Below are 115,343 nucleotides of genomic sequence, written 5' to 3' on the forward strand. Positions count from 1 at the left end.
GCGACTGCACAACTACTTCGTCAACGACCAGAGCGCGCAACGCGTCACCATGTGGGCCTGGCTGCACGATGCCGAAACGCTCGGATCATTCTCTGAAGGGCGCGTCGAGGGCTACAAACACAAGCTCGAAGTGATTGCCGACGCCCAGCAACGAGGGATCGTCGATTCCTCGTGGAAGCCCGAAGAGCTGCTCGCTCTGCTGCTGGCCGTTGCCAGCAACTGGGAGCGCGCTCCGGCCGAACTGCGCTCCATCGGATGCCCCGAGTTCGCAGGCAGCGAGAAAGCGCGCTGCGACTCCGTGCGCGAAGCCGCCCGCCGGCTTGTAGAGCCCCACTCTTAGTAGCCCGGCGACGGCATCCGTGGGGTGTCCGGGTTCGTTCGGGATCGTCGAAATCGCACGGGTGCAGTGCTCGCAGGGGATGTACTGGACGCTGACGACTAGACCCGTGAGTACCGAAAGGGGCGGCATGACCATACACACCAGCGACGATAAACGAGCTATTTCCGCCATACTCAGCGAGGCGATGATTCAGGCGGATAGCCAGCTCATTACCGCTTCATGCGTTGCTCCCGACCTAGTCGCTATCATCCAACGCACCGATGTCACTCGCCTCAAGGGAATCGGCAAACTAGAGTTCGCTGCCGTCACCTCTGAGCTGCGCCGAGCGCTCACCGCCTATAACGAGGACCACCATAAGATCGCGCTCGAGGTAGCTGAGAAAGCGCGACACCTGAAGAACCACGATCGTGGTCGGATGCTCGCCCAGAGCCTGCTTGTGGCCCTTGCGGTGGGCGGATTCTTCGTCGTTCCGTTCGCGATGGTCTTCTCGCTCGTCATTCTGGTCGGAACGTTCGCCATGCGATCGGTGTGGATCGCTCGCCTCGGGGAACGCGCCGAAATGCTATCCCACGCCTTCGAAGGTCCCGAGGCAGAGCTGCGGGAGAAGCTAGGCACGACCCCCGCGCAGGCGCGACAGACGATGTGGGCGAGTGCGACAGGCCTCTGCGCGCGCGCCGACGCTCTCTATCTCGAGTCGCTCGAACCAGCGCAGCGAGCGTCAGAACTCGCGACGCGCCATCAGGACGCGCAGCGCTGGGCCGATCGTCGGTTTGCGCGGCAGTTCGGGAGCGAGCAATCGCATGACGAACGGTCGGCGACCTCTCCGGGGCTCAGCGTCGCGTGTTGAGCGGCGGGCCGTTGCCGCGGCTGATTTCGGACAGGCCAAGCCTGCCGAGCAGGTGAATGATGGCGAGAGCCGTGTAACCGGTGATGAGCTTGTCGGCGAGTGAGATCGAGATGTTGACGGTAAAGACCGATGCCCACAGGCCGTCACCAATCGCCCGCAGTGTCGCAATAAAGTCGTCACCCGCGTGGCCTGCGACTCCGCCAAAGACGAGCACAGTGATTGGCACCGCAGTGATGGTGCAAGCGAGGGCGACCAGCACATTCAGCAGCAAGAACCGCAAGCGCGACTTGTCCATGCGCCACAACCGAACACCATACCCCCACACGAGTGCTCCGACGACGTTAACGATGGCGTAGGCCAGAGTTTGCGGCACTGTTGCGAAGACGCCGATGACGTTGGTTGAGAGTCCTACGAGGGCACCCTGCCAAGGGCCAAGAGCGATCGCGACGACTGCGGTGCCGATCATGTCGAGAAAGATTGGTAGTTCAAACTTTGCGACAACGCTTCCGCCGAAGAGGTTCAAGCCGACAGCCGCCACCATGAGGACGACGACGAAGGCGAGGCGTGAATCGGGATTCTGGGCGGGGGGAAGGGGAGCATGAGGGGCTGCCGCTTTCGCCGTCGAACGAACCTCCAGACATCGTGATCGCCAGGCTTCGGCTTCTGCCTCATCGTGGCCTAGCGCTACGACGATTTCGGCGACAAGGCCCGCATTGATGCGGCTTCGTCCGGTGCGGAAGATGTCGAAGACCGTCGAACGGGCAACCCGCGCAGCGGCAGGGCTAACGCCGTTTTCCTCACGGCGATGAGCGATGCGCGATGCGAGCTCGGAGTACGACACTTCCCCGGCAGCGATCCGCAGTCGTTGCAGATCATCCGCTATCTGATCGAGAGAGTCGGCAGGCAAAGACGAGTGATCTCTCCCAGTGCTCACGTCTGCCCCCAGACTCTCGACGCCTGCAATAGGCCCATTCGATTCTGATTGTGCCACAGCGAAACGAGAGAACAGCCCGAGGTAACCCGAACTGGGTGGGGCTACTCGGGCGGACGACTCGTGCTCGACCGCACGATGAGCTCGTAGTCGATCGGTGAGTTTTCGGGGATCTCGGGATGCTTGCCGGGCACGAGTAGGTTCATCAGGATCTCGACGGCATGCTCGCCCTGAGCCTGCGGGGACTGCGACACCGTGGTGAGCCCGAAGAACTCGGAGAGTTCGTGGCCGTCGATTCCCATGATGGAAATATCGCGCGGCACCACGAGGCCGAGGTCTCGGGCGGCCAAGATGCAGCCGATGGCCATCTCATCTGACGAAGCGAAGATCGCTGTCGGGCGTAGTAGCGGGTTGCCGAGCAGCTGCTTGGCTGCGTGATAGCCGCCCTGAACGGTGAAGTCGGCGGTGGCAAAGAACTCGGGTCGTGGCTCGATTCCCGCTTCGCGCAGAGCAGCTTCGTAGCCGTGGCGCCGATTCGTAGGGATATGAAATTCGAGATCGTAGTCTTCAGAGCCACCGATGTGAGCAATCTTGGTGTGGCCGAGCGCCAACAGGTGGCCGGTGGCGAGGCTCGACACGGCGTCGTCATCCAAGGTCAGAGTGCGCACTCCGTCGATCGGCCCACCGACTCCGACCGCTGGGCGATCGAGGGCGTGAAGCCGCTCCACCTCAGTGGGGGAAAGCTTGAGGGAAACAGTGATGATGCCGTCGATGCGCTTGCGTTGCAAGAAGACGTCGAAGACCTTCTCGCGTTCAGCGACGCTGCCCGAAAGGTTGTAGAGAGTGACGTCATAGCCGTGGCGCATCAACGCTTGCTGGGCGCCTTCCACCACAGAAGTGAAGAACCAGCGGGTCAAATACGGCACCATGAGGCCGACATTTTTGGTGCGGCCCGATGCCAAACTCGACGCGCTCGACGAGACGACATAGTCGAGAGCGGCCGCAGCCTCCGTCACTTTGAGACGCGCAGCCGCCGATACGGGGCCGTTGCCGCTGAGCGCCCGAGACACGGTCGCGGTGGACACACCAGCGCGCTGAGCAACATCTTCGATGCTAGCCATCAGCTGCCCTCCGTTGGATTCTGACGAGAATGGATGCCGCCCTACAGCGGTCGCGCCGCTGCTGATTCTATCGACCGGCATCCATTCGCGAGAATTCGGAGCCGCGTTGGTCTATGCCCTCAGCCACACCGTGGTGTCTGCCGGCAGCTGATCGTTGCTGAGAGGGCCGCTCGCGAGCAGCACTTCGCCGGCCGGGAGAGCCACGGCGGCGTCCCCGGTGTTGGCAAAGACACGTACGTCGCCGGTGCGGAAACCGAGCACCGTTTCGGCGCCGGTGTCGAGCCATTCGAGTTCGTTGGTGGCCAACTCGTGAGCGCGGCGCAGGGCGAGAGCGTTGCGGTACAGCGAGAGTGTCGAGGTGCTGTCGTCGCGTTGGGCGTCGCGGGCGAGAGTTGCCCATTCTGCGGGTTGCGGCAACCACGAGGCATCCGTGGGGCCGAAGCCGTAGGAGGGCGAGTTTGCTTCCCAGGGGATCGGAACGCGGCAGCCGTCGCGACCGTAGCGCTCGCCATTGGTGCGGAACCAGGTCGGGTCTTGGCGGGCCTCATCGGGGAGGTCGATTACTTCGGGCAGGCCGAGTTCTTCGCCCTGATAGAGGTAGGCGCTGCCCGGCAGGGCGAGCATGAGGGCGGTCGCGGCGCGGGCACGACGAAGCCCAAGCTCCGGAATCGGGAGGCCGGCTGACTTCGGGCCGATGCCGTGACCCTGTGGGTTGTCGGCAGTCAGCGCGAGACGTGACGCGTGACGAACAACATCGTGGTTAGAGAGCACCCACGTGCTGGGTGCTCCGACAGCAGAAAACGCGCTGATCGAGGCATCGATCACGGAGCGCAGCGGGCCAGCAGCCCACGGTGTCTCGAGGTAAGGAAAATTGAAGGCCTGGTGCATCTCATCCGGACGCACCCACTTGGCCATGTCGGTGAGCGGATCGACCCACGCTTCGGCCGCCAGAATGCGCTCGCCGTCGTAGCTGTTCAGAATCTCGCGCCACTCGCGGTAAATCTCGTGCACGCCGTCTTGGGCCCAGAACGGTGCGCGGGATGCGGCAAGCTCGGCGTCGGTCGTGCCGGCTCCGCCCATGCTGCCGCCGGCGACCGGGGGAGTCCAGTCGGGCAGGCCGTCGGCTTTGATCATGCCGTGGGCGACATCCACACGGAAGCCGTCAACGTCGCGGTCGAGCCAGAAGCGAAGGATGTCGGCGAACTGGTCGCGCACCCAGCGGTTCTCCCAGTTGAAATCGGGTTGGGTGGTGTCGAAGAGGTGCAGGTACCACTGACCGAGCGTGCCATCGGGGTTCGTTGTGCGGGTCCAGGCGTCGCCGCCGAACACCGACTGCCAGTTGTTGGGTGGCAGCTCACCGTTCTCGCCGAGACCGTCGCGGAACATGTAGCGATCGCGCTCGGGGCTGCCGGGCTCCGCGGCAAGTGCGGCCTGGAACCACCGGTGGTCGCTTGAGGAGTGATTGGGCACGAGGTCGACGATGACCCGCAGTCCCAGCTCGTGGGCGCGACTCGTCATCGAGTCGAAGTCATCGAGCGTGCCGAAGAGGGGATCCACGTCGCAGTAGTCAGCAACGTCGTAGCCGGCATCGCGCTGCGGTGACGTGTAAAACGGCGAAAGCCACACGGCGTCGACGCCGAGCTCAGCTAACGCAGGAAGTCGGTCGCGGATGCCGAGCAGATCGCCCATTCCATCGCCGTTTGCGTCGGCAAATGACCGCGGATAGATCTGGTAAATAACGGCGGAGCGCCACCATTCGGTGTCCTGAAGCACGGAAGTCATAGCCGCCACACTATCGCCATTGGCCCCAAAAGCTAAGCGCTTCCACATTGTTCGTCTCATTTCTCTCGCTATAAATGCTGAAAATTTTGGAACAGGCTGTTGCCGAACCCGACCCATAGGAGGTATACATGGAAGCGCTTGCAGTTTGCAATGCTTTCACTGACGAAAGGCAGCACCAATGAGGGTGAACAACAAAGGACTGTGGGCCGTAGGCGCACTCACAGTTACTGCATCGCTAGTACTGACCGGATGCACAGCAGCATCCGACACAGCAGATAACAGCGCCGGAACCGGCGAAGCACTCACCGTGTGGGTCGACGCCGATCGCGCAGCCGTGCTCAAAGACGCCGCAGCAGACTTCACTGCCGAGACCGGTGTCGAGGTCAAGCTTGTACAAAAAGAATTCGGTGACATTCGCGACCAGTTCATCGCCCAAGTGCCCACCGGGAAGGGTCCCGACGTTGTCATCGGCGCCCACGACTGGCTCGGAACCTTCGTGACCAACGGTGTCGTTGCTCCCGTCGAACTCGGAGACAAGGCGGATGCCTTCCAAGACGTCGGAATCACCGCCATGAGCTACGAAGGCCAGGTCTACGGCGTTCCTTACTCGATCGAAAACATCGCTCTCGTGCGCAACACGGCCCTCGCGCCCAGCACCCCCGCGACTTTCGACGAGATGGTCACCATGGGCGAAGCTGCCGGAACCGAATACCCGTTCTTGGTGGGGCTCGACCCTGAAGCGGCCGACCCGTACCACCTGTACCCCTTCCAGACCTCGTTCGGTGCGCCCGTCTTCGGCACCGCCGCTGACGGAAGCTACGACGCCGACGCCCTCGAAATCGGCAACGCGGGTGGCGACAAGTTCGCGGCCTGGCTCGGTGAACAGGGCGCTGCAGGCGTACTCAACACCAACATCACTGGCGACCTCGCCAAGGAAAAGTTCATCGCCGGAGAATCGCCCTTCTACCTGACCGGACCGTGGAACGTGCCCGCCGCCGTCGAAGCAGGCATCGACGTGGCGATCGACCCGATCCCCTCTGCCGGTGGCGAAACCGCACAACCATTCGTGGGAGTGCAGGGCTTCTTCGTCAGTTCTAAGAGCGAGAATGCGCTCGCCGCCAACGAATTCATCGTGAACTACATGGGCAGCGAAGAAGTGCAAACCGCACTGTTCGAAGTGGGCGGACGCGCACCAGCGCTCACGGCATCCTTCGAAGCAGCAAGCGCCGACCCGATCGTTGCCGGATTCGGTGCCGTCGGTGAGAACGCAGTGCCCATGCCCTCGATCCCCGCAATGGGAGCTGTCTGGGAGTTCTGGGGTGTCACCGAAGCCGCCATCATCAACGGTGGCGACGCAACGTCGCTCTGGCAGAAGATGTCAGGCGACATCGAAACCGCTATCGCCGGATAGCTCACGGTGGCCGCCCGTCTGCACGCGGGCGGCCACTTCCTTGCAGCACCACCGAGCCGGGACTGCCTTCTCAGAACGCAGTCCCGGTTCGCACCGCTCGACTGACCTGCACGCCTTCAATGGAGAATCCCCGTGACGACACCCCCCGAGACTGATCCCGGCCCGATCCGGCAGTCTGCCCGCGCGAAACGTGCGACCAGAATTGCGGATGCCGCCTCCGGTGGCTGGAAACTTGTCGCGGTCAAGATCCTGGGTCTCGGTGTCGTCGACGCGATCGCGATCTACGCGCTGTTTGTGCTCGTGCGCAGCGAATCGTGGCTCGTGGCTGGACTCGTCGTTGCGGTCACGCTGCTCGTCAACTGGATCTACTTCTCCCGCGGCAAGCTGCCCGCCAAGTACCTCGCGCCGGGCCTGATCTTTCTCGCGATCTTCCAAATTTTTGTGCTGCTGTACTCGGGCTACATCGCGTTCACGAACTATGGCACCGGCCACAATTCCACGAAAGCGGATGCGGTCAATTCGCTACTGCTGTCATCGCAGAACCGCGTCGCCGATTCGCCAAACTACCGTCTGACGGTGCTCGAGCAACTCGGCGAAATCTCCTTCCTCGTCACCGAACCCGATGGCAGTGTAAGCATCGGTGGCAACGAGCGTCCGCTCGAAGAGGTGCAGAACGCCCAGCTTGAGGGAGGCGTCGCGGTTGGCCTCGACGGGTATACGAGTCTTGGCTTCCAAGACATCCTCGGCAAGCAGACCGAGATCGCCGCCATCAGCGTCCCACTGACCGACGATCCCAACGACGGCATGCTGCGCACCCCCGATGGGTCGAGCGCCTTCCTCTACACCTCGTCGCTTGAGTACGACGAAGCCGCGGGCACGATGCGCGATACGAACTCCGGCACCGTGTACTCCGATATCGGCACCGGTGCCTTCACCTCGGATGCCGGCCAAGAGCTGCTGCCGGGATGGAAAATTGAGGTCGGGCTCGACAACTTCGTTCGAGCGTTCACTGAGGACTCCATCCGTGGTCCGCTGATTAGCGTGACCGTGTGGACCTTCGCGTTCGCGTTCCTTTCGGTCTTCACGACCTTCGCACTCGGACTGTTCTTGGCGATTGTGTTCAATGACAAGCGGATGAAGAGTCGCAAGTATTACCGGATCATCATGATCTTGCCGTACGCGTTCCCTGGCTTCTTGTCGGCACTGGTGTGGGCCGGAATGATGAACCAAGAGTTCGGCTTCATCAATGTGGTGCTGCTGGGCGGAGCCGAAGTGCCGTGGCTCACGAACGAGTGGCTGGCCAAAGGCTCAATACTTTTCGTGAATCTCTGGCTCGGGTTTCCGTACATGTTCCTGGTGACGACGGGGGCGCTGCAGGCCATCCCTGAAGAGCTCACCGAAGCTGCGACAGTGGATGGCGCGAAGCCGTGGGCCATCTTTAGATTCGTGAAGCTGCCCCTGTTGTTGGTGTCGGTTGCACCGCTGTTGATCTCGTCGTTTGCGTTCAACTTCAACAACTTCAACCTCATCTACATGCTCACCAATGGTGGGCCGCGCGACGTATCCGCGGGGGTGAATGTGGGCGCGACGGACATCCTAATTTCGATGGTCTACAAGGTCGCCTTCGTGGGAGCCAACCGCGATTACGGCCTCGCGAGCGCGTTCGCGATCATCATCTTCATTCTGGTGGCGGGTATCGCCATCATCAGTTTCCGTCGCACGAAATCGCTTGAGGAGTTGAACTGAGATGACTGCAACAACTCAGAAGCAGAACCCGGATGCCGCGATGCGCTCGGACGTTGCCGTCGGGCACCCGAAGCGGACTTTCAAGCGCTATTTCCGCGAAACCGGCTGGCGTCACCTCGTCGGGATCGCCATGTCGATCTTCGCCGCGTTCCCGCTGCTCTACGTGTTTAGTGCGTCGCTGAACCCCGGCGGCACCCTCGTGACCGCCAACTCGCTCTTCTCGAACTTCAGCTTTGAAAGCTACGTCGATCTCTTCAATCGACCGCAGCAGCCGTACGCTGCGTGGTTTGGCAACACTCTACTGATCGGCGGTATCTCGTCGCTCGGTACCGTCTTCCTCGGCGCCCTCGCGGCATATGCCTTTTCGCGTATGAGGTTCATCGGTCGCCGGGTGGGGCTGCTCACGCTGCTGCTCGTGCAGATGTTTCCGCAGTTGCTCGCTGTCGTCGCCATCTTCTTGTTGCTCTCGGGAATCTCCGAAATCTTCCCGGCGATCGGGCTCAACAGCCAGATCGGGCTCATCATGGTCTACCTCGGTGGCGCGCTCGGAGTGAATACCTACCTGATGTACGGGTTCTTCAACACGGTTCCGTCATCCATCGATGAAGCGGCGAAGATCGATGGTGCGGGTCATGCACGTATCTTCTTCACGATCATCCTGCGCCTCGTTGCCCCGATCTTGGCTGTCGTTGGCCTGCTGTCGTTCGTGGGCACGACGAGCGAGTTCGTGATCGCGAGCATCGTGCTCATCGACCCCGACAAGCAGACCCTCGCGGTGGGTCTCTACCAATTCGTCTCTCAAGAGTTCTCGCGCAACTGGAGCATCTTCGCGGCCGGCGCTGTGCTCGCCGCCATCCCCGTGATGACTCTGTTCTTGTTCCTGCAGAAATACATCGTCGGCGGGCTGACCGCAGGAAGCGTGAAGTAATGGATGCCCTTCTCCCGCACCACGATGGCTCGGCGTTGCACGTCTCCACGCAGACGCCCGCACTCGGCGACTCCGTCACTCTGCGCCTTCGGGTGCCGGTCGGCTACGGCCCGCTGAAGGCGGTGCGGGTGCGCGAGAATCCCGACCACGAACCACGCTGGACGGATGCTCGCCTCACCGGAACCGCGGCCGGCTGGGACTGGTGGCAGGCCGACATCGTGGTCGAAAACCCGCGGCATGGCTACCGCTGGTTGCTTGTGCACGAGGCGGCTGATCACACTGAGTCGAAGCCACGCCACAGCGCGTCGAGTGTTGCCGTTTCTGCGCACGGCAACGCCGGCCGCATCGAGTGGCTCAACCAGAGCGGTCTTCACCCGATAGAGACGCTCGACTCCGAAGACTTTGCGCTGCTCGCGACCCCGGCCGCCCCCGAGTGGTTGGCGGAGACGGTGATGTACCAGGTGTTTCCCGATCGCTTTGCCCGGTCATCCGCCGCCGACGCTCACGCCAAGCCTGAGTGGGCGATTGCCGCGCGCTGGGACGAGCCGGTTGACCCGGTGCTGCCCGGCCGCTCGAAGCAGTTCTATGGGGGAGACCTCGATGGCATCACCGAACACCTCGATCACCTGACCGCGCTCGGTGTGACAATGCTGTATCTCACGCCGATCTTTCCGGCCCGTTCGAACCATCGCTACGACGCGTCGAGTTTCGTGGATGTCGATGAGCTGCTGGGCGGGCGCGAAGCGCTGATCCGTCTGGTGGACAAGGCCCACGCTCGCGGCCTCAAAGTCATCGGAGACCTGACGACGAATCACTCCGGCGATGCGCACGAGTGGTTCCAAGCCGCGCTCGGAAAACCCGATGCGCCCGAGGGCGACTTCTACTACTTCACCAACGATGAGCACACCGAGTACGTGGGCTGGCTGGGCACGCCGAGCCTGCCGAAGTTCAACTGGAACTCGACCGAGCTGCGTCGGCGCTTCATCGAGGGCGACGATTCGGTGGTCGCGCACTGGTTGAAAGAGCCCTACAACTTCGACGGTTGGCGCGTGGATGTCGCGAACATGACCGGGCGCATGGGCGCGGAGGATCTCAACGAGGAGGTGCGGCAGATCATCCGTCGCACCATGGAAGACGTGAACCCGGACACGGTGCTGTTGGCGGAGTCGACGAACGATGCCGCGAGCGATCTGCAGGGTGATGCGTGGCACGGGGCGATGACGTACCCGTCGTTCACGAGGCCGGTGTGGGGCTGGCTTACCGAACCCGGTGACACCTCGCACGTCACCGCGGATGGCTCGATCGATCCGGAGGCGTGGTTCTTTGGGCAGCCCATTGGCGGCATTCCGAACTACAGCGCACGCGACTTTGCGGAGATGACGGTGCGGTTCACGGCCAGCGTTCCGTGGCGCATCCGGCTCGGCAACATGAATGCGCTCGACACTCACGACACCGCGCGGTTCCGCACGCACGCGCCCGCCGAGAACGTGCCGCTCGCTCTCGCACTCTCGGTAACGCTGCCGGGAGTGCCCGTCGTCTTCGCGGGCGACGAGTTCGGTCTCAGCGGCGACGATGGCGAAATGTCGCGCACGCCGATCCCGTGGGGAACCGAAACCGACGCTGCCGTTGCGCCGACGCTGGAGGTCTATCGCCAGCTGATCGCGCTGCGGCGCGAGCTGCCCACGCTCTCGCACGGCGGCCTGCGCTGGCTGCACGTTGCCGATGACGCGCTCGTCTTCGTACGCGAGGATGCCGCCGCCACCGTTCTGGTGGTTGTTGCGCGCTCGCCGCTGACCGTGACGCTGCCGGCCAACGCGTTCGGTGTCGAGCTAGCAGCGACGGACGGCTCTGCGAACGCGACTGCGTCCGACCATGCTTCACGCGGGGCGGATGTTGCGAGCCCGGCGTTCCTCTCCGGCAACGCGACTCTGGCATCCGCCGCCGCCGGGCTCACGCTCTCGGCGGCCGGTCGCACCTGCGCTATCTGGACTCTGCCCGGGGTCGCGCACCCCGCTGCGCGCTGAGGTGCGCAAGCACAGGCGTTGGGGCTAAGGCGCCGTAACGTCGATCAGTACTTTGCCGACGGCTCCGCTCTCGACGAGAGCGTGAGCATCCGCGGTCTGCTCCAGCGAAAAGCGGTGTAGCGGCAAGCCGGTCTCTTCGCCGATGCCGAGCGCACCATCCGCGAGAGCGATGTTGATGGTGTCGCCCGCGGCACGAATGGCATCGATGCCGACGGTGTAGAGCAACACGAATTGGTAGCGCACGTTGAGGGCAAAGTGGCGGCGCACATCAAGAGTTACGTGGTCTCCGCCGTTGTTGGCATAGACAGAGATCGAACCACGATTGCGGATGACCGCGAGATCAAGCTCTGCATTCTGGGCGGGCGCGACTTCAACAATCTGGTCGACGCCTTCGGGAGCAATCGTGCGAATCTGCTCAACGATGTCGGCGTCGGTATACGTGAGAACGTGGTGAGCGCCAGCGACGGTAGCGAGGGCCGCTTTCGCCGGTCCGCTCACGGTCGTGATGACGGTCGCGCCGGCCCAGCGAGCAAGCTGAATCGCGGCATGGCCGACGGCACCGGCTCCACCAGCAATGAGTACGGCCTTGCCGCTGAGAGCGGTCGGATGGAGTTCGTCGGGTCCGTCTTCGGCCACGGTCAGCGCGCGGTAGGCGGTGATCGCGGGAACCCCCATGCTGGCGCCCTGGTCAAAGCTCGCGCTCGCGGGCAGCGCGAAAACACGTTCGGCGGGCAGCACGGCCTGCTCTTGGCTCGAGCCGCTGTTCGAGCGCTGGTACGCCGCAAGGGCGAGCCACACGCGGTCGCCGACGCTGACATGCTGCACGTCAGAGCCGATCGCTTCAACGATGCCGGCACCGTCCTGGCCGGGTACAACCTCATCAAAAGGCAAGGCCTGACCGGATGCCGCACCGCGGCGTGACTTCCAGTCGGTCGGGTTCACCCCGCTCACGACAACGCGCACGCGCACTTCGCCGGGCCCGGGTTCAAGCACGGGCCGCTCAACCACCTGCAGTACGGAGGGGGCGCCGGTCTCGCGGTAAACAATTGCTTTCATACCAACTCCAACGTTGTCGTGAGGGGGAACAATTCCCGGCCGCCAGCAGTGGCGGCACTAAAAATCTAGTGCCCGGGGATCGCACTCCACGGTGCCCGCATGGTGCGCACGAAGGAGTACATCACGAGGGTGGGGTGGTGGTGTTCGAGGGCGTAGAAGATGCGTTCGCCGCTGAGGGTGACTCCGATGGTCTCCCACATTTTGGCTTCGGTGCCCTTCTCAAGTTGCAGCAGGTCGGCGTACTTGTCGTCGAGCAGAGCAACTCCGGCGGTCACGATCTCCCACGCAATTCCTTCGCCCCAGAGCTTCTTGGCCGACTCGTAAACCGGGTCGGTGGGGTCGATCGCGTCGTGTTCTCCGGCGGGCAGCGGGATCGTGTATTCGGCGACCATGGCGGCCTGATCGTCGGCGTACCAGCGCAGCACGATCTTCACCGCACGGTTGGTGCTGAGCGGTGACAGGAGGGGAGCAAGATCGGCGGGCAGCTCGATTGTTTCGGCCGTCAAGATTTCGACCGAGGGCGTGTAGCCCATGCGCGCGAGCACCTCGCCATAGGAGACGCTCGCCTCAAAGCGTGCGCTCAAGCGCAGAGCAACCGGGTCGACGACGGTGGCGGCTCCCTGACTGCGAATCACAATCCCCTGGCGCTCCAACTGCGCAAGCGCCACCCGAACCTGCGGGCGACTGCAGTCCAACCACTCGGCAAGCTTCAGCTCGCCGGGCAACAAAAAGTTGGAGTCGCGAGCAGCCTCACGCACATGGCGAAGCACGCCACTGAGAATTCGCTCGTCCTCGGTGAGCGATCCAGTAACGATGCGGCCTTCGGGGACCGTAATTTCCATGTGCGCTCCTATGCGGCGATCGACTCTCGGGCGGCCACAAAAGCCTCAACGCAGCGGCTGATGTCCTCGCTTGAGTGTCCAGCCGACAACTGTACGCGAATACGAGCTTTGCCCAACGGCACGACCGGGAACGAGAAGGCGATCACGTAGACGCCGAGCGCGAGCAGGGCATCCGCCATCGCTACTGCTTCGTGCTCGTCGCTGAACATGACCGGAATGATCGGATGCTCGCCCGGCAGTAGCGTGAACCCGGCCTCGGCCATTCCGGCGCGGAACTGTTCGGCGTTCGCCGTGAGCTTGGCCCGGCTCTCGGCCCCTTCGGCCACGAGGTTGAGCGCTTCGATCGAGCCGGCAACTACCGAGGGTGCAACGGCGTTCGAAAACAGGTACGGGCGAGCGCGCTGGCGCAGCAACTCCACGATCTCGGAGTGGGCACTGATGTAGCCCCCGGATGCTCCGCCCAGGGCCTTGCCGAGCGTGCCCGAGATGATGTCGACGCGGTCGGAGACGCCACAGTGCTCGGGCGTTCCGGCTCCGGTCTCGCCGACGAAGCCGACAGCGTGCGAGTCATCGACCATGACCATCGCGTCGTACTGCTCGGCGAGGTCACAGATCGCTTCGAGCGGGGCGAGGTAGCCGTCCATCGAGAAGACACCGTCGGTGACGATGAGGCGGCGGCGAGCATCCTTCGCGGCAATCAACTGGGCTTCGAGGTCGGCCATGTCGCGGTTCTTGTAGCGGTAGCGCGCAGCCTTCGAGAGGCGGATGCCGTCAATGATCGAGGCATGGTTCAGCTCATCCGAAATCACGGCATCCTCGGCGCCCAGCAGCACCTCAAAGATGCCGCCGTTCGCGTCGTAGCACGAGGGGAACAGGATGGTCGCCTCCATGCTCAGCAGCGCCGAAAGCCGGTTTTCGAGCTCAACGTGCTGGGTCTGGGTGCCGCAGATGAAGCGCACGCTCGCCATGCCGAAGCCCCACTCGTCGAGGGCGTTCTTGGCGGCGGCGACGAGGCGCGGGTGGTTGGCCAAGCCGAGGTAGTTGTTGGCGCAGAAGTTGAGCACGGGCTTGCCGCCCGCTTCCACGTGGGCCGATTGCGCGGTCTCGAGCTGGCGCTCGGTCTTGTAGAGACCGGCCGAGCGGATCTCATCGAGGGTCGTGGTGAGTTGGTCGCGAACTGTTCCGTACATGCGGTGCTCCTGAAAGTTGTGGGGTGGCGGGCCGGGATGGCTTCAGCGGCGTGGTCGACTACGACCAGTCGATGATGACCTTGCCGCTCTTGCCGCGGCGGGCGGTCGCGAAGGCTTCTTCCCACTGTTCGGCGGGGAAGCGGTCGGTGACAACGGCAGAGACATCCAAACCGGTGTGCACCATGGCGTTCATGGCGTACCAGGTCTCGAACATTTCGCGGCCGTAGATGCCCTTGATGGTGATCATGTGGGTCACGACGGTGGCCCAGTCGATGCCAATGGGCTCGGCGGGCAGGCCGAGCATCGCGATGCGGCCGCCCTGATTCATGTTGCCGATCATCTCGGGAAGCGCTGTGGGGTGACCGCTCATTTCGAGCCCGATGTCGAAGCCCTCTTTCATGCCGAGCTGTTCTTGAGCTTCGGCAATGCGCGTTGTCGAGACGTTGATCGCGAGATCGACGCCCATGTCGCGCGCGAGCTGCAGACGCTCTTCGTTCACGTCGGTCATCACGATGTGGCGAGCGCCGATGTGGCGAGCGACCTTCGCCGCCATGAGACCGATCGGCCCGGCGCCAGTGATCAACACGTCTTCGCCGACCATGGGGAACGACAGTGCGGTGTGCACAGCATTACCGAGCGGATCGAAGATGGCGGCGAGCTCGGGGTCGATGTCGAGCGGATGCGCCCAGACGTTCTGTTCGGGAATCACGACGAACTCGGCGAAAGCGCCATCGCGGTTTACACCAATGCTTGAAGTGAATTTGCAGAGGTGGCGGCGGCCGGCGCGACAGTTGCGGCAGTGCCCGCAGACGACGTGGCCTTCGCCGGAAACGAGGGCGCCGACCTCGACCGACGTCACTCCTTCGCCCAGCTCAACAACGTGACCCGAGAACTCGTGGCCGGGAATCAGGGGAGCCTTGATGGCACCGGCGGCCCACGCATCCCACGACTCAATATGCAGGTCAGTGCCGCAAATTCCGGTGCGAGCGACCCTAATTTTCACCTCGCCACGCTGGGGGGTGGGCTCGGGGCGTTCGGCCAATATGAGGCCTGGTCCGGCCTTGTCCTTGTAGAGGGCTTTCATCGTTGATTCCTCTCAGGCGGCGCGACAGGGCGCGTGGTGTGCGCTTGTGGCGCACCTCATTCGACGTGTCCGCTGCTGTGTTTCAGAGTACTGTCACTTGTTTACAAGTGCCACTCTTCTGCTAGCGTCATACAAATCATAAGTTGAAGGAGCCATTCGTGACCGAAATATCCCAGCGCATCGAGGGAATATCGCTATGGGATGGCACGGCCGCGCACGGCATCGGCTCCATCAGCTGGACAGGTGACCGGATCGACGCGGTAGAAACCGTGAACGATGCCAACGCCACCGACTCGGATGCCGCAACCACGGCATCCGAATACAGCGTGATTCCCGGCCTTATCGACACTCACGTTCACCTCGGCGGCTACGCCGGACCGGACAAAGTCGACTGGGTTTCGTGGCCACTGCTTACTCCGTGGGAAGAGCAGGTCTTCCATATCGCGGCGAACGCCCATCAGGCTGCTCGCAACGGAGTCACCACCCTGCGCGATCTTTCCGGTGATGGTCGCCAGCTCGCCGTCAAGCGCGCCTTCGATCGGGGCATTCAGCAGGGCCCGCGCATTCTCGTGCACGGCCCCGTCGGCATGACCGCGGGCCACGGCGATCTCTTTATCCCGCCGCATTACCCGCACCGCACGCCCACCGCCGATAGTCCAGACGAGTGCCGCAAGCTCGTACGCGAATACGCTCGCGCCGGTGTCGACGGCATCAAGATCTTCACCAGCGGGGGAGTGCTCTCCACCGGTGACAAGGTCGGCTGGCGTAACCAGACCACCGCCGAAATCGAGACCACCCTCGACGAAGCCCACGCTCTCGGCCTCAAGGTCGCTGCGCACAGCCACTCCACCGAGGGCAACCAGATTGCCTTGGATGCCGGAGTCGACTCCCTCGAACACGGCACCGGCATCACCGAAGAGCAGTGGCCAGCACTGCTCGAGCGCAACATCTCGGTGGCGCCCACGCTCATGATCAACGACGTGATCGCCGAAGCCCGCATCCCGGTCTCGGCGGAAGCGCAAGAAAAGGCGCAAGCCGTTGTGATCGAGCGCAACACCAACTTCACCGCAGCGGGTCGCGCCGGAGTGCGCTTCGTGCTCGGCACCGATGCCAATGGCATCTTCGTAAAATTCGGCGATCAGATGGAAGAAGTACGTCTGATGGCCGAGATGTTCGGCTGGAGCGCAGAACGTGCGCTGCAGTCCGCGACCTCGGATGCGGCCGATGCAATCGGTCTGGCCGCCAAGGTGGGAACCCTCGCGACCGGAATGGGCGCCGACTTTGTCGTGCTCAAGGGCCGTCCGTGGGAAGACATCACTCAGCTTCGTACCGAAAACATCGTCGCGGTTGTCTCGCGCGGTGTCGTCGTGTTCGGGGAACTCCCGCAGTAATGCGGGGCAGCATCACCGCATAACACGCAGCAGTAGAACCCTCCAGCAGCACCAGCTCCACTCGCAGCATCCGCATCACATTCCGCAGTACCACCGCAACGCTCACCACGTTGCGTCTTCAGCACTGAAAGGACCGAGTATGAACTCCCCGAAAAACCGAGTACTTCGCTGGGGCATTGCGCCCATCGGAGCACTTGCCGCACTGGGCCTGTTGGCCTCTTGCGCGGCAGGGCCAGCCGCTTCGCCCAAGACGGATATCACGATGGCAGTCACGGGTGACCCCGTGTGCCTCGACCCTCAGCAGGTCACCCTCACCACCGCGCTCAACATTGGCCGCCAGGTTGTTGACTCGCTCATTGATCAGGATGCCGAAACCGGCGAACTGGTGCCGTGGCTCGCAGAGAGCTGGGAAACCAACGATGACCTCACCGAGTTCACTTTCGAACTGCGTGATGACGTCACCTTCAGCGATGAGACTGCGCTGACCGCAGACACCGTGGTCAAGAACCTCGACGCTCTCTTTGAGATGGGTTCCACCGCATCTCTCGCCTCGCAGTACCTCGCCGGTTACGAAGGCAGCACCGCTGTCGACGAGAACACGGTGACCGTGAACTTCGAGTCGTCGAACGCTCAGTTCTTGCAGGGTGCCAGCACCATCACGCTCGGCCTCGTCTCTGACGCCACCACCGAGCTCAGCCCCGAAGACCGCTGCCAGACTGTCGTCGGCACTGGTCCCTTCACGATCGACTCCTACGTGGCTAACGACTCCGTCGTGATCGCCAAGCGTGTCGGTTACGACTGGGCATCCGAACTTCGCGGCCACAGCGGTGAAGCACTCGTTGACACCGTCACGTTCCCGATCACGCCGGAGGCAGGCGTGCGCACCGGTGGACTCCAGACCGGCGAATTCGACATCATCCAGGACCTTCCTGCCGTAGATGAGGCCCGCTTCGACACCGCGGACTACAACATCTACGCTCGCGGAAACCCCGGAATGCCCACGAGCCTCGTGCCCAACACCACGCGTCCCGTCGTCAGCGACGAGATCGTGCGTAAGGCAATGCTGCTCGCTACCGACCGTGCAGAAATCACCGCCCTCACCGGTTCGTCGCAGTCGCAGCCCGCTTCGAGCGCGCTCAGCTCCGCCACTCCTGGCTACAGCAGCCAGGAAGACGCCATGGCCTACGACCTCGATGCAGCCACTGAGTTGCTCGATGACAACGGTTGGGTAGTCGGCTCTGACGGCATCCGCGAGAAGGACGGCCAGCGTCTCACCATGAGCGTTACCGCCTTCTACGGCCAGGATGTTCTGGAGGCAACTCAGATTCAGCTCGCTAAGGCTGGCATCGACCTGCAGCTCAACATCGTGACCGCCGGAGACTTCTTCGGAGCCATCGCGACCGGCGACTACGACTTCTTGAGCGCCAGCCTCACGCGCACTGACCCCGACGTTTTGCGGGTCACATTCTCGAAGGATGCCGTCTCGAAGTGGGCCATCATCGACGACGCTGAACTGGAATCACTGCTCAACGAGCAGGCCAGCACGGCAGACACCACCGAACGCACGGCACTCATCGCCGAAATTCAGGAGATGATTATTGACCGTGCGTACCTGATCCCGCTTCTCGAAGTTGCTCAGGTGCACGCCTCAACCGCCAACGTTTCTGGTTTGACCTTCGACTCGTCGTCGCGACTGATCATGTACGACGTCAGCGTCTCGGAATAACTCTCCCTAGGTGATGTGACCAGCATGAAAAAGCGTCAGTCGTGACACAGGTGAAAGCCTGGGCAGGCTACTTGCTGCCCAAACTCGGACAGTTCCTGTTCGTTGTCGTGGCTACCTACACGCTCGTTTTCGTGCTGGTCCATTTCCTGCCCGGTGACCCGTTGATCGCCGCCCTTGCAGCAAAGGGTGGCGCATCAACGGTCATCGATCCGGCTGAACTCGATGCCCTGCGCGTGCAGTACGGCCTCGACGGAACACTCTGGCAGCAGTACTTTGGCCACCTCATTGCGGCAGCCCAAGGTGACCTCGGAATCTCCATCGCTACCGGTGTTCCCGTGACCGAGATGATCGGCCGGGCCTTCCCGTTCAGCGTGCAGATCGCCTCACTCGCTCTGCTCTTCGGCGTCACCTCCGCCGTTCTCATCACTTTCCTGGCCTACGCCGCACCGTGGCCGTGGCTACGCCAACTGCTGCTGCAGATTCCGCCATTCGGGATCGCGGTGCCCGCCTTCCTGAGCGGCCTGCTGTTGATCAGCGTCTTCGCCTTCACTCTCGGCTGGCTGCCCTCGGCCGGCGCTCGCAGCTTCGACGCGGCCATCCTGCCCGCGATCACGCTCGCCCTGCCCGTCGGTGCCCTCTTCTTTCAGGTCTTCTCTTCTGCCGTGCTCGAAGCCCAGAACAGTCCCTATGTCTTTACCGCCGTGGCCAAGGGTGTGCCGCCGCGCCGCATCTTCACGAAGCACCTGCTGCGCAACGCCCTGCTGCCCTCCATCACCATCCTCGGCTTGCTCATCGGGTACTTGGCGGGCGGAACCGCTGTCGTTGAGACCGTCTTTTCGCGGGATGGAATCGGCCGCATGACCGTCAATGCCGTGCTTGCTCGCGACATCAACGTCATCCAGGGCGTCGTGCTGGTGGTCGGCGCGATCTATGCGCTCGTCAACCTGCTCGTGGATGTTGCCTACGGCTTCATCGACCCGCGCACGCGCATCGGTGGCGGCGTTCCTTCGCGTGCTCGACTGGGGGCGAAGAAGTGACGAATCTGCGCAAGCCCGGCTTCGTTCTCGGGCTCATCATTATCGCGGTGGCGATCGTGGCCTCTCTGGCTCCCCAGTTGCTCGCGACCCACGATCCCTTCGAGTCGGTCGCGACAGACCGGCTGCTGCCACCGAGCGCTCAGTACCTTTTCGGCACAGACAACCTGGGCCGCGACCTCTACTCTCGCGTTATCTACGGAGCCGCCCTCTCGCTGCTCTCGGCATCCCTCGCCGTCGTCGTCGGCGTTGTTGTGGGTGCCGTCGTGGGGCTGATCTCGGGCTTCGTTGGCGGCCGCACCGACTTCATCATCATGCGCTTCGTGGATGTGCTGATCGCCGTTCCCGGAGTTCTTCTCGCTCTGATCGTCGTCGCCAGCCTCGGCTTCGGACCCTTGTCTCTCGCCCTTGGTGTCGGGCTCGGGGCTGCCGGCAGCTTCGCGCGCGTCATGCGCTCGCAAGTGATCCGCATCCGCAGCGAAGAGTACGTCGAAGCGGCCCGCACGCTGGGCGTTCGGGCGCCCGCGATTCTGGTGCAGCACGTCCTGCCCAACGCGGCCCGCCCCGTGATCGCGATGGCGGCGCTCGAGCTGGGCACGGCCATCCTCTCGGTCTCGGCCCTCACCTTCTTGGGCTTCGGCGCTCCGCCGCCCGCTCCCGAGTGGGGTGCGCTCGTCTCCGCCGGCCGCGACTATGTGGCCACCAATCCCGGCCTCAGCATCATCCCGGGTGCCGTAATTCTTGTGGTCGTGCTCGCCGTGAACCGGGTAGCACGAGCGATCGGAGGCGACGAATGATCGAGCATGGTTCTGGTGCGAAAGCAGAGTCCGGTGCGAAGGCTGCGGCAGCCGCCAGCGACGCGGCCGACGACAACATCCTCGTCGTGCGTAACCTCCACGTCTCCTACGCGACCCGCTCGGGGTCCGTGGCGGCGGTGCGCGGCATTAGCTTCGTCGTGCCGCGCGGCAAGATCGTCGCGATCGTCGGCGAATCGGGCTCGGGAAAAAGCACGACCTCGCAGGCGCTGATTCGGCGACTGGCATCCGGTGGCCGCATCGACAGCGGCTCGATCGAGTTTGAAGGGCGCGACCTCGGCCCGATGTCGGAGCGCGAACTGCGCTCTATCCGCGGCGGTCGCATCGGCTTCGTGCCGCAAGACCCCAGCAAGTCACTCAACCCGCTCATGCGCGTTGGCGACCAGATCGCCGAAGCCCTGCGCCTGCACCTCAAGCTCGACAAGGCTGCCGCCGCTGCCGAAGCCGTGCGGATTCTCGACGAGGTCGGACTGCCCGATCCGGATGCTCGCGCCACCCAGTTTCCGCACGAACTGTCGGGCGGCATGCGCCAGCGCGTGCTCATCGGAATCGCGTGGGCCTGCAACCCGCAACTCGTCATCGCGGACGAGCCGACGAGCGCCCTCGACGTGACCGTGCAACGCCACGTTCTCGACAACATCGACGAACTCGTGCGCCGCCACAACACCTCCGTCGTTCTCGTTACCCACGACCTTGCTGTCGCCGCCGACCGTGCTGACTACGTCGCCGTGATGAGCAATGGCGAAATTGTCGAGCAGGGTACGACCGAACAGGTGCTGTCGGCGCCCACCCACGAGTACACGAAGAAACTCGTGCAGTCCGCTCCGGGGTTGGCGAGCAGACGCCTCACCCCGTCAGTGACGGCTCTCGGCGAGCAACAGCAATCGAGCGCGGGAAAGCTATTCACCCGCACCCGCCCGGCGCAGCCTGCGGGTGTGGCCACGGCATCCGGAGTAGCAACCGTCGCTGCCAACAGCGGGGCGGATGCCGCGCCCGCCGCTAACATTCTTGAGGTCGAGAACCTGGTCAAGACCTTCGCTCTCCGCCGCCAAGGTGGAGGCTCGCAAGTGTTGCGCGCCGTGGATGATGTCTCGTTCGTGGTGCCTCGCGGCTCGACCTTCTCGATCGTGGGGGAGTCGGGATCGGGTAAGACAACAACCGCCCGCATCGCAGCTCGCATCGCCTCGGCCGATTCGGGCACCGTGAGCTTTGACGGCACCGATGTCACTTCGCTCTCGGGCGAAGCGCTGCGTCAACTGCGTCGCCGCGTGCAGGTCGTCTACCAAAACCCGTTCGGTTCTCTCGACCCCAAAATGTCGATCGAGAAGATCATCGCCGAGCCGCTGCGCGCGTTTGGCGTGGGCGACCGGGCGCACCGTGCCGAGGTAGCGCGTGAGCTCCTCGAGCACGTGAGCCTCAGCCCGAGCCTCGCGCAGCGTCGCCCGACCGAGCTCTCCGGTGGTCAACGCCAGCGCGTCGCCATCGCGCGTTCGCTTGCGATCGGCCCCGAGTTGATCGTGCTCGATGAACCCGTATCTGCTCTGGATGTCTCAGTGCAGGAACAAATTTTGCAACTGTTGGTCGACCTGCAGGTGCAGTTCGGGCTCAGCTACCTCTTCATCTCCCACGACCTTGGCGTGATCCGTCAGATCTCTGACCACATTGCGGTGATGCGTTCGGGCACGGTTCTTGAGTCGGGCACTGCGCGCGAGGTGCTCTCGAATCCGCAGCACGAATATACGCGCGAACTGCTTGCAGCGATCCCGGGGCAGCGCGCGAAATAGTGCGTTCTCTATCCGTCGGTGAGATACCGGCAGTAATGGCCAATGAAGCATGACCCGCTAGTGGTGGTGCACGTGCTCTTCGTCGATGTTGCTTTCGGGTTCGATCTGGAATGTTGAGTGTTCGATGCTGAGTTCAAAGTGTTCGGCGACGCACTTTTGCAGGGCGGGCAGCATCTCGGCGGCATGACCGTCACGGAAGCAGGCGTCGCCGACGATGACGTGAGCGGTGAGCACGGGCAGGTCAGACGAGATGCGCGTGATGTGCAGATCGTGCACCGCGGTGACATGATCCATCGCCAGAATGTGGGCGCGCACTGCTTCGGGGTCGATACCCTTGGGCGTCGATTCCAGCAGCACCCCGAGGCTTGCCTTGAGCAGGATGATGGTGCGGGGCACGATCAAAATGGCGATCAGAATACCGACCACGGCATCCGCTTGGTACCAGCCGAAGAGGGCAATCACGATTGCGCTGACGATGACGCCCACGGAGCCGAGGGCATCGTTGACGACTTCGAGAAACGCCGCCTTCATGTTGAGGTTGGAGTTGCGGCCGCTGGTGAGCACCATCATCGCAGCGAGGTTAGCGACGAGGCCAATGATGCCGAAAATCAGCAAGCCGGTCGGTTGAATCTCGGGTGGGTCGAAGAGACGGCGAATACCTTCGACGAGTGCGTAAATTCCGACCGCAAACAGCAGCGTTGATTGCGCCATCGCGCTCAGCACTTCGGTGCGCTTGAGGCCCCAGGAGTGTTTGCTGGTGGCGGGGCGTTGCATGAGGCCGGCGGCGAGCAGCGCCATGAGGAGCCCCGCTGAGTCGGTGAGCATATGGGCGGTATCGACGAGCAGCGCGAGGCTGCCCGTGACGATGGCGCCGATGGCCTGGGCGATAACAACGCCGACGGTAATGATGAAGGCGATGAGGAGCCGAGTGCGGTTGTTGGTGCCAGCGGCGTGGTCGTGCCCGGCGCCCATTAGCGGGGCCCGTCTGTGCCGGTGCCGGTGCTGGTGCCGCCGGCGGTGACAGGGTTGGTGCTCTTGGCATCACCGAGGGGTGTGGATGGCGCGTGGTGGCTGTGGCGCACAGTGTCGTCAACCGCGTGCTCGGCTTGATAGACAGCGACGCGGATGAGTTCGAGGGCGTGGTCGTTGCTGAGGCGGTAGTAGACACGGGCGCCTTCGTGGCGCGTTGTCACGACTCGGCTCATGCGCAGTTTCGCGAGGTGTTGAGAGACTGTGGCCTGTGGTTTAGAAACGCGTTCGCCAATTTCTCCCACGGCGAGTTCTCCTTCGCGGAGGGCGAGCACGATGCGAAACCGGGTGGCATCCGCGAGCAGGGAGAAAATTTCAACGGCGACCGACACGTAGTCGTCGGCGGGATCGGCCCACTCGGAGATATCTGCGCTCATGCGAATATGATTACATGCGCAGATTCTAATATCAAGCGTTGGGCTTAGATCGTGGGCTTTCGTGCAGCTTGGGCGGCCTGCAACTGCCTCTGATGACGGGCTTTCGCGTCGTCGAGGGTGGCGCAGGTGCCGAGCGGCCGGGCGCGGTGGTCGGTGACAAAGAACTCACCAGCGGAGCTCCGCTCGATCATGCCGGCAAACTCACCGGCGGTGTTGCCGACCCAGAGTCCGGCTTGGATAGTCGTCCAGGCTACGGTGGGGCGCATGCGGTCGGCTGTTCCTTCAGTCGGTCGTGGCGTGGTAATCGTCATAGTTTTTTACTCCTTCGAGTTCACACTATTGAGGACCTCAGACACTGCTGGGAAACATCCCGCAACTCCGCGGGAATTCTCTCCCTTTGAGTTAACCCCTGTGGGGGCTGTCTGTCGAGGCTTCATTAGAGCATTTTCGATGTTTGTAACATCCGGTGCTCAGTCGCGCACTGGCAGCGCCTCTTCGGGAGAGTTGTCGCGCGCTTTTCGGCGGCCAATCGCAAACCAAGCAATCGCTCCGAGGCCGGTCGCGATCACCGTAATCGCGACCCACAGAGCTAGTTCGGTGCCGACAAGCATGTGGCGATGGCGCGAGATGGACACGAGTGCCGTAACGACAAGCACGAGTGCTGCCAAGTTGACGAGAAGCACAAACACGAACATCGAGGAGAACAGGATGTCGAACCCCTGAGGCATCAGAGGATTCACGACATCGCTGGATACTGCAAAAATGCTCATGTTCCTAGAGTAGTGGCAGCAAGAATCAGAACATAGCCCTCGAAAGGGCGTCGACCCGTTGCGTCACACGCAAAAGTATTGCGACCTGCCTTCTGGGTGAGCGCGTTCCTATCCCGCACAGCCGCCGGGAGATATCATCGACTGGCCTCCCACATTTCTCGTTACCGAAAGCTGCCATGACCCCGACCGACTCCATCCTGCGCGGCTACTTGAGTGACAACGCTGCAGGCGCTTCGCCCCAGATTTTGGATGCCGTCGTTGCGGCATCCGCTGGCCCGGCGGCCCCGTATGGCAATGATGCGCTCACCGCCCAGATGCGCACCAAGATGGCGGCAGCGTTCGAGCGCGAACTCGAAGTTTTTGCGGTCGGCACCGGATCGGCAGCGAACGGAATCGGGCTCGCATCGCTAACGCGCCCCTGGGGCAGCATCCTCGCGCACGCCGACAGCCACATCCAGAATGACGAAGCCGGTGCGCCGGAGTTCTTCACCGACGGCTCCAAGATCGTGTTGCTCGGCGGCGAGCACTCCAAGATTGATCCCGACGAGTTGCGGGTAGCCGTGAAGGCTGGTCGCGGCGATGTGCACAGCGTGCAGGCATCCGTGCTCAGTATCACCCAGGTCACCGAGACCGGCAGTGTGTACACGATTGGTGAACTGCGCGAACTCACGTCGATCGCCCGCGAGGCTGGCCTGCGTATCCACATGGATGGTGCTCGCTTCGCCAATGCTCTTGTCGCGCTCGACGTGAGCCCTGCCGAAATGACGTGGAAACTCGGCGTCGACATGCTCTCGTTTGGGGCCACCAAGAATGGTGCCCTCACTGCGGATGCCATCGTCTGCTTCGATCCGAGCCTCGCCACAGAGCTGTCGTTCCGCCACAAGCGCGGCGGCCAGCTCACCTCCAAGATGCGTTTTCAGGCCGCACAACTCGACGCGTACCTCACCGACAACCTCTGGCTCGATAACGCCCGCCAAGCCAATGCCATGGCGGCGCGCCTGCGAGCGGGAATCGCGGATGTTGCGGGCGTGACGGTCACCAGCGAGCCGGGGAGCAACATCCTCTTCGCTGTCTTCTCCGACGAACTTTCTGGTGCGCTCCACGATCGCGGCTTCGGTTTCTACACCAACCGCTGGGGGCCCGGTGTCGTGCGCATTGTGGTGTCGTTCGCGCATCAACCGGCCGACATCGATGCGTTCGTGGCCGCTATTCGCGAGCTCGCGTAACGCACGACGCTTGCGTAGTGCCCAACGCTGGCACGGGCCGCACAGCTGTTAAACAGAACGGCCCGATTCGCACTCGCCACGAGGGCGAAGTGTTCATCGGGCCATTCTGGTGAAGCCGGTCAGCGCGGTTTAGTCCGCGCTGGATCGATCTGTGTGTTCCTGTGAGGTGTCGGGTGCGTCGTCGGTTGTCGCGACCTCACCGGTCGTCTCGACAGCACCATCCGTCTCAACATCCGTCTCAGCTTCAGCTTCAGCATCAGCATCACTCTCGGCAACGCCAGCGGGAGGTGCCATGCCAATTGTGGTGCGGAGCACTGAGCCGCGAGCTACGGCGATGGCGATCACTGCGGTGGCGGTGACGAACGCGGCGATCATGAAGATGGAACCGAACGCATCCGCGTAGGCGTGGTGGAATGCCGTCTGGATGACGTCGGGCAGGCCAGTGATATCGAGGCTGGTTTCGCCGGAACCATTCGAGAGCGCGCTGGGGTCGACGCCGATCTCGGCAAGGTCATCCTTGATGTTGCTGGTCACGCGATTCGCGAGCACAGCACCCAGGATGGTCACGCCAACAGCGCCACCGAGCGAGCGGAAGAACGCAATTGCAGCGGATGCTGATCCCACGTCCTTGACGTCCACGGTGTTCTGCACGGCGAGCACCACGTTCTGCACGAGGGCGCCGATGCCGACACCCATGAGGGCCATGTAGATCGCGACAGCCCAATACGGGGTGTCGTGGGTGATGGTGCCGAGGCCGCTGAGGCCAGCGAGCATCAGGATGCTGCCGACGAGCATGACGGGCTTCCAGCGACCGATGCGGCTGACGATGATTCCACCGATGGTGGCGGACAGCAGTTGGGCGATGATCATCGGAATGGTCATCAGTCCCGCTTGGGTCGGGGTCGCGCCGGTACCGAGCTGGAAGTACTGGGTGAGGAACACCCCGGAGCCAAACATGCCGACACCGATGCCGACGCTGGCGATGATCATCCAGATTGTTGTCGAATTTCCGAGGAGACGCAGGGGAATCATGGGGGCGGGAGCGCGTAGCTCGACGACGACAGCGAAGAAGCCGACGATGAGGAAGGCGGCGAGAAAGACGCCCGACTGCCACGAAATCCAGTCGTAGTCGCTTCCGGCGAAAGTCACCCAGAGCATCGGCAGTGCTGCCGTGATGGAGACGAGAACGGCTCCGAGGTAGTCAAGCTGAGTCTTAGCGTGCGGGTTGGTGGGCAGGTGAAGCTTCAGTTGCAGCACAATGAGCGCGATGATCGCCAGCGGCAGGCTGACGAAAAAGCACCAGCGCCATCCGAGGGAGTCGGTGATGATGCCACCGAGCAGCGGCCCGGAGACGGTGGCGACTGCCATGACCGCACCCATGTAGCCGGCGTAGCGTCCACGCTCACGCGGGGCGATGATCGATCCCATGATCGATTGCACGAGGGCGGTGAGGCCACCCATGGCGATTCCTTGGAGCGCGCGGGCGATCATCAGAACGCCGATGGAGCCAGCGAATCCGGCGGCGATGGAGCCGACGAGGAAGAAGACGATGGAGAGCTGGGTCAGCATCTTCTTGTTGTAGAGGTCAGAGAGCTTGCCCCAGATCGGGGTGGTGATGGTCATTGTCAGCAGGCTGGCGGTGATCACCCAGGTGTACTGGCGCTGAGTTCCGTCAAGCTCGGCGATGATCGTCGGCAACGCGGTTGACACGATCGTGGTGGAGATCATGGCGGTGAAGAGGGCGGCAAGGAGGCCGGTCATCACTTGCAAGATTTCGCGGTGGGTATACGTAGCTGGTGCGCCGGAGGCGTCGGGCGATTGCGTTGTGGTGCGCGCAGTTGCTGTCATTCGTTGTTCTCTTTTTCGTCTTTAGTGGTGAGGGCGTCAGTTGATTGGGGTGGTGTCGGGCGCAGCGCTGGTTTCAGCGTCGGCCGAAGCTTCGGAGGGCTGAAGTACGTCAGCCAGTCGTTCGTTGAGCACGCTGAGCAGGCGGATGGCGCGCTCGGCTTCTTCGGGAGACCAGTCGTCAAGGGCGGTAGCAAACTTGCGGATGATGTGGCTGTCGCCTTCGGCCACTGCCGCGCGCCCGTGGTCGGTGATAGAGATGAGGATGGCGCGCGCATCGCTCGGGTCGGGGCGGCGTTCGACGAGCTCTTCGGCCTCGAGGGCTTCAACAGCGCGGGAGGCGACGGGCGCCGAGACGATGAGCTGGTTGGCGAGCTCACCGAGGCGAGCATCAGAGTCGATCAGGCACCGCAAAAATCCGTACTTCGTGCCCGCGAGGCTGCGCTCGCGACTTCGTTGACCAGCCTTGCGAAAGGTGCGGCTGATCGTGACCATTCCCGTGAGCAGGCCTGCGGCATCCGTCTCGTCAATCATGGCTCATCTCCTTAAGTACTTAGCGAGAGTAACTATATTACTTACCTTAAGCAACTAAATTCCGCTGGTGCGCAGAATTGACTGTTTTCTCTGCGGAGATGGTGCGCCGCTAGGCAGGGGAGTAGCGTCAAAGAATGGTTGAATCAGCGAGCATCCCGACCGAAGTTGCGGCAGCGTTCGACGACTGGGAAGAGCCAACTCGCGACGCCCTGCTCGAACTGCGCGAACTGATTCTGGACACCGCCGCCGAAACGCACGGCACTGGCGCAATCACAGAAACGCTGAAATGGGGCCAGCCCGCCTATCTGACGAGCGAAACACACAGCGGAACCACGGTGCGAATGGCCCCGGCCGGCGCAAAGTCGAAGCACGATTACGCCATGTACTTCATCTGCAGCACGAGCATGATCAGCGACATCCGGGCCCAATTCGGAGACACATTCACCTATGACGGAAAGCGCGCGCTGGTGTTCAACGTCGGCGATGAGATTCCCACTAATGAACTGCGCGAGTGTGTGCGGATGGCGCTGACCTACCACCAGAGCGAAAATGCGCATCGCTAGAGACGCTCGACCGGTTCGTCTGGCGAGCTCTCACAGCCTTCTTGTCTTTCTTCTCGATTACCATCGAACTCAGGACTGAGCAGGGGCGGTGAAAGTGATGCAGCAAACCATTGGCGGGCTCCAGGCACTCCGTTTCGCGCTCGTGCTCCTTGTCGCTACAGTCGCGGTCGTCTCGCTCATCGCGATGCACTCAGCAGTCGTGAACGCGACCGCAACCCAGAGCGTTGTTTCCGCCGTGAATGAACCCAGCGTGGTTGCGCACGCCGTCGTGCACACAGACGTTGCACCGCACGACTCCAACGCTCCGGCCGTTGACGTGTGTCCGTGCCCCGGCGGGTCGGATGCTGAGTCCGGCATGGTTGAGTGCACGCCTCTTGCCGCGCCGGGTGGCACCATCGCTGTTGCTCAACTCTGGACAGAGTGCGCTGTGCTCACGCCGCTCTCGCCCCGAACTGCGCAACATGCGCTAGTGACTGCACAGCCTACGGCGCCATCACTTCACGTTCTCTCTATTAGTCGCACCTGATCGGCTCGATGTCGGCTTTGCCGAGATCTCACGGCACCCTTCGTGGTGCCCCGATGTAAGTACGAAGAATATGAAGGAACACAGTGAACAACAGAATCAAGAAGACCCTTGCCTTGACTGCGGGCGCCGCGGTGACCGTTATTGGTTTGGCGGCGTGCGCGCCATCATCGCCTATCGAGAGTGCGGCCTCGGCCCCGTCAGCGTTGAGCGTTTTTGAGCACGTGCATGGTTTGGGCATCGACTCCAGCGAGAACCTCTTGGTGGCGAGCCATTCGGGCATCTATCGGGTGGATGCCACCGGAGCGCTGAGCGGCCCGTTGGGCGGTGAACCGTTTGACGCGATGGGGTTTGCGTCGGCGGGCGATCAGTATTTCGTTTCAGGGCATCCCAGTGCTGACTCGTCTACATTCAGAGGCCCGAATCTGGGGCTACTTTCCAGCGCGGATTCCGGAGAGTCATGGACGAGCCTGTCGCTCGCAGGCACAACCGATTTTCACACGCTGACGGTAAACCAGAATGATCCGAAGCGGGTATATGGGCTCTCCTCTGATCGCGCGCCGCTGCTTGCCAGTGAAGACGGTGGGGTCACGTGGAGCGAGGGCGCGAGCATCCAGGCGTATGCGTTGGTTGCTGACCCGAACACCCCGGACCGCGTCTTCGCGACGACTCCTGACGGCATGCTGGTGAGCGATGATGCGGGGCAGTCGTTTAGCGCGCTCGAAGACGCTCCGCTTCTCTACTTGCTCGCGGCGGTCCCTAGCGTTTCGGGTGCACTCGTTGGTGTGGATGTTGAGGGCGCTGTGTGGGTGCGACCGTCTGAGGATGCTCCTTGGTCTGATCGCGGCACGGTGGAGGGCACGGCGTATGCCATTGCGCTCGGCGACAGCGGTGAACGCATCGCATTGATCGATGAGCGTGGGCTTGTGGAGTCGTTCGATGGCGGTGAGTCCTGGACGGTGCTTGTCGCCGGGTAGCGGCTGCGGGGAGGGGCCTCGCCGAGTCGTGCTATTGACAGTAGCTTATTGGCTAACTAAATTAGCCAGATGACGGACATCGGATCATCGCAGCCGCCCACCCAGTACCTCACGGTGACAGGGGGGCGAATCGCATTCGACGATCGCGGCAATGGCCCCCTTCTGCTGCTGGTTCCCGGCATGGGTGACCTTCGTTCCGCCTATCGCTTCCTCAGTCCGGGGCTTGCCGCTGCCGGGTATCGGGTAGTCACGACCGACCTTCGCGGGCACGGGGAGAGCGATGCCGGGTTCCGCTCGTATGGTGATGACGAGACAGCATCCGACATCACGGCGTTGCTTCGCCATCTGGATGAACCGGCCGTAGTCGTAGGCAACTCGATGGGCGCGGGCGCTGCGGTCATTGTTGCGGCGGAGGCCCCCGACCGTGTTGCAGGTCTCGTTCTGGTGGGGCCTTTCGTGCGGCAGCCGGCATCCGCGACCCCGGCGTCGAAACTCCTCTTGCGCATCCTGATGGCACGGCCGTGGGCTGCCGGTGTGTGGAAGTCGTATCTTCCGAAGCTGTACGCCGGTGCCAAGCCGAGTGACTTCAGCGAGTATCGAAATGCGGTGGTGGCGGCTATCAAGCGCCCCGGGTATGCGCGCTCCTTCAGCCTGACAACGCGCGCTGACCACGAGCACGCGAGCGAAAGTTTGGCATCGATTAGCTGCCCTACGCTCGTGGTCATGGGCGAAAAAGATCCTGATTTTCCCAATCCGCGGGAGGAAGCCGACTGGATCAGCAACACCCTCGGAGGCACGACCGCGATGATCGCGGATGCCGGCCACTACCCGCAGTCACAGCAACCCGAGCAGACAGCGGCCGCAATCATCGACTTCATGAGCGCGGCAAAGCGCAATGCCTAGGGCTGGGCTCAGCACCGCGACCGTCATCGAGCGGGCGGCAGACCTGCTCGACGCGCACGGCGCCGAGAGTCTGAACCTAGCCGATGTCGCCGCCAGTTTTGATGTGAGAATCCCGTCACTCTACAAACATGTCGACGGCGTGCGCGGACTACAGCGCGGCATCATGCTTCGCGCCAAGAGCGACCTAGCTGAAACGATCAGTCACGCGGCGGTGGGGCGCTCGCGGGAGGATGCCATCCGTAGGATCTCTGCTGCCTACCGTGACTGGGCGGTGCAGCATCCGGGACAGTACCCGCTGACCGTGCGGGCGCCAGCGCCGGATGATGCCGACGACGTTGCCGTGTCTGCTTCGCTCGTCGACGTTATCTTCACCGTGCTCGGCGGCTATGACCTGCGCGATGATGACGCCGTCGATGCAACCCGTTTTCTGCGCTCTGCGCTGCACGGCTTTGTGTCGCTCGAAACGAGTGGCGCATTCGAGTTGCCCGTCGACCGCGAACGCAGCTTCGCGAAACTCGTCGACAGCGTGGTGACAGCGCTCGCCGCGTGGGCGCACGCCTAGTTCAGAAAAGCTACTGCCCATAGTCAACGACAAGATTGTCGTTGACGCGGGACCACGTCGCATCGATCTCTCCATGAAAGTTATCGGGAAGCACGAGCGCATGAATTGTGAGGCCAGTAGTTTCTAAATCGATCCGGACACCACTATTCAGAAACTCCTCTGGAGAAATGCAGCTGACCAAAGATGCACCTTCTCGGTCAGGGAGGTCAGGAACCGCGCCATAGGCGCACCACGAATTGTCCGCGGTAACGGCGGCGAACACGCTCAACTCTCTGAACTCGCCCACGAAAGCCATGTCGTCCGGCCAGCGGCTATCCGGAGAAGGACTCGAGTCGCGTTGATCCCCAGAGGAACCGTCGAGTAACGCAAGGCGCGGGTGCTCGGCGCCACTGCACGAGCTCAGAGCCATAGCGATTGCGGCCAACATCGTGGCTGCGATGAGGTGCTTCAGCGGAGACATATCGTTAGTGTCGCAATATCTTGTGTGCATAACAAGGATTTTTCAGCATCTCGCTCTAGGCCACCGGCGACGGGATGGACTCCGACAGGAACGCCGGGCAGTCTGACGCCAAATTCAGAAACAGACACTGCGTTGAGCGCCGCACGCTAAAGCTAGCCAACCGCCCGCGTGACGAGCTTTGTGATCTGAGCTTCGACGTCATCGGTCCAGCGGATGAGGGCGTAGGCGGTCGGCCACATCGGGCCGTCGTCGAGCGCGGCTTCATCGCTGAACCCGAGCGTTGCGTACCGCGACTTGAACTTGCTGGCAGCTTGGAAGAAGCAGACGACTTTTCCGTCTTTGGCGTAGGCCGGCATCCCGTACCAGGTCTTGGGTGTGAGCCCGGGGGCCGCGGCGAGCACGGTTGCATGCACGCGTTCGGCGAGGCCTCGGTCATCCTCGGGCATCTCGGCGATCTTGCTGAGCACATCGGTAAGGTCTTCCGCCGCGGAAGCTACCCGCTTGGCTTCGCGAGCCCGTTCTTTCATCGCTGCGCGCTCGTCGGCGCTGAAGCTTTCCTTGGCCATGGTGGGCTCGCTTTCTCACGGAAAAATCCTGTGTCGCGAGACTACTCCCGCACGGCGAGATTGTCGTTGACGCGCACCCACCCTTCTTCGATGGGGCCCGTGTAACCGTCGGGGAAAATTCGAGCATTGCCGCTGACTGTCTCGTTTCCTATTCGGATACCGACACCCTGGTCGGCAAACTTTGCCGGTGACACACAGCTCGACCCCGTGGTCACGCCAGGGTCGCCCTCGGCGGGTTTGAGCGCAAGCACCACGCACCATTCGTCGGCATTGTTGCGGCTCGACAATGCCACAAGCAGGTCGGTCTCACCGACCCAGGTGAGGTCTCTGGCGGGGTGCCCCGTTCCTGCCAGGTCGAGCCACGCCGGTATTTCAATCCCGTTGCTATCTACTGCTGACACCGTTGGTTCGGGTGCTGTGATGCACGCGCTGAGGGCAAGGGTGACCACGGCGGCGAGGAGAAAGTGGCGGGGCTTCAGCATGGCTCCAGTCTGAACTGCTGCGGCCCCATTCGCAAGGATGTGTCAGCTTTATTGGGTGATGTGGGGCCGGCATGATTTCGACGACGTCATAAGGAGCGGCGACGCGTCGGGCTGAGACTACTCCCGCACCGCGAGGTTGTCGTTGACGCGCACCCACCCTTCTTCGATGGGGCCGGTGTAGCCGTCGGGCACGAGCTGAGCGCCACCACTGCTGAATTGTGAGGCCGTGCCAACGGTGATGCCGCGTTCCGCAAAGAGGGCGGGCGAACTGCAACTCGTGCCGGCAGCCCATTCTTCGTGCTCGGCAGTGGGTGCCAGCGCGGCGATCATGCACCATTCGCCATCGTCATTGCGGCTAGCAAAAACAATCAGATCGTCGACCTCGCCAATTTTCGTGAGGTCAGTCAAGGGAAGCCTGCCGTCGTGCTCGAGCCATTCGGGCAGCTGTGCGTTGCCGCCTTCTTCCATGATGGCCAGTTGGGGCCCGCTCGCTCCGCTGCAGGCGGAGAGTGCCAGCGCTGTTCCGACGGCAAGAGTGGCGAGGGTTCTTTTGCGCATGCATCCAGACTGTCAGCCCAGGCATCCGATCTCAAGGATCCGTCAGCTTAGCCGACAGTCACACCTGCCCGCGGTTCGCTCAGTGCACGGGCTTCTCCTGGTCGCCACCCGCGGATGCCCGCGAAACAACCGTTGTGGGTACGTACGCGGGGGTGTGGCGAGCACTACCCCGCAGGGCTGGATCGCAAGACTTTCTCGATCGGGCGAACCACTCGCCGCGTCGGCGCATCGCTAGATTCCAGGAGCCGGCTGACGAGGGAATCGACCTCTGAACGAAGCTTCGGTCGCTTGAGAACGATCGCCCGCAGCGCCATCGTTTGCGCCTTGGTGACGAGCGGCCGGGGATCGCTCGCGTTCACCTCTATCAACTCAAGGGCTTCCGAAAAGAGCGAGTCGTCGGCATTTTTGTCGTGCAGGGCAAGCGCCCACAGCAACGCGAAGCTAGCGCGTTTCGTAAACTCATGATCGCTGACAGCCCACGGCTCGAGTCTTGACCAGGCATCCGGAGCTTTATCGAACAGGGTGAAACAGGCGCTGTCGACGATCGCCCAATTGTCACAATCTGCGCACCAGGCATCCATTTGTTCGACGCTGACGAGACGAGGGTCATCAACGTAGGTTGCGATCGTGCGTGCTTCGTAAATTCCGGTAGCCCAGAGTGAGATGGCGAGCTCATGGTCAGGTGCGAGGGATACGGCGATCGCTTTCATTCTTGCCATCGACAGGCCTACGGCGTTGTCAGTGTGGATACCGTAGCGCCGGCCCAGATCGGCTTTGGCCTTCGGGTTGCCCTCCTCGTGCAATTGAGTAACGAGAGCAGCAGCGCGAGCGTCAGCACCTCTTTCCATGCTCTGCTCCAATCCTGAACCCTCTATGTAGCGGAGCATAGCGAGGGTGGCTCGGCCGGTGGCGGCCACAACCAGGCCCTAGGAAAAGTCGGTGGCGACCGAATTGCGGTGGTACTCGAAAATCATGCTCGTATTCGTGGAGGCGACGCTGTGGCGGGCCGAGAGATGGTCGACGACGAAGAGGCGAACGCCGGAAGAGTTCGCGACCGCAATGTGCACCAGAAAGTCGTCGCTGCCGCCCACGAAGAACAGCTGGATCACTTCGGGCAAACGGCGAATTTCATCAGTGAACTTCTGGATGCTCTCTTGGCGGGCACCGGGGCGCAGCGAAACTCCGATGATCGCTTGCAGCCCGCGGCCGAGTTTTTCTTGATTGAGGGCGGCGTGATATCCGGTGATGAGGCCGCGGTCGAACAGTGACTTGATGCGCGTGTGAGCGGTGGATGCGGCGATGCCGACCGCACTCGCGACCGTTGCATTGCTCACGCGGGCATCGCGCGAGAGGAGGGTGAGGATCTTGGTGTCGATCGGGTCGAGCTCGTCTGGCATTCGAATATCCTTCGGTCAAGATCACTGTTCAAAGCAATTTTGGCATGATTCCGTCGAATTATGGACTAATTGCCGATGGATATTCTGACTTTCTCACAAAAGGCAGAATTTCTGACAGTATTTGCGAAACACTCCGCGCTGCTGCGAAAGGTAAGTCGATGCACATTTCTGTACCTGCTGAGATCAAGAACAACGAAAATCGTGTTGCGATAACCCCGGCGGGTGTCGACACTTTGGTCGCGGCCGGGCACGCCGTCACGATTCAGGCGGGCGCCGGTGTCGGTAGCGGCTTCACTGATGAGCTCTACGCGGCAGCAGGCGCACAGATTGTTGCTGACGCGGCCGAGGTATGGGCGTCCGCTGAGCTCGTGGTGAAGGTCAAAGAGCCAATCGCTTCGGAATATGGCTACTTTCGCAAAGACCTCGTTCTCTTCACCTACTTGCACCTCGCGGCAGACCGCGCGCTGACCGAAGCGCTCGTCACGTCGGGAACGACGGCGGTTGCTTACGAGACTGTTCAGGGCGACGACCGTTCGCTTCCCCTTCTCGCCCCGATGAGCGAGGTCGCTGGTCGACTCTCCATCGTTGCTGGCGCGCACGCTTTGCTCAAGGCTGAGGGTGGCAGTGGCCAGCTGCTCGGTGGAGTTGCGGGAACCCCCAAGGCCAAAGTCGTCATCATCGGTGGCGGTGTCGCTGGAGAGCACGCTGCCGCTAACGCACTCGGTCTCGGCGCCGACGTCACGATCATCGACATCTCGCTGCCACGTCTCCGTGCGCTCGAAGTTCGCTTCAACGGCGAAGTGCAGACGCGCGTCTCCACGCGCTACGAAATCGCCGAGCAGCTGCTCGAGGCTGACCTTGTGATCGGTTCGGTGCTGATCCCGGGCGCCGCAGCTCCCAAGCTCGTCACCGATGAAATGGTCGCCTCGATGAAGCCCGGTTCGGTGCTCGTCGACATCGCGGTCGACCAGGGCGGATGTTTCGAAGGCACCCACGCCACGACCTACGACGACCCGACCTTCACGGTTCACAACTCGCTGTACTACTGCGTCGCCAACATGCCCGGCGCTGTTCCGCGCACCTCGACCCGCGCGCTCAGCAATGCCACGTTGCCGTTTGTTGTCGCGATCGCGAACCACGGTTGGGATGCTGCCGCAGCCGCATCGCCGGCTCTTGCTCGCGGACTGAACGTCGCCGGTGGCGAAATCGTCAACGAGGGCGTTCGCGCCGCCATGGCGGTTCGCTAGTTTCGGTTCGCTAAACCGCGATTTCGATCTGACGCGCGTGGAACTCGCGCGCCTGCGCGGTGAGCCAGCCGAAGAGCAGTTCGCGGTCGCGCTCGCTCGCCGCGCCGTCCTCCGGATGCCACTGCACGGCAATCAGGGGAGAGGTCGGGTCGGTGCTTTCTGCCGCTTCAACCACGCCGTCCGCGGCACGGCCGGTGGCGGTGAGGCCGGCGCCCACGACATCCACCGCTTGGTGATGGCCAGAACGAATCGTCATCGTGCCCTCGCCGTACAGTTCGGAAAGTTGTGATGCCGGGTCGAGGGTCACGTCGTGATCGACCATCGCGTCGACTCCGCCGCCACTGTGCACAACCGCGCTCGGCTCGAGATGTTGGATGAGCGTGCCACCGCGCGCCACGTTCACGATGTGCATCCCGCGGCAGATCGCGAGCAGGGGCAGGCGACGTTCGGTGGCCTGGTTCACGAGTTCAATGTCGACGCGGTCAGTGGTGCGGTCGATGTTGTAGAGCTTCGGATGCCGTTCCGTCGCTCCGTACTCGTCGGGGTCAACATCGCCACCGCCGAGCAGCACGACGCCGTCTGCCTGGCTGAGCGCAGCATCCACGTCAGCGTCAGTAAAGCCGCCAACGCTGATGACGCGAGCACCGGTCGCTTCGATCGCCGATTTCATGGAAGTTTCGAGACCATGAATCAGCGCAGTGAGCTCAGGTTTCTCTTGCGCACCACCCGCGGAAGCCTTCGACAGAAGGATGGTCGGAACGTACTCGGGGGTGGTCGTCATGGGCGAAATCCTCTTGCCGGTATTCGGTCGCTCAGACCGCTGAGTTCAGCCTAAATGAGCTGGGGGCGTGTGGGGAGCAACGTGACCGAGGCAGGCTGAGTACGGCGGGGTGCTGACGGTCTTATTGCCGTCGAGCGCCTTGACGGCAATAAGACCGTCGGCCGTGCAGCGGCGACCGCGCGCTCCTAGTCCCGGGATTGCGGCGGACAAGCTCGATAGACTTGCCTGAGAAAACTTCAGTCTGAGGGGGCGTCATGGCAGCGGAACCGACAGCGACACAACCAGCGACAGAACCACAGCCAGCGCAGCCAATCGCGGTGATCGCCGGCGCCAGTGGTTTTGTCGGGCCAGCAATTGCCGACGCCTTCCGCGACGACGGCTACGACGTGCGGTTCATCGGCCGCAGCGCCGCCGTCACGTGGGACGATCCCGCTGCGATTGCCCAGCTCATCGATGGCTCAGTGATCGTCGTGAACCTTGCCGGCAAATCCGTCAACTGCCGCTACACCGTCGCGAACCGCACCGAGATTCTGCGCTCGCGAGTGGAGACAACTCGGGCCTTGCGCAAAGCGATTGCCGCGGCATCCGCCCCGCCTGCGATCTGGATGAACGCCTCAACAGCCACGATCTATCGCCACTCGACCGACCGCCCCAATAGCGACGACAACGGCGAACTCGGCAAAGGATTTTCGGTGGATGTTGCCCGCAACTGGGAGAACGAATTCTTCGAGGGCGACCTGCCGCACACGCGCCGCGTTGCCCTCCGCATGGCGATCGTGCTGGGTGATGGCCCCGCCACCAACCTGCTGCTGCGCCTTGCGCGCATCGGTCTCGGCGGCCCGCAAATCGACGGTTGGTGGTTCGGCCACAACCGCTATCGCGGCATCGGCCCGACACCAACCGGCAGCGGTCGCGCCGAAGGGCATAAGACGGGCGGGCGCCAAAAGTTCAGCTGGATTCACCTCGACGATGTGGTCAGGGCGATCCGATTCGTGCGCGACACCGACACGATTGCCGGGCCGGTCAACCTCGCGAGCCCCAACCCCTCCGACAACCGCACGCTCATGGGCATCCTGCGCACAGCGGTTGGTGCACCGTTCGGTTTGCCCGCCTGGCGTTGGATGCTCGAGCCGGCTATGTGGGTTCTCAGAACCGAACCCGAACTCATCCTCAAGAGCCGCTGGGTCATCCCCGGCACGCTCACCGAGGCGGGCTTCACGTTCGAGTATCCCGACCTCGCGGACGCGATTGCCGATGTCGCGGGTAGCGACTCGCGCGCCTAGGGCCAAGCGCGAACTACAGTCGCACGCTTTCGGCCGAGCTCAACTCGACCCACCGCGCTTCGTGACGATCGTCAGTCGCAGCAAGAATGGGCTCGAGCACATCCGCCGCGCTGAGCGCGTCCATGGTCAATCCGGTGAGTTCGGCAATATCAACGATGGGCACTTGGAAGGTGCGGAATGGTCCGAGCGGCGGGGGAGTACCGTTAGCGAGTGCTTGGGCGCGTGCCTCATCAAGATCGACATCGGCGAGCTGAGGGCGTTGGTCAAGAACGAATCCGGCGGCGCGAAGTTCGACGGCGCCATCGATCGTTGTTACCCACGCGGCGATCTTCCAAAACAGTTGCGGGATGCCCACACCCCGGTACACCGGATCGTCGTTGCCGAGCACGGGCGCCGTAAACACACTGATGCGGTTGTGGTTCGTGCGCGCATACTCCAACACGTGGTCTTCGAGCCCGAGCCATAACTCTTTCGATTGGTTGAAGCCCGCAGCTTGAGGCGCGGCGTTCGTGAACGCAAAGGTGTCGTAGTTGGCTTGGCTTGCGGTCGCCCCGTCGCCCCAGACCGGGTCGCGCCTGCGCACAAGATGCCCGCGGTCGAGATCGTTGCGGGCGTACACCGCTTCGCCGGTTTGCTCATGCTCCGGGATGCGCGAATCCAGATGCCAGTCATTGCCGCGACCCACATCAACGAGTTGATCGCCATCGATGTTCACGCCGGTGGCGCTGGCGAGACCCCGCAGCGGATCCAGATTTACCGAGAAATGCGCATACGGCAACTCACGAATCGGCGCTCCTGAGGCCGGGGAGGGCCACGGCACAGGAACACCCAAGAAATCAGCGTCGTACCCGTCAGAACTGAGCGATGCGGCATCCATGGAGGTAGTGAAGCAGTCGCTCCTGACATTGAGCCGGACAATTCCAGATGCACGCACCAGCCAGCGCAAACCCGCACACCATAGCTCCTCACGCGGCCGCGCCACCGCGAGAGTGGGAGACAATGGGGCAGTGCCGCTCGGGCACAGAGGATGTGAGGAACTATGCCGACCGCTGCGCAGCCCCGAATCGGATTTGTCGGCGCAGGCCGCCACTCCTCGCTCAACCTCTATCCCGCGTTTGCCGCGACGGGCGTCCCTCTGGTTGGCGTTGCGGAGCGCAACCCTGCCCGCATCGCTGAGGCGGAAGCCCGTGGCATCCACCCGATCTTCCCGAACCACCTCGCGCTCATCGAAGCCTCGAACCTCGACGGCATTGTGGTGTCGCTTGCACCTCATCTGCAGGCTGACGTCGTTGCCGACTGTGTTCGCGCGGGCGTCGCCGTGTTTGTCGAGAAGCCGCTCGGGTCAACCTCGGCCGAAGCCCGAGAAATTGCCGAAATCGCCGCGGATGCTGGCGTGCCCGTGATGCTCGGATTCATGAAGCGATTCGCCCCGGCCTACACCCAGCTCAAAACCCTCATTGGAGAGGGAACAGAGCAGGGCCCCGTCTTGTCCTACGCCTGCGAGTTTGGTTTTGCCGCGTGGAAGCCCGACTTCACGCCGGTCGAGTTCATCACCCAGGCGGTCATTCACCTCATCGACCTCGTGCGAGATGTCTTCGGTGACGTTGTGGACGTTTCCGCGGTGCAGAATGCGTCGGGCGACGCGCTCTCGATCATTGTTCTCGTGCGCCACGAAAGCGGAGTGATCGGATCGTTGAACTTCGTCTCCACCCGCGCCTGGTCGCGCGAAACCGAAGAGCTCAGCGTCACGTGCACTAACGGCGTCGTGCGGGTCTCCGACCTGAGCCGCATCCAGGTGCTCACGGGCGAAGTTGCCGGCACTGCTGCCGGGCCGGGCGAAACCCTTGCCGAGCGGTCCGTGACGTTCGACGTATCGAACTCTCCTGGCTCCGGGAGTCTCAAAGATCTGTATCTGCGTGGTTACATCGGTGAGATGAAACACTTCGTCGGAGTGCTGCAGGGCACCAAAGAACTCAGCCCGTCGGCAGCGGATAACGTGCGCACGATGGCGCTCTGCGACACGATCCTTGCCGCTATCTCCGACTGAGCCGCGACCACTGCAGGTCAGTCGTTCAGTGGCACGACATCCCACTGCCCGAAGAGGGTGAAGCCGGCGGCGAGGGCAACAGCGACAGAGCCAGCGTTGTCGGGCTGGCAGCGGTATTGCGGTTCGTAGCCCTCGGCGAGCGCACGCGCACTGATGGCGCGAACGGTGCGGGTGGCGAGCCCGCGACCTCGGTACTCCGGCAGGGTGATGATGCCGAGATCGGCAAGCTGCGAGCCGCGCCACGGGTACATGCTGGACGCCGCAACGAGTTGGTCATCCGCAAAGGTTCCGTAGACGAGCCAGTGATCAAGTTCCACGAATGCTTCGTCGAGTTCTCGTTCTGGAATGGCTGCGGTGAACTTCTCGAACTCGGCAGCATCCGCTTCAGTCAGTTGGCGCGTTGTCTCAGGAAGCACCTCGGCGCGAAGGGTGTCTTGAGCGTGCCGGGGGAGGTAGAAAAGTTGATCGGTACCGTTGAGAGCGACTCCGGCGGCATCGAGTTCGGAGCGCAATTGCTCGGCACTAATGCGTTGCCCATTGGTGAAATCGAGACGCTCGGCGAATGACGTCACGAGGCTGACGATGCTGGGTCCGGCGGCGACATCCAGCAGCGTGACGGCGGTGTTCGTCGGGAGCGTTTCTGCGACTCGCACCACATACAGCGCGTCGAAGGCGGGCTCGCGTTCGTACGTTGGCAACCAGTAGTCAAAGACGATCGGTGAATACATTCGAACCCTCTCGGATGCCGCGGCGGTGTTACAGGGCTCCGGAGCGCTGGCACAGTGGCAGGTTCGCAGACTAGCAAACAGCCCTATGGATGCCGCAGCCGAGCTGTGGAAAACCAGCCAGGAGATACGCCCCAATGGTGCATCGCGACAAGCCCCAAGTACTCCCACACCAAGCACTGCACAGGAGTAGCGTGAGATATATAGCGGTGCATTGATGGACTGTGAAAGGCATAGCCCAGAGGTCGCCGCAGAAGGCATGGCATCCCATGAAGTTGGTCGTTGTTGGAGGAGTTGCTGGAGGCGCGTCGGTTGCAGCCCGCGCGCGCAGGCTTGACGAAAGTGCAGACATTGTCGTGCTGGAGCGCGGCCATCACGTGTCATTCGCGAACTGCGGATTGCCGTACCACATTGGTGAAGTCATCACTGAGAGAGACCGACTGCTTCTGCAGACGCCCGAGAGCCTGCGCGAGTCTCTCAACATCGAAGTGCGTATCGCTCACGAGGTCACTGCGATTGACCGCCAGGCCAAAACCGTTTCGGTACGTGAGGTCGACACCGGGCGTGAGTATGTCGAAAGTTACGACAACCTCGCCCTGTGCACGGGGGCGGAAGCCATCCGCCCACCGCTGCCGGGTATCGACCTTCCCGAGGTGCATGTCCTCCGTCGCATTGGCGACATGGATGCCATCAAAGCCGAACTCGATGCTGACCTAGAGAAGGCGGCCAGTGGCGCTCGCGGTCCCGTGCGTTGTGTCGTTATCGGTGCTGGCTACATCGGCCTTGAGATGGCCGAAAACCTGAAGCACCGTGGTGCGCTCGTGGATGTCGTGGAACTGAGCGACCAGATTCTTCCGCCTCTCGACCACGAGATGTCGGTTCCCGTTGAACACCACCTCCGTAGCCGCGGAATCACTCTTCACCTCTCGACGGGGGCTGCCGCCTTCGCACCGCGCACCGGCGGAGGGGTGACGGTGGAGCTCACCAACTCGACCACTCTTGAGGCGGATGTCGTCATCCTGTCGGTCGGAGTTCGACCGAGCGTTGGCCTTGCGAAGGACGCCGGTCTCGACCTGGGCGAGCATGGTGGGCTGGCCGTTGACACCCACATGCGCACCTCTGACCCTCACATTTGGGCTGCCGGCGACTCGGTCGAAACCCCGAACACGGTGCTGCCGGGCTCCTGGCTCGCGCCGCTGGCGGGGCCCGCTAATCGCGAAGCGCGCGTTGCTGCCGAAAATATCTGCGGGCGTGACACCGAGTACAAATCCACTCAGGGCACCTCGATTGTGAAGATCTTCGAGATGGTTGCGGGCGGCACCGGCGCGACGGAACGCCAGTTGCTGGCCGCGGGCGTCACGTATCGGGCCGTGCACGTGCATCCATCCGGCCACGCTGGTTACTACCCGGGTACCGCGATGATGCACATCAAGCTGCTCTTCACTCCTGACTCGGGAAAGGTGCTCGGCGCTCAGGTCACCGGTTTCGATGGCGTCGATAAGCGCCTCGATGTTTTCGCCACTGCGCTTCGTGCCGGCCTCACTGTCTGGGATCTTGAAGAACTCGAGCTCGCCTACGCCCCGCCGTTTGGTTCGGCCAAGGACCCGGTGAATATGGCCGGCTTCGTCGCCAGCAACGTCCTGCTCGGCGACCTGAATCTCTGGTACGCGCAGGACTACCCACACGCCACCGACGGTGCGCGCATTATTGACGTGCGCACGCCAGAAGAGTTCTCCATCTTCCACCTGCCCGGCGCCGAGAACGTGCCGCTTGCGACCCTCCGCACCGACACCGGCGACTGGGATCGGTCAGTAGGCCTGCGTCTCTACTGTTCCGTCGGTTTCCGCAGTTACCTTGCCTACCGCATCCTTGTGCAGCTGGGATTTACGGATGTCGCCACGCTGTCGGGCGGATCCGAAACGTTCCGAGCGTGGCATGAGGTCGAGCCCGACACCGACGGACCGATCGAGCCAGAAACCTCGTACGCCGAAGCAGCCGAAGCGCTCAACTCGGCTCGTGTCGCCGCCCACGTGGCGAACGGCACGGGTGTCTCGGTGAATCTGGACTGCACGGGGCTCGCGTGTCCAGGGCCGATCATGAAGCTTGCGACCGAAATGAAGGGACTCAACCTCGGCGACGAGATCGTCGTTCATGTATCTGACCCTGGCTTCGCGAGCGATGCGCCCGCGTGGGTGCGCCGCAACGGTCACGAACTGTTGGCCATCGAACCGGAGGGGCCCGGCTATGTGGCCACCATCCGCAAGGCTGGTCCCGAGGCGCTCTTGCTCGCCGGCGGTGGAGGAGCCGTTGCCGCCCCGGCGAAACCCAAGGTGTCATTTGTGGTGTTCTCGGGCGACCTCGACAAGGTGATCGCCGCGTTCATCATCGCCAACGGTGCTGTCTCGATGGGCGAAGAAGTTTCGATGTTCTTCACCTTCTGGGGCCTGAACGCGCTGCGTCAGCAGAAGCCACCGAAGCGTCAGCGTAAGGCGATGGACAAGCTCTTCGCCGGCATGATGCCCGCCGGTGCCGACAAACTCACGCTCTCGCAGATGCACATGATGGGTGCAGGCACGGCGATGATCAAGAAGACAATGAAGAAGAATGGCGTGCACTCGCTGCCCGAACTCATGGAATCGGCGATGGAGGGCGGCGCTCGCATCATCGGCTGCACCATGACGATGGACCTTCTCGGCATCGCCGAATCTGACCTCATTGAGGGTGTCGAGCTCGGTGGGGTCGCCACGTTCTTGGGCGAAGCCGCCGAATCCACGACGACGCTGTTCATCTAACACCGTGCTGATTGTCTACACGTCCTCACTCGCGGGTCGTCCCCGTGGGTGAGGGCGGCTGGCGCGAACGGTTCTTTCGTCAGGGATTCATCAAGCTGTCTCCGACGATGGATGCCCGGGGTGGCGACACCCACCGTGCTGAACTGTTTCGCGCCATCTCCGGCACGGTGGTCGAGGTCGGCGCGGGAACCGGCACCACTTTTCAGCACTACGGTTCGGCGGTGGATTCCGTTCACGCCGTCGAGCCGGATGCCGAACTGCGGTCGATCGCCGAGGCTGCGGCGCTGAAGGCTGGCGTCCCCATCACCGTCAGCGACGGCACCGCAGAAGCGTTACCGCTCGCCACCAACAGCTGCGACTGGGTCGTGTGCAGCCTTGTGCTGTGCACGGTCCCTGATCAGCAGGCGGCACTCGCCGAATTCACCCGCGTGCTCAAACCGGGCGGGCACCTCGCGTTTTACGAGCATGTGCGTTCGAGCAATCGTGTGGTGGCGACGGTAGAGGATCTGCTCACTCCGGCGTGGGCCGCGATAGCGGGCGGATGCCGCCCCAACCGCGACACCCTTGCCGCGATCGAAGCCGCCGGTTTCGAAGTCGATGTCGTCGACCGGTTCGGCTTCTCCCCGCATCCGATATCGCCTCCCGTTGCCCATATCTCGGGCACTGCGCACTTGTAGCGGGAGCGCGGCTTCGCGTCCTGAGGGAGGGAGTTTGCGGAGAAATGTCAGCGGCTGATAGTAGATTTAAAGAAAATTGGCCGACACGCCGAGACACTACATCTGGGGTAATGACATGGGTGTCATTACCCATATATAGTGAAATCTCCGACAAACCGCCGGAAACTTCAAGAAGACTTTAAGGAGGATCGAATGGATAACGAAAACGACACCGTTGGCGGATATGCAATTCCCGTCGACCCAATGGATCTTCTGCAGTGCGACAGCTGCCAGTAAAAACTTACTGAGCTAACGCCTCACAGAATTTCTGAAGCCCCGGCAGACCTCACGGTCTCCGGGGCTTCACCCATTTAACAGCCGCAACACAATCTGGCCGTAATCAACCGGCCCACAAACACAACCCCAATCTCACCCACACACGCATCGCCAACATTGCCTAAGCTGGACACCGTGCCAGTGAATAAAGAACTAGAAGGCCGGGTCTTCCCGCCCACGACCCCCTACCTCGTCGGGCGAGAAAAAGTACGCGAATTTGCGCGCGCCGTCTTCGCTCAAAGTCCGCTCAACCACGACCCCGAAGCCGCTAGAGCAGCAGGCTTCGCCGACGTCGTAGCACCGCCCACTTTCGCCGTCGTCATCCAAGAAGCTGGCCTCGCCCTTCTCCTGGCTGCCCCCGACACTGGCATCGACTTCTCGCGCATCGTGCACGGCGAACAGAAGTTCACCTCCACGCGACCCATCGTCGCTGGCGACGAGCTCACCGCCATCCTCACCGTCACGAGCATTAAGTCCCTCGGCGGCAACGACATGATCACCGCCGAAACCGCCATCAGTGATGCCGCAGGCGACCACGTCGTCACCGCAACCTCCGTACTCGTCATGAGAGGCACAGAATGAGCGACCTCGTCGTCGGCCAAGAACTCATCACCGGCAAAGTCACCCTCACCCGCTTCTCGCTCGTGCGCTACGCGGGAGCATCCGGAGACTTCAACCCCATCCATTACCGGGATGACGTTGCCGCTTCCGTAGGCCTCCCCGGTGTGCTCGCCCACGGCATGCTCACCATGGGCCTCGCCGTACAACCCGTCATTGACTGGATGGGCGACCGCGGCGAACTCGTCGAATACGGTGTGCGCTTCACTCGCCCTGTCGTCGTCGACGGCAACGGCGGCGTTGTTGTTACCGTCACCGCCAAGGTTGGCGCCATCGAAGACGACGTGACGCGCATCGACCTCACTGTCAGCGCCAACAACCAAACCGTGCTCGGCAAAGCACAAGTGAGGGTCAAACTCCACCAATGACCGACACCGTTTCCCCCGACAGCACAGCACCTGCTGAGAGCATCGTGCTCGCCGACCTCACCACCATCCGAGTCGGCGGGCCCGCACGCACGCTAGTGAGCCCCACGACTGAAGTTGAGCTTCTCGAGAGTGTGCGTGCCGTCTGGGAACGCGGCGACGACTGGCTACTCATCGGCGGCGGCTCCAACATGGTGATCAGTGACGAAGGATATGACGGCACCGTCATCCATATCGCCACTCGCGGCATCCAAGTCACTAATCAAACGGACACGACCCTCAGCCTCCGCGTGCAAGCGGGCGAATCATGGGACGCCCTCGTTGCGCGCCTTGTCGCCCGCGGCTGGGGCGGCATCGAAGCCCTCAGCGGCATCCCCGGATCCGTCGGCGCAGCCCCCATCCAAAACATCGGAGCCTACGGCCAAGAAGTCGCCAGCGCCCTCACTGGCATTGACTTTCTCGACTACGACAGCGGCGAACTCGTGCACCTCACGACAGCCGAACTCGAACTCGGCTACCGCAGCTCCGTGATTAAAAGTGGCCTCGCCGGAGTCGTCGTTGCCGTGTACCTCACCGTCACCGCCTCACCCGCCAGCACAGTGCAGTACCCGCAACTCGCTACCGCCCTCGGGGTGAACGTCGGCGATGCTGTGCCCCTGCAGCAAGTGCGCGACACGGTGCTCGCCCTGCGCGCCTCCAAGGCGATGGTGCTCGACCCCAACGAACCAGACTCTGCCAGCTGCGGTTCATTCTTTACGAACCCGATCGTGCCAGAACACATCGCGAGAGCCCTTCCCGCGGATGCCCCACGCTGGGTCATCGACGACGATCCCGTCACCGATGTTGCGGTTCCGCTCGGCGAAGAACCTGCCCCGCCACCCGCGCCCAAACCGCGCCTGGTGAAGCTCAGCGCAGCCTGGCTCATCGAACATTCGGGCGTGAACAAGGGTTTCAGGCTGCCGGGCTCGCGAGCCGCAGTGTCGACCAAACACAGCTTGGCGATCGTCAACCGCACTGGCGCGGACGCCACCGAGATTGCAGAACTTTCACGCTATATCGGGGCGTGTGTGCTCAGCCGATACGGCATCCACCTGCAGCCGGAACCCGTCGCCGTTGGCGTCGAACTCGCCTAGTTCGCCTAACTCGCCTAATCCGTCGAACAACGCGCGCTCATCCGCCAGCTTCGCCTAGCTCAGGCGGCGCTAGCGAGAGCGGGGCAGCAGCCCCAGCTCCATCGCCTTCGTGACGGCCCGCGTGCGGTCCTTCACATCAAGCTTTTCGAAGACGTGGATGAGGTGCGTCTTCACGGTAGCCTCGCTCACGAACAGGGCGGCCGCAATCTTTCGGTTGCTGTTACCCTCTGCCACGAGCGCCAACACTTGAGTCTCACGATCGCTCAGCGTCACTTTCGCGGGCTCGCGCATGCGGTTCACGAGCAGCGCCGCAATCGACGGAGCTAACGCGACCTCGCCGCGCGCCACCGAACGAAGGCCGGCCAGAATCTCCTCTTGCGGTGCCGCCTTCAACAGGTAGCCGCTCGCGCCCGCCTCGATGGCGGTCAGAATGTTTTCGTCGGATTCATACGTGGTGAGAATGAGCACGCGAACGTCGGGGCGAGCGGCCGCGAGTTGCGCCGTCGCTTCTGCGCCTCCGAGGCCGGGCATGCGCAAATCCATGAGTACAACGTCGGGGGCGAGCTGCGTGGCTAACGCGACCGCCTCGACACCGTCGCTGGCTTCGCCGACGACCTCGATGTCATCCGCCGAGCTCAGCAGGCCGACGATTCCACTGCGGACAATCGGATGATCGTCGGCAACTACGACACGGATCATGCAAGAACTTCCTTCGGGATGGTGGCGCGCACGGTGGTGCCGGCGCCCGAACTGTCGACGTCGAGACGACCGTTCACGAGCGCCAAGCGTTCGCTCATTCCTTCGAGCCCGAAGCCGGTGTGAGCGGTAGCGGGGTCGAAGCCGTCGCCGTCGTCGGTCACGGCTACCGTGAGCCCGGTCGCATCAGCAGCGACCGCGATCGTGGCGCGCGTGGCGTTCGCATGCTTGCGCACGTTGGCGAGGGCCTCCTGGGCGCAGCGCAACACCACCACTTCGGTTTCGCGCGCAATTGCGGGCAGCTCCGCAGCATCCACCGTTACGGTCAGGTGGGTTTCCCGCGTGTAGCGTTCGGCCAGTCGGTGCAGCGCGCTCGAAATACCGTCACCCGTGAGACCAACCGGGGCGGATGCCGCCACCAGTGCGCGCGTTTCCGCGAGGGCGGCGCGGGCACTGTCTTCGATCAGCTCAAGTTGTTCGGCTGCGCCGGCAGCATTGTTGTTATCCAGTTCGCGCTTAGCTCTTTGGGCAACGAGTACGAGCCCGGTGAGGTCTTGCGCGATGGTGTCGTGGATCTCGCGGGCGAGCCGCTCTCGTTCGCTGGAGACTCCAGCATCCCGACTGATGGCAGTGAGCTTGTCGCGGGTCGATTGCAGTTCGAGCACAAGGTCGTGGCGTTGGTCGCTGAGTTTCGAGATCTGGGTGATCCAGAGGCCGAGGGCGAGGCTGAAGATGAGGGAGAGCGCGGTGACGGTGCCGCTGTAGAGCATGGCGCTCACGCTGAGCCCCATGTTGATGACTGAGCCGACTCCCACGGAAAGAGCGAGTGCCACGTTGCTGATAATCGCGTTACGGGTGCGTTCAGAGATCACCCACACGAGCGGGTAGGCGAGTGCCTGCAGCGTGGCCATGATCGGCATGAACGCGACGCCGGTACCGACGGCGATGACCAGCACGGTCACGAAGATGAAGGCCGCTATCGGGCTGGTGTCTGATCGCATGCCGACCGTGAACCAGGAGAGACCGAACACTGCGAGTGCGACCCCGGCTCCGATCCGGTCGTTGAGGCCGTAGCCGCTTGAGCCGACGATGAGCGCGGCCATGATCGTCGTGGTCACGATCACGGCAGCGCTCATCCAGCGAACAAATCCCATTTAGCTATCCTTGCGGATCCAACGGAAGGTGATGCGCGTCATGATCAGACCGATCACGAGCCAGAGGCCGGTGGCGATGGCAACGCCGGGAAGGTTCCAGCTTTCGGATTGCTCCATCACTTCGAAGCTTGCGGGCAGGAACACTTCGCGCATTCCCTGCGCCATCCACTTCAGCGGGAAGATGCTGGCGAAGTTCTGCAACCACTCGGGCAGCATCGAGAATCCGAGGTACACGCCGGAGATGAACTGCAGCACGAGAGCCACCGGGATCACGACGGCGGTTGCACTCTTACCGCTGCGCGGGAGCCCGCTCAGGGCAATACCGAGCACGGCGGATGTCGTGACTCCGAGCACAAAGACCCAGGCGAAGGTCACCCATTTGCTGGGTTCGCTCGGCAGTTCGACGTCGAATGCGACACTCGCGACCAGAATCACGAGGGCAGCTTGCAGCACGCCGGTCACGAAGACTTGCCCGATCTTGCCGATGAAGTAGCTCATCACCGGCAGGGGTGTGCCGGCGAGGCGTTTGAGGGTGCCGTCGCTTCGTTCCATAGCAATGTCGATCGCCATGTTCTGCAGGCCACTAAGGAGCAGGCCGGCGGCGATCATCCCTGGCAGGTAGAAAGCAGCTGCCGTGAGTGGTTCTTCCTCGGTCCCGAAGTTCTGTTCGCTGAAGGCGACCGCAAAGATCGTGAGCATGACGACGGGGAACAAGAAGGTGAAGAACACCGAATCGCCCTGGCGAAAGTAGCTCCGCACTTCGAGCTTGATGCGGCTGAATCCGAGCCTGAGGCTGCGGCCGATTCCGAGGCCAAAGCTCGGCGTGCTAGCAGCAATCGCCGCCGAGCTGGTCGTGGTTGGGGTGCTCATCGTGCGTTCTCCACTTCGCGTGCGTGTGCGTGGTCGGAGACCAACTGCAGGTAGATGTCTTCCAAGCTGGGGCGAACAATCTCGAGCCCGGTCGGTTCTGCGCCGGCGGCCATGAGGGATGCCACGACAGCGCCAGGGGTGTGGGTGCGTTCTTCGTGCTTGCCGTTGGCATCGCGCCAACGCACGCGTGGGGTGCGCGCTTCTTGCCCGCCAATCTCGTCGATCGCACCAATGTCGATCATCTTTCCGCCAGCGATCACCCCCGCCCGGTCACCCAGCTGGGCCGCTTCGTCGAGGTAGTGGGTGGTGAGGAGGATTGTCGTTCCGTCCGCCTTGAGCGAGCGAATGAGCTGCCAAAATTGCTGACGCGCCTCGGGGTCAAAGCCCGTGGTGGGTTCGTCGAGAAAGAGCAGCTCGGGGCTTCCGATGATGCCGAGCGCGACATCCACTCGCCGACGTTGCCCGCCAGAAAGTTTGCGAATCAGCGTTCCTGCCTTCTCCTCAAGCCCGACCGATGCAATAACTTCGTCGACATCGCGGGGATGGGGGTAGTAACCAGCAAAGTGGGTGAGCTGTTCGCGCACCGACACATTGCCGCTCTCGCCGCTGGACTGCAACACGATGCCGAGGCGAGCCTTCCAGGCGAGGCCACCCTTGCCGGGGTCGACGCCGAGCACACTCACGGAGCCACCGGTACGATCCCGGTAGCCTTCCAAAATCTCGATCGTGGTCGACTTGCCTGCGCCGTTAGGGCCAAGCAACGCGAAGGTTTCGCCGCGCTGAATCTCAAAACTGACCGAGTCAACAGCGGCAAACGAACCGTAGGTTTTGCGCAGATTTTCGACCTGCACGACAGGAGCGGTGGTGTTCATGCTTCTATCGTCGCTTGTCTGGGCGCGCTGCGACAGGTGCAGACGGTTAGAGGTCCATCAACCGATCGGTTGATGCGAGGTATGGCGGGGATTGTCAGCCAGCCCCATTACCGTCGAATCATGATCACGCCGGCCCGCTCTCGAACATCTGCTCTCGCCGCACTCGCGCTCGCCGTTACTTTCGCCGTGACGGGATGCTCGGCTGCGAGCACCTCGAACAACAACACCTCTGAACTCAGCACAACACCGCCAGCCAGTTCAAGCCCCGACGCGGCCACATTCTTCCCCGATATCGAGGATGTAAGCGTCTCACCGACGGGAACGAACCTGTTCGATTTCGCCGTCACCGTGAGCTCGCCGTACGACACTCCGGAGCAGTATGCCGACGGATGGCGCGTGCTCGCCCCCGATGGCACGGTGCTGGGTGAGCACACGCTTTCGCACGATCACGCCAGCGAGCAGCCGTTCACCCGCACCCAATCGGGCGTGGAAATCCCTGAAGGCATCGCCGAGGTCACGGTCGAGGGTCGCGACCAAGCCAACGGCTACGGCGGCACAACGGTGACCGTCGAACTGCCCGGTCGTTAGCCGCTATCGCCCTCAGGCTCATCTGCCGCAGCGGCATCCGCTAGCAGCACGCGCAGCTCCGCATCAAACAGTGCTGCCTCGTAGCCGTCGTCGGGGGATTCCCGCAACAGCAGCGTGGTCAGAGCGTGAAGCCGCACATCCCCAGCGCCGTTCTCGGCTAGCTCGTCGAGCAGCGGTGTCGCGTGCTCGCCCAACGCCGCAAGTGATCGACTGAGACTCATGTGAGCTTCGCGCTCGCCGCGCCCAAGGTGTGCGACCAACTGGGAAGCGAGTTCAGCTTCGTCGCCGTCGGGCACCAAAACGGTCGCAACCCGCCACGCTGTGCGGGCGACGGTCTCATCCAAGTCGTTGAGAAGAGCGGGAGTGATTGCGTCCCACCCGGCGGGGTCACCAATTTTCGAGAGAGTGTGCAGCGCTTGGCTGCGCGATTGGGCGGTCGCTGACTGTGTTTCGGCGATTAACAGCGGCACGGTAACCGCTGCCGGGTGCCGCATGAGCGCCCACGTGAGTGTCTCGCGCACGTTGAGGTCGGGTTCGAGTGCGCAGTGCTCGAGCAGCACGCGTACGAACTCCTCCCGCGGGTGCGTTCCGGCGGAGAGGGCAGCCTGAAGCCGTTGGGAGGGCAGTGCGCCGGTGAGGGCCGCGCTCAACCGGCCAGCGGCATCGAGCGGTGGTGTCGCATCCATAAATCCTCCACCGCGTCGGGGCGGTTGGGTTAGCTAAAAAGTTTCTGCAAGCGCTGCACGCCTTCGAGGAGTGCGTCGTCGCCGAGGGCATAGGAGAGGCGGAGGTAGCCGCTTGGCCCAAACGCTTCTCCGGGGATCACGGCGACTTCGGCCTTCTCAAGGATGAGGTCGGCGAGTTCGAGGCTTGTGGTTGGCGTAACGCCGTCCCATTCGCGGTTCAGCAAGCCGGAGACATCCGGGTACACGTAGAACGCGCCCTGAGGTGTCGGACAGTTCACGCCGTCGATCTTGTTGAGTTCGGAGACCATGAGCTTGCGGCGGCGGTCGAAGGCCACCCGCATCTCTTCCACGGCATCCTGGGGGCCGGTGAGGGCTTCGATGGCGGCACGCTGCGAGATGTTGGAGACGTTGCTGGTGAGGTGCGATTGCAGGTTTGCTGCACCCTTCATGGCGTCAACCGGGCCGACCATCCAGCCAAGGCGCCAGCCGGTCATCGAGTAGCTCTTGGCTACACCGTTCACGAGGATGGTGGTGTCAGCAAGCGCCGGAACGACCTCCACGATGGAGACAGCACGCACTCCGTCGTAGACCAAGTTTTGGTAGATGTCGTCGCTGATCACCCAGATGCCGTGCTCAAGAGCCCATTCGCCGATGGCCTTGGTTTGTTCTGGCGAGTAAACGGCACCGGTGGGGTTCGACGGCGAAACGAACAGCAGCACCTTCGTGTTCTCAGTGCGAGCGGCTTCAAGCTGCTCAACGGTCACGAGGTAACCCTGGTCGGCACCGGCGAAGACTTCGACCATGGTGCCACCGGCGAGCTTGATCGCTTCGGGGTAGGTGGTCCAGTACGGGGTAGGAACGATGACTTCATCGCCCTGGTCAACGAGAGTTGCGAAGGCTTGGTACACGGCCTGCTTGCCACCATTGGTGACAACAACCTGGTTGATGCCGACTTCAAGGCCGCTATCACGCAGCGTCTTCGCCGCGATCGCTTCGCGCAGTTCGGGAAGTCCGGCTGCGGGCGTGTAGCGGTGGTTCTTGGGGTCGAGCACGGCCTTGGATGCCGCCTCCACGATGTTCGCGGGGGTCGCGAAGTCGGGCTCGCCCGCCGCGTAGCTGATGATGGGCCGCCCGGCCGCGAGAAGCGACTTGGCCTTGGCATCCACCTTGAGGGTGGCTGACTCGGCGATGGCGGAAATTCTGGCAGAGAGGCGAGGTGAGGTCACCGCTCAAGTCTATGGCTTCGGGTGCCGGGATGCCCAGAGATTGCTTGTCGGCGAGAGAGGCGCTCACACAGAAGACTGCCCCTACCGCGAGAACGCGATAGGGGCAGAGAGAAGCGGCCGGAGCTTGAATCCTGGGGGGACGATAAGCTCCGGCCGCTAGAGGTTACTTACGCAGTCCTAGAGCTCGGACTTGGGGTGTGTACGTAGGTAACCCTGACGCGCGAAGTAGGCACCCGCTGCCAACAACGCGACGATGAGGGCGATGAGAGTCGCAACACCGGCACCGGTGTATGCGAGCTGCCCACCGAGGGCATAGGTCGGAAGATCGAGGAAGTCTGAACCGCCGACGAGGCAGACACCGACACAGGGGTCAGGGTCTCCGTCGGGGTCTCCGCCGGTCCCGCCGGTGCCACAGTTTTCGGTGCAGTTGGGGTCGACCACGGTCTGAACGTTGGGGCCAACAACGGCACGCGCCACGTTGAGGGTGGCTACGTCTCCGCTGCCCACCGCCACGCGTACTGCCGTTTCGCTGAACATGTCACCCTTGACGGTGCCGGTGGAGGTCAACTGTTCTTGCACGTTGACCTTGATCGAGACGAGGTCGTGGAGCACCGTGGCTACGCTCGAGTCTCCGAGGAGACCGGTGACTGCCGGGTTCACGAGGCCGGTGTTCAGGCTCTTGACAAGCGAGGTAACCACGCCGCCGTTAGAGAAGAGAGAGCTATCAAGGCTCTTTCCGAGGCTGCCGATGAGCGTATTCACGTTGAGGCCGGTCGTGACCGTTCCGCCGAGGAGTGAAATGTTTGCCTTCGCGGAGATAGCGGTTCCGTCGATCAGGTCATCCACGTTTCCGATGATGCTGACGTCAACGGTGCTGCGCAGGTCAGGGAGAACAGAACCAACCACTTCGCACACGGTATCTGTCGTGTAGCCGATGATGCCCTGCGTGACGCCCTGGGTTACTCCGTCGGTAAGGCCGCCGGTGAGCCCGCCGAGCAGACCGCCAACGAGGCCGCCGTTGGAGGAACCTCCACCGAGAACTTCACCGTTGAGGATGTCGCCAATGATCGGAACTTGGATGTCGCGGCACACCGTCTTCTGAGTGGACTTCTGTGCGGTCAGCAGGTTGAGCTTGGCGGATACCTCGACGCGAGCATCCCGCAGTGACAGTTCGACGCGTTCGACGATGTCGTCGGCGAGGTCGGCCACCGTTTCGGTGATTCCGTTCAGGATCTGGTTGACCACAGCATCCGTGAGCAGCTCGGTGTTCGGGGCCAGGTTGTTCAGCTCGCCGCCCAGGAGGGTTTCGAGGTCAACCACTACCGCGCCGGTTTCGAGGTTGAAGCTCACGGCGCCGTCTCCGTACTTGCCGTCGAGCAGCGTGCTTACTGCCTTCTGGAGGTCGGCGTCGACGACGACCTTCACGTCAGCTGAGGAACCTACGACGCCGAGTACGGGGTCGAGGATGCCGTCGATCGAGTTACCGAGAGCGCCGTTGTCGCCGCCCAAGCTGATGAGTTGGCCGTCAACGCTGTTGAGCGCCGTGGTGACTTTGCTCGTCAGCTTGCTGATGGCGGGACTGGAGAAGCTCAGCGTTGCATCTGCGAGCGTGTAGTCGCCGGAGGCCGACGTCATGTTTCCGTCGGCACGAGCAGAGACTGCATCGAGCTCGAGCTTGAGGTCAGTGAGAACCGATGCGAACTCGTTGGAGAGGAGGCTGTCGAGGTCGACGGTGAGGTCACCTGCTCGCCCAGACGAGGTGTTGCCGACGCCGATCGCGCCGTCATCCTGAATTGCTCCCGTGGAGGCGAATGATTCGCCATTCTTGTCCGCTTCTGCGTACTGGCTGATTACGCCGGCATCCACCACGTCAAGAAGGGGAAGCTGCAGGCCGCCGGGCTGGTTGAGCACCGTGGCGCCCAAGGCGTCGACGGTAAGAGGATCGCGGTCAACCTGTCGTGCTTGGTTGCCGTTATTGGAGGCGACTACCTGGCCGAGCCCCGCAACGTTGCCGAGGTCGGTTCCGAGCACATCACCAGAGAGGAACTCTGCGTAAGCGTAGGAAGCCCCGGTGGTCTCTTCTGCGCTAGCAGCAGCGGGGGCAATGAATGTGAAGCCCGATACAAGGGCCATGGTTCCGAGGGCCGCTCCGAAACGGACTCCTGCGGTGTGGTTGCTTTTCCCGACTGGCTTCCCAGTGCGCGGGATGTGTTGTGTAAACACGACTGGTACCTTCCTGATCCTGTGTGGATAAGGAAGCTGGTTCGACAATGAGGCCAACGTGAGGGTTGTGCCACGAACTACTGCCTGATCTCAGCTTCGCTTGCCCATATGGTGGTGCTGGTTTTTGAGTTGTGCGGCGAGATGGTGAGGTCTCGCGTGGTGTTGCCCGAATGGTGTTACTGGTAGTGCTGGTGTTGCCCGAATGGTGTTACTGGTAGTGCTGGTGTTGCCCGAATGGTGTTACTGGTAGTGCTGGTGTTGCCCGAATAAGGAGGGTTGGTTTGCCCTGCTTGCATAGAGAGACTGAGACCCCCCTCGGTTATGACGCGGGTTTTCAAACTTTTTCGGAAACTTTTTTTGAGACGCTGAAATGACAGTCGAAGTGGCACCCATTTCTGCCTGTTCACCGCATTGCTTCCCCTAGAGGGGGAGTGGGCACTGCAGGACTGCTCAGGATGACGTACACTTGTTCAGGTTGTTGATAACTGCCATACTTTCGCGCGCCTGCTCCTCACTTCTCAATGTGGATGTGTCGTAGTGTTTGTGCGAAAGTGTGGGTAAGAGATTTACCTCTCTTGCAAAGGGTGGTGGCTCAATTGGTAGAGCAGCGGTCTCCAAAACCGCAGGTTGCAGGTTCGAGTCCTGTCCGCCCTGCAAGTCCCTCTCTGTGAGAAACGGAGTGGGTCGAGTAAGCCGAAGTATCGGAAGGTAGTAAGAGTGGCCAAGAAAGACGTAGACGAGCCCAGCGAGGACGTCGTCGCCAAGGCGAAGAAGGAGAGCGCGCAACGTCGTGGACCCTTCGGCCGCATGACACTCTTCATCCGCCAAGTTATTAACGAACTCAAGAAGGTAGTAACTCCGACTCGGCGCGAGCTGGTCAGCTTTACTCTCGTTGTTCTTGTATTCGTCATCATCATGATGGGTATCGTTTCGGCCCTCGACTTTGGGTTTAGCGCGTTGGTGAACTTCTTGTTCGGCGACCCGAACCTGGTCGTCTAAGCCCTTCATAAACCGCAGCGGTTACGGCCGACCTGCAGAGTAACGAAAAGAGATTTAGTGTCCGAGAACCACCGCGAAGACTCCGAGCTCGCTACGGCAGCAGAGCAGTCCTCCGAGGAGGATGAGGCGCAGACGGGTAACACCTTGGCTGCGGCAGAGCGTTCAGAAGACTCCGCCGAGCACCAGGCAATGCACATTGAGGGCGATTCGGCTGATGTCGATGCCGATCTTGCTGGTCTCCTTGAGGCTCTGGATGCCGCAGTCGATCCTGAAGCAGATGCTGAAGTAAACGACGCGCTCGACATCGACAACGCTGCTGAGGCTGACGCTTCTGTTGCCGCAACCGATGACGAAGCAGCGGATGAAGCTGAAGCTGAAGGCACCGACGCTGCTGAAGCAGCCGAGGGCGAAGAGGCCGAGGTCGACCCGTACGCCGAGTTCCGCATGGACCTTCGCCTGCAGCCGGGCAAGTGGTACGTCATCCACTCCTACGCTGGCTTCGAAAAGCGCGTCAAGCACAACATCGAGAACCGCAAGGTTTCCATGGCGATGGAAGATTTCGTCTTCCAAGTCGAGGTTCCGATGGAAGATGTTGTCGAGATCAAGAACGGTCAACGCAAGCTCGTTAACCGCGTTCGCATCCCCGGCTACGTTTTGGTTCGCATGGACCTCAACGAAGACAGCTGGTCGGTTGTTCGTCACACTCCTGGTGTTACTGGCTTCGTGGGCAACGCTCACAACCCCGTACCGCTGCGTTTCGAAGAAGCATTCAACATGCTGAAGAGCCTTGTTGAGATCGTTGAAGCTCCTGTCGCTAAGGGTGCATCGCAGAAGAGCAAGACCGCTGCACGCGCTATCCCCGCAGAGATCGACTTCGAAATCGGCGAGACCATCACCATCAAGGAAGGTTCGTTCGCGGGCCTTCCCGGTTCGATCAGCGAGATCAAGGCGGAGAGCGGAAAGCTCATCGTTCTGGTTTCCCTCTTCGAGCGCGAGACCCCGGTCGAGCTCAGCTTCGATCAGGTCACCAAGCTTTAAGGGCTTACGCCCCTAAAAAACCACCGCGCCCTTCGGGTGCGGGAGAGCTGACCACACGGGTCAGTTCGTACTGAAAAGGAAACACAATGGCACCGAAAAAGAAGGTTACAGGTCTGATCAAGCTTCAGATCCAAGCCGGCGCCGCTAACCCCGCACCGCCCATCGGGCCTGCGCTGGGACAGCACGGCGTTAACATCATGGAGTTCTGCAAGGCGTACAACGCCGCTACCGAGGCTCAGCGTGGAAACGTTATCCCGGTAGAGATCACCGTGTACGAGGACCGTTCGTTCACGTTCATCCTCAAGACCCCGCCGGCAGCAGAGCTCATCAAGAAGGCTGCTGGAGTTGCAAAGGGTTCGGGCACGCCGCACACCGTCAAGGTTGCGCAGCTCACAAAAGACCAGGTACGTACGATCGCCGAGCAGAAGATGGCTGACCTCAACGCCAACGACATCGACGGCGCAATGAAGATCATCGCGGGCACCGCTCGCTCGATGGGAATCACGGTGGAGGCATAATGTCCAAGAATTCCAAGGCATACAAGGCCGCCGCTGAGAAGCTCGAAGAGGGCAAGTTCTACACGCCTACCGAAGCTGTTTCTGTTGCTCGCGACATGAGCTCCAAGAAGTTTGACTCGACCGTTGAGGTTGCTCTTCGCTTGGGTGTAGACCCTCGCAAGGCTGACCAGATGGTTCGTGGCACCGTTATCCTGCCTCACGGTACGGGTAAGACTGCTCGCGTTATCGTTTTCGCAACCGGTCCGGCAGCAGAAGCAGCAATCGCTGCTGGCGCTGACGAGGTTGGTGGCTCGGAGCTCATCGAGAAGGTAGCCGCTGGTTACACCAACTTCGATGCTGCAGTTTCGACCCCCGAGCTCATGGGCCAGGTTGGTCGTTTGGGTAAGGTACTTGGCCCGCGTGGCCTCATGCCAAACCCGAAGACCGGAACGGTTACCCCTGACACCGCAAAGGCTGTCTCGGAGATCAAGGGCGGAAAGATCGAATTCCGCGTCGACAAGCACTCCAACGTTCACTTCATCGTGGGCAAGGCCGGCTTCACCGCTGAGCAGCTTGACGAGAACATCAAGGCAGCACTCGACGAGGTTCTGCGCGCCAAGCCCAGCTCTTCCAAGGGTCGCTACATCACGAAGGCAACGGTTTCGACCACCTTCGGTCCTGGCATTCCGGTCGACATCAACTCGATCTAATACTGCTTAAATGAACGGGGGTCGGCTTGTGCCGGCCCCCGTTTTTTGCATTCCCGGGCATCCTGCTGGAGGGAATATGCTGGTCGGTATCCGCCGTAGGGAGCCCTGTCGTGACCACCACCGTTCGCCGCGCTATCGAGAGTGACGCCGAGTTGCTCCACGAGATCGCTCGCCAGACGTTTCCGCTGGCGTGCCCTGCCAGCACAACACTCGATTCGATCGCGTCGTACATCGCAGAAGCCCTTTCGGTGTCAGCATTCCGTCACTATCTCACTGACCCTGCCCGCGAGGTGCTTCTGGCCGAGGTAGATGGCCAGCCCGCTGGCTACGCGCTATTTTCTACTGCCGAGCCCAGTGATCCGGATGTCGCCCAGGTGCTTACTCTTCACCCCACGGTAGAGCTCAGCAAGTGCTACGTTCTCGGCCTCTTTCATGGCGCCGGTGTCGCGCCCGCGTTGATCGGTTCAGGAATTGCGTGGGCGCGCGATCAAGGTTTCGCTGGGATGTGGTTGGGCGTGAATCAGGAGAATGCCCGCGCCAATCGTTTCTACGAAAAGATGGGCTTCGAGCTCGCAGGAACCAAAAAGTTTCTCGTCGGAGACCGCTGGGAAGACGACTTTGTGCGTCAACTTTCGCTCAACGAACCCCTTGCCGCCCACTAACCCGATGACGACTGTTGCGCCGCAGCGCGTTTCTTCTGCAGCTATTGAGGGATTTTCTGCCGTCGTAGGCAGCGTTGCTGTCGGTATTGCGCTTGTCGTAATTTGGGCCTCGCGGCTCATGGTTCCGCGTGAGCTGTATGTCAGCGAGTTGGGGGCGGAGGGCGAACCGACCGCGGCCGCTTTCGAAGTCGCACTGCTGCTCATCGTGGTTGGTGGGTCGGCAGTTGCGTGGAGTGCGCGTCGGGTGCGCGCGTGGCCGCCGCTGCTGTCCTTCGGTTCGCCAGCGTTGTCTCTCTGGGTGGGGTGCGGATTCTTCCTGATCGCCTCCCAAGTGACGTGCACCTCAGGGTGCCCGTTGCCCTACGGACCTAGTTTCACTTGGCAAGATTTCACGCACACGCTAGCGGCAGTTATCGCCTTTGCCGCAGCATGCTGGGCGATGATCCAAACCTCGTTCGCGAGGGAACACCGCGTGCTGGCGCGCATGTCGCTCATCACCGCTGTGGCGGTCGCGGTAATAGCCGGAACCGGTGGGCTCTTTTCCCTGTTCCGTTTTCAGGTCGTGCTCGGCAGCCGGCTTGAGTTCGTAGCCACGACGATTGCGATTGCATGGCTCATCATTCTCGGAACCGTGATCGCCGCACGCGCGCTTTCTCGAACTATCCGCTCGTAGTTGCGCTGTGGTGCTCTGGGTCTACGACGCGCGCATGAGATCGAGCAGTCGATCAGCCAAACCCACCAGAGTGTGGATCTGATCTTCGTCGCGCTCAACCCACTGGCACTTCGGCTCAGAATGCACAGGGACAAAATCAGTATGTTGTTCCCACACTACGAGCGTGCGGTCAGCGCCCAGCACATACTGCTGCCACCACACCTGACGAAGATACGAGCGGGGAATGGTACGCCACGCTTTAGCGGTCGTTTTGATCTCCGAAAGCACGAGCGACCCATCAAGCACCGAGACGCCGTCGGGGGTTGCTAAATGCAGAGGCTGATCGTGGGCGTGATAAAGCGCCGAACTTGCCTGGATGCCGTGCGCACCGAGCACCCAGCGAGCGATTTCGGGTTCCCGAGCGCGACCGTGATCGGTAAACGCATTGCCGCTGAAACCGGAGCCGAGCAGCTTGCTCTCCACCACAGCACGTAAGGATTGTTCTGTGGCCAGGCGGGCGGCGTCCGTTGCTGTCACGCCGCGACTGCGGGCACGAAGCCACGCGACGCGATCCTCAGAGTGAGCAACGATGCGATGGCGATGATTGGGCGCAACCGGTTCCCAAAGATCGAGTTCCGGTTGCATAGTCACACCCCATTGTCTCTCCTGCTGGTGGCATCGCGTGCGCGCCCTACAGAGAAACGGGGATTCTCGCTGCTCTGTGATCACTTACTCCGCGTCTGGACCTGTAATGCCAGTACGAACTGGCAGACTAGGCCCATGCGAGCCATGCACCCCGACACAGCGCCAACTTCGAGTTTTCGCAGTCGGTGGATTGGGGTAGCTGCGGCAGCAATCGTGGCAGTCATGACGTTGGTTCCGGTCGCGGGGGCCTCGGCGTCTGTTGGTTCGACGCCGCCTGACGTCACCTCGTTTGCAAACGACGATGATGGACTCCTTCTGGAACTGGGAGAGTTCTTTGGCCAAGACCAGCGTGGCAGCGGCCTCGACTTCACGGATGGCATTGAGCTTGGTGCGATTGATCGCGTGTTCTTGTGGTCGAACGACTATCACTCGGGTCAACCGACAGAGACTCCGGTCCAGTATGTGAATCGGTGGATGGTTCCGGTGACGATCGGGGAAGAACCGGTCGGCGTAGCCATGATCGGCATCGATCCGGCGACTGTTGAACCTGAAATGATCGATTTCATCCGTAATCCAGGCATTGCTCTCGCGCTGGATGACGTTGACGACGACGCCACTCTCGTGCAGGAGCCTGAGACGGGTGCGTGGTTCAGTCTCATCGATGGCACGATCACGCCTCTCGTGCGTGGTTCTAGCGAAGTAGCAGGCGAGATGACGCTTGAGGCGTACCAGCCCATCGTGTCGACCCGCCTCATTGAAGTTGTCGAAGAAGATCCGCAGCCTGACCAAGGCTCAGTGCAGTCCGTAGTACTGATCGCCACCACGATTCTTGTGGTGCTGATGGTGCTGCTTGTTCCCACGGTGGTTGGCCAAGTACGCGAGCGCCGTGAGCGTCGCGCTGTTGAAGATGGCGCAGCGGAAGAGAACGACGACGCTGAGGGCGCAACTACCTCGGCTGATAAAGCCGGCACGGCAACCGAGGCTGACGACGAAGTTGAGATTGTCGCTGCAGCGAAAGCAGTACCCGCGACAACCGCCCCAGCAAAAATTGCCGCCCCGGCAAAGCCCGCCGCTAAGCGAACCTCTGCGAAAAGAGCTCCAGCCAAAAAAGCGGCAGCCACAAAGTCCGCCGGGAAAGCCACAACGCCGCGTCCGGCCGCTGCGAAGTCCGCCACTGCTGCGGTGACGAAGACTCCCGCGAAGACAACAACGAAAGCGTCCACGCCACCGATACCCACGGCGGCGTCGAAAACTGCACCCAAGGCGGCGCCCAAGGCGGCGCCCAAGGCGGCACCCAAGGCGGCGCCCAAGGCGGCACCCAAGGCGGCGCCCAAGGCGGCGGCGAAAACTGCACCGAAAACCACTGCGAAATCCGCCACGGCGACTGCGTCGAAATCCGCCGCTGCTCGGCCAGCAGCCAAGAAGCGCGCCTCCACAGCGTCGCCGAAGACAACGACGGCGACCACCCCTGCACCGAAGACACCTGCTGCGAAAAAGCCCGCACCGAAAAAGCCCGCACCGAAGACAGCCGCGACGAAAAAGCCTGCAGCGGAAAAGCCTGCTGCGGAAAAGCCCGCGAGGAAGAAACCAACACCCAAGAAGCCCGCGGCGTCTGCAGGTACGCACACGAGCGATAGCTCAGCAGACTAGACAATCGTGGGATTGCTGCACTCTCCGCTTGATCGCGACATCCGCCGCCTCGCCGTTCCGGCGCTGGGCGCACTAGTTGCCGAACCGATCTTCCTGCTGACCGATACAGCTCTCGTGGGGCACCTCGGCAGCGCGCAGCTCGGTGGGTTGAGTGTCGCAAGCGCTGTGCTGCAGACGGCAGTCGGGCTATTGATATTTCTGGCCTATTCCACCACTCCCGCGGTTGCTCGTTGGTTGGGGGTCGGCAATAGGGCACGGGCGGTCGCGGCGGGCGTAGATGGCGTGTGGCTGGCGATCGCACTCGGGGTCGTGCTTGTGGCGGTCGGCATCCCCACCACTCCCTGGCTGATTAGCCTCTTCAACCCAGATGCCAGTGTCGTGGGTTACGCCACCGAATACCTGTCAATCTCGATCTTGGGCTTGCCAGCGATGCTCATTACTTTTGCGGCATCTGGTTTACTGCGGGGCCTGCAGGATACGCGCACCCCGCTCGTGGTTGCCGTTGCCGGGTTCGTTTCCAATGCCCTGTTGAATGCACTCTTCATTTACGGTTTCGGCTGGGGCGTTGCCGGCTCAGCCATCGGCACGGTCGTCGCAAGTTGGGGCATGGCTGCCGCCTACCTCGTGATGCTTGTCACGCTCGCTCGTCGGGAGAGCGCCCGGTTGCGACCGCACGTCACCGGGATGCTGTTGGCCGGTCACGCGGGAGCGTGGCTTCTGCTGCGCACCGCATCCTTGCGCGCAGCAATGCTCGCGACGATTGCGGTCGCCACGAGTTTCGGGGTGCCTGAGCTGGCGACCGTGCAAATTGCGCTCACGATCTTTGCGACGCTTGCCTTTGTGCTCGATGCGCTCGCTATTGCCGGTCAAGCGATGATCGGCAAAGAGCTGGGGGCCAGCGATCTTCCGCGTGCGCGTGCGATCACGCGGCGTCTCATCGAACTGGGAATCGGCAGCGGCATCGTCCTTGGAGTAGTGGTGCTTCTGTCGTCACCGTGGATCGGGTTCGCGTTTAGTTCTGACCCAGAAGTGCGCAGTGGCCTGGCGGCGCTTCTGCCGGTGCTTGCCCTCGGCATCCCGATTGCCGGATTCGTATTTGTGCTCGATGGCGTGCTGATCGGCGCTGGGGATGCGCGCTATCTGGCACTCAGTGGCCTTATCAACCTCGCCGTGTATGTGCCGTTGCTGTGGTGGGTCGATGTCGCCGACCTCACGTCGGTGTCCGCGATCGTGGCCCTGTGGTGTGCGTTCGGTCTCGGCTATATCGGTGCCCGTGCTGTCACTCTCGGCCTGCGGGCTCGTGGCGATCGCTGGCTCATTCCTGGGGCGACGCGCTAGCGAACACGCGCCGCCCGTCCGAGGGATGGGGTGCTTCTATTTCTTTTCGGTTACCGAACCGTGCTTCAAGTACAACCGACGCTCGGCACGCTTCGCGACCGCGGAGTCGTGGGTCACGATGATGAGCGTCAGCCCCTCATCCCGCCACAGTCCTTCGAGAAGCTCCATGATCTCGTCGCGAGTTTGCTCGTCAAGGTTTCCGGTCGGCTCGTCTGCCAACAGAACCTTGGGTTCCTTCACGAGTGCTCGGGCGATCGCGACACGCTGCTGTTGCCCGCCCGAAAGCTCGGCGGGGTGGTGAGTTAGGCGTTCGCCCAATCCCACCTTTTCTAGAGCAGCGCGAGCACGAAGGCGACGGTCGGAATTCGACAGTCCGAGAGGCGCGAGCGCAGTCTCCACATTCTCCTGCGCCGTGAGTGTCGGGATGAGATTGAAGCCCTGAAAGACGAACCCAATAGTGCGGGCGCGAATTTCTGCCAGTCGTGAGTCTGGCATCGCGGAGAGCTCCTCTCCGCCGAGGGTTACGGTGCCGCTCGTGGGGCGCTCGAGAGCTCCGAGCATTTGTAGCAGGGTCGACTTGCCGCCTCCGGTTGGGCCCTGGATAGCGACCATTTGCCCGGTGGGGATGCTCAAGGTCACCTTGTTCAGAGCACTAATCGGGCCGCGTTTCGTTTCGTATTTTTTGGTGAGTTCGCTGAGTTCATACATTAAAAGTCTCCTTGAGGTCTATGGGGTTCAGGGGTTAGGCGACGCTGCGGAGAGCTTCAGCGGGGCGCAGTCGTGCTGCACGCCATCCGCCGAACGCACCGGCAATGAGTCCGCCGAGAATGGCGAGAGCAACGGCGATGCCGATGATGCCGAAGGTCACGGGAATCTGTAGAGCGATGTCGGTTGTCGCCGCGGCGGTGGTTGCAGCGTCACCAAAGCGGTTGCCTCCGCCTCCGCCACCCGCGCCAGCACCTTGGCCCGTGGTCGCGGTCGCGGTAGCGCTCGCGCTGAGCACCGGAGCAGCGATATTAATGGCGAGGATGCCGAGGAGTCCGATCGCAACACCGATCACTCCACCGATGGCACCTTGCACAAGCGACTCGCCAGCGACCTGACGTACGACAGCGCCGTTACTCCAACCGATGGCCTTCAGCGTTCCGAACTCGCGGGTGCGGCGAGCAACACCAGAGGTGGTGAGCAGTACCGAGATGAGGAACGCGGCAGCCAAGACGATGATCGAGAGCCACGTTCCGAGCTTTCCGACGAGGTCAGACGCGGTAGAGAGCGAGCCGGAAACGCTCGAGGCGAGATCTTCCTGGGTCTTCACCGAAGCATCCGGCAGTTCCGTTTGCAGTGCTGTTTGAACGGCGGCGATGTCAGTGGAGCTTGCGGCCTGAACGTACACGGTCGAAATCTGGTTCTCCAAGTCGGCAACGCGCTGGGCGGTGTCGAGCGGAATGTAGGTGTTGGATGCCGTAGTCGCGTCAGCGGAGGTCGATGTGACGGTTCCGATTACTTCGAATTCTTCGCCACCGATCTCCAGGCTGTCGCCGACGGTGAGTGAGCTCGTGGTGGCGTAGCTCGTGTCGAGAATCACGACGTTGGCGTCGCTGTCGCTCGACTCGAAGGCGCGGCCGTCTACGAGCTCGACGGAGGTGAGTGGGCCGACGCTTTCGCCCGCTACATCGATTCCGGTCACGGTGAAGGTGTCGACGTTGAAGGCGCTTCCGCCAGCTCCATCGGGACCGCCGCGGCCACCCTGTTGGGTTCCTTCGCCGGGTGCGGTTTCGCCGGTGTCCGTTGTGGTGGGCGCAGCAACTTCACCGCTGAAACTCACGTTGGAGAGCGCCAGGGTGGCGGTGGCTGCGGCAACGGAGTCGAGGCTGAGGGCTGTGGTGAGAGCATCCGCGTCGAAAGTGGAGCTGCCAATGCCGCTGGTGAGGCTGGACTGGCTGAGCGCCGTCGTGCCATTGGCGGTATCGCCGTCTTCGGCTCCGAACTCAAAGCGTGGACCTTCTTGCGGCGCACCCTCTTCGCCCCCGCCGGGCTGAATGGGTTCTTGTGTAACGGTGATGTCGGTGCCGACGCCGTATACCGAGGCGAGCACGGTCGCTTGGGCGTCGCGCACTCCTGCTGCGACGCCGTTAACAATCATGACGAGCGCAATCGCCAATGCCATTCCAGCGGCGATGATTGCTGTTTGTTTGCGTCGATTGCTGAGCTCTCGATACAGATACGTTCCGAACATGGGTCTCCTCAGGTGATGCGCGGTGATGCAGGTGGTCGAGGTAACGATAGGAACGGTGTCTATCAGCGCACTATGGCGATCCTGTGAATCCTCCTAGAGACTCCAATATTCTTGAAAAGCAGTAAGCCGAGCATCCGCCTTCAGAAAATTCATAGGAAACTCCGAATAACTAGACCCATGACCCAGTCACACCACCTCCCCGCGGTTCAGGCGCAACCGCGACTTAGCCGCGCCGATGGAACCGCTATTCGTGCGGTCGTGGTCGATGATGAGGATTCGCTCACCGACCTTCTCTCCATGGCTCTGCGCTACGAAGGGTGGGATGTGCGGCTCGCGTCCGACGGCCCCTCGGCTCTCTCGACCATCCGCGAGTTTAAGCCAGACATCGTCGTGCTCGACATCATGTTGCCGGGGCTCGACGGGCTATCAGTGCTGTCGCGATTGCGGGCGGATGGCATCCAAACCCCCATTCTTTTCTTGACCGCCAAAGACTCCGTAGACGACCGGATCGCGGGCCTCACCGTGGGCGGCGACGACTACGTCACGAAGCCTTTCAGTTTGGAAGAGCTGGTGGCGCGACTGCGGGCGCTGTTGCGTCGTTCAGCGCTCGCCATCGCGGGGGAGTCGAACCCGATCATCGAGGTCGGCGACCTCATGCTCGACGAGAGCACCTACGAAGTGAGCCGTGCCGGTACTCCTGTTGAGCTCACCGCTACCGAGTTTGAACTCCTGCGGTACCTCATGCGTAACCCGCGCCGTGTACTCAGCCGCGCCCAAATTCTTGACCGCGTCTGGAGCTACGACTTCGGCGGCAAGGCCAGTGTTGTAGAGATTTACATCTCCTACCTGCGTAAAAAGGTGGATGTTCTTGGCCCGCCCATGATCCAAACCGTGCGCGGTGTGGGTTACATGTTGCGAGCGCCCGAATGATTCGCCCGCGCGAAGTGAAAGCGCCCCGCACCGGGCGGCCTCCCCTGAGCCTGCGCAAACGACTCGTTCTGGGCAGCGCTGCGCTCATTGCGCTCGCCGCAATTCTTATCGGTGTCGTGAGCGTGCTCTCGTTGCAGGGCTTTCTCGTTGGTCGCCTCGATGACCAGCTCTTGTCGGCATCGAGTCGCTCACAAGGCGCCCTCGAAGGCAGCCAATTCGACAATGGCCAGCGCCCGCCCGCCCGCGACTTCTTGGCCCTTCCTGGCCAGAGTGCAGGAACTATTGCCGGGCTGGCGACCAGTTCGGGGGAGATAATCGCGGGAGTTCTGGGCGTTACGGGTGGCGCATCGTCGCTCACCAGTGAACAGCTCGACACCCTTGCCAGCCTCGAACAGATCAACGAACCCATCACCGTCTCTCTGGGCGGCGACCTCGGTGACTACCGAATGATCATGTCGAGCGATCCCGTGACGGGCGACTCTCTCATCGTGGGCCTGCCGCTCTCGGATGTTCAAGCGACTGTTCTCCAACTGACGATTCTCGTCGTGGGAATTGGCGTGCTCGCGATCGCTGTAGCGGCTATCGCCGGAGCGATCGCCGTCCGCTTCGCCCTACGACCCCTTGAGCGCGTGGCGAGCACCGCAACACGGGTGTCTGAGCTCCAACTCGACCGGGGAGCCGTGGCGCTCGCCGAGAGAGTCTCGCTCGATGACGCCGACCCGCGCACGGAGGTCGGCCAGATGGGCTCGGCCCTCAACCGTTTGCTCGAGCACGTGGCATCCGCTCTCACCGCTCGTCAAGCAAGTGAAGACAAAGTGCGCTCCTTCGTTGCCGATGCCAGCCATGAACTGCGCACGCCCCTCGCGTCGATCCGTGGTTATGCCGAACTGACGAGGCGCGGCGGCCATGAAATTCCTACCGACGTCGCGCACGCTATTGGGCGCATTGAGGCTGAATCCGTGCGGATGACGGGGCTGGTTGAGAGCCTTCTTCTTCTGGCGCGACTCGACGAGTCAGCTCCGGTCGAACACCGTGCTGTAGATGTCTCCCAGCTCCTCATTGAGGCCGTGGGGGATGCTGCCGTCGCCGGCCCCGACCATGAGTGGGAGTTGCAGCTTCCGGATGACGCGGTCGTCGTCAACGGCGATAGCGCCCGACTTCACCAGGTTGTCGCCAACCTTCTCGCCAATGCACGAATCCACACTCCGGCAGGCACGAGCGTAATCGCGAGCCTCTCTACGGAGGGCGATCGCGCCATCATCGAGGTTCGTGACACGGGCCCCGGTATTGCGGATGAGTTGCAAGCGAAGGTCTTTGAGCGTTTTGTGCGAGGCGATAGTTCTCGCTCGCGCGCTGCCGGCAGCACAGGGCTCGGTCTGGCCATTGTCGCGGCAGTTGTCGAGTCGCTGGGGGGAACGAGTTCCGTCTCAAGCGAGCCGGGTAACACCGTGTTCCGCGTCGAGCTTCCGATAGCAGCGACAACCTAATTGGATGCAGCGGGGGCTGTCGCAGGAGCGCCCGGCAGCCGAGTTGCAGCCAGGCCCTCAATCACGTACTCTTACGGAAGCCAAAGACCGCAGGTCGTTAGCGTGCATGAAAATGTATGCGATCGAAGTTCGTGAAAACGAAGGCCAGCGCAGGTGTATGAAGTAGTTTTTCGATCAACTCTGGTCGCAACTCAGCTCCGTGCCTCTGCGTTAGTGCAGAAGGGCCGGAGCTTTTTCGTTTAAGAGCCCCGAACTCCTCCGATATTTTTATGCGGCTCTGAGGCAGACACACATCAACCAGTAGGGAGCACCATGGCGAACAAGGAAGCATCGGTCGCCGAGCTTACGGATCTTTTCCGCAACTCGACCGCCGTTCTGCTAACCGAGTATCGCGGACTCACTGTTGCCCAGCTCAAGACGCTGCGCAAGTCAATCAGTGAGCACGCAACATACGCCGTGGTGAAGAACACGCTGACAAAGATTGCAGCTAACGCAGCAGGCATTTCGTCGTTCGACGAAGAGCTCGTTGGTCCGTCTGCAATCGCATTCGTACACGGAGACCCTGTCGCCGTTGCGAAGGCTATGCGTGACTTTGCCAAGGCAAACCCTCTTCTCGTGGTGAAGGGTGGTTACTTTGACGGTAACGCGCTCACCGCTGAAGAGGTCACCAAGCTGGCCGCACTGGAAAGTCGGGAGGTGCTCCTTGCGAAGTTTGCTGGAGCAGCCAAGGCTTCACTGTTCGGCGCCGCGTATCTGTTCAACGCACCGCTCGCTCAGGCCGTTCGCACGGTCGACGCGCTGCGCGAGAAGCAGGATTCCGCGCAGTAACGCGCGGGTTAATTAGCTTAAGAAATATAGGAGAAAATCATGGCGAAAATGTCAAGCGACGACCTCATCGAGGCCTTCAAGGAACTGACCCTCATCGAGCTCAGCGACTTCGTTAAGAAGTTCGAAGAGGTCTTCGAAGTTACCGCTGCTGCTCCGGTTGCTGCTGCTGCTGCACCTGCTGCTGCTGCTGAAGAGGTTGAAGAGAAGGATTCCTTCGACGTCATCCTCGAAGCTGCTGGCGAGAAGAAGATCCAGGTTATCAAGGAGGTGCGCGCACTCACGAGCCTCGGTCTCGGAGAGGCGAAGGCAGTCGTTGACGGCGCTCCCAAGGCTGTACTCGAGGGTGCAAACAAAGAGACCGCTGAGAAGGCAAAGGCTGCTCTTGAAGCAGCCGGCGCAACCGTAACCCTTAAGTAGTCGAGTCCTTTAACTAGGTTCGAGTCTCGTTAGAGACTTACTTGCCAGAAAGGCGTCACCCTTCGGGGTGGCGCCTTTCTGCGTTAATCACCGTGCGCAGCTGGTGCGCGGATGCACAGGGAGACTGCCTCACGCTTGTGTGCGGTGGTGGCGGTCGCAGGGAAAGTGCTCTGGGAGCGCTCACGGGCGGCCTGAGGTGCGATAGGAGCGTCTGGCGTACGCGTTTTGCTGGGACGCTCAAACGCCCGCGTGCAGAGCCCGCTGTGCAAACCTGGGAAGTGGCTCGGGGGAGAACACGGTGAGAGAGGGGGTGGGGCGCCTGGTAACCAGCCGAGCGCCCCACCAACGTGCCGAATCCGTTGACACCAGGGATCAGGTTCCGGAGGCGGATGTTTCGGCACGAGACCGCTAGGCGCGTAAAGAATACGGGGCTAGCGGAAGTGGTCTCACTAATGTATCGAGGTGAAACTGAGGCAGCAACAGCAGTGAGGGTGAATAGAGGGTTAGTCGCGGGTGATATCCACTTGAAGACCGAGCTCGCGAGATTTGTGAATCGCTTCGACCCTCGATGTCACCCCCAGCTTTCGGTAAATACTCTTGAGGTGCGATTTCACCGTATTCACCGAAATGAACAGTGTTTCCGCGATTTCTGATGAGCTACTCCCGCGTACAAGCTCGCGGGCGATCGAGCGCTCTCGGTCGCTGAGGGCGAGCGAGTCGCGTGGCGCAAGAACGACGGTGAGGCCGTCGAGTCGTTTGATGAGAGCGCCGACTTCAAGAGGTTGGCTTCGTGTCGACGCACGAGTGAGCATCGCTTGAACCACTTCGCTCGGAATCAGGCGGAATGGGCTGTGCATGCGGTTGCGGGCAGCCAAGCGCAGTGCGCGGTCGAAAGCGACATCCGATTGTTCTTCGCCGCCGAGCGAAAGGTTCGCCGCAGCCTTGACGAGGAACACATCCGCGAGAGTGCGACTTGAGTGATTATCTCCCATGGACTCGCATTCGCGAAGGGCATCCAGCGCACCTCGAGCGTCGCCGGTAACGAAGCGAAGGTGAGCCACAAGCCGGCTCGGGCACACAGTGTGGTGCTGGGTGGGGGAGAGCGTCGCAAGCACGTCCCACGCAGCTCCGCTATCGCCGAGTTGCAGAAAAGCGGCAGCGCGGAGTCCGCGGATCTCGGCGTCTACGAAGCCGACGGGTTGCCACTCATCCAGGGCAAAGAGCGCTGAACGAAGTTTTTCGAGACCCTCGTGGGCATTCCCAACGAAGAGTTCCGTAAAAGCTTGCGCGTAGAGTCCGAGAGCTTCCCAATCACTCTCGCGGATGGCTTCCTGCACTCTGCTCACGAGCGGACCAACCGTGTCTGTGCCGCGTTGCATGACCCCGATCAGTAGCTCGGTAATCAGAGCGGGCGCGTTGAATCTGCTGTCGCGCAACGCAGGGCTTGCGCCCGTTGATTCGGCTCTAGCGACGTAGCTGAGGGCATGCTCAAAGTCGCCCATGAGGAACTGGATGAGGGCGAGACATCCGAAGACTTCAAGCTGGTTAGCGACACTCAAGTTTGTTTCGGCTAGCGACCCGGCCAACCGGAAGTCTGCCTTGGCGCGGTCAAAGTCGCCGCCATGAAGAGCTATCACACCCCGTTGGAGCGCGATTTCTGCGGTGAGCGGAACGCGTCGAGCGAGCGGGATGACATCGCGGCTATCTGCGATCGCGCTCGCGCTCGTGATCGCGGCCAGGGCGTCATTCAGACGGCCAAGAGATCGCAGGGCTGCCGCATAGCGCACGTAGAGGGTGGCGCGCACGTAGGCGGGAGTCTCAGGGGCAAGCAGGGCGAAGGCGGCCTCGTAGTAGGGGAGTGCCGTGGTGCGGCTCGCAGTGTCTGCGGAGCGGAAACTAGACGCGTAGCACGTGATTAGCCAGGGATCACTGTGCCACAACTCGTCGGGGGTGAAATCGAGCATGGTGCGTAGCGATGCACCCGCAGTGCTGACCACCTGCGGCCAAGCTTCGCGCAATTCGTGAAGTGCGAGTGTGAAGTCACCGGTGGAGCGGGCAGCATCAAAAGCGCGTTCGAGCGCGCTCACGTCTGCTGTCGCCATTGCTGTGTTCCCCCCTTCGAGACCACAGTCTCGATGAGTTCGAATGATCTCGCCTGGTCGGGTGGGTGACGCGAGAGTCTACAGACTACTCCTTCTGCGCGTCGCGCTTGCATTCATTCTCGATGACCCCCCATAATAGGCACGTCGCATTCTTGACCCCCGAACGTGTGACATATCCCGATAGAGCTACCCGGAATCCCCCGCCGGGCTAACGCGCCCCCCGCGCATTGGTTCGAATAGTTCCAGGTCGCTCGTTACCCGAGAGCGAAACCCGAAGTGAATAACTTTTTGGCGCGCTGGCGCGCCGCAAATCGAAGCCCCCGATTCGATAAGGCCACTGGCCAGAAGCGCAAGCTCTGGTCGTTGCGAGACATGCGTGGCGTATCTGCCATGGTCGCTCTCGCGCTTGTGGTCGGTTCAGGACTGGCAGTTGTTTCTGTCTCCTCCGCCGCCGAAGCCCACACGCCAAGCATCGAAGTTACGTGTGAAGGCGTGACTGTCACTGGCCTCTATTACGCCGATAGTGGCTCGGGCGAAGGCCAGCAGAACCTCATCAAGTTCCAACTTGAAGGTGGCAAGCAGCAGGTTATTGAGTTCGGCAAGAACGGTTCGCACTTCTTCGCTTTCCCCAACTCCACTGAGGCTTACACCTTCACCGCCTCGGTAACCGCGTGGAACAACCCCACTAACACGAGCTGGAACCGCACGTGGACCAAGACGTCCGAGCCCTGCGTTGCGCAGAGCATCGTCAGCGTCACCGCTCCTCGTTGTGAGGTTCCCGGTGGCTCAACCGACATCACGGCAGAGTTCAAAGATCTCGTCGCGAACCGCACGTACGAAGTAACGCTGTCCGATTCTTCTGGCCACAGCCAGACGGTCAAGTACACGCCGAAGCAGACCACGGGAAGCTACACCTGGGAGGGAACGGCTGCCGGCCCCACCTACACCGTCACGATTACTGACACGACTAACCGCTCGCTTGTGGCCTGCAAGACCGTTCATTCGGTTCCCTGCCCCGAAACCGCTGGTATCGCTATCCTCGCGAACGAATGCACCGTGCCTGGTGAAGGTGCTTCACTCAAGATCAACGTGAGCGATCTCGTTATCGGCCGTGAGTACCGCATCGACATCATCAATGCCGCTTCCGACGCAGTCGTAGACAGCAACACCTTCACTGCTGATGCGACCAGCGGGGTCTACAACTCACCCGCAACGCCGTCAGCTACTTACTACGCGACAATCGTTGATACTCGTGAAGCAGACGCGACACCGCTGAAGAGCAGCACGCACACGTTCCTTCCTTGCCCCGGTGAAATCGGCGGGCTCACCTTGATCGCTACGCAGTGTGACGTTGTTTCCTCTGATGCAGCGGGCGAGATTACGTTCGCCGTTGATGGTTTGGTTCCTGGCCGCACTTACAACATCGTTATCACCGACGGTTCTCAGCAGCCGGTTCTTTCTGAGAACAACTACGTTGCAACGACCGACCGCTACGACGCCACTCTGACCGGTCTTGCCGAAGGCAACTACACCGCTACGGTGACGGATGCGGCGCAGTCGGAATACACGAATAGCACTACCGCAACGCTCCTGCCCTGCGCCACCAACGAGACCACGGTCGAATTGGCTGCAGAGCAGTGCACCGTTCCCGGAGGCGACGCAGCGATCACCGCGACTGTTTCCAACTACGCAGCTGGTCGCGACTACAAGGTCACGCTTATGCTCGACAACGTTGCAGTCGACGCTCAGTCGCTCGACTCCAGCTCCGGTACCGCTCAGAAGTTCACGTTCGACGGCCTTGAGCCCGACAACACCTACCGAGTCGTAGTGACGGACACCAAGTCGAATCCAAGTGTGACCGCCGCAGCAGACATGTACTTGGATGTTTGCCCGCAAATGCCCGCTGTTCTCGGCTCGCAGGTAGAGTGCACCGCTGGCGGAGATTCGAGCATTGAAGTAACGGCAGACAACCTCTTCATCGGAGAGAACTACACGGTTACCGTAGTCACGAAGTCGACCGGCGACGCAGTTGAAGGTGTCGCTCCGATCGTCTTCGAAGCCGACATGCCGACTCGAACGATCACAATCGAGAATGTTCCCAACGGGGACACCTACATCGTGACTGTTGCAAGTTCCGACATGGAGCTTGTCAGCCAGAGCGAAGTGACACTCGAAGTGTGCGAGCTGCCTACTTTGCCGCTTCCTCCCGAGGAGCCACCGACCACGGTGCCTTCCTCAGTAGTTGACCTGCCTACCCTGGCATACACAGGCTCGAGCACAATCGTTCCGACACTGGCTGGACTCGGGTTCCTGCAGCTCGGATTGGTGCTCGTAGGGTTCAGCGTTGCGCGACGACGTTCGGTAGTTCGCGGAAACTGATCCTGACTGTTCGGCGGGCAACCCTAGTTGCCCGCCGAACTCCCTTTGTGAGGTTTCTCGCACAGCGCACTCGGGCGCTGTGCGATTGGCCGTTAACGGCAAAACTGCAAACTAGGCTCGAATCATGAGCACAGTAGGTGGCCCGCGACGCGGTGGCCGAGTCAGCGGTGGAGACTATTCCGCCCAAAAAGCAGAAAACGCTGCAGCCCCCAAGATTCCCCATCTCCTCGGGCGCATCGCTCAACTCTTTGAGCCTCACAAGCCAGCGCTCACGCTCACCATCACTCTGGTGCTGATCGGCGCCGCCATTAGTGTGTTGCCGCCGCTACTCACCAAGCAAGCGTTCGACGAGGGCCTCTTCCCGACAGCAGGAACCCCCAACATCCCGGTGCTGACACAACTCGTCAGCATCATGATCGTGCTCTGGGTAGCCTCTGCCGCGCTGGGGGTCTGGCAGACCTACCTCACCGCGACAGTAGGTAACAAAGTCATGGGCGCTCTCCGGGTGCGACTCTTCGACCAGCTGCAGCGTATGGAACTCGCGTTCTTCACCCGCACGAAGACGGGCGTCATCCAATCTCGGCTTCAAAACGATGTCGGTGGAGTTGCGGGCGTCCTCAACAACACCGTGTCGAGCGTCATCGGCAACACCGTCACCGTGATTGCGGCGTTCATCAGCATGCTTGTGCTTAGCTGGCAGCTCACCGTGGTCGCAATCATCGTGCTCCCCGGCATTGTGATTGCTCAACGACGTGTCGGACAGATCCGTGCGCGCATCGCTACCAAGACCCAAGAGTCGCTCAGTAACATGACGGCGATCACTCAAGAGTCACTGAGCGTCTCGGGGATCCTGCTCTCCAAGAGCTTCAATCAGCAAGACATCGAGACTCAGCGGTACTCCGACGAGAACGAACAGCAGGTCGATCTGCAGGTGCGCCAGCAGATGAGTGGTCAGTGGTTCTTCGCCATCGTCAACATCTTCCTCTCGGTCATCCCGGCGATTGTCTATATGGTCGCGGCGTACCTTATTACTGGTGGCGTTGACGTGACCGCGGGAACGATCGTTGCCTTCACCACCGTGCAGGCGCGCCTCATGTTCCCTCTTCTTGGTCTCATGCGTGTGGCGCTCGACCTTCAAACGTCATCGGCACTCTTCGCGCGCATCTTCGAATACCTCGACCTCAAGCCCGCGATTACCGACACGGCTGACGCCCACGAGGTGAACACAGACAAGCTCGGAGCGGTCGCTTTCGACAACGTGACGTTCCGCTATCCGGATGCTGACGCATCCACGAGACCCACGCTCGACTCGGTGAGCTTCTCGATTGAGGCCGGACAGTACGCGGCGTTTGTCGGCCCGTCGGGTGCAGGCAAGACCACGGTGTCTTACCTGATCCCGCGCCTGCACGAAGCGAGTGACGGGCGTGTGCTCTTTGCCGGGGATGACGTCAAGGACCTCACTCAAGATTCCCTCATTCGAAACATCGGCATAGTGAGCCAAGAGACCTATCTCTTTCACGCGAGCATCGCCGAGAACCTTTCCTACGCGCGACCGGATGCGACCACCGAGCAGATCGAAGCCGCGGCCCGCGCCGCCAACATCCACGAGACGATCATGTCGTTCCCCGACGGATATGCGACCACGGTGGGGGAGCGTGGTTACCGACTTTCGGGCGGCGAGAAGCAGCGCATCGCTATTGCCCGCGTGCTGCTCAAAGATCCTGGAGTGCTGATCCTTGACGAAGCAACGAGTGCGTTGGACTCGATCTCTGAGCGCATCGTGCAAGCCGCTCTCGACACTGCCTCGCGGGGTCGAACGACCATCGCGGTCGCGCACCGGCTGTCGACCGTACGCTCGGCGGACGTGATCTTCGTTGTCGTCGCCGGCGCGATTGTGGAGCGGGGAACGCACGCTGAGCTGATCACGCGCGGCGGCGAGTACTCGCGGTTGTATGCGGAGCAGAACCGCACCGACTGACGGGTCGCACACATCCTCTCGGAGACCACTGCTGGCCCGGGTGCCGGTGCGGTGTGCGCTGGGCGTAGGCTGGGGGAGCCCTCGGGGTTGCGGGCATCACATTTTTGCCGCGCCCACAACCGGGCGCTCTCTTAGCTAGGAATCGCTTGACTACCGTCGTTCATCCCGGTGACTCGCTCTCTGCGCGTCAACGGCTTGTGTATGTTCTCGTGCTTGGTGCGCTCACCGCGCTCGGGCCGTTTACCGTTGACCTGTACCTGCCCGCGTTCCCGCTCATTGAAGCGGATCTCGACACCACGGCCGCGATTGTGCAGCTCACGTTGACAGCAACGACGCTTGGCTTTGCGCTTGGTCAACTGATTGTTGGCCCGCTGAGCGACCGGATCGGTCGACGACTGCCGCTTCTCGTTGCCACCAGCGTTCATTTGATGGCGAGTGTCGGCGTTGCCCTCGCGGCCAACATCGAACTGCTCTTTGTGTTTCGGCTTATCCAAGGAATGGGAGCGGCGGCGGGTGCTGTCGTCACCATGGCAATCGTGCGCGACCTCTTCGGCGGGCTTCCTCTGGTGCGGATGCTGTCACGCCTTGCCCTCGTGCAGGGGCTAGCGCCCATCTTGGCTCCGCTTATCGGGTCTCAGCTTCTGCTGATCACCCCCTGGCGTGGAATGTTCGTCTTCTTGGCGGTCTACGCCGGTTTGGTATTGATAGCTGCGTGGTTCCTCATTATCGAAACCTTGCCACCAGCCCGGCGCCGAGATCTCGGCCACGCTACGGCAGGGCAACGCTACAAGGCGCTCTTCACTGACCGGGTGTTCGTGGGCACGGCGATCATCGCGGGAATGACCTTCTCCGGGCTTTTCGCCTACCTCGCCTCATCTCCGTTCCTCTTGCAGAACGTCTACGGTCTTGATCCTCAAGCGTTCGGTCTTGTCTTCGCCGTGAACTCGGTGGGGGTCGTGATCGGAGTCCAGTCCGCAGCATTCCTGATGCGATTCATCGGGCCGCAGTGGATTCTTGCAGGCTCCGGAGTCATGCTGCTGCTCTCGGCATCCACGATCGTGTTCCTCGACATTGTGAACGGCGATCTCATTACGGTGCTGATTCCCCTGTTCTTCTTCGTGATGTCCTGTGGCTTCTCGTTCCCCTGTACTCAAGTGTTGGCGCTCGCCAACCACGGGGGAGAAGCAGCGACGGCGGCGTCAGTGTTGGGCGCCGTGAACTTTGGCCTTGCCGGACTCACCTCACCCATTGTTGGCGCCTTCGGAATCACCAACGCAATTCCGATGGGCATTGTGATGGGGAGCACGGCAATCGTGTCGATCATCGTCATGTGGACCGTCATTCGCCCGAGGACCGTGCCCGCACTATCGCGCTAGGCATCGCGAGAAATGCTGAGGCTTACGAAAGGCTGACAGCCGCGGATTGTCTCGGCAGTCGCGAAGATTCATCCGGTACCGTGAACCGGTGAACTCTGAAATTTCGCCCGCAGAAGCCCGTCAGATTACGCGGCGGTGGCCTCTCATCAGCGGCGTGAGCGCGCTAGTGCTCGCGGTGCTCCTCGGCGTGCTGATCGCGACACGAGACGGCGTGCTGAGCCTCGACCAGTTGGTGCTCGACGATCTGCTGAGCATCCGAGCCGATATCTTCACCGTGCCGGCCTTAGCAATGAATTTCTTGGGTGGCGGCTGGTTCGGGGTGTTCGTCGTACCGCTCGGAGGAGCTCTTGCTTTCTTCCTCGCGAAGCGTCGCTGGGCTGCTCTGTACTTTTTGCTGGCATCAGCATTGAGCGCCGGCGTGGTTCAGTTGCTCAAGTCGTTCTATGGCCGTGCTCGTCCCGACGAGATCTTGGTGACCGCTGACCTCGGTTCATTCCCCTCGGGGCATGTGGCCAACGCGGCGACGCTCTCGGTCGTGTTGATCATCCTGTTGCAGCGGCGATGGGTGCTGGTCGTCGGCATCGTGTACACGATCCTGATGATTCTGAGCCGCACGTATCTCGGCGCTCACTGGCTCAGCGACACCATCGGCGGCGCACTCGTTGGTATCGGTGTCGGCGTTATCTTGTGGGCGCCCTTCGCGCATGTCTTGGCGACTGAAGACCTACAATTCGGCCTCAAAAAGCGCGCTAGGCGACCTCACTCCGTAGGGTAGAAGCATGACGGATGCCGCAGCCCAAGTAGAAGCAGCCAAGAAAGCCCTAGCGGAGGCACAGGCTGCGCTCGCGGCTGCCGAACTGGCATCAGCTGAGGTCGCGCTTGCCGCCGAGCAAGCGGCTGCCGAAGCGTCGGAGGCGGCCACCGCCACAGCCGCTGCCGAGACCGCGCCGGAAGCTACTCCCGCTGAAGCGGCTCCCGCTGAAGCGGCTACCGCGAAGTCGGCCGCAGCTAAGCCCGCCGCAGCACAACCAGCTAAGACCACTGACTCGGGTGACGGGCCTCTCGACGCAACCGAGGTGACCGAGATCCGCGAGGGCTATGCGTTCGAGGGTGACGTGCTTGAGATGGGCGCTCTCGTCAATGGAGATGCGCTCGCTAATGTTCCCGTGCGCATTCCGATTGCGATGCTCAACCGTCACGGCTTGGTGGCTGGTGCTACTGGAACAGGTAAAACGAAGACGCTGCAGGTGCTTGCCGAGCAGTTATCGGCCGCTGGGGTTCCGGTCTTCGCCGCCGATATCAAGGGTGACCTTTCGGGTATCGCTACGGCAGGCAGTTCGAGCGAGAAGTTACTGGAGCGCACCGAGTCGATCGGGCAAGACTGGCAGCCCGCGGCATCCCCGACCGAATATTTCACGCTCGGTGGTAAGGGCATCGGCGTTCCCATTCGTGCGACAGTTTCCAGCTTTGGGCCGCTGTTGCTCTCGAAGGTGCTCGGCCTCAACGACACCCAAGAATCGAGCCTGGGCCTGATTTTCCACTACGCCGATCAGACCGGTCTGCCGCTGGTTGATCTCAGTGATTTGCGCGCTGTCGTGCAATATCTGTTGAGCGATGAGGGCAAGGCCGAGCTGAAGAATCTGGGTGGGTTGTCCTCTGCGACGGCTGGCGTCATTCTGCGCGAGCTCATTGGCTTTGCGAACGAGGGCGCCGACGAATTCTTTGGCGAGCCCGAGATCGATACCTCGCTCTTTCTGCGCACCAATGCCGAGGGCAAGGGCATTGTCAGCCTGCTTGAGCTGCCGGGCGTGAGCAACAAACCCGCGCTCTTCTCGACGTTCTTGATGTGGCTTCTTGCCGATCTCTTTAACGACCTCCCTGAGGTTGGCGACATCGATAAGCCCAAACTGGTCTTCTTCTTCGATGAAGCTCATTTGTTGTTCAACGATGCGTCAAAGGACTTCATCGAATCGATCACGCAAACGGTTCGGCTGATCCGTTCCAAGGGGGTCGGTGTGGTGTTTGTGACGCAGACGCCCAAGGATGTGCCGAGCGATGTGCTCGCGCAGATTGGATCTCGCTTCCAGCACCAGCTGCGCGCCCACACGCCTGACTCGGCAAAAGCGCTCAAAGCGACAGTGTCGACTTACCCGACGTCGGGTTACGACTTGGGCGAGGTGTTGACGTCCCTCGCCACCGGTGAGGCGATCATCACTGTCATGAACGAAAAGGGTGCTCCGACTCCGGTGGCTTGGACTCGCTTGCGTGCCCCACAAGGCTCAATGTCGCCAACGGATGCCGCCACGATGGAGGCTGCGGTCGCGGCATCCCCGCTGATGGCGACGTACGGCACCACGATCGATCGCGAATCTGCGCGGGAAATATTGGCTGTGAAGATGAATGCAGCGGCCGAAGCGGATGCCAAGGCGGAGGCAGCAGAAGCGGCTGAAGCGGCCGCGAAGGTTGCCGCCAAAGACGCGGAGAAGCTCGCGAAGGCGCAAGCCAAAGAGCAGGCGAAGGTGCAAGCCGACTACGAACGAGCGCTCAAAGACATGAATAAAAAGACGACATCGCGCACCACAACACGCACGACAACGCGCAAGCAACCCAACGTTTTGGGTGACGCCTTGGGTTCACGAACTGGACAGACGGTCGTGCGCGAGGTGCTTCGCGGGATTTTTTCGACTCTCAAGCGTCGCTAATTTCGACCGACATCCCGAGCGCGCCGTGGCGGATGCCCGGGCGGTCTAACGTGCCTAGAACCCAGTATTTTAGCGGAAATTGAGCACGTATTCCGCTCCGATTGGTGGTGGCACCGAACCGAAATAAGCTCGCTGTTGTCAAATTGTGACCATGCCAATGTGGAAAAAGTTGCTGCGTTCACTTGTCAAACCCAATGGTTAGACAGTTTACTGGTGAACGTCCGATTCACTTCTTGAACGGAACAGCACTCACTTTCCAATGGAGGAACACAGAATGCGTAAGCCACTTTCCATTATTGCCGGGGCGGTGGCCTTAGGCCTCGTTCTGGCAGGCTGCTCGAGCACCCCTAGCTCAGACCCCGACAACGCTGACCAGGTTGAGGTATTCACCTGGTGGGCCTCAGGATCAGAAAAGGTCGGCCTTGACGCTCTCGTCACGGTTTTCGAAGAGCAGAACCCTGACATTGAGTTCATCAATGCGTCTGTAGCTGGCGGCGCCGGCTCTAACGCCAAGGCTGCTCTTGCATCACGCCTCGAGTCAAATGACCCGCCGGACACGTTCCAGGCCCACGCCGGAGCAGAGCTCACGGACTACATCAACGCCGGTCAGCTTCAGGACCTCAGCTCGTTCTACCAAGAGAACGGCCTCACGGATGTCTTCCCCGAGAGCCTGATCGAGCGCATCACCGTTGACGGCGCCATCTACTCGGTACCGAGCAACATCCACCGTGCCAACGTCGTCTGGGCCAACACCCAGGTGCTCGAGGATGCCGGCATCGACCCGATGGCCGCTCCCGCCGACATCGACGCCTGGCTCGTTGACCTGAAGAAGCTCAAGGACGCCGGAGTCGAGACTCCTCTCGCCCTCGGCACCGAGTGGACTCAGATGCAGCTCTTCGAAAACGTTCTCATCGCTGACCTTGGCGCTGAGGGCTACTCGGGACTCTGGACTGGCGACACGGCCTGGGATGACGCTGGAGTAGAGACCGCAATCGGTCACTACGGCGACCTGCTCGAATACACCAACAGCGACTTCGCTGGCCTCGACTGGGATGCTGCAACGCAGATCGTTCTCGATGGCAACGCTGCCTACAACGTCATGGGTGACTGGGCCGAGTCTGCATTCCAGCAGGCTGGGTGGACCTACGACAACGAGTACACCACCTGGGCAACCCCCGGCACCGACGGAGTCTTCGACTTCCTCGCTGACTCGTTCACCCTCTCGGTAGGCGCTCCTCACGAAGCAGCTGCCATTGACTGGCTGACGACCATCAGCTCGGCTGAAGGCCAGAAGGCATTCAACCTCGCTAAGGGTTCGATCCCGGCCCGCACCGACACGGTTGCCGCTGACTACCCCGCGTACCAGCAGACCGCCATCACCTCCTTCGGTGAAGACACCGTAGTGAGCTCGCTCGCTCACGGCGCAGCAGCCAGCATTGCCTGGTCGGGAGACATCTCCTCGGCTATCGGTAAGTTCGGCGCTGACCGCGATGCAGCTTCGCTCCTGTCCGGACTCGTTGCTGCCGCTGACAAGGCTCAGGGCTAACTAGCACTACGAGACACAGTGGGTGGGGGCGGAGACGTCTCCACCCACTACCGTGCAAACCGAGGAGCTCGCGCGTGAAAAAAGGATACAAAAACTGGGGCCCACCGCTCCTCTTGATATCCCCGACGATTATCGTTCTCGGGATATTTGTTTATGGCTTGATCGGCGCCAACATCTCGGTGTCGCTCAGCAACCGGAACAGTCTTGTTCCCGCTACTGAGTTCGTTGGACTCGATAACTACATCGCTCTGTTTGGCGAAGAGCGCTTCATCCACTCGCTTCAGAACCTTGGTATCTTCACCCTCTTCTTTATCGGTGGCACCATGATCTTCGGATTCTTGTGGGCATGGATGCTCGACAAGGGCGTCACCGCAGAGGGCGTTTTCCGCTCGGTGTTCCTGTTCCCCATGGCGATTTCGTTCGTGGCATCCGGTGTCGTCTGGCGCTGGTTGCTCAACAGCGCTGAGGGTGACCGTGCATCCGGACTCAACCGGGTCTTCGAGAACCTCGGGCTCGACTTTCTCCAGAACTCGTGGTGGAACGATCCGACCTGGGGCATGGCGGCCATTGCATTGCCCGCCATCTGGCAGCTCGCCGGCTACGTCATGGCGCTCTTTCTTTCGGGCTTCCGTGGCATCCCTGAAGAGCTGCGCGAAGCAGCCCGCATGGATGGCGCGACCGAGTGGAAGCTCTACCGCTACGTGATCTTCCCCCAGCTCAGCCCCGTCGCGCTGTCGGCTCTCATCATCGTGGGCCACATGTCGCTGAAGGTCTTCGACCTCATCATGGCGATCACGAAGTCGATCTACCAGACCGAGGTTCCCGCAACCTACCTGTGGGTTGCTCTGACCTCTAACGACTACGCCAAGTCGGCCACGATCGCGACGATCCTGTTGCTCTTCGTTGCCGTCGTAATCGTCCCCTACCTGATCTACACCGCTCGCGCAGAGAAGAGGCAAGGATGAGTGTCGCAACCGGACTCGACAAGAAGCCAAGCGAACCCACCGCTGAGTCGCACATGCCGCAGAGTTCGGCGATTCGCGCGCGGGCTGGTCTGAGCCGCACCGCGAAGTATGTACTGCTGGTGTTCTTCCTGGTCATTGTGTTGATGCCCGTGTACGTATTGATCGTCACGAGCCTCAAGCCGCCGCAGGACGTCAACCCCGCCACCTCGTGGGGGCTTCCGGTTCGCTGGCCGTGGGAACCCGCCTTCGAGGGCGGACCAACCGGCTTCGACAACTGGGCTCTCGCCTGGAACGCGCTGTCGGCATCCATCGGTCGCACGTTCTTGCTGGCGATTCCCGCAGCATTGATCGCGTCGTTCCTGGGAGCAATGAACGGTTTCGTTCTCGCCCGTTGGCGCTTTCCGTACGCCGACGTCGTCTTCACGTTCATCCTGTTCGGAATGTTCATTCCGTACCAGGCGATCATGACGCCGCTCGTGCAAATGAAGACCAGCCTCGGATTGCCGAGCGATGTCTCCACCCTGCTCGTGGTGCACGTGATTTACGGTCTGCCGATCTGTACGTTGATCTTCCGCAACTACTACGCCGGCATCCCTCATGAGCTCATGGAGGCTGCTCGCATGGATGGTTCGGGGATGCTGCGCACGTTCCGCAGCATCGTCCTGCCGCTGTCGCTTCCCGGCTTTGTCGTAACGATCATCTGGCAGTTCACCTCAGCGTGGAACGACTTCTTGTTCGCGCTGTTCCTGTCGAACCAGAATGAGGGGCCCGTGTCGCTTGCGCTCAACAACCTCGCTCAGGGCGCGCAACTAGCCAACTACGGTGCCGCGATGGCGGGAGCGCTGCTGGCATCGCTACCCACGCTGGTCGTGTACATCGTGCTTGGTAAGTACTTCATCGGTGGTCTGATGAGCGGCTCGGTCAAGAGCTAAGTCAGATCTCCTCGCCGCGAATGCCGCGGTGCTGTTGCCCCTCCAGAGGGCGTCGGCACTGCGGCTTTTGTGCGTTAAAGGGGAGTCGCTGCTGCCGCTAACGAGCGAGGGCGTTGATTACCGTGAGCGCTGCGACAAAGATGCCGGCGGCCGCGGCAGTGGTGCCAATCGCGATAGCGACTACGAGGAGGGGATACCGCTCGTACGTATACAGGGTTTCGGGATAATCGCGCCGAATTTCACCGTGGGAAACGGTGCCGGGAATTGTTTCTACCGGCACATCGAACTGGGACGCGACGAATTCAAAATCCTCGAGAGCCCAATACTGCCCACGCATGCGCAACAGACGACGGCCATTGTGGCCCATCACGGAGAGTTCGGCCCGCGACTCCAAACCATCGCTTGTGTAGACCGTTGACCGCACCATCAGCGTGGCTTCTGACCTATCGAAGTGCCGTAGTCGGCCGAAGAGGAACCCTCGCTCGGTGACGAGAGGCGAGTCTGCACCGATCCAGATAGCGATGCGAAAGTAAGAAATGGCAGCGAGAGTGGCAGCGGCTAGAGCGATCACCTGAGTGATCACGACCGCCAGCCAAGGCCCATCCGGGATTGTGAGGAGATAAAGTGCGCCGAAGACTACTACGGTGAAAAGAAGGCCAGCCACAAACCCACGCCAAAATAGTGAGAGTGGCGGAACGAGCCGACGACGAGGATCGTCACGGCGAGGTTTGAGGCTCACGGGCCTAGTCGACAACGGCGTTCCCTTCGTTTTTTCGCGTGGGCGATCACAATGGGGTAAGTGCGGAGAATGGGGGATTCGAACCCCCGAGGGCTTGCACCCAACACGCTTTCCAAGCGTGCGCCATAGGCCACTAGGCGAATTCTCCTGACAGGTTGAACGCGCGTTAGCGCAAACAGCCTCAAGTGATCATAACGGGGTGGGCGGCCCAGTGGTAATCGGCGTCCCAAACACTCTGGATTAGAGGAGTGCCGCGGGCGCGCGAGGGTCAATAATTTTGGGTAGACTGAGGGCGGCTCCTCGCGTGGCGCCATCCAGGCCAATTCCCCCAGGACGGAAACGTAGCAAGGGTAACCGGGCTCTGGCGGGTGCGCGAGGGGTCTTTTCTGTTAAGCGCCCGGCATCTCCTTCTGGGGCGTATCTTCCGGCGTAGGCTGGAGAGGTGACGCGGAATATCTACATCACCTCCATCGAAGGCCACGCTGGCAAGTCCACCATCGCCCTCGGTCTACTCGACACGCTCAGTCGCGAAGCCAAGAGTCTGGGGGTGTTTAGGCCAGTCGCTCGCACGAGCGATGAGCGAGATTACGTCTTAGAGATGTTGCTCGGTCACGACGCAGTTAATCTCAGCTACGACGAGGCTGTCGGTGTGGGCTACGACGACGTGCACGCGGACCCCGAACTGGCGCTCAGCCGCATCATCGAACGTTTCAAGGCAGTCGAGGCCCAGTGCGATGTTGTCGTGATTGTCGGTTCTGATTACACGGATGTCGGCAGCCCCACAGAACTTTCCTATAACGCGCGCGTCGCCGCGAACCTCGGTGCTCCGGTGCTCCTTGTATTGGGTGGTCAGTCCGAGGACGGCGAGAGCCGTAGTCCCGCTGACATGGCTCAGGTGTATTCGATTGCGCATCAAGAACTGGACGCCGCCCACGCGCGGTTGGTCGGCGTAATCGTCAACAGGTCTGACCCCGATTTCATGACCGACATCATCGCCGGAGTGAGCGCAGCGGTCGGCGACGATACTCCGGTGTGGGCTATCCCAGAAGACCCCTTCCTTATCGCGCCCAGCCTTGCCTCTCTGCTCACTGCCGTTGATGGTGAATTGCTGCGCGGCGACGATGATCTGCTGCAGCGCGAAGCGCTCGGCGTTGTTGTGGCGGGAATGACGATGGAGAACGTGCTGCTGCGTCTCATCGAGGGCTCGGTCGTGGTGGTTGCTGGCGACCGATCGGATGTGTTGTTGGCGACGCTGATGGCGCACGCGTCGGAGACGTTCCCCTCGCTTGCGGGCATCATCCTGAACGGTGGTTTTGATCTGCTGCCCCAGGTCGAGCGCCTCATGGATGGTCTCGATGTGTCGTTGCCGGTGATTCGTACCTCGTTCGGCACCTATGACACCGCGCGCATTATTACCAAGACGCGCGGTCGCTTGGCTGCTGAATCTCCCCGCAAGTTCGACACGGCGCTTGCCCTGTTCGAACAGCATGTGGATGCCGCAGAGCTGCTGCGTCGACTCGACCTGCATCCGCCCACCGTCGTCACGCCGCTCATGTTCGAGTACGGTCTGCTTGATCGCGCTCGCAGCATCCCGCAGCACATTGTGTTGCCGGAGGGCAGTGATGACCGCATTTTGCGCGCATCGAGCACGCTGTTGCGCCGCGGCGTTGCCAAGCTCACGATCCTGGGTGACGAGGGCGAGGTGCGTGGCCGCGCGGCTGAACTCGGTCTCGACATCTCGGGTGCGAGCATCCTGAGCCCCTTTGACGAAGAACTGCGCACCCGATTCGCGACGGAATATGTGAAGCTGCGTTCTCACAAGGGAATGACGATGGAGGTGGCGCGAGACACGGTGACCGACGTCTCCTACTTCGGCACCATGATGGTGCACTTGGGGCTGGCCGACGGCATGGTCTCGGGCGCCGCCCACACCACGGCTCACACCATCCGCCCCAGTTTCGAAATCATCAAGACCAAGCCCGATGTGTCGATCGTATCGAGTGTGTTCCTGATGTGCCTTGAAGACCGCGTGCTCGTCTACGGCGACTGTGCGGTAAACCCCGACCCGGATGCCGCGCAGCTGGCAGACATCGCAATCTCGTCTGCTGCGACTGCCGCCCAATTTGGCATCGAACAGCGCATCGCCATGCTGTCGTATTCCACGGGAGCATCGGGCACCGGCGCCGACGTTGACAAGGTGCGGGCCGCTACCGCGCTCGTGGTCGAACGACGCCCTGATCTTGCCGTTGATGGCCCCATTCAATATGACGCTGCAGTCGATGCCGCCGTGGGTAAATCAAAAATGCCCGACTCAGAAGTCGCCGGCCGTGCCACCGTGTTCATATTCCCCGATCTGAATACAGGCAACAACACGTACAAGGCCGTGCAGCGCAGCGCTGGCGCAGTCGCCATTGGGCCGGTGCTCCAAGGTCTACGCAAACCCATCAACGACCTTTCACGAGGAGCCCTCGTGCAAGACATCGTCAACACTGTGGCGATCACAGCGATTCAGGCTCAATCGGTTGCCGGCGAGGCTGCCGCACTACGTGGCATCGCCGATGATGCCTCTGCCAAGGAGTAAGAATGACAACGGTCTTCGTGGTGAACTCCGGTTCATCGTCGATCAAATGGGAGCTGCTCGATGCCGAGTCCGGTTCCGTCTATAGCGGCGGCATCGTGGAACGCATCGGGGAACCCGGCGGAGGAGCCGCAGACCACGACGACGGAATGCGGCAGATCTTGGCCGAGCTCGGGGACGAGCATCCGGCGGTCGTCGGCCATCGTGTGGTGCACGGCGGGGCGGAGTTCACCCAAGCCACCGTGATTACGGATGCGGTTGAGGATCGGCTCGAAGAGATTTCAGTACTGGCGCCGTTGCACAACCCCGCCAACCTCAAGGGGATTCGGGCGGCGAGGGCGACATTCTCGACCGTGCCGCACGTCGCAATTTTCGATACCGCGTTCCACGGAACGCTGCCGCCCCACGCCTACACGTACGCGATTAATACGGAACTGGCCCGAGTGCACGGCATCCGCCGCTACGGTTTCCACGGCACCTCATACCGCTACGTCGCGGGGCGGACGGCCGCAGTGCTGGGCAAAGATCTCGCCGACCTCAAACTGATTGTGTTTCACCTCGGCAACGGGGCATCCGTGTGCGCCATCGACGGGGGTCGCAGCGTTGACACCTCAATGGGCATGACTCCGCTCGAGGGGCTCGTCATGGGCACCCGCTCCGGAAATATCGATCCTGGGGTGCTTTTTCATCTCGGCCGGGCAGGAATGGACCTCCCCGGATTAGACCACCTGCTTAACCGTGAGAGTGGATTGCTTGGCATGACCGGCACTGGAGATATGCGCGATGTGCAATCGAAGGCGGATGCGGGCGATGAGCGTGCGCAGGCGGCGCTCGCCGTCTACTACCACCGGCTTCGTCACTACCTCGGTGCATACCTCGTGGCGTTGGGCGGAGCAGACGCAATCGTGTTCACCGCCGGCGTGGGCGAGAATAATGCCAACACGCGTCTGGCTACCGTCGAGGGTCTCGAATCGTTTGGGATCGAGATGGATGTCGCCACCAACGCCGCAGTAAATCGTGGCGAGCGCATCATCTCGGCATCCGATTCGCGCGTGAAGGTTCTCGTCATTCCCACCAACGAAGAACTCCAGATAGCACGGGAATCGGTTGAGGCTGTAACCCGATAGACCACTTGTTTGTCCCCCTTAGTGGACTCTTGTGTCGGCACTCCCTGAGCTTTTATTATGGCTTCGAGGTCGGATTCGGACCATCTCAACGCTGGGCCAACCACCCTGCGAGTGACTAACCACTGCTCGAGTTGAGACTGTGTATACCAAGCACACCGGCCTCGTGATCAGGGGGATATTGTGGTTTTCGGGGAACCAATTTTACGTACGAATAAGACCAATCGGGGGCTTGCTCGGGCAGTTCGCTTAACCGTTTCGGCGGTCGCTGCGGCAGGGCTTGTCACACTCTCCGTCTTCTCTGCTGGCGCTCCAGCGCAGGCTGCAGCGGGCGATGATTCCGTTGCGGAGTCCGCCTACCTTTCGGGCAGTTTGCTCTCCGGACTGCTTGCGGGCGAATTGGCTCTCCTCGGAGAATCGGATGCCAGCAATAACGGCGTTCAGGCGCTGCAAACGGATACGGCGGGCGTCGGAGCGCTCGTTGGTCTCACCGCAACGGTGGGTGGTGTCGGTGTGCCCATCGCGCTCGCCGATGCGGGGGTGCTGAGGGCATTTTCCCAAGCGGCCAATGATGGCAGCTCAGTCGCTGCCACGGGGCTTGTTAATGTCGACGGCGACGTCGGAGTGGCACTCTTTGGCATTAGCGATCGCCCCTCACCGCTGTCTCTTGATCTCGCTCAAGTACTCGACGCGGGATTGGCGAGCGAACTCACTGCGCTGTCTCTCGAAATTGGTGCGACGAGTTCACGAGCAGAAGCTGCTGCACCTGCCGCGGCTACAGGCAGCTACGAAATTGTTGGGGCTGAGCTGAAGCTAACGAGCGACACTGTTGCCGGCGTGAGCGCAACGGTTGACGGTCTTGCGGGAACGCTTTCCGGAGCGGTCGATGCCGTTGCGGGCCCCGGCGGTTCTCTCGTCGGTGCGGTGTCCAATGTCGCGTTGAGCACTCTGGATAGTGTCGGACTGATCTCGACCACGGGTACCTCGGCGAGCGTGACTCTCGATCTCCCCGGAGCGATCGCCCCGCTCTACACGCCGATGACGTCAGATGCGGTCACCATCGACTTTGGTACCGGCGAGATTTCTGTTGATTTGGCTGAGCTGAAGGGTGGCTCGCTTTCCGCGCAGCCTGCGAACACGTCGGTTTTGAGCTCTGCAGAGCTCACCGCAATCACCACATCGATCACGACTCTGGTCGGGCAATTCGCCGACAACGTCGAGGACGCCGTCACCGCCGCGCTCGAGGCCGCCGAAGTCGAGATCGAGGTCAACCTCGGTATCAATCTTGGTCTTGGTGTTGTGCCTCTCGTCGAGGTAACTGTCGCGGGAACGCTCGCTGATATTGCAACTTCGAACGCGACAATCGGTATTTCGGCACTAGGAATCATCAACGTCGATCTGCTGACGGAAGCCATCGTGGGCGCGGCGATTGCTCCGCTCGCGGCTGACCTCATCGACCCGAGTACGACAGCGTTGCAGATCTTTGTCGCCGGCGTGCAGTCCGGTGTTGTCACTCCGGTAATCGCTGCTCTGTCTCCCGTCTTCACTGCGCTGGAGTCCGTTCTTGCGATCACCATCAACAACCAGGAACTCATCGGTACGTCGCCTGACCAGCAGTTTGTCGAAACCGCACTTCGCATTAGCCTTCTCGCCCAAGGTCCGGTCGCCGGTCTTCTCGAGCTGGATGTCGCACGCTCGGCTGTCGGTCCGAACCACACCGGTGTGCGCCCCGCCATCTCCGACGTCGATCCCGCCAGCGGTCCGACAACAGGCGGTACGGCAGTGACCATCACGGGTACTGGCTTCACCGGCTCTACGGGGGTTACCTTCGACGGTGATGCCGGAACGTCGTTCACCGTTGTCAGCGCCACCGAGATCACGGTCACGAGCCCCGCGCATGCTGTGGGCGACGTCGAGGTCATCATCCAGCATCCTGCGGGTGCTTCGGATGCTGGCGAGTTCACCTACACGCCGGTGCCCGTCATCTCCTCGATGACACCTGATTTCGGTCCGATCGCGGGTGGCACCGCGGTGACCATCACGGGTACTGATTTCACGGGCGCGACCGGCGTCACGTTTGATGGAACCGACGGCACGTCATTTACTGTCGAGAGCGACACTGAGATCACTGTCTCGAGCCCGGCCCATGCTCTCGGCGCCGTCGATGTAATCATTGAGCGCGCTTCTGGCGATTCAGTTCCCGCCACCTTCACGTACCGCGGAGCACCGACCGTCTCCGACCTGGCTCCCACCGAGGGGCCGCTCGCCGGCGGCACTGAGGTGACGATCACGGGTACCGGTTTCACGGGCTCCACGGGAGTCACCTTTGACGGAGATGCCGGAACGTCGTTCACCATCGTGAGCGACACCGAGATCACCGTCTCGAGCCCCGCGCACGCCGAGGCAACCGTTGGCGTGGTGGTGCAGCATCCGCTCGGAAACGTCGCTGCTGGTGACTTCACCTACACCGCAGCTCCCATCATTTCGTCGCTGTCGCCGAACATCGGCCCGGTCGCTGGCGGAACCGCAGTGACCATCACCGGTACCGGCTTCACCGGCTCCACGGGCGTTACCTTTGATGGGGATGCGGGAACGTCGTTCACCGTCGTGAGTGACACCGAGATCACTGTCTCTACCCCGGCCCACGTCATTGCCGTCGTCGATGTGATCGTGCTCAACACGCCAGCCAACTCGGCTCCGGGCGAATTTAGCTACCAGGCCGCTCCTACGGTCTCGTCGATCGCTCCCGATGAGGGCCCGCTAGCCGGCGGAACGGTAGTCACGATCACCGGTACCGGCTTTACCGGCGCAACGGGCGTCACCTTCGACGGGGACAACGGAACGTCATTCACTGTGGTGAGCGATACCGAAATCACCGTCACCACACCCGCAGGCGTCGCGGGCGCTGCCGCGGTAGTGGTCGAGCACCCCGCTGGCGACGCTGACGCAGGAGACTTCACCTACGTTGCGGCACCGACCGTCTCTGCGATGAGCCCCGACTTGGGACCCATCGCGGGAGGAACGGACGTCACCATCACCGGCACCGGCTTTACCGGCGCCACCGGGGTGACGTTCGACGGGGATGCGGGAACGTCGTTCACCGTAGTCAGCGATACCGAAATCACTGTCTTCAGCCCGGCTCATGCCGCTGGCGCCGTTGACGTTGTCGTCGAGCATGCCGGTGGCGATGTGAGCGCTGGCGACTTCACCTACCTGGCAACTCCGAGCGTGACCGACCTCAGCCCGAATTCCGGCCCGCTGGCTGGCGGCACTGAGGTCACGATCACCGGCACCGGCTTTACCGGGGCCACCGGGGTGACCTTCGATGGGGATGCGGGAACATCGTTCACGGTCGTGAGCGACACCGAGATTACCGTCACGAGTCCCGCCCATGCGGCGGGCGACGCGGCCGTCGTGGTCGTGCATCCGATCGCCGATGCGGCTGCTGGTGACTTCACCTACACCGACGGGCCCGCGATTGCGTCGCTCAGTCCCGTCCTCGGCCCCGTCGCGGGAGGAACCGTAGTGACCATCACCGGCACCGGCTTTACCGGCGCCACCGGGGTGACCTTCGACGGGGATGACGGAACATCGTTCACCGTGGTCAGCGATACCGAAATCACTGTCTCGAGCCCCGCGCACGCTGTGGGAGCCGTCGACGTTGTAGTGACCCACGCCGCTGGCGACTCGACCTCGGCAACCTTCACCTACCTCGCGAATCCGAGTGTGACCGGCCTGACCCCCGATACCGGTCCGTTGACGGGCGGCACCGAGGTCACGATCACGGGTAGTGGTTTTACCGGAGCGACAGGGGTGACTTTCGACGGGGAAGATGGAACATCGTTCACCGTCGTGAGTGACACCGAGATCACGGTCACGACGCCCGCAGGGTCGGCAGGCGCAGCTGCCGTGGTGGTCGAGCATCCCATCGTGGATGCCGCAGCTGGCGAGTTCACCTACGTTGTAGCCCCGGTAGTCATGTCAATGACACCGCTCGTCGGCCCCGACGATGGTGGCACCCTAGTGACGCTTCGCGGAACTGGATTCTCGGCCGCTACCGGAGCACGCTTCGGTGCGGTGTGGGGCTCCAACTTCACGGTTCTGAGTGACACCGTCGCAACGGTTGTCACTCCCGAACACGAAGCGATGTGGGTTCCCGCGATGGTCGCCTCGGGCGCACTAGAGGTCAGCACGCCTGGCTTCACCTTCGAGCTCACCACACTGGCTGCAGCGGATGATGGCCTCGCCTTCACCGGTTCGTCCGGTTCCCTAGGCGCTTGGCTCGCTTTCGCTCTCATCGGCGCCGGCGGACTGCTCATGATTTCTCGACGCCCCACCGGGCGCCACCGCGCGTGAATGAGGGCGGCAGCGCACTAAAGCGCTGCCGCCCAATCACTCGCCTCGAGAGCTAAGTGCGTGCAGGGTTTCCCCACCCCCCGGGTGAGCCCTGCACGTCTATTCGGGTAACGCGTGCCACGGATCAGGTGTGGCTGTGGTCGGTAACCAGCCGACCAGAGATGATTCGGGGCGGGCGACGATACGGTTTGGTCGATTTCACACAACTTTGAGATAAGTGTGGGCTGTGCCTGTTCGCTCAGCGCACGTTGGGATCGTCAGCGGGCACGACTACGCTAGGGGCGTGGTTGCTGCCCTATATCGCCGATACCGGCCCGAGACTTTTGCTGAACTCATCGGCCAATCTCAAGTGACCGATCCGCTGCGCACAGCGTTGCGCACCGATCGGGTCAATCATGCGTACCTGTTTAGTGGTCCGCGTGGGTGTGGCAAGACGACATCCGCCCGCATTTTGGCTCGCTGTCTCAACTGTGCCGAGGGCCCGACCGATACTCCCTGTGGGGTGTGTGCGTCGTGTGTAGAGCTGTCGCGTGATGGTGGCGGTTCGCTCGATGTTGTCGAGATCGACGCGGCAAGCCACAACGGTGTTGAGGATGCCCGTGACCTGCGCGAGCGTGCCGTGTTTGCCCCGGCCCGCGACCGTTTCAAGATCTTCATTCTCGACGAGGCGCACATGGTGACGCCCCAGGGCTTCAACGCGATGCTCAAGATCGTTGAAGAGCCGCCGGAGCACGTGAAGTTCATCTTCGCCACGACCGAGCCTGACAAGGTGATTGGCACGATTCGTTCGCGCACCCATCACTACCCGTTCCGTTTAGTTCCGCCTGCCCAGATGCTCGACTACGTTCAGCAGCTGTGCGAAAGCGAGAACGTCGAGGTTGAGCCAGGGGTGCTTCCCCTCGTCGTCCGCGCTGGTGGAGGTTCGGTGCGCGACACTCTCTCGCTGCTCGACCAACTCATCGCTGGTTCCGACACTGCAACGGTCGGTTACGAGCGCGCCGTTGCGCTGCTGGGTTACACCCACGCCGAGCTGCTTGACGAAGTGATTGATGCTCTCGGCACTGGCGATGCTGCCGCTGCGTTCTCGGCGGTTGACCGCGTCATCCAGACCGGTCAAGACCCGCGCCGTTTCGTCGAAGATCTTCTTGAGCGGATGCGCGACCTCATCGTTGTCGCAGCGACCGCAGACAATGCGGCCTCCGTGCTGCGCGGCATCCCGCAAGATCAACTCGAGCGCATGGCGCAGCAAGCCCACACGCTGGGCGCCGCTGAGCTATCGCGTGCAGCCGATGTGATCAACGCTGCGCTCTCAGAAATGACCGGCGCAACCTCACCGCGGCTTCATCTTGAACTGATGATCGCGCGCATTTTGGTTCCCGCGAGCGATAACACCCAACGTGGTGCACTCGCCCGGGTTGAGCGCCTCGAACGTCGCATCGGTATCGAGGGTGATGCACCCATCGCCGCGGCTCCCGCTGCCAGCGCGGCACCGTCGCGTGCTGCGGCACCTGCGGCTCCCGCTTCCGCCCCTGCGGCTGCACCCGCTGTGCGTGCCGCTGCGCAGACCCCTGCCGCGACGCCGCCGGCACCCTCGGCTGGTTCGGCGACTCCAGTTGCCTCACCGCCGGCGCCCGCAGCATCCAGTACGGGGCTCTCTGCCCCCGCTGCGCCGCGCACGACGCCCGTGTCGTTTCAGCAGGTTAAAGACGCCTGGCCCGAAATTCTTGATGTGGTCGAGAACCTCAAGCGCACCGCGTGGATGGTCGTGTTCACTGCTAAGCCTCTTGAGCTTCGCGACGAGAAGATTTTGGTGCTCTCGTTCCCCAGCCAACGCGACGTTGACGCTCTCAAGCAGCGCAGTGCTCCCGGCGAAGGAGTCGGCGACTATCTCAAGAAGGCAGTCGTGCACGTGCTCGGTTTCGAGCCCGCGTTCATTGCCAAAGTTGAGGGTGCCCCGTCAGCGCCTCCCGCTGAGCACCCAGCAGCGACGACAGCACCGCAGCAAGAATCGCGGATGCCCGCCCCGGAGGTTTCGCCGGAACCCACAGCTCAGCCGCGCTCGCCGCAGCGCACCGCGCCCGACGTTGATGAAGGCCCCGAGCCTGAGGAACCTGCGCCGGCCGAAGATCGTGAACCCGGGGGATGGGCTGTAGCGGCTATCCCTGAGTCCGAGCCAGAACCCGAGGGCGACCCCTCCGCAGCACGCGGTGGCGCTGCAGCACAACGCACTGCTAACGCGCAAGCGCAGCAAGCTCAGCAAGCGGCGAAGAAGCCCACGGCCGACCGGTTGGCAGAAGCGGCAGCAGCTGCGCCCCCAGCCCCACCAGAATCAATGGCGAAAGCAGCGATGTCGGCAACGGCAGCGCAAATGGATCGTTCGCGTTATGGCGAATCCGTGGTGCGCGAACTGCTGAACGCAACCTTTATCGAAGAAGAGCAAGTGGCTCCCCGTGTGGTGCCGCAGCCGAGAGACGAGTAACCCGTGTACGACGGAATTGTTCAAGAACTGATCGACGAGCTCGGTCGGCTTCCCGGCATCGGGCCCAAGTCTGCTCAGCGCATCGCATTCCACATTTTGCAGACCGAAAGTTTCGATGTTCGTCGGCTTGCAGAACTGCTCAACGACATCCGCGACAAAGTGCATTTTTGCGCCATTTGCGGCAACGTAACCGAGCACGACACGTGTTCGATTTGTCGGGATGCTCGGCGCTCGCCGGCCACGATTTGTGTTGTCGAAGAGGCAAAAGACGTCGTCGCTATCGAGCGCACTCGCGAATTCCACGGGCTGTATCATGTACTCGGTGGAGCTATCAGCCCCATCGATGGAATTGGTCCCGACCAGTTGCGCATCAAGCAACTGTTGGGCCGGTTAGCTGACGGCGTCGTCACAGAAGTCATCATCGCGACCGACCCCAATCTCGAAGGTGAAGCAACCGCTACGTACCTCACGCGGCTTCTCGTTCAACCCAACCTTCGTATTTCTCGCCTCGCATCCGGTCTCCCGGTCGGCGGAGATCTGGAATATGCCGACGAGGTCACTCTCGGTCGTGCATTTGAAGGTCGTCGAACGATCGACAACTAGCCCTCCCGTAACGAACTCGGCGGATGGTGCTGGCACCGTTAGACTCGCATTTTGGGCACCCGCTGCCCGATCAACCACGCTTCAGGAGAACAATGAGCCTCATCGTTCAGAAGTTCGGTGGCTCGTCCGTTGCCGACGCTGAGAGTATTAAGCGCGTCGCCAAGCGCATTGTCGAGACCCGCAAGGCCGGAAACGACGTTGTTGTTGTCGTTTCAGCCATGGGGGACACCACCGACGAACTCTTCGACCTCGCCGCGCAAGTCGTGCCAGTGCCGACCGGGCGCGAGCTCGACATGCTGCTTACCGCAGGCGAACGAATTTCGATGGCGTTGCTCGCCATGGCGATCAAGGGCTTGGGCGTCGACGCTCGCAGTTACACCGGCAGTCAGGCCGGAATGGTCACGGATGCCCAGCACGGTGCTGCTCGCATCGTGGAGGTTTCTCCTCGCCGCGTCAAAGAAGCCCTCGATGATGGTGCTATCGCGATCGTCGCAGGCTTCCAAGGATTCAACCGCGGAACCGGAGACATTACGACTCTCGGTCGCGGTGGCTCAGACACCACCGCGGTAGCCCTCGCCGCAGCACTCGGCGCCGAGACCTGCGAAATCTACACCGATGTCGATGGCATTTTCACGGCTGATCCCCGCATCGTGAAGTCTGCGGGCAAGGTCGATGTCGTCACGAGTGAAGAAATGTTGGAGCTTGCTGCGGCAGGCGCCAAGGTGCTCGATGTGCGCGCTGTGGAATATGCGCGCCGGCACGGGGTAACGATTCACGTGCGTTCGTCGTTTAATAACAACACCGGCACGTTGGTGGTCAATCCGAAGGATGGAGAGAGCGTGGAAGAAGCAATCATCACAGGTGTTGCCTCCGATCTGAGCGAAGCGAAGATCACGGTGGTAGGAGTTCCTGATGTTCCAGGAAAGGCTGCACAGATCTTTACGATCGTGGCCACCGCTAATGCCAACATCGACATGATCGTTCAGAACGTTTCTGAGGCGGCCACCGGTCGCACCGACATCTCCTTCACTCTGAAGAAGTCGGATGCCGAAGATGTGCTCCGCGCGTTGACTTTCAATCAAGAAGAGGTTGGCTTCGAGTCGCTGCAGCACGATGACCAGATCGGAAAGCTCTCCGTGGTCGGTGGCGGCATGCGTACCAACGCTGGAGTGTCAGCTCGACTGTTTACGGCTCTGTTCGAGGCGGGCATCAACATGGAAATGATCTCCACGAGCGAGATCCGTATTTCTGTGGTCACGCGTGCCGACACGGTTGCGGAAGCGGTTCGTGTCGTGCACACTGCCTTCGGTCTCGATGGCGACGAAGAGGCTATTGTTCACGCGGGCACGGGTCGCTAACCGCGCTTCGCGGCCAAATTTTCTCATTGTTCGGCGCTAGTGTGGCGAATACAAACTGTAGGTAGAGGTACTCATGAGTAACGCAGGCATCCGTATTGGTGTTGTTGGTGCGACGGGTCAGGTTGGCGCTGTTGTGCGCCGTCTGTTGGAAGAGCGCGATTTTCCGGTAGCGGAGATTCGTTACTTCGCATCTGCTCGCAGTGCGGGTACGACGTTGCCGTTCAAGGGCGAGCAGATCACCGTTGAAGATGCCTCCATTGCTGATCCCACGGGCCTCGACGTTGCGATTTTCTCGGCCGGTGCCACGACGTCGTTGGCGCAGGCTCCGCGTTTCGCTGCGGCCGGTGTCACGGTTATCGATAACTCGTCGGGCTGGCGCATGGACCCTGAGGTTCCGCTGGTCGTCAGCGAGGTCAACCCCCACGCGATTGATCAGGCCATTAAGGGCATCATTGCGAACCCGAACTGCACCACGATGGCAGCGATGCCGGTGTTGAAGGTTCTGGATGCTGAAGCCGGTCTTGAGCGCTTGATCGTGAGCACCTACCAGGCTGTGTCTGGTGCAGGCCTTGCCGGTGGCGAAGAGCTACTCGAGCAGGCTGCTGCCGCGGTCGCCCAAAACACGATGGGACTCGTGGAAGATGGCGCGGCGGTCACGATGCCTGCCCCAAACAAGTTCCCCAAGAACATTGCGTTCAACGTTGTTCCGCTCGCGGGCAACATCGTCGACGATGGCCTCAACGAGACCGACGAAGAGAAGAAGCTGCGCAACGAGAGCCGCAAGATTCTCGAACTGCCGAACCTTCTGGTGAGCGGCACGTGCGTTCGTGTCCCTGTTTTCACCGGCCACTCGCTGTCGATCAACGTGGAATTTGGCAAGCCCTTGAGCCCCGAGCGGGCGAAGGAACTGCTGGCGGATGCTCCGGGTGTCAGCCTGAGCGACATCCCGACGCCTCTCGACGCTGCCGGCGCCGACCCCAGCTTTGTGGGCCGCATCCGTACGGATGAGGGCGTGCCGAACGGTCGCGGCCTCGCGTTGTTCATTAGCAACGACAACTTGCGCAAGGGCGCCGCTCTCAATGCGGTACAGATCGCGGAGCTTGTCGCCGCAAAGATTCTCGCAAAGGTTTCGGCTTAGCGGGCACGCTCCACTGCCCGCCGCTCCGAATTTCCCGTATGACCTTCGGTTCCGCAGCCCGCACGATCGTTGCGATGATCGCGGTCTCCGTCACGTTGGGTCTTGCGGGGTGCGCGACGAGCGCGTCCTCGACGGAGCCTCTTGTCGTCGCGGCGGCTGATTCCGATGCTCTTCGGGTCGCTTTCTATGGCGACTCCTACACGCGGGGAACAGGAGCATCAGCGGAGCAATTGCGCTGGTCGACGCTTCTCAGCAGCCAGCATGGCTGGAGTGAGTTCAACCCGAGCGTGAGCGGTCTTGGGTTCATGCGCAACCGCACGGAGTTCGGCGACGGTGACCTGCCCGGCCTCATCATTGCCGACGACCCCGACGTCGTTATTGTCACGATGGGCCTCAACGACAACTTCGCCTACGACGCGTATGCCGACGAGCTGCCCGGCCAGATTCTCAGCGATTTCGAGCGACTCGTGACGGACCTTCCGGATGCCCAGATCATTGTCGTCGAGCCTTTCTGGTACAAAACCCAGCGCCCTGCTTCGGTCGGAGTGATCATTTCGTGGGTGCGCGACGCCGCGACTGAAGCCGGCGCCGATTACGTGTCGGGCGCGTCGTATTGGCTCACGGGGCATCCGGAGTGGATGTCCGACGACAACCTGCATCCCAACGATGCGGGGCATGCGGCGATCGCAACCCAGATGGATCTCGCGCTTCGCGAACTCGGACTCTAGCTCTCGCGCTTCGCGAACTCGGACTCTAGCTCTCGTAAATCACTCATGGTCTCCCGCGTCCCAGACCATAGCAACCGTTTGGGCCACCCGCGCCGAACTCCTTCCATGAAGTTTGATTCAGTAGCCCGCATTATCGCGACGACCGTTGTGGTCGCCGCGGCCCTCAGCCTCTCGGCATGCAGCTCCGAGGAGCCCGCGGCCGAACGCGACCCCAACGAGGTTCGCGTCGCTTTCTATGGTGATTCCTACACTCTCGGCACCGGAGCGTCGGCTTCCGAGAACCGGTGGTCGACGGTGATCAGCGAGCAGCGGGGGTGGAGCGAGTTCAATCCGAGCGTGAACGGACTCGGCTTCATCAACAACCGCAGCGCGTTCGGCGACGGCGACCTTCCGAGCATGATCATCGCGGATGACCCCGACATCGTGATCGTGACGATGGGCCTCAACGACAACTTCAGTTTCGATGCCCGAGCCAGCGACATCCGCACTCAAATCTCAGCAGATTTCGACCGGCTGACAACCGCGCTTCCGGATGCCCGCTTCATTGTTGTCGAGCCGTTCTGGTACACGGATGAGCGGCCAGAGTCCGTCGAAACGATCATCGGTTGGGTCGAGGCTGCGGCATCCGACAGCGGTGCTGACTACATTGCGGGGGCCTCGCACTGGATCGAGGGGCACCCCGAGTGGATGGCCAGCGACGGGCTGCATCCCAACAATGAGGGTTACGCGGCGATGGCCAGCGAGATGGATCAGGCTCTTCGCACTTTGGGCCTCTAACAGAAGGCTAAAGTGGAGTTGTGAAGAAAACCGTCGACGTCGCGCTTATCGGCGGCGGAATCATGAGTGCCACCCTCGGAACGCTGTTGAAGCAATTGCAGCCGGACTGGGAGATCCAGATTTTCGAACGCTTGGGCGATCTTGCCCTGGAGAGTTCGAATCCGTGGAACAACGCTGGCACCGGACATTCCGCGCTGTGCGAGCTCAATTACACCCCGCAAAAGAGCGATGGCTCTATCGAGATTTCGAGTGCGGTGAAGGTCAACGAGCAGTTTCAGGTGTCACGCCAGTTCTGGTCGTACCTCGTTGACGAGGGAGCGCTGCCCGAACCCGAGTCGTTCATCAACGCGACCCCGCACATGAGCTTCGTGTGGGGCGAAACAAACGTCGAATATTTGCGCAAGCGTTTCGAAGCGCTCAAGGACCACCCGCTCTTCGCGGGCATGGAATACAGCGAAGACCCCGCCATCATTCACGGCTGGGCGCCGCTCATGATGCCAGGCCGCCTCAAGTCAGAGCCGGTGGCCGCGACGCACATTCCTGCGGGCACTGACGTCGACTTTGGTGCGCTCTCGCACTATCTCGTCAACAACCTCGTGGAGTCGGGTGCTGAGCTCAGCACGGGCATCGTGGTCACGAACCTCACGAAACAGCGCGACGGCCTCTGGAAGCTCAAGCTTCGTCACGACATCGGCGGCACACCTGTCGAACCCGTGACCGCACGTTTCGTCTTCGTGGGTGCTGGCGGTTATGCCCTCAACCTTCTGCAGAAGTCAGGCATCAAAGAGATTCGCGGCTTCGGCGGATTCCCCGTCAGCGGCGAGTTCCTGCGCACGGACAACCCCGAGATCGTGGCCGCCCACAGCGCCAAGGTCTATGGCAAAGCCGCGGTCGGTTCGCCGCCCATGTCGGTTCCTCACCTCGACCTTCGTGTCGTTGAGGGGGAGGGCAGCCTCATGTTCGGCCCGTACGCCGGATTCAGCCCCAAGTTCCTGAAGACCGGTTCAGTTCTCGACCTCTTCGCGTCCATCCGCTGGCACAACGTGCTCCCGATGGTCGCCGCCGGGCTCAGCAACCTGTCGCTCGTCAAGTATTTGGTTGGGCAGCTCATGGCAAGCCCCGAGACCAAGTTCGAAGAGCTCAAGGCATTCGTGCCCAATGCCAAGCCAGAAGATTGGTACCGCATTACGGCTGGTCAGCGCGTGCAGGTGATGAAGAAAGACCCGAAGAAGATCGGCGTCTTGCAGTTCGGCACCGAGGTCGTGTCCTCCGCCGATGGCAGCATCGCTGGCCTTCTCGGCGCATCGCCGGGGGCCTCCACGGCCGTTCCGATCATGCTCGGTCTGGTGGAGAAGTGCTTCCCGGAGCGCATGGATGAGTGGCGTCCGAAGATTGAGAAGATGATCCCGACGTTCGGCCAGCAGCTTGCTGACTCGCCTGAACTTGCTCGCGAGACGATCACCCGCACGGCCAAGGCGTTGCACATCAACCCGTAAGTGGCTGGTAGCGCGCTATTTGTCCCCCGTTTAGTGGGCCTCTGACCCCAGCTGTACCCCGCACGCGGGGTACAGCTCGTACCCCGAATGCTGCCATACTGTGTGTGGTGTATTTTCGGCACGAGGAACGGGGGCAGACATGTCTATTGGCTTGCCCGCCCACTTGCGCAAAGAGAGCGTCACTCGGGCTTTCGCGCGGGTTGTTAATGCTGTCGCTTTCGTCTGCTTAACCCTCGCCTTCGTGGGGGTGGTGACGTTGTACGCCGGCGACACGAGCCGCAATCTCGTGCCTGCGGCGATCGCTCTTATTCCGATGCTCATTACGGTCAGGCTCCTGAACCGCTATCGCACGATGTTCTTTACCGTCGCGCACCTTCTCATCGGCGGCCCCGCTACCTACTGGTTCGCGCTCACGATCATTTCGCAATTGCGACCGGTGGGGGTTGTCGGGCACTACTTGCTCGACCTCGTCCTGATCGCCATGATGCTCGTGGGCGGCGCCGGGCGCAACGTGGTGTGGAGCATCCTCTGGTGCACGGTTGGTGCTGCCGTGTCTCAGGCGTCAGTGGCGTTGGCATCGCTGCAGATTCAGGGCTTTGTTCACCCGCATCCGACAGCCTTTGTGATTTACGTTGCTGTTATCAGCGTGCTCATGATTCTGCGGCTCAGCCAACGGGGGGTGCGGCGCGTGCAATCTCACCTGCACCGGGCGGCACGCGATGATGAGTTCGCGAGTCTTCGCTATGGCATCGAAGCCACCTCGGCTGCCGTTATGCACGACACAGTTCTTAGTCATCTCGCTGCTATCGCACACGCTCCATTTGGCGCGATGAACCCGAAACTCCAGCGCGACATTAGCCGTGATCTTGAGGTGCTCGTGGGTGAAGAATGGCTTTCGGAGGCGGCTCTCGATTCCTCCGATAGCGTGCGGCACGACTGGCAGAACAGCGCGCTCCTCGCGACGATTACTGAGGCTCGTGCCCTGGAACTCGTTGTTGAAGTCACCGGAGACTTGACGGCGTTGTCCCGCTTGGATTCTCGAGGCGATGCTGCTCTTGCCCCCGCCGTTAAGCAGTGTCTCGTCAATGTCATCAATCACTCCGGCACGATGCGGGCTGAAGTGGCAATCTTCGGCTCCCCGAGCGAAGTTAGCGTGCTCGTCGTGGATGCGGGCAAGGGCTTCAACGAGGCAGAGACCGGTGCTGATCGGCTGGGTTTGCGGCAGTCTGTTCGCCGGCGCATCGAGACGGTGTCGGGAACAGTTCAAGTCTGGTCTACTCCGGGCCTCGGCACATCGGTGATGATTCGGGTGCCCACGGCGGAGAACGCGCCCGCCTCAGAGCGGAGTGCAGCCCAATGACCGCTCTCGCTGACACCGAGTCGGTTCAACAGCTCGACCCCCTCGGAACCCTTGATGCGCGCCCCGTCGGTGTTGTGGCTGCGGCTGGCGTTCTTATTCTCGGCGCTGTCATGACCTGGCTTAGCGGGCCGCACATTGCCCATCCCGTGCTCGCAAATAGTGCGTTGATCTTTGTCGCGCTTTCCTCGGTGACGCTGATCATTGGAACGAGCCCACTGCGTGCCCCGTTCAGCGGCGGGCTGCACGCGGCTGTTATCGGGTATCTGGTTATCGCGTTCGCGCTCAGTTCGGCGTCGCTGGGAAGCAATGCTGCACTGCTCACCGATTTCTGGGGGCCGCTGCTCATTGGTATCGCCTGCATGGCCCTTGCCCCCTATCGGCCCATCGCAGAGCTGGTCACGATGGGGGTGGTCGCCGCGATCTTTACGGGGTTTATCGCCATCGTGCAGTCGTCCGTTTCGGAAGTTCAGGCGCCAGCGATGATCGTCGCGCTCTTTTCGATGACTCCGGTTCTCACGATGTCGATCGGTGGTGCCGCGTTTTCACGGTCGCTCATCCAGACGCATGAAGAGTGGGCGTCACGCGCCCTGCGAGCGACGTCGCGCCAGATGAGACGTGAGCATGCGGGAGTTGCGCGATCGGTGCAGCAGGACCGCGTCACTATCCTCAACCGCGATATTGCGCCGCTCTTTGCTGAACTCGCTCAGCGCGGAATCATCTCGCCCGAGGACAGCGCTCGAGCGGCCAAATACTCGGAATCGATCCGTGAACTCATGGTTACCGAAGTTAACCGCAGTTGGCTCGAATCTGTCGTTGCCAACTCTTTCGGTGCGCTCGACGATGGTAATCGGGTCTACGATCCTCATCGACTGGCCGGTGCCATGACAGCCCATCAACGCACTGCCTTGCGCGCGGCCGTACTGGCCGTTGCGACCGGTGGTGAAATTGACCGTCGCAGCGTGCGCCTCGCGATTGAGAAGACTGACTCCGGGGCGGTCATCACAGTGACAGGCCTCATCACCTCATCCGAATCATCGTGGCGTTCTTCTCTGGCGCCCTATCTCGCAGTTTTGCGCGTTGTCTTTACCGGACTTCGCATCTCTTATCGATCGCCCTCTCTCACCGTTAGGTTCACTTATGACACCCCCTGAGACCAACCTCAGCGCTCATCTCGGCGACAGGCCGCCCATTCGTCTTGCGATCCTCGACGATCACGAAGTGCTGCTCGACAGCCTCAACAGTTGGATCACCAACAACGCGCCGGACTTCGATGTTGTTCTCACCGCCAGCACGTGGCTCGAGCTCGTGCACAGCGACCGTTTTCCGACCGAGCTCGTCTTTCTCGACTTCCAGCTGAAAGAGCCGGTGTCGATCGAAGCACGTGTGCGCACATGTCGCGCCGCGGGAGCCAAAGTGATCGTTCTCTCCAGCCTCGATAGTCGCGAGGCTCGTGACCGCGCTCTGGCGGCCGGGGCGGCCACTTTCCTCTCGAAGTCGCTGCCGATGCACGAAGTGATGGATGCCGCCCGCCAGATCATGGGGGTCGAGGGCGAAGGTTCGCAGCAGCATGACTGGCGACCGCTGCCATCGGGATCGGCTGACCAGTCGAAGCCGAAGCTGAGTGCCGGCGAGGCTGACGCACTCACCCTGTACGCTTCTGGACTAAGCACACCGCAGGTTGCCGAGCGGATGAATGTTCAGTACGAGACCGCGAAAACGTACTTGCGGCGAGTGCGCGAAAAGTACGCCAAGGCCAACCGGCCGGCAAGTAAAAAGGCTGACCTGATTCGTCGGGCTGCTGAGGATGGATTTCTACGCTGATGAGCAAACTATATTTCCGCTATGGCGCCATGAACAGCGGCAAGAGCACCGCGTTGCTGCAGGCCGCCTACAACTATGAAGAGCGCGATCAGCAGGTGTTGCTGGCGAAGCCTCACATCGATACCAAGGGCGACAACGCGATCATTTCGCGACTGGGCGTAACGCGTCAGGTCGACTTCATTATCTCGCCTACCGATGATGTTTACGAGGTATTCGCGCGTGAACGTGCCCGTGTCTTGGAGAAGACCGGGCTACCGGTGAGTTGTTTGCTCGTCGACGAGGCACAGTTCTTCAGCGAAGCGCAGGTCGATGATTTGCTGCGTATCGCCATTGTGGAGAAGGTTCCGGTGCTGGCCTACGGCATCCGCACCGACTTCCAGACGGTCGCGTTTCCTGGCAGCCGTCGTTTGCTCGAAATCGCGCATTCGCTTGAAGAGCTGAAGACCATTTGCCGCTGCGGCCGCAAAGCAGTATTCAACGCGCGCACGGTCGGCGACCAGTTCATCTTCGATGGCGACCAAGTCGCTATCGACGGTGTGGATGTCGGCTACCAGTCACTGTGCGGAGCCTGCTACCTCGAAGAGAGCGGTGGTGTTCTCAACAGCGGCTGGCGCCCCAAGATCGAATTCAGCTACGGAAGCGCGCCTGACGCCGACTTCTCCTAGGTGCTGTTCGCGCTCTAGTGGCGAACGCGGGAGAGGAACTGCACGGTTTCGGGCTCCTGCGGCGAGTCGAAGATCTGTGCTGGCGTGCCTTGTTCAACGATGCGCCCGCCCTGCATGAAGACGATGCGGTCGGCTACTTCGCGAGCGAACGACATTTCGTGGGTTGCCATGAGAATGGTCGAGCCGTCAGTCTTCAGGCGCCGTACGAGGTCGAGAACTTCGCCAACGAGCTGAGGGTCCAGAGCACTTGTAATCTCGTCGAGAAGCAGCAGCTCAGGGTCGGTAAGCACCGCACGGATGATGGCCACACGCTGTTGCTGGCCGCCGGAGAGGCGATCGGGGTAGTCACGCGCTTTGTCGCCGAGGCCCAGCGAGACAAGCAGTTCCATTGCGCGTGCAGTGGCATCCGCCTTCGACATTCCGTGCACTTCGCGCGCGGCCAAGGTGATGTTGTCGATCACGCGCAAGTGCGGAAAGAGGTTGAAGTGTTGAAAGACAACGCCAATTCGGCTGCGGGCCGAGTCAGCGTTCATGCCGGGGTCGGTGATGTCGTCACCATTGAGCACGATTTGGCCGTCATCCACACGCTCAATGAGATTGATCGTTCGTAGCAGCGTCGACTTCCCTGAGCCAGAAGCGCCGATAAGCACGACAACTTCGTGCTTGTCGATCGAGAGGTCAACACCTCGCAAGACCTCGTGGTCGTCAAACTGTTTGCGCACTCCGCGCACGTCGAGAACACTCATACGACGCCTCCGATCTGCTCGCGCTTAGCGAGTCGTGCGGTGAGCCAATCGGTGAGCCTGATCATCGGCCAACTCATGGCGACGAAGAGCAGGGCGGCAATCACGTAGGGCGTGAAGTTGTAGCTCTGGGCGACTTGAATCTGGGCAGCGCGTACGGCATCCACGGCACCCAGAATCGAGATAAGCCCCACGTCTTTTTGCATAGAGACAAAGTCGTTCATGAGGGCGGGAACGACCTTGCGAACGCCCTGCGGGATCACGACGATGCGCAGGGTCTTGGCGTGGCTCAGACCCAGCGAGCGGGCCGCCATGCGCTGCGACGGATGCACGGCTTCCATGCCCGCGCGCAGTACTTCAGCCACATAAGCCGAGTAGGTGAGGATGAGGGCGATCGTTCCCCAGAACATGGCCGGCATGCGCGGGAAGATATCGAGCGCCGGCAGCCCGAAGCCGACCAGGTAGAGAACGATCAGCAGCGGCATCCCGCGAAAGAGGTCGGTGTAGATCGTTGCCGCTGCGCGGAGCGGAAAGAAAACCGGTCCGCGCAGCGATCGCGTTACAGCGAGCAGAGTGCCAAAAATGGCAACGCCGATCGCTGAGATAAAGAGCACCTGAATGTTGAGCCACAGCCCGACGAGGATCGACGGCACGCTTGCCGCCCCCACCTCGAAGTCGAAGAACGAAGCTTTGACGCTCTCCCAACCGGGGGTGTTGACGACGAGCAATCCGACAATCGCGGCAAAAGCAATCGTGCTCACAATGCCGATGAGCACCGAACGACCGGTGGCGCGCCGGCGCACGTCCCGTCGTGACAGCTCGAGCTCGCTTGGGCGCCACGACGGCCGGCTCGTGGAGGTGCTCATCGGCGTGGTCTTACTTCAGGACAGGAACGTCGACGGCAGCGCTGAGCCACTCGTCCTGGATGGCTTGAAGAGTTCCATCAGCAGCCAGAGCGTCGAGAGCCTCGCTCACGGCGGAGGTGAGCTCGGAGTCCTTCGGCAGCACGAAAGCGAACTCATCGCCGCCGGCGGAGGACTCGAACTGGCCGAGAATAACGCCACCGTCGATTTCAACGTTGGCGAGGTAGAAAGCGCTGGGCAGGTCGATGACGAAAGCATCGATCTGACCGCTGGTCAGCGCAAGAACGCCGTCTTCGTTGGAGTTGAAGACCGCGAGGTCGTCTCCCAGAGCTTCAGCGGCGATCGTGTAGCTGGTGCTGCCGCTAGCGACACCGACGATGACGTCCTTGAGGTCGGCGAGCGATGTGGCGCCGGCTGCCGCCGAGCTCTCCGTCGCGATGATCGCCTGAGTGGTCGTGTAGTACGGGCTGGAGAAGTCAACGGCTTGCTTGCGGTCTTCGGTGATCGAGAACTGCTGCAGGTTGAGGTCCCAGTCCTTGGGGCCCGGTGCAATGGCGCTGTCGAAGCTTGAGCGAACCCAAACAACGTCATCGGCGGTGAAGCCGAGTTCGTCGGCGAGAGCGTAAGCCACGGCAGCTTCGAAGCCTTCACCGTTCGTGGGGTCGTTGTCGACCATCCACGGAGCGTAGGCGGGCTCGCCGGTAGCGATGGTGAGCTTGCCCGCGGTCAGGGTGGGCAGCGATCCGTCGTCAACGGTCGAGCTCGTGTCGGCGGTGGTGTCTGCGGCGCAAGCGGTCAATGCCAAAACAGCGGCTGCTGCGGTGGCGACGAGGGCCCGACGAAAATGCCGTGATGTGGTCATGAAAGTCTCCAGTTGCGGTGCGTGAGGTGGTCGAACAAATGCCACCCGAGCGGCGCTGTGCTCGGGCGGAGAAAACGATTACAGACTTGCTAGTTTACAAGTCGCCAGTCAGCGAAGTCGAAACCGGGCGACACAAAACAACTCACGAGCACCTCGCTGTCGGCGGTCAGACGGCCGGCTTGCCAGACGCCGGACGGAACAACGACTTGAGCGACGTGCCCGTTGGCGAGATCGGGGCCCAAAACGAAGTGCTGAACGTTCTCTTCGTCGGGCAGGTCGCCGCTTCCGCCGAGTGAGAGCTCAAGCGTTCCGGGGCCGTGCCACATCCAAATTTCATCGTTGGCTACGACGTGCCAGTCACTGTGCTCGCCAGGAACCAGCAGGTAGTGGATGCAGGTGGCTGACGGGCGTGCGCCATTCGGAGTCTCGACCGGGCTGGTGCCCGCCCAGGTGCGGCGGAACCAACCGCCCTCGGGATGCGATTCGAGGTTGAGCAGCTGCGCGGTTGCCGGGCGAGTATCGGCGGCAACGCTAGCGGCATCAGAAGAAGCAGTGGGATCAGTCATGAGCGGTCACTCCGGTCTGGGTTGTGAAGTTGGCGCTGGCAAATCGGACGCGCCCGGAGACGAGCGTGGCGGCGGCGCGGCCGGCGCCTGACTCGACGAGCGTAGCGATGGTGTCGTCGATGGTGGTGACAGGGATGTCGAAGAAAGCGAGGTCAGCGAGCGCCCCAACGGCGAGGTGCCCCGTGCGGTCGGGGCCGACGTCGATGCCCATCGCGTGAGCGCCGCCGAGAGTGGCCGCGCGCAGCAGTCGCTCGGGTAGATCACGCATGGTGTGGCCCTGAGAATGAGCGATGCGCGAAAGCTCAGCGACATCCGCCATGAGGTCGAGCGAGGGGCTCGATGACAGCGAGTCGGTACCGATGGCCAGCGCGTTGCCCTCGGCCAGATACGCGGCCACGGGAGGCTCGTCAAGACCGATAACGGCGTTGGAGCGGGGGCAGAGCGCCACACTCGTGCCGCGAGCCCGCAGAAGGGCACGATCGCGCGCGGTCATGTAGATTCCATGGGCGATATGGCAGTCGGGCCCGAGCACGCCAAGCTGGTCGACGAATTCGGTGGCGCCGGTGCCGAAACCCGCGGCGCGCAGTTCACGAAAGCTGCCCAGTTCGCGGCCGTGCCACGGGTCGCCGTGCTCGTGGTGAAACTCGCGCTCGAACGCTGCTTCGCCCAAGTGCAGGTGAAGACGGCTTCCGCGCTCACGAACGATGTCGGGGATTTCGAGCAGCGGCACGACCTCGAGCGAGTACGGTGCGTGCGGCGACAGCCCGGTTCCGGGAGGGGACGGCAGGGCATCCAGAGCAGCCTCAACCTGCTGGCGCCCGGTGCGAGCCCAGTCGTCATTGGTCCAGCTCATCACTTCCCAGTACGTGATGCCGTGCAATCCCGCGTCGTGCAGCGCCGCGGATGCCTCACCATCGGTCACGATGTCGGCCACGGCGGTGGTGCCCGCTTCGATCATGAGCTGAGCGCCTGCCGCGGCATCCGCAGCCCAGTCGTGGGGTTGGTCGTACACCGGGTTGAACGCGGTGGACCAGTCGTCAAAACCGTTGTATTGCCCACGGCCGACTTCGGCCATGCCGGTGTACTGCAAGTGCGAGTGCGCGTTGACGAGCCCGGGTAGGAGAACACCGGGCCAGTGAATTTCGCGCGCACCGATACCGCGATCGGCGAGTGATCGGCGAACCCAGTCGCGCTCGCCGACGTGCAGAATGCGACCGCCGCGCACGGCAATGGCGCCGTTCAGCAGCGGGGGAGCGGTGATGGGGATCACGAGGTCGGCGGTGTACAGCACAACCTGGTGGTCGGCATCCGTAGTGATGCGGGCGGATGCCTCGGGATGGAGGTTACTCATCGGGTTTCCTGATTCGGTGAAGAGCTGAGGTACCGGCGGGAGCGCCAGTCGTGGGCCGCGGCGAGTTGGTCGTCGGCGGGCGTGTCGATGTGTTCACCGCGGGCGGCCAAGGCGGCGCGGGCAACGATATCGTCGATGCTGGCGGGCAGCGCGTGCACTCCGACGGCCGGTCGCGTGACGACGAGTTCTTCGACGGCGGCGAGCTGAACAGCGAACGAGAGATCCATGATCTCAATCGGGTTGCCTTCGGCCGCGGTGATATTGATGCAGCCGCCACGGTCGAGCACGAGGGTGCCCGCGGGGTCAGCGCGTTCGATGTGGGCGGCGAGTGGCGTTAGTTGTTCGGCGGGATCGCCCACGAGCAGTCCGTCGAGATCAAGTTCTCCGGGAACTCCACCGGCCACGGCAACGGCCCGCGCTGTGCGGGCCAAGTCGGCGCTGATCGTGTGCGCAACGCCGGTGCTCGAGACGACAAGTGCGCCGGAACCGAGCTCGGCAGCCTCACCGATGTCGTAACCGTCATGGGCAGCGCGAAGAGCCAACACGGGGTCGACCTCGGCCACGCGCACCTCGGCTCCGAGCGCCGCAAGGTGGGCAGCGACGCCCTCACCGACCGGGCCATAGCCGATCACGAGTGCGGGCTGATCGCGCACGGTCACGCCCACTCGATCGAGGGCATCCGCAATCGCGAACACACACGACTGGCCGGTGCCGTAACGGTTATCGAAACGTGTCTTCATTTGAGCGTCATTGACCGCAAACACAGCAGTGTCGAGGATGCCCATAGTGCTCATGTGGCGAAGCGGCGTCAAGCCACTCGTCGTCTCCTCGTTCGTGCCGATCCACTGCTTCACGAGGTGCGGAGCATCTTCATGAGCGAGGCGGATGAGGTGCGAACCATCGTCGATCAGGATGTCGAAACCGCGTTCGAGGAACGCCAGCGCAGCAGCGCGCTCAGCCTGGCCGCTGAGCGTTTCGGAGCCGTCGACAGCTATACCGCGCGCCCGTAGTGCTTCTGCAACAGACGCATCGATTTCATCCGGGTGCGCGTACACCGCGACCTCGGCACCCGCGGCCGCAAGCAGCAGCGCCAACTGGGCAGTCTTGGGTTCGAGCACCATGGCGATGCCAATACGTAAGCCTCGTATCGATCCGCGCTCGCCGAGGCCCTTCGCTACGAGTCGCGAAACGGGCATGTGTTCGCCCGCGAAGTCGATGCGTCCGTCGGCGTCTCCGCGCGACGGCAGGGGAGCGCCACCCAGAAGGAGCGTGGCGGTTATCTCTGAATCGGGGCCAGCGGCATCTAATTGGATGTCGAGGAGATGAGCGGATGCGGTGGCGTTGTGGCGGCTAGCGGTGACAACGTGAGCACCCAGCGCGCTGAGCATTCGCGTCAGTTCGCGGGACGTGGCGACGAGCTGAGCAGTTTCGGGCTGAACTGCGCTGATGTGCACGCTGCGGCCGGCGACCAAGAGGTTGGTGTCGCGGGCGAAGCGGCGAATGATTCGTTCGGCTATAAGTGTTACGTCGGCCACTTGTCAAGAATAAGGCACCACTCGGGCAACAATCGAACGCCGCCCGAGCGCCGCGGCGCCACCCGGCCGTGCACAGTGACCATACACAAATCGCCCTCCCGAAGGAGAGCGATTAGTGAACTGTCTGAGACTTGCAATTCTGCGGCTCAGAGCCAGTGGTTTGTCGGGGTAGCGGGATTTGAACCCACGACCTCTTCGTCCCGAACGAAGCGCGCTACCAAGCTGCGCCACACCCCGATCATCGGTCGCTTGCGCAACCGATACATCAAGAATAGCCGATATCTCCGGCGGTGAGAGTCACTATCACCGCTTCTGGTTTGCAAGCGAAGCGAACGGGCGCATAAATCGACGTTCCGAGGCCCGCGCTGACGTTGAGGAACGCAGCACGACGCAAGTGGTGCCAGATGCTGAGGCCGCTTGCCTGCTCGCGAGGGATGTCGCAATTAGTCACGAGGGCAGGCATGCCAGGCACCCGAACTTGGCCTCCGTGGGTGTGTCCAGCGAAGATGGCGTCAGCACCGTTAGTGACGAGGGCATCGAGCACGCGACGGTAGGGGGCATGCGTTACGCCGAGCGCTACGGTTTCGGGGCCGTGGGGGTCATCCGCCCAGCCCACGTTTTCGCGCATTTCTTCGACATTGGCGGGAAGCCGATCGAGGCGCTCCCAGCCGCGATGCGCATCTGCCGTGCCGAAAAGTTCGAGCCGTGACCCGCGCATCTCGATCGCCCGCGCGTGGTTATTGAGCGAGAGCCAGCCGAGTTCGTCTTCGAAGTACTCATTCAACGCATCTGTGTCGAGGTGTTCGACGGGGCGATGTCCTGAGGACGGCCCGGTGAAATAGGTAAACGGGTTTTTGAATTGGGGGCCGTAGTAGTCGTTCGAGCCGTGCACGAAGACTCCGGGAACGCCGGCGAAAGGCTCGAAGGCGCGCTTGATGCCCATGATGCCGTCGCGGTGGCCCAGGTTGTCGCCAGTGTTGATGACCAGATCGGGCTCATACAGCGCTAACTCGCGAACCCAGTTCTGCTTGCGGGTTTGCCACGGAGCCATGTGCAAATCGGAGATGTGCAGCACGGTAATGTCGCGCGCACTCGGGTCGAGGATCGGAAGGATCTCGTGTCGAACAGTGAACGCATTGCGTTCCACCAGCGAGCCCCACGCGAACGCGGCGACCCCTACCGCAGCTACCGCACCGAGTGCGGTAGCTGCGGGGGAGAGACGTCTGCCTACGGACACGGCGTTGACTGCGCGACGGTGAGCGTGATCGTGGTGCTCGTCTTTGTGTAGGAGCCTGCCGACGGGCTGGAGGCTGTTACCATTCCGTCGCTCGGATCACCTGGCGGTACTTCCTCGCAGGACTGGCTCACGTTCGAGAATCCAGAGCCGCTGAGGATGCCCTGGGCGGTGGCAAAGTCATTCGACTCACCGTCCCCGACGGCATCGGGTACCTCCACCTTGTTGCCCTTACTGGTGTAGACCGTGACGGTGACGCCGGCGGCGGACTGTGTGCCTGCTGCAGGATTCGTCTTGACGACCTGACCTGCGGGGAGCTCAGAGTCGACTTGACCGCCATCTGCGAAGCTGAAGCCCAGGCTCACGAGCACTGACTTGGCCTGTTCCAGCGACTGCAGGGAGAGGTCAGGAACCTCGGTACCCGAACCGGTGAGAAGGCTTGAGTCGGGTTCAGGAAGAGCACCACCGGGGTACTTGATGTTCAGCGCAGTGTCCGTTGCTTTGGTGATGTAGTGGCGCAGACGATAACCGTTGACACCGGCGTAGTAGAGCTGGCTGATGTTTTGGAACCCGGAAATATTTCCGACCCAGGTTGCCGTGCCGTAGCGAGTCGTTCCGCTGGCCATCCACGTGTGGACAGCGCCGTCGGTGGTTCCCGTCTTACCAAAGATCGGGATGCCATCGTTGGGGTCGGAGTAGGCAGCGTTACCGCGGTTCAGTACTTCAGTGAGTACATATGCGGTGGTCGCGGCGACCTCGGGAGAGATGGCCTGACGGCAGTTTTGTTCTTGGCCACCAAGGTCGGTGTTGCTGGCGTTGATTGCCTTGTCGATGATGATCGGCTCGCACCAGAGTCCGCCAGCGCCAATCGTGGCGTATGCCGATGCCATGCTGAGCGGGGTTACATCGTTCGTGCCGATGATCGATGACGGGAAGCTCTCGAGCTCGGCGCCGTCGGCGCGCTCAACGCCCATGCTTGCAGCGACGTTGCGGATGTTGCACAGGTCAAGTTGGGTAGCCATGGAGAAAAACACACCATTGATGGACTCCGCGGTACCCTCGGCGACAGTGTAAATACCGGATTCGTTGGCGTTGTTGCCGAACTCCACGGTGCCGCCGTAGGGGCCGTTGCAGCTATCCAAGAACTGAGATCCAGGGATGTCTCGAGCGGTACCTTCAAGACGGTCGTAGATGCCCTTGCCCTGATTGAGCCACTCGATGAGAGTGAACACCTTGTAGGTCGATCCGGGTTGGAATCCGCTCGATCCGCCATAGTCGTAGCTGGTGTTGTAGTTCACAGCGGTGCTCTCGATGCCACCGCCGTCGAAGGTGTCGTTGAAGAGTTTATTTTCGGCCATCACGAGCACTCGCCCGGTGCCCGACTCGACGGTGGAGGTGGCGCTTCCCAGACTGAACGAAGTCTCGTCATTGGGCGCGTACGTCCAGGTGGCTTTCTGGGCGGGAATTTGAGCGTCGAGGTCGAGGGTCGTGTAGAGGCTGTAACCACCCTGCTTCCAGTTCTCGTTGCGCTCGTCGACGGTGTCGCCGAGGAACTCGAAGTCGGGAACGCTCTTGACGACGTAGTCGCAGAACCACTTGGCATACTCGTACGCCGAGGTGCAACCGTTGTTCGGTGCGGAGAGATCGACAGACTCTTCGTCTACCTGAATGGCGACGGCTTCGTCGTATTGCTCTCGATCAATGGAGCCGACGTCGAGCATCGCGGTGAGAATAACGTCGCGTCGGTCTTGGTTGGCTGCATAGTTTTCAGGATCCGACAGGTTTCGGACGCTGGGCTCTTGCACGATGGCGATCAGGCTTGCAGACTGCTCGAGGGTGAGATCCTTCGCATCAACGCTGTAATAGCGCTGCGCGGCGGCCTGAATGCCGTACGTGGCGTTGCCGAAGTTGGCGATGTTGAGGTACGCGGTCAGGATTTCCTTCTTCGTGTACCGCTTCTCAAGCCCAATTGCGAGCTTCATCTCTTTCAGTTTGCGGTCGAAGGACTGACTCGTGGCGGCAAGATACGCGGCCGAGCGCTCATCTTCGGTTGGCAGAGATTCTGCCTCTGAGATGTAGGTGTTCTTGACGAGCTGCATCGTCAGCGTGGATGCACCACTCTCGATTCCTGAAGAAACGAAGTTACCCACGGCGGCACGCACGAGCGAGGTAAGGTCAACGCCACCGTGCTCGAAGAATCGGCGGTCTTCGCCTGCAACTACAGCATCAACGGCGTACTCGGAGATCTCGTCGAATCCGACCTCTTGACGGTTCTGATCGTAGATCGTGGCGATCTGGTAGTAGCCGTCTACGTTGCCGCTGCCGGTGAACTGCGCGTAGATCGCATTTCGTTCTGGCTGCTGATCGATTTCGAGGTAATCGGGCAGTCCATCGAAGATGCCGATAGTACTTGTGGCGGTGATGCCGGTGACCGCGAGCGCGGGGGCAACCATGGCTGTGACGAGCACGCCAGAGAGGACACTGAAGCTGATCAATCCGGCAATAGCCGAAGCGATGCCGCGACGCGGAGTTTTTTGGGCAGACATATGATCAAGAGTAGGGGATCATTGATAACGCCATGCTGAACGGGAGCCGCAAATATGCCTAAATGGGAGTACTTGACAACACCACTGATGGTGCACAATTCCACCGCGATTCTCAATAATTGGGGATCCGAAGGGTGGGAGCTTGTGCAGGTCGGTACTGGCCCTGAAGGGGGCCCGGTCGCTTATTTCAAACGCATCAAGGAAGAGAATAAGTAATGTCACAGCTTGACCAGCGGCTCGCAGAGCTGGGCCTGACGGTCCCAGAAAGTTCAAAGCCACTTGCCTCCTATTTGCCAGCAATGGTGTCCGGGAACCTCGTGTACACCTCGGGCCAGCTCCCGATGGTTGACGGTGCACTTCCGGCCACAGGCAAGGTGGGTGCTGAGGTGGATGCTGCTGCAGCGCAGGAGTACGCCAAGACCTGTGTTCTCAATGGCCTCGCTGCCGCCCGCGGTGCGATCGGATCGCTCGACCGCATCACGCGCGTGGTGAAGGTTGTCGGTTTCGTGGCATCCGACCCCAGCTTTACCGGCCAGCCCGGTGTAATCAACGGAGCGTCCGAGCTCTTGGTTGAGATTTTTGGCGAGATCGGCAAGCACGCTCGTAGTGCTGTCGGTGTTGCTGTATTGCCGCTCGATTCTCCTGTTGAGGTCGAGTTCGTGTTCGAGTTCGCGTGATCGAAGTCTGGCAGTCCGGTCAAGCCGGCGAGAATGCCCCGCTTCGCTCGCTAGATCTGAGTGAGTGGGATCCTACGCTCGTGGGCGTCACGCTGCAGGCGCGTCGTCTGGTGCAAGACAGTCGAGAGGCTGGGCCAGATGACGTGTTTGTCGCTATCGGCACCACTGCGTCGTCGGCATTGCCGTACATCGATGCCGCTCTCGCCCAGGGTGCTGTCGCTGTGCTCGTGGACGCGAAGGCGGCCGAGAGCGCCCACGGTGACGACCGCGTGTTCGCGATTGCGAACCTCCGCGACGTAATCGGTGGCCGAGCGGATGCGTTTGTCGAGCATCCGTCTGCCTCGATGTCCATGGTGGGTATTACAGGCACGAATGGTAAAACGTCGACGGCTCACTTGCTGACGCAAGCGTGGCAGCGACTGGGAATGACGTCGGCAACGATCGGAACGTTGGGCGCGGGAATTACGGGCGAGCCCCGCATCAACATGGGCATGACGACTCCGCAAGTGACGGCGGTGCACCAGTTCTTGGATGACTTCCACCGTGCCGGCGT

105 protein-coding genes, 3 tRNA genes and 1 other RNA gene (2 of these 109 only partly in view) are annotated in these 115,343 nt (G+C 61.8%); 64 read left to right on the top strand and 45 right to left on the bottom strand.

From position 1 onward, the window contains the following. Together I6E60_RS10465 and I6E60_RS10470 are read left to right on the top strand one after the other, a co-directional pair. Positions 1-340, top strand: the 3' portion of a protein-coding gene (locus I6E60_RS10465) for a TetR/AcrR family transcriptional regulator (RefSeq protein WP_197126168.1). The gene continues 266 nt to the left of window position 1, outside the view; the window shows 340 of its 606 coding nt (coding positions 267-606); its start codon lies beyond the left edge, outside the window; it ends in the stop codon at positions 338-340. A gap of 127 nt (positions 341-467) precedes the next feature. Next, the gene (locus tag I6E60_RS10470; RefSeq protein ID WP_197180230.1) at positions 468-1,187 is read left to right on the top strand and encodes a hypothetical protein; all 720 of its coding nucleotides are present in this window, start codon (positions 468-470) and stop codon (positions 1,185-1,187) included. On the opposite strand, the gene I6E60_RS10475 is transcribed toward I6E60_RS10470, so the two are convergent. The 3 genes from I6E60_RS10475 to I6E60_RS10485 form a co-directional block, all read right to left on the bottom strand. Next, the gene (locus I6E60_RS10475) at positions 1,171-2,094 is read right to left on the bottom strand and encodes an ECF transporter S component (RefSeq protein WP_231601507.1); all 924 of its coding nucleotides are present in this window, start codon (positions 2,092-2,094) and stop codon (positions 1,171-1,173) included. The genes I6E60_RS10470 and I6E60_RS10475 overlap by 17 nt on opposite strands. 128 nt (positions 2,095-2,222) lie before the next feature. Beyond that, positions 2,223-3,239 carry a LacI family DNA-binding transcriptional regulator gene (locus I6E60_RS10480; RefSeq protein ID WP_197180232.1) on the bottom strand — a complete coding sequence of 339 codons (1,017 nt, stop codon included), beginning with the start codon at positions 3,237-3,239 and terminating at the stop codon, positions 2,223-2,225. Positions 3,240-3,350: 111 nt separating this feature from the next. Next, on the bottom strand, positions 3,351-5,021 hold the full coding sequence (locus I6E60_RS10485) for a glycoside hydrolase family 13 protein (protein ID WP_231601508.1): 1,671 nt from the start codon (positions 5,019-5,021) through the stop codon (positions 3,351-3,353). A 178-nt stretch (positions 5,022-5,199) separates the two neighbouring features. Here I6E60_RS10485 and I6E60_RS10490 point away from each other — a divergent pair, with 178 nt between their 5' ends. From I6E60_RS10490 to I6E60_RS10505, 4 genes are all read left to right on the top strand, one after another. After that, the gene (locus I6E60_RS10490; RefSeq protein ID WP_197126159.1) at positions 5,200-6,432 is read left to right on the top strand and encodes a maltose ABC transporter substrate-binding protein; all 1,233 of its coding nucleotides are present in this window, start codon (positions 5,200-5,202) and stop codon (positions 6,430-6,432) included. A 132-nt stretch (positions 6,433-6,564) separates the two neighbouring features. Next, positions 6,565-8,178: an ABC transporter permease subunit gene (locus tag I6E60_RS10495; protein WP_197180234.1), complete on the top strand. Its 1,614-nt coding sequence runs from the start codon at positions 6,565-6,567 to the stop codon at positions 8,176-8,178. 40 nt (positions 8,179-8,218) lie between these two features. Continuing rightward, positions 8,219-9,106 carry a sugar ABC transporter permease gene (locus I6E60_RS10500; RefSeq protein ID WP_231601568.1) on the top strand — a complete coding sequence of 296 codons (888 nt, stop codon included), beginning with the start codon at positions 8,219-8,221 and terminating at the stop codon, positions 9,104-9,106. Continuing rightward, positions 9,106-11,130, top strand: a complete 2,025-nt coding sequence (locus I6E60_RS10505) for a glycoside hydrolase family 13 protein (protein WP_197180236.1) — start codon at positions 9,106-9,108, stop codon at positions 11,128-11,130. The genes I6E60_RS10500 and I6E60_RS10505 overlap by 1 nt, the downstream gene beginning before the upstream one ends. Before the next feature lie 24 nt (positions 11,131-11,154). Here the strand turns inward: I6E60_RS10505 and I6E60_RS10510 are convergent, their stop codons facing one another. The 4 genes from I6E60_RS10510 to tdh all read right to left on the bottom strand — a co-directional run bounded on the left by I6E60_RS10510 (position 11,155) and on the right by tdh (position 15,302). After that, a complete protein-coding gene (locus tag I6E60_RS10510; RefSeq protein WP_197180238.1) occupies positions 11,155-12,186 on the bottom strand; it encodes an NADPH:quinone reductase in 1,032 nt (343 codons plus the stop codon). A 65-nt stretch (positions 12,187-12,251) separates the two neighbouring features. Continuing rightward, the gene (locus tag I6E60_RS10515; protein ID WP_197180240.1) at positions 12,252-13,028 is read right to left on the bottom strand and encodes a GntR family transcriptional regulator; all 777 of its coding nucleotides are present in this window, start codon (positions 13,026-13,028) and stop codon (positions 12,252-12,254) included. 8 nt (positions 13,029-13,036) lie between these two features. Continuing rightward, complete coding sequence (locus tag I6E60_RS10520) at positions 13,037-14,218, bottom strand: glycine C-acetyltransferase (RefSeq protein ID WP_197180242.1); 1,182 nt, start codon at positions 14,216-14,218, stop codon at positions 13,037-13,039. Positions 14,219-14,276: 58 nt separating this feature from the next. Further along, the gene (gene tdh / locus I6E60_RS10525) at positions 14,277-15,302 is read right to left on the bottom strand and encodes an L-threonine 3-dehydrogenase (protein ID WP_197180244.1); all 1,026 of its coding nucleotides are present in this window, start codon (positions 15,300-15,302) and stop codon (positions 14,277-14,279) included. Positions 15,303-15,460: 158 nt separating this feature from the next. On the opposite strand from tdh, the gene I6E60_RS10530 reads away from it, so the two are divergent. The 5 genes from I6E60_RS10530 (at position 15,461) to I6E60_RS10550 (ending at position 22,052) form a co-directional block, all read left to right on the top strand. Then, a complete protein-coding gene (locus I6E60_RS10530) occupies positions 15,461-16,693 on the top strand; it encodes an amidohydrolase family protein (protein WP_197180246.1) in 1,233 nt (410 codons plus the stop codon). A 139-nt stretch (positions 16,694-16,832) separates the two neighbouring features. Further along, positions 16,833-18,419 carry an ABC transporter substrate-binding protein gene (locus I6E60_RS10535; RefSeq protein ID WP_197180248.1) on the top strand — a complete coding sequence of 529 codons (1,587 nt, stop codon included), beginning with the start codon at positions 16,833-16,835 and terminating at the stop codon, positions 18,417-18,419. A 41-nt stretch (positions 18,420-18,460) separates the two neighbouring features. After that, positions 18,461-19,456 (top strand): ABC transporter permease, encoded by a 996-nt coding sequence (locus I6E60_RS10540; protein ID WP_010205490.1) that lies wholly within the window; start codon positions 18,461-18,463, stop codon positions 19,454-19,456. Further along, positions 19,453-20,250, top strand: coding sequence for an ABC transporter permease (locus I6E60_RS10545; RefSeq protein ID WP_197126136.1), 798 nt, complete (start codon positions 19,453-19,455; stop codon positions 20,248-20,250). The genes I6E60_RS10540 and I6E60_RS10545 overlap by 4 nt, the downstream gene beginning before the upstream one ends. Continuing rightward, positions 20,247-22,052: an ABC transporter ATP-binding protein gene (locus I6E60_RS10550; RefSeq protein WP_197180250.1), complete on the top strand. Its 1,806-nt coding sequence runs from the start codon at positions 20,247-20,249 to the stop codon at positions 22,050-22,052. The genes I6E60_RS10545 and I6E60_RS10550 overlap by 4 nt, the downstream gene beginning before the upstream one ends. Before the next feature lie 57 nt (positions 22,053-22,109). Here the strand turns inward: I6E60_RS10550 and I6E60_RS10555 are convergent, their stop codons facing one another. The 4 genes from I6E60_RS10555 to I6E60_RS10570 form a co-directional block, all read right to left on the bottom strand. Beyond that, positions 22,110-23,024 carry a cation diffusion facilitator family transporter gene (locus tag I6E60_RS10555; RefSeq protein ID WP_197126132.1) on the bottom strand — a complete coding sequence of 305 codons (915 nt, stop codon included), beginning with the start codon at positions 23,022-23,024 and terminating at the stop codon, positions 22,110-22,112. After that, a complete protein-coding gene (locus I6E60_RS10560) occupies positions 23,024-23,458 on the bottom strand; it encodes a metalloregulator ArsR/SmtB family transcription factor (protein WP_197180252.1) in 435 nt (144 codons plus the stop codon). Before I6E60_RS10560 ends, I6E60_RS10555 begins: the two co-directional genes overlap by 1 nt. Positions 23,459-23,502: 44 nt before the next feature. Next, positions 23,503-23,769 (bottom strand): hypothetical protein, encoded by a 267-nt coding sequence (locus I6E60_RS10565; RefSeq protein ID WP_197126128.1) that lies wholly within the window; start codon positions 23,767-23,769, stop codon positions 23,503-23,505. Positions 23,770-23,928: 159 nt separating this feature from the next. Then, a complete protein-coding gene (locus I6E60_RS10570; protein ID WP_197180254.1) occupies positions 23,929-24,228 on the bottom strand; it encodes a hypothetical protein in 300 nt (99 codons plus the stop codon). Positions 24,229-24,404: 176 nt separating this feature from the next. On the opposite strand from I6E60_RS10570, the gene I6E60_RS10575 reads away from it, so the two are divergent. Next, complete coding sequence (locus I6E60_RS10575; RefSeq protein WP_197180255.1) at positions 24,405-25,454, top strand: low specificity L-threonine aldolase; 1,050 nt, start codon at positions 24,405-24,407, stop codon at positions 25,452-25,454. A gap of 129 nt (positions 25,455-25,583) precedes the next feature. Here I6E60_RS10575 and I6E60_RS10580 read toward each other — a convergent pair whose 3' ends face one another. Both I6E60_RS10580 and I6E60_RS10585 read right to left on the bottom strand, forming a co-directional pair. After that, complete coding sequence (locus tag I6E60_RS10580; RefSeq protein ID WP_197180257.1) at positions 25,584-27,302, bottom strand: MDR family MFS transporter; 1,719 nt, start codon at positions 27,300-27,302, stop codon at positions 25,584-25,586. Between the two features lie 36 nt (positions 27,303-27,338). Next, positions 27,339-27,833: a MarR family winged helix-turn-helix transcriptional regulator gene (locus tag I6E60_RS10585; protein WP_197126120.1), complete on the bottom strand. Its 495-nt coding sequence runs from the start codon at positions 27,831-27,833 to the stop codon at positions 27,339-27,341. 134 nt (positions 27,834-27,967) lie between these two features. Here I6E60_RS10585 and I6E60_RS10590 point away from each other — a divergent pair, with 134 nt between their 5' ends. The 5 genes from I6E60_RS10590 to I6E60_RS10610 all read left to right on the top strand — a co-directional run bounded on the left by I6E60_RS10590 (position 27,968) and on the right by I6E60_RS10610 (position 31,361). After that, complete coding sequence (locus I6E60_RS10590; RefSeq protein WP_197180259.1) at positions 27,968-28,396, top strand: DUF1801 domain-containing protein; 429 nt, start codon at positions 27,968-27,970, stop codon at positions 28,394-28,396. A gap of 94 nt (positions 28,397-28,490) precedes the next feature. After that, positions 28,491-28,922 carry a hypothetical protein gene (locus I6E60_RS10595; RefSeq protein WP_197180262.1) on the top strand — a complete coding sequence of 144 codons (432 nt, stop codon included), beginning with the start codon at positions 28,491-28,493 and terminating at the stop codon, positions 28,920-28,922. 83 nt (positions 28,923-29,005) lie between these two features. Further along, positions 29,006-29,896: a F510_1955 family glycosylhydrolase gene (locus I6E60_RS10600; RefSeq protein ID WP_307841819.1), complete on the top strand. Its 891-nt coding sequence runs from the start codon at positions 29,006-29,008 to the stop codon at positions 29,894-29,896. A gap of 69 nt (positions 29,897-29,965) precedes the next feature. Then, positions 29,966-30,799: an alpha/beta fold hydrolase gene (locus tag I6E60_RS10605; protein WP_197180263.1), complete on the top strand. Its 834-nt coding sequence runs from the start codon at positions 29,966-29,968 to the stop codon at positions 30,797-30,799. Beyond that, a complete protein-coding gene (locus tag I6E60_RS10610) occupies positions 30,792-31,361 on the top strand; it encodes a TetR/AcrR family transcriptional regulator (RefSeq protein WP_197180265.1) in 570 nt (189 codons plus the stop codon). Before I6E60_RS10605 ends, I6E60_RS10610 begins: the two co-directional genes overlap by 8 nt. Before the next feature lie 10 nt (positions 31,362-31,371). On the opposite strand, the gene I6E60_RS10615 is transcribed toward I6E60_RS10610, so the two are convergent. The 6 genes from I6E60_RS10615 to I6E60_RS10640 form a co-directional block, all read right to left on the bottom strand. Beyond that, the gene (locus I6E60_RS10615) at positions 31,372-31,821 is read right to left on the bottom strand and encodes a hypothetical protein (RefSeq protein WP_197180267.1); all 450 of its coding nucleotides are present in this window, start codon (positions 31,819-31,821) and stop codon (positions 31,372-31,374) included. A gap of 152 nt (positions 31,822-31,973) precedes the next feature. Then, positions 31,974-32,387: an iron chaperone gene (locus I6E60_RS10620; RefSeq protein WP_197180269.1), complete on the bottom strand. Its 414-nt coding sequence runs from the start codon at positions 32,385-32,387 to the stop codon at positions 31,974-31,976. A 41-nt stretch (positions 32,388-32,428) separates the two neighbouring features. Then, a complete protein-coding gene (locus tag I6E60_RS10625) occupies positions 32,429-32,869 on the bottom strand; it encodes a hypothetical protein (RefSeq protein ID WP_197180271.1) in 441 nt (146 codons plus the stop codon). A 117-nt stretch (positions 32,870-32,986) separates the two neighbouring features. Beyond that, the gene (locus I6E60_RS10630) at positions 32,987-33,427 is read right to left on the bottom strand and encodes a hypothetical protein (RefSeq protein WP_197180273.1); all 441 of its coding nucleotides are present in this window, start codon (positions 33,425-33,427) and stop codon (positions 32,987-32,989) included. A 164-nt stretch (positions 33,428-33,591) separates the two neighbouring features. Next, positions 33,592-34,275: a DNA alkylation repair protein gene (locus I6E60_RS10635; RefSeq protein ID WP_197180275.1), complete on the bottom strand. Its 684-nt coding sequence runs from the start codon at positions 34,273-34,275 to the stop codon at positions 33,592-33,594. Between the two features lie 78 nt (positions 34,276-34,353). Beyond that, complete coding sequence (locus I6E60_RS10640) at positions 34,354-34,824, bottom strand: Lrp/AsnC family transcriptional regulator (protein WP_197180277.1); 471 nt, start codon at positions 34,822-34,824, stop codon at positions 34,354-34,356. Positions 34,825-34,982: 158 nt separating this feature from the next. Here I6E60_RS10640 and ald point away from each other — a divergent pair, with 158 nt between their 5' ends. Continuing rightward, a complete protein-coding gene (ald, locus tag I6E60_RS10645; RefSeq protein ID WP_197180279.1) occupies positions 34,983-36,071 on the top strand; it encodes an alanine dehydrogenase in 1,089 nt (362 codons plus the stop codon). Positions 36,072-36,081: 10 nt separating this feature from the next. Here the strand turns inward: ald and I6E60_RS10650 are convergent, their stop codons facing one another. Further along, a complete protein-coding gene (locus tag I6E60_RS10650) occupies positions 36,082-36,852 on the bottom strand; it encodes a gamma-glutamyl-gamma-aminobutyrate hydrolase family protein (RefSeq protein WP_197180281.1) in 771 nt (256 codons plus the stop codon). A gap of 45 nt (positions 36,853-36,897) precedes the next feature. Then, positions 36,898-37,062 (bottom strand): hypothetical protein, encoded by a 165-nt coding sequence (locus I6E60_RS10655; RefSeq protein WP_197180283.1) that lies wholly within the window; start codon positions 37,060-37,062, stop codon positions 36,898-36,900. Positions 37,063-37,106: 44 nt separating this feature from the next. Here I6E60_RS10655 and I6E60_RS10660 point away from each other — a divergent pair, with 44 nt between their 5' ends. Next, on the top strand, positions 37,107-38,135 hold the full coding sequence (locus tag I6E60_RS10660; RefSeq protein ID WP_197180285.1) for an epimerase: 1,029 nt from the start codon (positions 37,107-37,109) through the stop codon (positions 38,133-38,135). Between the two features lie 13 nt (positions 38,136-38,148). On the opposite strand, the gene I6E60_RS10665 is transcribed toward I6E60_RS10660, so the two are convergent. Then, positions 38,149-39,012, bottom strand: a complete 864-nt coding sequence (locus I6E60_RS10665) for a DNA/RNA non-specific endonuclease (RefSeq protein WP_197126103.1) — start codon at positions 39,010-39,012, stop codon at positions 38,149-38,151. Between the two features lie 162 nt (positions 39,013-39,174). Here I6E60_RS10665 and I6E60_RS10670 point away from each other — a divergent pair, with 162 nt between their 5' ends. Beyond that, the gene (locus I6E60_RS10670) at positions 39,175-40,182 is read left to right on the top strand and encodes a Gfo/Idh/MocA family protein (RefSeq protein WP_197126102.1); all 1,008 of its coding nucleotides are present in this window, start codon (positions 39,175-39,177) and stop codon (positions 40,180-40,182) included. Between the two features lie 17 nt (positions 40,183-40,199). Here the strand turns inward: I6E60_RS10670 and I6E60_RS10675 are convergent, their stop codons facing one another. Beyond that, positions 40,200-40,910, bottom strand: coding sequence for a GNAT family N-acetyltransferase (locus tag I6E60_RS10675; protein WP_197126101.1), 711 nt, complete (start codon positions 40,908-40,910; stop codon positions 40,200-40,202). A gap of 266 nt (positions 40,911-41,176) precedes the next feature. On the opposite strand from I6E60_RS10675, the gene I6E60_RS10680 reads away from it, so the two are divergent. The 5 genes from I6E60_RS10680 (at position 41,177) to I6E60_RS10700 (ending at position 46,807) form a co-directional block, all read left to right on the top strand. Next, positions 41,177-43,699, top strand: a complete 2,523-nt coding sequence (locus tag I6E60_RS10680; RefSeq protein ID WP_197180287.1) for an FAD-dependent oxidoreductase — start codon at positions 41,177-41,179, stop codon at positions 43,697-43,699. Between the two features lie 11 nt (positions 43,700-43,710). After that, a complete protein-coding gene (locus I6E60_RS10685) occupies positions 43,711-44,376 on the top strand; it encodes a class I SAM-dependent methyltransferase (protein WP_231601511.1) in 666 nt (221 codons plus the stop codon). A gap of 450 nt (positions 44,377-44,826) precedes the next feature. Next, on the top strand, positions 44,827-45,273 hold the full coding sequence (locus I6E60_RS10690) for a MaoC family dehydratase N-terminal domain-containing protein (RefSeq protein ID WP_197126099.1): 447 nt from the start codon (positions 44,827-44,829) through the stop codon (positions 45,271-45,273). Continuing rightward, the gene (locus tag I6E60_RS10695) at positions 45,270-45,677 is read left to right on the top strand and encodes a MaoC/PaaZ C-terminal domain-containing protein (protein WP_197126098.1); all 408 of its coding nucleotides are present in this window, start codon (positions 45,270-45,272) and stop codon (positions 45,675-45,677) included. The genes I6E60_RS10690 and I6E60_RS10695 overlap by 4 nt, the downstream gene beginning before the upstream one ends. Further along, entirely contained in the window at positions 45,674-46,807 is a 1,134-nt protein-coding gene (locus tag I6E60_RS10700; protein ID WP_197126097.1) for a UDP-N-acetylmuramate dehydrogenase, read from the top strand. The genes I6E60_RS10695 and I6E60_RS10700 overlap by 4 nt, the downstream gene beginning before the upstream one ends. 69 nt (positions 46,808-46,876) lie before the next feature. Here I6E60_RS10700 and I6E60_RS10705 read toward each other — a convergent pair whose 3' ends face one another. The 4 genes from I6E60_RS10705 to I6E60_RS10720 are packed head-to-tail and all read right to left on the bottom strand — an operon-like array spanning position 46,877 to position 50,399. Next, complete coding sequence (locus tag I6E60_RS10705) at positions 46,877-47,506, bottom strand: response regulator transcription factor (RefSeq protein WP_197180289.1); 630 nt, start codon at positions 47,504-47,506, stop codon at positions 46,877-46,879. Continuing rightward, on the bottom strand, positions 47,503-48,657 hold the full coding sequence (locus tag I6E60_RS10710) for a sensor histidine kinase (RefSeq protein WP_197180291.1): 1,155 nt from the start codon (positions 48,655-48,657) through the stop codon (positions 47,503-47,505). Before I6E60_RS10710 ends, I6E60_RS10705 begins: the two co-directional genes overlap by 4 nt. Further along, positions 48,658-49,527 (bottom strand): ABC transporter permease, encoded by an 870-nt coding sequence (locus I6E60_RS10715; protein WP_231601512.1) that lies wholly within the window; start codon positions 49,525-49,527, stop codon positions 48,658-48,660. After that, positions 49,524-50,399: an ABC transporter ATP-binding protein gene (locus tag I6E60_RS10720; protein ID WP_197126091.1), complete on the bottom strand. Its 876-nt coding sequence runs from the start codon at positions 50,397-50,399 to the stop codon at positions 49,524-49,526. The genes I6E60_RS10715 and I6E60_RS10720 overlap by 4 nt, the downstream gene beginning before the upstream one ends. A gap of 120 nt (positions 50,400-50,519) precedes the next feature. Here I6E60_RS10720 and I6E60_RS10725 point away from each other — a divergent pair, with 120 nt between their 5' ends. Continuing rightward, positions 50,520-50,987 (top strand): hypothetical protein, encoded by a 468-nt coding sequence (locus I6E60_RS10725; RefSeq protein ID WP_197180293.1) that lies wholly within the window; start codon positions 50,520-50,522, stop codon positions 50,985-50,987. Here I6E60_RS10725 and I6E60_RS10730 read toward each other — a convergent pair. The 3 genes from I6E60_RS10730 to I6E60_RS10740 form a co-directional block, all read right to left on the bottom strand. After that, on the bottom strand, positions 50,984-51,673 hold the full coding sequence (locus I6E60_RS10730) for a HEAT repeat domain-containing protein (RefSeq protein WP_197180295.1): 690 nt from the start codon (positions 51,671-51,673) through the stop codon (positions 50,984-50,986). The genes I6E60_RS10725 and I6E60_RS10730 overlap by 4 nt on opposite strands. Positions 51,674-51,702: 29 nt before the next feature. Further along, positions 51,703-52,899: a pyridoxal phosphate-dependent aminotransferase gene (locus I6E60_RS10735; RefSeq protein WP_197126085.1), complete on the bottom strand. Its 1,197-nt coding sequence runs from the start codon at positions 52,897-52,899 to the stop codon at positions 51,703-51,705. Between the two features lie 177 nt (positions 52,900-53,076). Beyond that, a complete protein-coding gene (locus tag I6E60_RS10740; protein WP_197180297.1) occupies positions 53,077-55,122 on the bottom strand; it encodes a choice-of-anchor G family protein in 2,046 nt (681 codons plus the stop codon). A 581-nt stretch (positions 55,123-55,703) separates the two neighbouring features. On the opposite strand from I6E60_RS10740, the gene I6E60_RS10745 reads away from it, so the two are divergent. The 7 genes from I6E60_RS10745 (at position 55,704) to I6E60_RS10775 (ending at position 59,701) form a co-directional block, all read left to right on the top strand. Beyond that, positions 55,704-55,776: transfer RNA gene (locus I6E60_RS10745), tRNA-Trp, on the top strand. Between the two features lie 63 nt (positions 55,777-55,839). Continuing rightward, positions 55,840-56,121 (top strand): preprotein translocase subunit SecE, encoded by a 282-nt coding sequence (gene secE, locus I6E60_RS10750; protein WP_197108034.1) that lies wholly within the window; start codon positions 55,840-55,842, stop codon positions 56,119-56,121. Positions 56,122-56,178: 57 nt separating this feature from the next. Beyond that, positions 56,179-57,159 carry a transcription termination/antitermination protein NusG gene (gene nusG, locus I6E60_RS10755; RefSeq protein ID WP_197126082.1) on the top strand — a complete coding sequence of 327 codons (981 nt, stop codon included), beginning with the start codon at positions 56,179-56,181 and terminating at the stop codon, positions 57,157-57,159. 86 nt (positions 57,160-57,245) lie between these two features. Next, positions 57,246-57,677, top strand: coding sequence for a 50S ribosomal protein L11 (rplK, locus tag I6E60_RS10760; protein ID WP_100389473.1), 432 nt, complete (start codon positions 57,246-57,248; stop codon positions 57,675-57,677). Next, complete coding sequence (rplA, locus tag I6E60_RS10765) at positions 57,677-58,366, top strand: 50S ribosomal protein L1 (protein WP_197126081.1); 690 nt, start codon at positions 57,677-57,679, stop codon at positions 58,364-58,366. Before rplK ends, rplA begins: the two co-directional genes overlap by 1 nt. A 110-nt stretch (positions 58,367-58,476) precedes the next feature. Further along, on the top strand, positions 58,477-59,028 hold the full coding sequence (locus I6E60_RS10770) for a GNAT family N-acetyltransferase (RefSeq protein WP_197126080.1): 552 nt from the start codon (positions 58,477-58,479) through the stop codon (positions 59,026-59,028). 4 nt (positions 59,029-59,032) lie between these two features. Further along, on the top strand, positions 59,033-59,701 hold the full coding sequence (locus I6E60_RS10775; protein ID WP_197126079.1) for a DUF998 domain-containing protein: 669 nt from the start codon (positions 59,033-59,035) through the stop codon (positions 59,699-59,701). A gap of 21 nt (positions 59,702-59,722) precedes the next feature. Here I6E60_RS10775 and I6E60_RS10780 read toward each other — a convergent pair whose 3' ends face one another. After that, complete coding sequence (locus I6E60_RS10780; protein WP_197180781.1) at positions 59,723-60,325, bottom strand: YqaJ viral recombinase family protein; 603 nt, start codon at positions 60,323-60,325, stop codon at positions 59,723-59,725. 135 nt (positions 60,326-60,460) lie between these two features. On the opposite strand from I6E60_RS10780, the gene I6E60_RS14610 reads away from it, so the two are divergent. Together I6E60_RS14610 and I6E60_RS10790 are read left to right on the top strand one after the other, a co-directional pair. Continuing rightward, positions 60,461-61,975 carry a hypothetical protein gene (locus I6E60_RS14610; RefSeq protein WP_197180300.1) on the top strand — a complete coding sequence of 505 codons (1,515 nt, stop codon included), beginning with the start codon at positions 60,461-60,463 and terminating at the stop codon, positions 61,973-61,975. Between the two features lie 6 nt (positions 61,976-61,981). Next, positions 61,982-63,313: an MATE family efflux transporter gene (locus I6E60_RS10790; RefSeq protein WP_197180301.1), complete on the top strand. Its 1,332-nt coding sequence runs from the start codon at positions 61,982-61,984 to the stop codon at positions 63,311-63,313. A gap of 36 nt (positions 63,314-63,349) precedes the next feature. On the opposite strand, the gene I6E60_RS10795 is transcribed toward I6E60_RS10790, so the two are convergent. Together I6E60_RS10795 and I6E60_RS10800 are read right to left on the bottom strand one after the other, a co-directional pair. Then, positions 63,350-64,021 (bottom strand): ABC transporter ATP-binding protein, encoded by a 672-nt coding sequence (locus tag I6E60_RS10795; protein WP_197126076.1) that lies wholly within the window; start codon positions 64,019-64,021, stop codon positions 63,350-63,352. Positions 64,022-64,055: 34 nt separating this feature from the next. Next, entirely contained in the window at positions 64,056-65,549 is a 1,494-nt protein-coding gene (locus I6E60_RS10800; RefSeq protein ID WP_197126074.1) for an ABC transporter permease, read from the bottom strand. Between the two features lie 177 nt (positions 65,550-65,726). Here I6E60_RS10800 and I6E60_RS10805 point away from each other — a divergent pair, with 177 nt between their 5' ends. The 4 genes from I6E60_RS10805 (at position 65,727) to rplL (ending at position 69,211) form a co-directional block, all read left to right on the top strand. Further along, complete coding sequence (locus I6E60_RS10805; RefSeq protein WP_197180303.1) at positions 65,727-66,479, top strand: response regulator transcription factor; 753 nt, start codon at positions 65,727-65,729, stop codon at positions 66,477-66,479. After that, positions 66,476-67,966 (top strand): cell wall metabolism sensor histidine kinase WalK, encoded by a 1,491-nt coding sequence (locus I6E60_RS10810; RefSeq protein ID WP_197180305.1) that lies wholly within the window; start codon positions 66,476-66,478, stop codon positions 67,964-67,966. The genes I6E60_RS10805 and I6E60_RS10810 overlap by 4 nt, the downstream gene beginning before the upstream one ends. Before the next feature lie 312 nt (positions 67,967-68,278). Then, on the top strand, positions 68,279-68,794 hold the full coding sequence (gene rplJ, locus I6E60_RS10815; RefSeq protein ID WP_197126066.1) for a 50S ribosomal protein L10: 516 nt from the start codon (positions 68,279-68,281) through the stop codon (positions 68,792-68,794). A 39-nt stretch (positions 68,795-68,833) separates the two neighbouring features. After that, positions 68,834-69,211 carry a 50S ribosomal protein L7/L12 gene (gene rplL, locus I6E60_RS10820; RefSeq protein ID WP_197126064.1) on the top strand — a complete coding sequence of 126 codons (378 nt, stop codon included), beginning with the start codon at positions 68,834-68,836 and terminating at the stop codon, positions 69,209-69,211. 503 nt (positions 69,212-69,714) lie between these two features. On the opposite strand, the gene I6E60_RS10825 is transcribed toward rplL, so the two are convergent. Next, positions 69,715-71,313 (bottom strand): helix-turn-helix transcriptional regulator, encoded by a 1,599-nt coding sequence (locus I6E60_RS10825; RefSeq protein ID WP_197180307.1) that lies wholly within the window; start codon positions 71,311-71,313, stop codon positions 69,715-69,717. A gap of 276 nt (positions 71,314-71,589) precedes the next feature. Between I6E60_RS10825 and I6E60_RS10830 the strand changes: the two genes are divergently transcribed. The 8 genes from I6E60_RS10830 to I6E60_RS10865 all read left to right on the top strand — a co-directional run bounded on the left by I6E60_RS10830 (position 71,590) and on the right by I6E60_RS10865 (position 83,191). After that, a complete protein-coding gene (locus I6E60_RS10830; protein ID WP_197126060.1) occupies positions 71,590-73,692 on the top strand; it encodes an RTX toxin in 2,103 nt (700 codons plus the stop codon). 124 nt (positions 73,693-73,816) lie between these two features. Continuing rightward, positions 73,817-75,670 (top strand): ABC transporter ATP-binding protein, encoded by a 1,854-nt coding sequence (locus I6E60_RS10835; RefSeq protein WP_197180309.1) that lies wholly within the window; start codon positions 73,817-73,819, stop codon positions 75,668-75,670. A 146-nt stretch (positions 75,671-75,816) separates the two neighbouring features. After that, complete coding sequence (locus I6E60_RS10840) at positions 75,817-77,046, top strand: multidrug effflux MFS transporter (RefSeq protein WP_197126056.1); 1,230 nt, start codon at positions 75,817-75,819, stop codon at positions 77,044-77,046. A gap of 88 nt (positions 77,047-77,134) precedes the next feature. Continuing rightward, on the top strand, positions 77,135-77,821 hold the full coding sequence (locus tag I6E60_RS10845) for a phosphatase PAP2 family protein (RefSeq protein WP_307841820.1): 687 nt from the start codon (positions 77,135-77,137) through the stop codon (positions 77,819-77,821). 4 nt (positions 77,822-77,825) lie between these two features. Continuing rightward, on the top strand, positions 77,826-79,748 hold the full coding sequence (locus tag I6E60_RS10850) for a helicase HerA-like domain-containing protein (protein ID WP_197180311.1): 1,923 nt from the start codon (positions 77,826-77,828) through the stop codon (positions 79,746-79,748). A gap of 274 nt (positions 79,749-80,022) precedes the next feature. Beyond that, the gene (locus I6E60_RS10855; RefSeq protein WP_197180313.1) at positions 80,023-81,294 is read left to right on the top strand and encodes an ABC transporter substrate-binding protein; all 1,272 of its coding nucleotides are present in this window, start codon (positions 80,023-80,025) and stop codon (positions 81,292-81,294) included. Positions 81,295-81,368: 74 nt separating this feature from the next. Beyond that, positions 81,369-82,259, top strand: coding sequence for a carbohydrate ABC transporter permease (locus I6E60_RS10860; protein ID WP_129073069.1), 891 nt, complete (start codon positions 81,369-81,371; stop codon positions 82,257-82,259). Next, entirely contained in the window at positions 82,256-83,191 is a 936-nt protein-coding gene (locus tag I6E60_RS10865; RefSeq protein ID WP_197180315.1) for a carbohydrate ABC transporter permease, read from the top strand. Before I6E60_RS10860 ends, I6E60_RS10865 begins: the two co-directional genes overlap by 4 nt. 97 nt (positions 83,192-83,288) lie before the next feature. Here I6E60_RS10865 and I6E60_RS10870 read toward each other — a convergent pair whose 3' ends face one another. Both I6E60_RS10870 and I6E60_RS10875 read right to left on the bottom strand, forming a co-directional pair. Then, a complete protein-coding gene (locus I6E60_RS10870) occupies positions 83,289-83,930 on the bottom strand; it encodes a hypothetical protein (protein ID WP_307841821.1) in 642 nt (213 codons plus the stop codon). A gap of 63 nt (positions 83,931-83,993) precedes the next feature. Continuing rightward, a tRNA-Ser gene (locus I6E60_RS10875) sits at positions 83,994-84,078 on the bottom strand. A gap of 143 nt (positions 84,079-84,221) precedes the next feature. On the opposite strand from I6E60_RS10875, the gene ffs reads away from it, so the two are divergent. The 15 genes from ffs to I6E60_RS10950 all read left to right on the top strand — a co-directional run bounded on the left by ffs (position 84,222) and on the right by I6E60_RS10950 (position 104,413). Then, positions 84,222-84,318, top strand: an RNA gene (gene ffs / locus I6E60_RS10880) — signal recognition particle sRNA small type. A gap of 54 nt (positions 84,319-84,372) precedes the next feature. Next, complete coding sequence (gene pta, locus I6E60_RS10885; RefSeq protein ID WP_197180317.1) at positions 84,373-86,511, top strand: phosphate acetyltransferase; 2,139 nt, start codon at positions 84,373-84,375, stop codon at positions 86,509-86,511. 2 nt (positions 86,512-86,513) lie between these two features. Further along, a complete protein-coding gene (locus tag I6E60_RS10890; protein ID WP_197180319.1) occupies positions 86,514-87,635 on the top strand; it encodes an acetate/propionate family kinase in 1,122 nt (373 codons plus the stop codon). A 180-nt stretch (positions 87,636-87,815) separates the two neighbouring features. After that, positions 87,816-91,988: an IPT/TIG domain-containing protein gene (locus I6E60_RS10895; RefSeq protein ID WP_197180321.1), complete on the top strand. Its 4,173-nt coding sequence runs from the start codon at positions 87,816-87,818 to the stop codon at positions 91,986-91,988. Positions 91,989-92,271: 283 nt separating this feature from the next. Then, positions 92,272-94,467, top strand: a complete 2,196-nt coding sequence (locus tag I6E60_RS10900) for a DNA polymerase III subunit gamma and tau (RefSeq protein WP_197180323.1) — start codon at positions 92,272-92,274, stop codon at positions 94,465-94,467. A gap of 3 nt (positions 94,468-94,470) precedes the next feature. Beyond that, complete coding sequence (gene recR / locus I6E60_RS10905) at positions 94,471-95,070, top strand: recombination mediator RecR (protein ID WP_197107976.1); 600 nt, start codon at positions 94,471-94,473, stop codon at positions 95,068-95,070. 92 nt (positions 95,071-95,162) lie between these two features. Beyond that, positions 95,163-96,428 (top strand): aspartate kinase, encoded by a 1,266-nt coding sequence (locus I6E60_RS10910; RefSeq protein WP_197126037.1) that lies wholly within the window; start codon positions 95,163-95,165, stop codon positions 96,426-96,428. 73 nt (positions 96,429-96,501) lie between these two features. Continuing rightward, positions 96,502-97,566: an aspartate-semialdehyde dehydrogenase gene (locus tag I6E60_RS10915; protein ID WP_197126035.1), complete on the top strand. Its 1,065-nt coding sequence runs from the start codon at positions 96,502-96,504 to the stop codon at positions 97,564-97,566. Positions 97,567-97,604: 38 nt separating this feature from the next. Beyond that, the gene (locus tag I6E60_RS10920; RefSeq protein WP_197180325.1) at positions 97,605-98,294 is read left to right on the top strand and encodes an SGNH/GDSL hydrolase family protein; all 690 of its coding nucleotides are present in this window, start codon (positions 97,605-97,607) and stop codon (positions 98,292-98,294) included. A gap of 105 nt (positions 98,295-98,399) precedes the next feature. After that, positions 98,400-99,071: an SGNH/GDSL hydrolase family protein gene (locus I6E60_RS10925; RefSeq protein ID WP_197180327.1), complete on the top strand. Its 672-nt coding sequence runs from the start codon at positions 98,400-98,402 to the stop codon at positions 99,069-99,071. 20 nt (positions 99,072-99,091) lie between these two features. Then, positions 99,092-100,567: a malate:quinone oxidoreductase gene (locus I6E60_RS10930; protein ID WP_197180329.1), complete on the top strand. Its 1,476-nt coding sequence runs from the start codon at positions 99,092-99,094 to the stop codon at positions 100,565-100,567. Positions 100,568-100,706: 139 nt separating this feature from the next. Beyond that, positions 100,707-101,927, top strand: a complete 1,221-nt coding sequence (locus I6E60_RS10935; protein WP_197126025.1) for a sensor histidine kinase — start codon at positions 100,707-100,709, stop codon at positions 101,925-101,927. Then, positions 101,924-103,078, top strand: a complete 1,155-nt coding sequence (locus tag I6E60_RS10940; protein WP_197126023.1) for a hypothetical protein — start codon at positions 101,924-101,926, stop codon at positions 103,076-103,078. Before I6E60_RS10935 ends, I6E60_RS10940 begins: the two co-directional genes overlap by 4 nt. Then, a complete protein-coding gene (locus I6E60_RS10945) occupies positions 103,065-103,748 on the top strand; it encodes a response regulator (protein ID WP_197126021.1) in 684 nt (227 codons plus the stop codon). Before I6E60_RS10940 ends, I6E60_RS10945 begins: the two co-directional genes overlap by 14 nt. Continuing rightward, positions 103,748-104,413: a thymidine kinase gene (locus tag I6E60_RS10950; RefSeq protein ID WP_197180331.1), complete on the top strand. Its 666-nt coding sequence runs from the start codon at positions 103,748-103,750 to the stop codon at positions 104,411-104,413. The genes I6E60_RS10945 and I6E60_RS10950 overlap by 1 nt, the downstream gene beginning before the upstream one ends. A gap of 14 nt (positions 104,414-104,427) precedes the next feature. On the opposite strand, the gene I6E60_RS10955 is transcribed toward I6E60_RS10950, so the two are convergent. The 9 genes from I6E60_RS10955 to I6E60_RS10995 form a co-directional block, all read right to left on the bottom strand. Then, on the bottom strand, positions 104,428-105,159 hold the full coding sequence (locus tag I6E60_RS10955) for an amino acid ABC transporter ATP-binding protein (protein ID WP_197180333.1): 732 nt from the start codon (positions 105,157-105,159) through the stop codon (positions 104,428-104,430). Further along, positions 105,156-106,022, bottom strand: coding sequence for an amino acid ABC transporter permease (locus tag I6E60_RS10960; protein WP_197126014.1), 867 nt, complete (start codon positions 106,020-106,022; stop codon positions 105,156-105,158). The genes I6E60_RS10955 and I6E60_RS10960 overlap by 4 nt, the downstream gene beginning before the upstream one ends. Before the next feature lie 10 nt (positions 106,023-106,032). Beyond that, positions 106,033-106,881 carry an ABC transporter substrate-binding protein gene (locus tag I6E60_RS10965; RefSeq protein WP_197126012.1) on the bottom strand — a complete coding sequence of 283 codons (849 nt, stop codon included), beginning with the start codon at positions 106,879-106,881 and terminating at the stop codon, positions 106,033-106,035. Between the two features lie 89 nt (positions 106,882-106,970). Then, complete coding sequence (locus I6E60_RS10970) at positions 106,971-107,447, bottom strand: cupin domain-containing protein (RefSeq protein WP_197126010.1); 477 nt, start codon at positions 107,445-107,447, stop codon at positions 106,971-106,973. Continuing rightward, the gene (locus I6E60_RS10975) at positions 107,440-108,798 is read right to left on the bottom strand and encodes an amidohydrolase family protein (RefSeq protein ID WP_197180335.1); all 1,359 of its coding nucleotides are present in this window, start codon (positions 108,796-108,798) and stop codon (positions 107,440-107,442) included. Before I6E60_RS10975 ends, I6E60_RS10970 begins: the two co-directional genes overlap by 8 nt. Continuing rightward, positions 108,795-110,333 carry an adenosylhomocysteinase gene (locus I6E60_RS10980; RefSeq protein ID WP_197180337.1) on the bottom strand — a complete coding sequence of 513 codons (1,539 nt, stop codon included), beginning with the start codon at positions 110,331-110,333 and terminating at the stop codon, positions 108,795-108,797. The genes I6E60_RS10975 and I6E60_RS10980 overlap by 4 nt, the downstream gene beginning before the upstream one ends. Before the next feature lie 163 nt (positions 110,334-110,496). Further along, a tRNA-Pro gene (locus tag I6E60_RS10985) sits at positions 110,497-110,570 on the bottom strand. Positions 110,571-110,598: 28 nt separating this feature from the next. Next, complete coding sequence (locus tag I6E60_RS10990; RefSeq protein WP_197125996.1) at positions 110,599-111,570, bottom strand: metallophosphoesterase; 972 nt, start codon at positions 111,568-111,570, stop codon at positions 110,599-110,601. After that, entirely contained in the window at positions 111,561-114,113 is a 2,553-nt protein-coding gene (locus tag I6E60_RS10995) for a transglycosylase domain-containing protein (RefSeq protein ID WP_197125994.1), read from the bottom strand. Before I6E60_RS10995 ends, I6E60_RS10990 begins: the two co-directional genes overlap by 10 nt. A gap of 215 nt (positions 114,114-114,328) precedes the next feature. Between I6E60_RS10995 and I6E60_RS11000 the strand changes: the two genes are divergently transcribed. Further along, positions 114,329-114,790 carry a RidA family protein gene (locus I6E60_RS11000; RefSeq protein WP_197125985.1) on the top strand — a complete coding sequence of 154 codons (462 nt, stop codon included), beginning with the start codon at positions 114,329-114,331 and terminating at the stop codon, positions 114,788-114,790. Next, a protein-coding gene (locus I6E60_RS11005) for a UDP-N-acetylmuramoyl-L-alanyl-D-glutamate--2,6-diaminopimelate ligase (protein WP_197180339.1) crosses the window boundary here: on the top strand, positions 114,787-115,343 show its 5' end (the start). The gene runs 961 nt beyond the window's last position; 557 of the gene's 1,518 nt are visible here — the first part of the coding sequence; it begins with the start codon at positions 114,787-114,789; the stop codon falls past the right edge of the window. The genes I6E60_RS11000 and I6E60_RS11005 overlap by 4 nt, the downstream gene beginning before the upstream one ends.

The sequence above is a fragment of the Salinibacterium sp. SWN167 genome (assembly GCF_015864665.1).
In the GTDB taxonomy this organism is placed as follows: Bacteria; Actinomycetota; Actinomycetes; order Actinomycetales; family Microbacteriaceae; genus Rhodoglobus.

Excerpts from the sequence above, each read along its gene's own strand:
- I6E60_RS10780 (WP_197180781.1), bottom strand. The coding sequence starts at position 60,325 with ATGCAACCGGAACTCGATCTTTGGGAACCGGTTGCGCCCAATCATCGC.
- I6E60_RS10635 (WP_197180275.1), bottom strand. The coding sequence starts at position 34,275 with ATGGAAAGAGGTGCTGACGCTCGCGCTGCTGCTCTCGTTACTCAATTG.
- I6E60_RS10535 (WP_197180248.1), top strand. The coding sequence starts at position 16,833 with ATGAACTCCCCGAAAAACCGAGTACTTCGCTGGGGCATTGCGCCCATC.
- I6E60_RS10505 (WP_197180236.1), top strand. The coding sequence starts at position 9,106 with ATGGATGCCCTTCTCCCGCACCACGATGGCTCGGCGTTGCACGTCTCC.
- I6E60_RS10670 (WP_197126102.1), top strand. The coding sequence starts at position 39,175 with ATGCCGACCGCTGCGCAGCCCCGAATCGGATTTGTCGGCGCAGGCCGC.
- ald (WP_197180279.1), top strand. The coding sequence starts at position 34,983 with ATGCACATTTCTGTACCTGCTGAGATCAAGAACAACGAAAATCGTGTT.
- I6E60_RS10945 (WP_197126021.1), top strand. The coding sequence starts at position 103,065 with ATGACACCCCCTGAGACCAACCTCAGCGCTCATCTCGGCGACAGGCCG.
- I6E60_RS10960 (WP_197126014.1), bottom strand. The coding sequence starts at position 106,022 with ATGAGCACCTCCACGAGCCGGCCGTCGTGGCGCCCAAGCGAGCTCGAG.
- I6E60_RS10940 (WP_197126023.1), top strand. The coding sequence starts at position 101,924 with ATGACCGCTCTCGCTGACACCGAGTCGGTTCAACAGCTCGACCCCCTC.
- I6E60_RS11000 (WP_197125985.1), top strand. The coding sequence starts at position 114,329 with ATGTCACAGCTTGACCAGCGGCTCGCAGAGCTGGGCCTGACGGTCCCA.
- I6E60_RS10615 (WP_197180267.1), bottom strand. The coding sequence starts at position 31,821 with ATGTCTCCGCTGAAGCACCTCATCGCAGCCACGATGTTGGCCGCAATC.
- I6E60_RS10935 (WP_197126025.1), top strand. The coding sequence starts at position 100,707 with ATGTCTATTGGCTTGCCCGCCCACTTGCGCAAAGAGAGCGTCACTCGG.
- I6E60_RS10910 (WP_197126037.1), top strand. The coding sequence starts at position 95,163 with ATGAGCCTCATCGTTCAGAAGTTCGGTGGCTCGTCCGTTGCCGACGCT.
- I6E60_RS10560 (WP_197180252.1), bottom strand. The coding sequence starts at position 23,458 with ATGAGCGCAGATATCTCCGAGTGGGCCGATCCCGCCGACGACTACGTG.
- I6E60_RS10705 (WP_197180289.1), bottom strand. The coding sequence starts at position 47,506 with ATGATCCGTGTCGTAGTTGCCGACGATCATCCGATTGTCCGCAGTGGA.
- I6E60_RS10515 (WP_197180240.1), bottom strand. The coding sequence starts at position 13,028 with ATGGAAATTACGGTCCCCGAAGGCCGCATCGTTACTGGATCGCTCACC.
- I6E60_RS10795 (WP_197126076.1), bottom strand. The coding sequence starts at position 64,021 with ATGTATGAACTCAGCGAACTCACCAAAAAATACGAAACGAAACGCGGC.
- rplA (WP_197126081.1), top strand. The coding sequence starts at position 57,677 with ATGTCCAAGAATTCCAAGGCATACAAGGCCGCCGCTGAGAAGCTCGAA.
- I6E60_RS10510 (WP_197180238.1), bottom strand. The coding sequence starts at position 12,186 with ATGAAAGCAATTGTTTACCGCGAGACCGGCGCCCCCTCCGTACTGCAG.
- I6E60_RS10950 (WP_197180331.1), top strand. The coding sequence starts at position 103,748 with ATGAGCAAACTATATTTCCGCTATGGCGCCATGAACAGCGGCAAGAGC.
- I6E60_RS10500 (WP_231601568.1), top strand. The coding sequence starts at position 8,219 with ATGCGCTCGGACGTTGCCGTCGGGCACCCGAAGCGGACTTTCAAGCGC.
- I6E60_RS10965 (WP_197126012.1), bottom strand. The coding sequence starts at position 106,881 with ATGACCACATCACGGCATTTTCGTCGGGCCCTCGTCGCCACCGCAGCA.
- I6E60_RS10575 (WP_197180255.1), top strand. The coding sequence starts at position 24,405 with ATGACCCCGACCGACTCCATCCTGCGCGGCTACTTGAGTGACAACGCT.
- I6E60_RS10585 (WP_197126120.1), bottom strand. The coding sequence starts at position 27,833 with ATGATTGACGAGACGGATGCCGCAGGCCTGCTCACGGGAATGGTCACG.
- I6E60_RS10775 (WP_197126079.1), top strand. The coding sequence starts at position 59,033 with ATGACGACTGTTGCGCCGCAGCGCGTTTCTTCTGCAGCTATTGAGGGA.
- I6E60_RS10665 (WP_197126103.1), bottom strand. The coding sequence starts at position 39,012 with ATGGATGCCGCATCGCTCAGTTCTGACGGGTACGACGCTGATTTCTTG.
- I6E60_RS10975 (WP_197180335.1), bottom strand. The coding sequence starts at position 108,798 with ATGAGTAACCTCCATCCCGAGGCATCCGCCCGCATCACTACGGATGCC.
- I6E60_RS10810 (WP_197180305.1), top strand. The coding sequence starts at position 66,476 with ATGATTCGCCCGCGCGAAGTGAAAGCGCCCCGCACCGGGCGGCCTCCC.
- I6E60_RS10700 (WP_197126097.1), top strand. The coding sequence starts at position 45,674 with ATGACCGACACCGTTTCCCCCGACAGCACAGCACCTGCTGAGAGCATC.
- I6E60_RS14610 (WP_197180300.1), top strand. The coding sequence starts at position 60,461 with ATGCGAGCCATGCACCCCGACACAGCGCCAACTTCGAGTTTTCGCAGT.
- I6E60_RS10675 (WP_197126101.1), bottom strand. The coding sequence starts at position 40,910 with ATGTATTCACCGATCGTCTTTGACTACTGGTTGCCAACGTACGAACGC.
- I6E60_RS10800 (WP_197126074.1), bottom strand. The coding sequence starts at position 65,549 with ATGTTCGGAACGTATCTGTATCGAGAGCTCAGCAATCGACGCAAACAA.
- I6E60_RS10890 (WP_197180319.1), top strand. The coding sequence starts at position 86,514 with ATGACAACGGTCTTCGTGGTGAACTCCGGTTCATCGTCGATCAAATGG.
- I6E60_RS10470 (WP_197180230.1), top strand. The coding sequence starts at position 468 with ATGACCATACACACCAGCGACGATAAACGAGCTATTTCCGCCATACTC.
- I6E60_RS10605 (WP_197180263.1), top strand. The coding sequence starts at position 29,966 with ATGACGGACATCGGATCATCGCAGCCGCCCACCCAGTACCTCACGGTG.
- I6E60_RS10680 (WP_197180287.1), top strand. The coding sequence starts at position 41,177 with ATGAAGTTGGTCGTTGTTGGAGGAGTTGCTGGAGGCGCGTCGGTTGCA.
- I6E60_RS10480 (WP_197180232.1), bottom strand. The coding sequence starts at position 3,239 with ATGGCTAGCATCGAAGATGTTGCTCAGCGCGCTGGTGTGTCCACCGCG.
- I6E60_RS10570 (WP_197180254.1), bottom strand. The coding sequence starts at position 24,228 with ATGAGCATTTTTGCAGTATCCAGCGATGTCGTGAATCCTCTGATGCCT.
- I6E60_RS10715 (WP_231601512.1), bottom strand. The coding sequence starts at position 49,527 with ATGAGCACCCCAACCACGACCAGCTCGGCGGCGATTGCTGCTAGCACG.
- I6E60_RS10850 (WP_197180311.1), top strand. The coding sequence starts at position 77,826 with ATGACGGATGCCGCAGCCCAAGTAGAAGCAGCCAAGAAAGCCCTAGCG.
- I6E60_RS10610 (WP_197180265.1), top strand. The coding sequence starts at position 30,792 with ATGCCTAGGGCTGGGCTCAGCACCGCGACCGTCATCGAGCGGGCGGCA.
- I6E60_RS10695 (WP_197126098.1), top strand. The coding sequence starts at position 45,270 with ATGAGCGACCTCGTCGTCGGCCAAGAACTCATCACCGGCAAAGTCACC.
- tdh (WP_197180244.1), bottom strand. The coding sequence starts at position 15,302 with ATGAAAGCCCTCTACAAGGACAAGGCCGGACCAGGCCTCATATTGGCC.
- I6E60_RS10710 (WP_197180291.1), bottom strand. The coding sequence starts at position 48,657 with ATGGGATTTGTTCGCTGGATGAGCGCTGCCGTGATCGTGACCACGACG.
- I6E60_RS10555 (WP_197126132.1), bottom strand. The coding sequence starts at position 23,024 with ATGGGCGCCGGGCACGACCACGCCGCTGGCACCAACAACCGCACTCGG.
- I6E60_RS10660 (WP_197180285.1), top strand. The coding sequence starts at position 37,107 with ATGGCAGCGGAACCGACAGCGACACAACCAGCGACAGAACCACAGCCA.
- I6E60_RS10490 (WP_197126159.1), top strand. The coding sequence starts at position 5,200 with ATGAGGGTGAACAACAAAGGACTGTGGGCCGTAGGCGCACTCACAGTT.
- rplJ (WP_197126066.1), top strand. The coding sequence starts at position 68,279 with ATGGCGAACAAGGAAGCATCGGTCGCCGAGCTTACGGATCTTTTCCGC.
- I6E60_RS10920 (WP_197180325.1), top strand. The coding sequence starts at position 97,605 with ATGACCTTCGGTTCCGCAGCCCGCACGATCGTTGCGATGATCGCGGTC.
- I6E60_RS10485 (WP_231601508.1), bottom strand. The coding sequence starts at position 5,021 with ATGACTTCCGTGCTTCAGGACACCGAATGGTGGCGCTCCGCCGTTATT.
- I6E60_RS10915 (WP_197126035.1), top strand. The coding sequence starts at position 96,502 with ATGAGTAACGCAGGCATCCGTATTGGTGTTGTTGGTGCGACGGGTCAG.
- I6E60_RS10970 (WP_197126010.1), bottom strand. The coding sequence starts at position 107,447 with ATGACTGATCCCACTGCTTCTTCTGATGCCGCTAGCGTTGCCGCCGAT.
- I6E60_RS10865 (WP_197180315.1), top strand. The coding sequence starts at position 82,256 with ATGAGTGTCGCAACCGGACTCGACAAGAAGCCAAGCGAACCCACCGCT.
- I6E60_RS10640 (WP_197180277.1), bottom strand. The coding sequence starts at position 34,824 with ATGCCAGACGAGCTCGACCCGATCGACACCAAGATCCTCACCCTCCTC.
- I6E60_RS10955 (WP_197180333.1), bottom strand. The coding sequence starts at position 105,159 with ATGAGTGTTCTCGACGTGCGCGGAGTGCGCAAACAGTTTGACGACCAC.
- I6E60_RS10520 (WP_197180242.1), bottom strand. The coding sequence starts at position 14,218 with ATGTACGGAACAGTTCGCGACCAACTCACCACGACCCTCGATGAGATC.
- I6E60_RS10565 (WP_197126128.1), bottom strand. The coding sequence starts at position 23,769 with ATGACGATTACCACGCCACGACCGACTGAAGGAACAGCCGACCGCATG.
- I6E60_RS10620 (WP_197180269.1), bottom strand. The coding sequence starts at position 32,387 with ATGGCCAAGGAAAGCTTCAGCGCCGACGAGCGCGCAGCGATGAAAGAA.
- I6E60_RS10835 (WP_197180309.1), top strand. The coding sequence starts at position 73,817 with ATGAGCACAGTAGGTGGCCCGCGACGCGGTGGCCGAGTCAGCGGTGGA.
- I6E60_RS10650 (WP_197180281.1), bottom strand. The coding sequence starts at position 36,852 with ATGACGACCACCCCCGAGTACGTTCCGACCATCCTTCTGTCGAAGGCT.
- rplK (WP_100389473.1), top strand. The coding sequence starts at position 57,246 with ATGGCACCGAAAAAGAAGGTTACAGGTCTGATCAAGCTTCAGATCCAA.
- I6E60_RS10855 (WP_197180313.1), top strand. The coding sequence starts at position 80,023 with ATGCGTAAGCCACTTTCCATTATTGCCGGGGCGGTGGCCTTAGGCCTC.
- I6E60_RS10730 (WP_197180295.1), bottom strand. The coding sequence starts at position 51,673 with ATGGATGCGACACCACCGCTCGATGCCGCTGGCCGGTTGAGCGCGGCC.
- I6E60_RS10580 (WP_197180257.1), bottom strand. The coding sequence starts at position 27,302 with ATGACAGCAACTGCGCGCACCACAACGCAATCGCCCGACGCCTCCGGC.
- I6E60_RS10625 (WP_197180271.1), bottom strand. The coding sequence starts at position 32,869 with ATGCTGAAGCCCCGCCACTTTCTCCTCGCCGCCGTGGTCACCCTTGCC.
- I6E60_RS10630 (WP_197180273.1), bottom strand. The coding sequence starts at position 33,427 with ATGCGCAAAAGAACCCTCGCCACTCTTGCCGTCGGAACAGCGCTGGCA.
- rplL (WP_197126064.1), top strand. The coding sequence starts at position 68,834 with ATGGCGAAAATGTCAAGCGACGACCTCATCGAGGCCTTCAAGGAACTG.
- I6E60_RS10805 (WP_197180303.1), top strand. The coding sequence starts at position 65,727 with ATGACCCAGTCACACCACCTCCCCGCGGTTCAGGCGCAACCGCGACTT.
- I6E60_RS10925 (WP_197180327.1), top strand. The coding sequence starts at position 98,400 with ATGAAGTTTGATTCAGTAGCCCGCATTATCGCGACGACCGTTGTGGTC.
- I6E60_RS10995 (WP_197125994.1), bottom strand. The coding sequence starts at position 114,113 with ATGTCTGCCCAAAAAACTCCGCGTCGCGGCATCGCTTCGGCTATTGCC.
- I6E60_RS10550 (WP_197180250.1), top strand. The coding sequence starts at position 20,247 with ATGATCGAGCATGGTTCTGGTGCGAAAGCAGAGTCCGGTGCGAAGGCT.
- I6E60_RS10825 (WP_197180307.1), bottom strand. The coding sequence starts at position 71,313 with ATGGCGACAGCAGACGTGAGCGCGCTCGAACGCGCTTTTGATGCTGCC.
- I6E60_RS10725 (WP_197180293.1), top strand. The coding sequence starts at position 50,520 with ATGATCACGCCGGCCCGCTCTCGAACATCTGCTCTCGCCGCACTCGCG.
- I6E60_RS10590 (WP_197180259.1), top strand. The coding sequence starts at position 27,968 with ATGGTTGAATCAGCGAGCATCCCGACCGAAGTTGCGGCAGCGTTCGAC.
- I6E60_RS10720 (WP_197126091.1), bottom strand. The coding sequence starts at position 50,399 with ATGAACACCACCGCTCCTGTCGTGCAGGTCGAAAATCTGCGCAAAACC.